Origin of the sequence: Pseudonocardia kongjuensis, from assembly GCF_039526905.1 — a bacterium.
Classification (GTDB): Bacteria; Actinomycetota; Actinomycetes; order Mycobacteriales; family Pseudonocardiaceae; genus Pseudonocardia; species Pseudonocardia kongjuensis.
In genome coordinates, this window is sequence record NZ_BAAAJK010000033.1 from 1 (window position 1) to 115343 (window position 115343).

The following is a 115343-nucleotide window of genomic DNA, read 5'->3' on the forward strand; positions in this document are numbered from 1 at the left end:
CGGCGGCCGCCGCCGCGGCCGGGGCCGGGGCCGGGACCGGAACCGGCGACGCCGGCACCTCCGCGCTCGCCGCACCCGGCGACAGCGGCACCACAGCGCTCTCCGCACCCGGCGACGACGGCACCTCCGTGCTCGCTGCACCCGACAGCGGCACCACGGCGCTCTCCGCACCCGGGGACAGCGGCAGCACGGCGCTCAGCGCACCCGGCGACAGCGGCGCGACCGCGCTCACCGCAGCACCCCGCCGGCGCCGCCGGGCCGAGCCGGAGCGTCCGCTGGACCGGCTGGTCGCGCTGGTCGGCCCCGGGATCGGCACCGTCCGCCGCCGGCTGGGCATCCTCGACGCCGACGCGAAGGCCGCGCTCACCCCGCAGCAGCGGACGGCGCGCCGCCGCAAGCAGGTGCGCTACTCGCTGGCCGGCGGGGCGGCGTCGATCGTGCTCCTGCCGCTGCTGCTGCTCGGCATCGGCTGGCTGATCTTCCCGATCCCCAGCCCGGACGACGCCGTCAACAACCAGATCGCGACCGTGTCCTACACCGACGGCGAGCAGCTCGCCCGGCTGGTCCCCGAGCAGGGCAACCGGATCAAGGTGTCGATGGACGCGATCCCGGTGCACGTCCGCGAGGCCGTGCTCGCGGCCGAGGACCGGACGTTCTACTCGAACCCCGGCTTCGACATCACCGGGATCCTGCGCGCCGTCGTCAACCAGCTCACCGGCGGCGCGGGCGGCGGCTCCACGATCACCCAGCAGTACGTCAAGAACACCCTGGTCGGCAACGACGCGACGTACTGGCGCAAGTACAAGGAACTGATCGTCTCGCTGAAGGTCTCCGGGCAGAAGTCGAAGGACGAGATCCTCAACGACTACCTGAACGCGATCTACTTCGGGCGCGGCGCGTACGGCATCGAGTCCGCCAGCCTCGCCTACTACGGCAAGCCCGCCGCCGATCTCACCCCGAGCGAGGGTGCGCTGCTGGCCGGGATCATCCAGTCGCCGTCCAACTGGGACCCGGCGAACGCGCCGGACCGGGCCCGGCAGCGCTGGGCGTTCGTGCTGGACGGCATGTCCCAGCAGGGCTGGATCTCCCGGGAGGACCGGGACGCCGCGCAGTTCCCGGCGACGATCCCGCCGGAGAACACCTCGCGGTCGTCGTCACTGACCGACGAGCGCGGGCACATCCTCAACGCGGTCCGGTCCGAGCTGGGATCGCTGGGCATCTCCGAGCAGGCGTTCGCGCAGGGCGGCCTGCAGGTCACCACGACCGTCGACCCGCAGCGCCAGCAGCAGCTCACCGACGCGGTGCGCGCCGAGATGGAGGGCCAGCCCGAGGAGCTGCGCACCGGCGCCGTCGCGATCGACCCGCGGACCGGCGGGATCGTCGCCTACTACGGCGGGGAGAACGGCACCGGTCTCGACTACGCGCGCGTGCTCAAGCAGCCCGGCTCGACGTTCAAGCCGTTCGCCGTGCTCGCCGGCCTGCTGGAGGACCCGCCGATCGGCCTGGGCACCGAGTTCGACGGCTCCGAGCGGCCCGGCCTGCGCAACGCGGAGGGCGCCAACTGCCCCACCTGCGACCTCAAGCAGGCGATGACGATCTCCAACAACGTCGTCTTCACCAAGCTCGCCGCCCAGGTCGGGCCGCAGAAGGTCGCCGACGCGGCCCGGCTGGCCGGGATCACCGCGTCCCTGGACAACCCGGACGCGCGGCTCCCGCTGGGGAACAAGGAGGTCACCCCGGTCCAGCTCGCGTCGGCGTACGCGACGATCGCCGCCGGCGGGGTCTGGCACGCGCCGCACCTGGTCTCCAAGGTCGTCGACTCGGAGGGCCGGGTGCTCTACGAGTACTCCCCCGGCGAGGGCGAGCAGCGGTTCCCCGAGCAGGTCGCCCGCAACGTCACCGAGACGATGCTGAACGTCCTGCCCAACGACGGCCTGCAGCTGCCCCGCGGGCAGGAGGCGGCCGGCAAGACCGGCACCGTCCAGTCCCGCTTCGAGGGCCAGAACAACGACGCCTGGTTCGCCGGGTTCACCCCCGGGCTGGCCACCTCGGTCTGGGTCGGGACCGACCGCAACGACCCCATCCGGGACGCCTCCGGCACCCCGATCAGCGGCAAGGACCTGCCCGGCGACATGTGGCAGGAGTTCATGTCCAGCGCGGTCCGCACCGGTGAGGTCGCCGAGTTCCCGACGTTCCGCGCGATCGGGCGGCCGCCGTCGACGCTCGGCCCGAACGAGCCGACCGAGACGCCGGAGCCGACCCCGGCGAGCAGCGCGCCCCCGACCCCCACGCCGCAGCCGGAGGAGCAGCTCCCCCCGCCGCCCGAGGAGCTGCCCGAGCCGCCGCCGGAACAGGACCAGCCGGCCGTCACCCCGGAGCCGGGCGCCGAGCCGTTGCTCGGCCCGTCCGACAGCCAGCCCGGCGAGGACGCCGGCCGCGCCCCGGAACCCACCGTCGGCTGACCCGGCGCCGGGCCGGTGCCTCGCCCGACGGAACCTGCCCGCGGCGGCGTCGCCGGGCTACCGTGGAGACCGTGACCGGAGCGCGCCATTACGAGGTGGTGGCCTGGCGGGCGGACCGCAGGCTCACCCTCTACGTGCCCGGGATCGAGGCGTCCACCACGGTCGACGATCCGCGCGCCGCCGAGGACGCGGTCCGTGACCTGATCGCCGACCTGACCGGCACCGACCGCGGCGACATCACCTGCGACATCCGGCTCGGCCGGCCCTGGCGGTCCGGGATCTGAGCCGGCTCAGCGCGCCGCCGGCGGGACCAGGATCCCGGCCGCGACCTCCTGCACCGCCGCGGTGAGCGCGTCCAGCACGGTGGTGCTCAGCTTCCAGTGCTGCCAGTAGAGCGGCACGTCGAGATACCGCTGCGCGTCCAGCAGCACGATCCGGCCGCGGTCGGCGGACGCGCGGGCCGGGACGTCGGTGAACATCCCCCAGCCGAGCCCGGCCCGGATGGCGTCGTGGTAGCCGTCGGCGGCGGGCACCCGGTGCGCCGTCCCGGTGCACGGCCGGTGCGTGAGCTGCCGGACGAAGCGGGTCTGCAGGCGGTCCTTCGTCCCGAAGTCGACCCGCGGTGCGAGCGGGAACGCCTCGGCCGGGTCGCGGCCGGCGAACCAGCGGTCGTACACCGCGCGGGCGGCGACCGGCCGGTAGCGGGTCGCCCCGATCGGCTGCACCGCGCAGCCCTGGACCGCCGCGGCCGACGTCGTCACCGCCCCGACCACGGCGCCCTCCCGCAGCAGCGCCGCGGTGTGCTCCTCGTCGTCGATGTGCAGGTCCAGGCGCACCCCGTGGCGCTGCGCGAGCGGCACGACGGCGCGCAGGAACCAGTGCGTGACCGAGTCCGCGTTCACCGCGATCGGCAGGTGCACCGTCCCGGCCGGATCGTGCCCGCCGAGATCGCGCGCCACCTCCCCCTCCAGCAGGGCGACCTGCCGGGCCAGCCGGAGCAGCGTCCGGCCCGCCTCGGTGGCGGTGCACGGCCGGGACCGGCGGACCAGGATCTGCCGGGCCTGCCGTTCCAGCGCCTTGATCCGCTGGGACACCGCGGACGGGGTGATCGCCAGCCGCTCGGCCGCCGCCTCGAAGCTGCCCTGCTCGACGACCGCGCTCAGGGTCGCCAGCCGGTCCCGGTCGTACATGAAGCAATTCTAAGCTTCATGACCGAACATGAACCGCTGCGGTGATCCGCAGGTACCCGGCCTAGCGTCCGGACCGTGAGCGTGGTGGTGGGGTTCGGGACCGGGTTGTCACTGATCGCGGCGATCGGGGCGCAGAACGCGTTCGTGCTGCGCCAGGGGCTGCGCCGGGAGCACGTGCCGGCCGTGGTCTCGTTCTGCGTGCTGGCCGATCTGCTGCTGGTGACGGCCGCCGTCGCCGGCGTCGGGCTGGTGCTCGGCGAGGTGCCGGGGCTGGCCGAGGCGGTGCGCTGGGGCGGGGTGGCCTACCTGGCCGGTTACGGGCTGCTGGCGCTGCGCCGGGCGCTGCGGCCGGGCGTCCTCACCACCGACCGGACGGGTGCGGCCCGGCCGCTGGCGCCGGTGCTGGGCACCGCCGCCGCGCTGACCTTCCTGAACCCGCACATGCTGCTGGACCTGCTCGTCCTCGGGTCGCTGGCCGCCGCGCACGGGGACGGCCGGTGGGCGTTCGCCGCCGGGGTCGTCGCGGCCAGCCTGCTCTGGTTCGCCGGCCTCGGCTTCGGCGCGTCCCGGCTGGCCGGGCTGTTCGCCCGGCCGTCCGCCTGGCGGGTGCTCGACGGCGCCGTCGCCGTGGTGATGCTGGGGCTCGCCGCCGGTCTCGCACTCGTCTGAGACCCGCGGTCGCGGTCGGCGCCGCGCCCTCGCCGCGCCCGGGTGGGCCGGTTCCGGACGCCGGGCCGCGCGCGACGCCGTGGCCGTCCACCCGCAGCAGCTGCCGGAGCAGCCGCGACCCTGGCACGATGCCGTCATGGACGGGGAGTACCGGCCGGCGCGACCGCCGGCCGCGCTGCGTCCCTTCGTGCTGCGCTACCTCGGCTACCGGGAGGAGTCCGCGGTGCCGGTGCAGCGGCGGCAGGCGCCCGCCGCGGGCATCGCGCTCGTCATCGGGTTCCATCCGCTGGAGCTGTCCGGCCCGGCCGTCGGCAGGACGACGACGGCCGCGTTCGTCGGCGGGCTCGGCGACAGCTGGGTGCTGACCCGGTTCACCGGACCGCAGGCCGGGGTCCAGGTCGATCTGACCCCGATCGGGCTCTACACCCTGCTCGGCGGCCGGGCCCTGCCGAACGGCGCGGTCCCCGCACTGGACGAGCTGGCCGATCCGGTGCTGTCCGCGCTGCCCGAGCGGCTCGCCGCCGCACCCGACTGGCCGGCGCGCTTCGCGCTGGTCGACGAGGTGCTGGCCGGGCGGCTGCTGGACGTGCGGGCCCGCCGCCCGGCGCCGGAGGTGGTGCACTCCTGGCACCGGCTCGCCGCCACCGGCGGGCGGGTCCCGGTGTCCGCGCTGGCCGCCGAGACCGGCTGGAGCCGCAGGCACCTGCAGTCCCGGTTCTCCACCCAGATCGGGATCGGCCCGCGCACCGCGGGCCGGGTGCTGCGCTTCTCGCGGGCGTCCGGGCTGGTCTCGGGCAGCCGGGTGCCGCTGGCCGAGATCGCCGCGACCTGCGGCTACGTCGACCAGGCGCACCTGAGCCGGGAGTTCCGCGCGCTCGCCGGTGTCACCCCCGGCGGGTTCCGCGCCGAGTGGGCCGGGTTCCCGTTCGTACAAGACGGGCTCCCGGCCGCCGAGCAGGATCGGACAGCATGAGCATCCACACCACACTCCGCTACGACGACCCGCGCGCCGCGATCGACTTCCTCACCTCCGCGCTCGGCTTCCGCGAGCTGAACGCGCACGCCGGCGACAACGGCGTGATCGCGCACGCCGAGCTGGCCTGGGACGACGGCGACGACACCGCGGTGCTCGCGCTCGGCGCCCGCCGCGGCGTCGACGACCGGTTCGACACCGGACGCGCCGTCCTCTACCTGACCTGCGACGACCCGGACGCCCTGCACGCCAGGGCGGTCGCCGCCGGGGCCCGGGTCGTGATGGAACCGGTCGACCAGGACTACGGGTCGCGCGAGTTCGCGGTGGCCGATCCGGAGGGCAACGTCTGGTCGGCGGGGACGTACCGGATGACCGGATGACGGCCCGGCACCCCGATCCCGCCGATCCGCTGCCCTGGCTGCGGGAGATCTGCCTGTCGCTGCCCGAGGTCACCGAGAAGATCAGCCACGGGTCGCCGTCCTGGTTCGTGAAGCGGATGTTCGTCAGCTACGCCGAGCACCATCACGGGCACCCGCACATCGCGTTCTGGTGCGCCGCGCCGCCGGGGGTGCAGGAGGAGCTGGTCGCCGAGGATCCGGCCCGGTTCTTCCGGCCGGCCTACGTCGGGCACCGGGGCTGGCTCGGGGTGGTGCTCGACGGGACCGGCGAGCAGGCCGCCGACCGCGACGAGATCACCGAGATCGTCACCGACGCCTACCGCCAGGTGGCACCGACACGGCTCGCCGGGGCCTGAGCGCCGGGCTTCCGCGGGGCCCGCCCACGTCCGCGGGCCCGGGCGAGGCGCCGCGGCCCCGGGCGGAGCACCGCTTAGCATGATCGACCGTGCCCGCGACGACGCTGCTGGAACTCGACGGCCTCCGGTACGAGTTCGACGACGTGCCCGGTTCCCCCGATCTCGCGCCGCTGCTGTTCCTGCACGAGGGCCTCGGCTCGGTCGGCCTGTGGCGCGGGTTCCACCGGCGGATCGCGGCGGAGAGCGGCCGGCGCACCGTCGCCTACTCGCGGCTCGGGCACGGCCGCTCGGACCGGCCGCGCACCCCGCGCACGACGTCGTTCATGGCGGAGGAGGCGGCCGTCGTCGTCCCGGCGCTGTGCTCGGCGCTGGACCTGCGCCGTCCGGTCCTTCTCGGGCACTCCGACGGCGGGACGATCGCGCTGCTGACCGCGGCCCGGCTCGACGTGTCCGGGGTGGTCGTGCTGGCCCCGCACGTGCTGGTCGAGGACTTCGCGCTGGCCGAGATCCGGGCCGCGCGGACCGCGTTCGAGCAGGGTGACCTGCGCAGCCGGATGGCCCGCCACCACGACGACCCGGACGCCGCCTTCCGCGGCTGGAACGACATGTGGCTGGCCGAGGAGTTCCGGGCCTGGGACGTCCGGGACGAGCTGTCCGCGATCACCGCGCCGGTGCTCGGGATCCAGGGCCACGACGACCCGTACGGCAGCATCGTGCACGTCCGCAGCGTCGCGGAGCGGGCGGCGGGCCCGGTCACCGTCACCGAGCTGCCGTGCCGGCACTCGCCGCACCTGGAGCTGCCGGACGAGACCGCCGCCGCGATCACCGGCTTCCTCGCCGACCTCCGGTGACCGGCCCGCACCCGCCGCGGCGGACCGCGCAGCCGGGGCGGCGCCGGCCGGATCAGCGGGCGGACCAGCCGGTCCAGCGGGTCGGGGCCAGCACGAGCACGTCCCCGTCCGGCGGCTCGGCGGCGTACGGCGGGTACTTCGCCACCAGCGCCGCGATCGCCCGCCGGTACAGCTCGCCGTCGGTGTGCAGCTCGGCGACGGCGTCGACCCGGACCCACCACAGCTGCGACCAGTCGTCGTCGTAGTGGTCGGCGAGCAGACCCACCCGCGGATCGGCGGCGACGTCGCGCAACCGGGCCAGCCGGGTGTGCCGCTTCGCCTTGACCCGGTCCACCGCGGACACCACCATGCCGTCGACCAGCGCGAACGTGATGGGCACCAGTCTCGGGGTGCCGTCGGTGTGCCGGATCGTGGCGAGCCGGGCGACCCGGGCGGAGCCGAGCAGCTCGGCGGCGGCGGACTGCGACAGTGCGGGCATCGCCGGTCAGTCTGGCCGCCCGGGAACAGCACCGCTACCCTGATTGTTGAGCGTGCAACCACCACCGAATCCGGGAGGATCCGATGCCCGCCGTCACCGTCACCGACGTCAGCACGCTGCCCCGCGTCCCCGAGCCGGGCCCGACCGACCTCGACCGCGGCGTCCGCTCGGTCACCACCGCCCCGAAGGGCTACGAGGGCGAGGGCTTCCCGGTCCGCCGCGCGTTCGCCGGCGTCGACCTGCGCGATCTCGATCCGTTCCTGCACATGGACCAGATGGGCGAGGTCGAGTACGCGCCGGGCGAGCCGAAGGGCACCTCCTGGCACCCGCACCGCGGCTTCGAGACGGTCACCTACATCATCGACGGCACCTTCGAGCACGGCGACTCGCACGGCGGCGGCGGCACCATCACCGACGGCGACACCCAGTGGATGACGGCCGGCTCCGGCCTGCTGCACATCGAGCGCCCGCCGGAGGCGCTGGTCCGCACCGGCGGGCTGTTCCACGGCCTGCAGCTGTGGGTGAACCTCCCCGAGCAGGACAAGTGGCTGCCGCCGAAGTACCAGGACCTGCGCGGCGGCGAGTCCGCACTGGTCGCGAGCGCGGACGGCGGCACGCTGCTGCGGGTGATCGCCGGCGACGTCGCCGGGGTCTCCGGGCCGGGCGCGACGCACACCCCGATGGCGATGGTGCACGCGACCGTCTCCCCCGGCGGCGAGCTGCGGCTGCCCTGGCCGCGCCCGTTCAACGCGCTCGTCTACGTCCTGGGCGGCTCCGGCACGGTCGGCGCCGACCGGCGGCCGATCCGCACCGGCCAGCTCGCGGTGTTCGGCCCCGGCGACACGATCACCGTGGGCGGCAACGTCTCCCAGGAGTCCCGCCATCCGGCGTTCGACGTCGTGGTGCTCGGCGGGCTGCCGATCCGGGAGCCGATCGCCTGGGCCGGCCCGTTCGTGATGAACACCGAGGCCGAGGTGCGCCAGGCATTCGAGGACTACCAGCGCGGGCGGCTCGGCGTCGTCCCGTCCGACTACGTGCCGCACGGCTCGCTGCCCGGCTCCTTCAGCTAGTTCAACTTCCGGGTTGAATACGGGCCGGTCCTCCGCTAGCTTCTTGTTCAACCGAAAGGTTGAGCAAGGAGGGGACGTGGAGGACCGGCTCTCGAAGGTGTTCGCCGCACTGGCGGATCCGCTGCGCCGCGACATGGTGGCCCGGCTGGCCGCCGACGACGCGACGGTCAACGAGCTCGCCGAGCCCTACGACGTCTCCCTGCAGGCCGTGTCGAAGCACATCAAGGTGCTCCAGGACGCGGGGCTGGTCCGGCGCAGCCGGGAGGCCCAGCGGCGTCCGGTGCACCTCGAGGCAGAGGTGTTCGACCTGATGACGGCCTGGATCGAGCGGTACCGGCGGCAGGTCGAGCAGCGCTACCGGCGCCTCGACGACCTGCTGGCCGAGGAGTCGTCCGGAACCAGCGAGGGAGCAGCGTCATGAGCGGCACCACCACCCGTGAGACCACCATCGAAGCCGTCGCGGACCTTCCGATGGTCCGCGTCACCCGCGAGTTCGACGCCCCGCCGGACCGGGTCTTCGACGCGCACGTCGACGTCGAGAAGGTGCGGCGCTGGCTCGGCCCGCGCAACCTGACGATGACCGTGCAGCGCTGGGACGCCGAGACCGGCGGCGGCTACCGCTACACGCACGCCGACGCCGACGGCGAGTACCGCTTCTACGGATCGTTCCACGAGGTCAGGGCGCCGGAACGGATCGTGCAGACGTTCACCTTCGAGGGCTTCCCGGACGGTGTCTGCCTGGAGACGCTCACCGTCACCCCGCTCGACGGCGGCCGCAGCCGGCTGGTCGGCACGTCGCTGTTCGACTCCTTCGAGGCCCGCGACGGGATGCTCGCCTCCGGCATGGAGGTCGGGGTGCGGGAGGGTTACGAGCAGCTCGACGAACTGCTCGCCGCGGGCTGAGCAGCCGGCTGGGCAGGCGGCTGGGCGGTGGCGCGTTCCCGGTAGGCGGCCGGGGTCAGTCCGGTCTCCCGCTTGAACACCTGGCCGAAGTGCGACGGCCCGCGGAAGCCCCAGCGGGCCCCGATCGCCGCCGCGGGCACCGCGGCCGCCGAGGGGTCGGCCAGGTCGCGGCGGCACATCTCCACCCGCCGGGACCGGATCCACGCCGCGGCACTGGTGCCGGTCCCGGCGAACAGGTTGTGCAGGTGCCGGGGCGAGACGTAGTGCGCGGCGGCGATCCCGGCCGGGCTGAGATCGGGATCGCCGAGATGGGCGTCGACGTGCGCCTTGATCCGGTCCAGCAGGTCGCAGCGCGGCTGCGGCTCGGCCCCGGCCGCCGTCCGCAGCAGCACCCCGACCAGGTCCATCGCGCCGCGCATGGCGAGCGCCCCGTGCGGGCCCAGCGCGGGCAGGTTCCGGTTGAGGCTGATCACGGTGTCCCACACGGTGGCCGCCAGCCCGGCCCGGTAGTCGAACGCGGTCGCGGTGATCCCGGTCAGCGGCTCGCCGCCGCGCGGCTCGACGCGCTCGTGCCCGAACCGCACGCACAGCGCCCGGTACCCGTCGGCGGCGACCACCCGGACCGGGCGGGACGCGTCGTAGAGCGCGTACCGGCCGGGCCCGAGCACCGCCGTCCGCCCGTCCTGGGTCACCCGGGAACCGCCGGCGAGCTGCAGGCTCAGCACGTAGCAGCCGGTGTCGGCGACGGCGATCTCACCGGCGTCCCGGTCGGCGGCGTGCCCGGCGCCGCTGAGCGTCACCAGATCGACGCCGTCCGCCGAGCGGGTCCCGACCGACCCGGTGAACAGCTGCGGCCGCTCGCACTCGAAGCCGAACCCGGCGATGCCCTCGCGGACCGCGGCCGTCCACGGCACGAACCGCTGCACGGCCCCGGCCGCCGGGACGGCGTCGGCGAGATCGGTCGTCGTCACCCGGTGGCCCACGATCGCCCACGGTAGCCCGCCGTGCACGGACACGACAGGTTCCTGCGCTGCCCGCCGATGCGCACCGGGCGGCCCGGTTCCTACCGTCGGGACCGACCGATCCGGCGACGCAGCGGAGGCTCAGCCATGGCCCATGTCGAGGGCTCGCACCACGTGACCCTGTCCGTGGGACACGCCCAGGAGGACGTCGACTTCCACGTCCGGATCCTGGGGATGCGCTTCATCAAGCGCACCGTGCTCTTCGACGGGTCACTGCCGATCTACCACCTCTACTACTCCAACGCCGACGGCGACCCGTCCAGTGTGGTCACCACGTTCCCGTGGGCGCAGGCGGGCCAGTTCGGCACCCGCGGCACCAACCAGGCCCGCGAGGTGCTGCTGTCGGTCCCGGAGGGCTCGCTGGAGTTCTGGTCCCGCCGGCTGACCGCGCACGACGTCGAGGTGGCCGACACCGAGCGGTTCGGCCGCAGGCGGCTGGCGTTCCGGCACCCGTCCGGCATCGAGTACGTGTTCGTGCCGAACGCGGGCGACCCGCGGACCGGCCATCCCGGCCACGGCGTCCCGCCGGAGCACGCGATCCACGGCATCCACGGCGTCGGGCTGCACGTCACCACCCCGGACCGGATGGTCGAGTTCGCCGACGAGTCGTTCTTCGCCCAGGGCGCCCCGGTCGAGGAGGGCGACGTCGCCGCCCTGCAGATCGGCGACGCGAAGTTCGGCAACCACCTGGAGATCACCGTCAACCGGCGCGACGACCAGGGCACCTGGCGCTACGGCGCGGGCACCCACCACCACTTCGCGTGGAACGTGTCGGACCTGCGCAACCAGGACGAGGTGAAGTTCGCGATCGAGGGGGCCGGCTACACCGACATCTCCGAGCTGAAGGACCGCAAGTACTTCAAGAGCGTCTACGTCCGGACGCCCGGCGGGGCGCTGTTCGAGCTCGCCGTCACCCATCCCGAGGGCGGCTGGACCTGCGACGAGTCCCCGCAGGAGCTCGGCACCCGGTTCCAGCTCCCCGAGCAGTTCGAGCACCGCCGCGAGAAGATCTTCGGCAGGCTCGAGCCGATCGAGATCTGATGCTCCGCTGGGGCGACCCGGCCGCCCCGGTCACGGTGCTCGCCCTGCACGGGCGGGACCGCGACCCGGCGGACATGCGGGCGACGGCGAGCCGGTTCGGGCCGGTCCCGGCGCGGTTCGCCGCACCGCGCGCGCCCGGCGGCTCCTGGTACCCGAAGCCGTTCCTGGAGCCGTTCGAGGAGAACCGGGCCGCCCTGCAGGCCGCGCTCGACGTGGTCGACGACCGGCTGGACCGGCTCGCCGCCGAGGGTCACGACCGGGACCGGGTGGTGCTCTGGGGCTTCTCCCAGGGCGCCTGCCTGGCCGCGCACCACGTGCTCGCCCGCCGCACCGCCCCGCTCGCCGGGCTGGTGCTGTTCACCGGCGGCTTCGTCGGCCCGGACCCGCTGCCCGCGCCGCCGCCGGGATCGCTGGCCGGCACCCCGGCGGTGCTGCGGTCGATCGCCGACGACCCGTGGGTGCCGCGCCGCCGGGTCGAGCAGACCGCCGCGCTGCTCACCGCCGCCGGCGCCGAGGTGGACCTGCGGATCGAGCCCGGCGACGAGCACGTGATCACCGACGAGGCGTGCTCGGCGGCCGCGGCGCTCCTGCGTGCGCTCGCTGTCGGGGGTGGCCTCTAGCGTGGGGGTGTGCTCGTCGTCCACGCCCTCCACTCCCCCGGCCGCGGTGTGCTGCTCTGGGCGGAGGACGGCGAACGCCCGGCCCGCACCACCCGGCGGTCGCTGCGCACCGCCCGCCCGCACCCGTTCGCGGTGCCGTCCGACGAGCTGGCCGCGGTGCACCCGGGCCGCAACGCCTCGGTCACGGTGCTGCTGCCCTCCCACCCGGGCGGCCCGCAGGACTCCCCCGGCCTGGTCCGGTCCACCGCCAGGGCCCGCTCCCGCAGCGCCCTCACGCTGGCACCGTGGACGGTCCCGGCGGTGCTGGTCGATCCGTCCGAGCTGACCGACCTGTCGGCCGACGTGCGCTACGGCGACGACGTCGCCCATCTCGCGGAGCTGGCGGCGTTCGCCGCGGAGCTGGCCGCCCGCGGGCGGGTGCTGCCGGTGCTGCGCACCGAGGCCGGCCGGCCGGTGGCCCGCTGGCGGCCGGTGGTCCAGGGGCTCGACGCGGTGGCCCGGGCCGATCTGGTGCGCAGGCTGCCGCCGGTGGCCCGCGCCGAGCAGCGGCGCCCGGGCGACGCCGCCGGTGCCGACCCGGAGGAGCTGGTGGACTCGGCGCTGTCCGGGTTCACCGACGCCGCGGTCCGCGAGCGGCTGGGCCGGTCGCCGTCGATGCCGGTGCCGCTGCCCGCGCGGCCGGACTCGGCGGCCGCGCTGCTGCACGCCCTCACCGGCCCGGACCCGGTGGTCGCCGCCGGATCGGCCGGGCTCGGCGCGCTGCGCGACGCGCTCGACGAGTGGGCCGGTGTCGGCCGCGAGCAGCCCGGCGCGGGCACCGCGCTGTTCCGGCTGGCGGAGGTCTCGTCGATGCACGATCCGGCCGATCCCGGGCCGGACCCGCTGGACCAGACCGGCGACGGCACCCGCTGGGAGCTGCAGTTCGTGCTGCAGTCCACCGAGGACCCGAGCCTGCAGATCGACGCCGCCGACGTCTGGGCGGGCACCGCCGACGACCTGGTCACCGGCGCGCAGGAGGTGCTGCTCGCCGAGCTGGGCCGGGCCGCGCAGGTGCTGCCGGCGCTGGTCAGGGCCCTGCGCAGCCCCCGGCCCGCCGAGCTGGCGCTCGACGTCGAGGGCGCGCACCGGTTCCTCACCCGGGACGCGCCCGCGCTGCTGGCCGCCGGGTTCGGGGTCGCCCTGCCGCGCGGCTGGGACGGCGCGCGCACGCTCGGGCTGAAGCTGTCGGCGTCGTCGTCGGCGGCGCCGGGCGTGGTCACCCGGGGCGGTCTGGGCCGCGACGAGCTGGCCACCTTCCGCTGGTCGATCGCGGTCGGCGACGACGAGCTGGGCGAGACGGAGATCGCCGCGCTGGTCGCCGCGAAGGCGCCGCTGGTCCGGCTGCGCGGGCGCTGGGTCGCGGTCGACGCGGACGCGCTGGCCCGCGGCCTGGACTTCCTGCGCCGGTCCCGGGACCGCACGCCGACCGTGCACGACGTGCTGGCCGCCGCCCGGGGCGACGTCGACGCGCCGCTGCCGGTGACCGACGTGCAGGCGCACGGGCGGCTCGGCGAGCTGCTCGACGGGACCGCGGACCGCGACCTGGAGCCGCTGCCCTCGCCGCCGGGGTTCACCGCGACGCTGCGCCCCTACCAGGAGCGGGGGGTCGCCTGGCTGGCGTTCCTGTCCTCGCTCGGGCTGGGCGCCTGCCTGGCCGACGACATGGGCCTGGGCAAGACCGTGCAGCTGCTCGCCCTGGAGGCGCACGACCGGGCGCCCGGGGACGGCGCGGCCGGGGCGCCGACGCTGATCGTCTGCCCGATGTCGATGGTCGGCACCTGGCAGCGCGAGGCGGCCCGGTTCGCCCCGGCGCTGCGGGTGCACGCCCACCACGGCGCGGACCGGCCCCGCGGGGACCGGCTGCACGAGCGGTTCGGCGAGGTCGACGTCGTCGTCACCACCTACGCCACGGCCACCCGGGACGCCGAGGACCTGCGATGGTGGCGGTTCCACCGGCTCGTCCTCGACGAGGCGCAGATGATCAAGAACTCGTACGCCGCGGCGTCCCGCACGATGCGCTCGCTCGACGCGGCGCACCGGATCGCGCTGACCGGCACCCCGATGGAGAACCGGCTGGCCGAGCTGTGGTCGGTGCTGGACTTCCTGAACCCGGGCATGCTCGGCGTGCCCGAGGTGTTCCGGCAGCGGTTCGCGGTGCCGATCGAGCGGCACGGCGACGCCGGCGCGGCACGCACGCTGCGCCGGATCACCCGCCCGTACCTGCTGCGCCGGGTCAAGACCGATCCGACGGTGATCGACGACCTGCCGGAGAAGATCGAGATCGTGCAGGACCACCGGCTCACCCGCGAGCAGGCGTCGCTGTACCGCACGGTCGTCGACGACATGATGGAGCGGATCGAGGGCAGCGACGGCATCGAGCGCCGCGGCAACGTGCTGGCGGCGATGAGCAAGCTCAAGCAGGTCTGCAACCATCCCGCGCAGCTGCTGCACGACGGGTCGCCGATCCACCGGGCCGGTGGGCGGCACCGCTCCGGCAAGGTCGCCCGGCTGGAGGAGATCCTGGAGGCGGTGCTCGCCGCCGGCGACAAGGCGCTGCTGTTCACCCAGTACACCGAGTTCGCGGCGATGCTGCGCCCGCACCTGTCGGCGCGGTTCGACACCGAGGTGCTCTACCTGCACGGCGGCACGCCGAAGAAGCGGCGCGACGAGATGGTCGCCCGGTTCCAGGGGCCGGACGGGCCGTCGGTGTTCCTGCTCTCGCTCAAGGCGGGCGGTACCGGGCTGACGCTGACCGCGGCGAACCACGTGATCCACCTGGACCGCTGGTGGAACCCGGCCGTCGAGGACCAGGCCACCGACCGGGCGTTCCGGATCGGGCAGAAGCGGTCGGTGCAGGTCCGCAAGTTCGTCTGCCCGGGCACCGTCGAGGAGCGGATCGACACGCTGGTGGCGTCGAAGCGGTCGCTGTCGGACATGGTCGTCACCGACGGCGAGGACTGGCTGACGTCGCTGTCGGTCACCGAGCTGCGCGAGGTCTTCGCGCTCGGCGCGGACGCGGTGGCCGACGTCGAGGAGCAGGAGGGTCCCGATGAGTGACCGGCCGTTCTGGGCGCAGGAGGACTACCCGGGCGGGCGCCCGATCCGGGTCGAGGGCGGCATCCGGATCCACGCCCCGAAGGGGCCGGTGGCCCGGACCTGGTGGTCGGGGCGGTTCCTCTCGGTGCTCGAGCAGCTCGGCGTCGGCGGGCGGCTGTCCCGCGGGCGGACCTACGCCCGCTCCGGCCAGGTGGTGTCGTTCGAGGTCGACGCGGGCGCCGCCGTCGCGCTGGTCCAGGGCACCCGGCCGCAGCCCTACCGGGTGCGGATCGGGTTGCGGGTCTGGGACAAGCCGGAGTGGCGCCGGGTCGAGGAGGCGCTGGCCGCCGACGCCTGGTACGCCGCGGCGCTGCTCGCCGGGACGGTGCCGACCGAGATCGAGGAGCTGCTCGGCGGGCTGGGGATGTCGCTGTTCCCGGCGGCCGGCAACGACCTGTCGCAGGACTGCTCGTGCCCGGACCCGATGGTGCCCTGCAAGCACCTGGCCGCGGTGTTCTACCTGCTCGCGGAGCGCTGCGACACCGATCCGTTCACCCTGCTGGAGCTGCGCGGCCGGGACCGGGCGACGCTGCTGGGCCGGTTGCGCGAGGAGCGCGACCGGGCCGCCGGCACGGCCGGGGCGGCCGCCCCGGTGGCGCTCGCCGACCGGCTGGCGGACTTCTGGTCGGCACCGGCCGCGGCCGCCGTGCCGCCGCGGCCGCCGCAGACCGAACCGGGGGCGGTGCTCGCCCAGGTGCCGGATCCGGGGCTGCGGGCCGGTGGGGAGCCGCTGACCGAGGCGCTGCGGCCGGTGTACGAGGTGCTGGCCGATCCGGATCCGGGCGCCGGGGAGCCCGGGAACGTGTGAGGGCCCGGCCGCTGTGATCACCACGGCCGGGCCCTCGTCCCGAACTGACGCGCCGCTCCCACCACGAAGCGACACGACCGAACTTAGCCAAGGCTTACCTCAACGTCAAGTGCCGGGCCGGAACCCGGGGCCGGACCAGGCCGGCCGCGGCCGAGGCGCGCACCCGCCCCGGAACGCGGGACGGCCCGGCCGCTGTGGTCATGGCGGCCGGGCCGTGATTCCCGAACTGACGCGCCGCTCCCACCACGAAGCGACGGACAAAAGTTAGCCGAGGCTTACCTACGGCGTCAAGAGGCGAGCCTCATCCGGGCCGGCACCCGGTCCGCGTCGAGCCGGCCGGTCCGCACGACGTGCCGCTCGAACCAGATCGTGGTCAGCGGCGGGACGCTCGCCAGCAGGCCGACGGCGGTCGTCCACAGGTCCCACCGGAACAGCCGCGCGGTCCACAGCGTGACCAGCACGTACACGACGAACAGCGCGCCGTGGACCGGTCCGAACACCTGCACCCCGAGCTCGCTGGTGCCCAGCACCCACTTGACGAACATCCCGGCGAGCAGCCCGGTCCAGGACAGCGCCTCGGCGATCGCCACGATCCGGAAGATCCGGGCGACGAGGGTCGGGTCGTTCATGCGGGCGGCCTCCGGGCGGATCGTCGGGACGGGCGGGCTCCACTGTGCCGCATCCGGGACACGATCTTCTACTCGGCGTCGAACCGCGCACGGGGGTGACCGGACAGTGGTCGGAGCGTAACGTGGAGTGAGTGGTCGCCTCCCCGCACGGCAAGGTACGGATCGGTATCGGACTGCTCGGGGCACGCTCGCTCCCGGACCTCGGCACCGAGTTCGACGAGCTGCTCGACGCCCTCGACAAGTCCGCCGTGGACTCCCTCTGGCTCGCCGACCTGCCCTCCACCGGCGTCGTCGAGTCCACCGTCGGGAGCGCCTGGGCCGCCGCCCGCACCCGGCGGCTGAAGGTCGGCACCGGCGTCACCGTGCTGCCCGGGCGCAACCCGATGCTGCTCGCCGCGGAGCTCGCCTCGCTCGCGGTGCTCGCCCCGAAGCGGATCCTGCCGGTGTTCGGGATCCGCGCCGCGTCCCCGCACGACCGCCAGCTCTATCCGGTGCCGGGCCGGCTCGCCGCGGTGTTCGAGGAGTCGGTCACCGTGCTGCGCCGGCTGCTCACCGAGGACTCGGTCACCCACCACGGCGAGTTCTTCACCCTCGACGACGCCACGATCGTCCCGCGCCCGGCGCGCCCGCTGGACCTGTGGTTCGGCGGCCGGGCCGACGCCGGGCTGCGCCGCGCCGGGCGGCTCGCCGACGGCTGGCTGGCCAGCTTCCTCACCCCCGCGGAGACCGCCCGCGGCCGCGCCGTGATCGAGCAGGCCGCCCGGGACGCCGGCCGCACGATCGACGACGACCACTACGGCACCAACATCTGGCTGGCCGTGCCCGGCACCGACACCGACGCCGCGCTGGCCCGCGCCGCCCTGCAGCGCCCGGACGCCGATCCCCGCGAGCTGGTCGGAATCGGCTGGGACGGGACCGCCGAGCTGATCCGCCGCCACCTCGACGGCGGGATCACCAAGTTCGTGGTGCGGCCGTCCGCCCCGGTCGACGACTGGGCCGCCTACCTCGACGAGTTCACCGCCGAGCTCGGCCCGCTGGAGTCCGGCTGATCACCGGGTCACCGACAGCGCCTCCGTCGAGCCGGGCCGCAGGCTCCCGCAGCCCGAGCGGGGCGCCGCGCTCGCGGCCGCCCGGCGCGGCTGGGTGACCCGCTCGGCGTAGGCGGTCGCCGCGACGAGCCGGGCCGGGTCGGTCACCAGGTCCCGGCGGACCAGGTAGCCCGAGTCGGGCGACACCATCAGCACCGGCAGGTAGCGCTGCGCGGTTCGCGGATCGGCGAGCAGCCCGGTGCCGCGCGTCCAGTTCCCGTGCACCTCGATGAACTCCGGGCGTACCTCGTCGAGCAGGTGATCGCGCAGGCCCGCCATGTCGCCGTCGGCGTGGAACCGGGCCAGCGGCGCCGACACCAGACCGGCCAGGTCGACGACCTCGTACCGGCTGGTCAGCGCGGTCCCGCCGACGTCCGGCGTGGCGATCCGGCCGGACCGGACGCCGAGGATGTCGCCGAACGCGTTCGGCGCCGCCCCCATCCCGACGGCGATCGCGCACAGCGGCACCGTCGGGCCGTTCCGGAAGCCGCGGGCGATATGCCACCACGACGACGCCGACAGCACCAGCGTCGCCGCCACCAGCAGCGCGGCGACCGTGCGGCCCCGGCCGGTCAGAGCCCCGGCCATCCGCTCCGCGGCGAGCACCCCGGCCAGCCCGCCGAGCGCCCAGACCGGCGTCGCGAAGCGCTGCAGCCCCATCCAGTCCGGCTCCAGCACGGCGTAGGCCCCCAGCGCCAGTGCGAGCAGCACCAGGAGCACCGCGAGCAGCGGGCGGTGCCGGCCCGGCCGCAGGAACGCCGCCCCGAGCGCACCCACGGCGAGCGACACCGGCAGCCAGCCGACCACCGGCACCAGCTCCACCGGCCGGTCGAGCACCGACAGTCCGGGCAGCTCCTGCGCCTTCGCGACCGCGGTGTTCGGGACCCACAGCCCGAAGGTGGCCAGCCGCCAGGCCAGGTACGCCCCGTACGGCACCGCGAACGCGACCACCGACAGGGTGGCCGCGGCGGCCACCCGTCGCAGCGTGCCACGACGCAGCAGGAGCAACGCGACCAGCGGGTACGCCACGGCGTAGACCAGCCCGTCCGGCCGGGTCAGCGCCGCGGTCGCGGCGAGCAGCCCGGCCGTCACCGCGACCCCGGGCGCGGCGAGCCGGTCCCGCGCCACCGCCCGGACCAGCGTCGCCGCCAGTACCGACGTCACCAGGACCAGCAGCGGGTTCTCCAGCCCGGACGCCATCCACACCGCGTACGACGGGACGGCCGCCACCAGCGCCCCGGCGACCGCCGACACCACCGCGGCCCGCCACCGCCCCGGGACGATCTCGCGCGCGATCAGGTGGAACGCGACCGCGACCCCGGCACCGCAGGCCAGCGCCGCCGCCTTCGGGAACAGCACCAGGTCGGACACCCCGGACCAGCTGCCGCTGTCGAACAGCCCGGCCGCCGAGGCGAGCACCAGCAGGGCCAGCCAGGACGGGTTCGACCAACCCTCCACCGGGACCGCGCCGGGTTGCAGGACCGGACCGGCACCGGCCGCGATCGACCGGGCGTAGGCGAACGTGATCCCGGCGTCGTCGACCAGCCACCGGCCGTAGAGCGCCATGTGGCAGGCGAGCACCACGGTGGGGATCCCGACGGCGACCGCCCAGGCGGCCACCCGGGCGGCCAGGGCACGCCGGCCGGCAGGACGACCCGGTTCCGCCGCGTGCCGGACCGGACTCTCGGAGACGACCACCTGCAGGATTGTGTCGCAACATCATCACCGGGCCGCACCGGTGTGCCCGGTGCCCGTCCGGATGGCAGGGTCGGGGCCATGACTGCGACCCGCGACCGCGACGAGCGTGGCCGTGCCCGCAACGCCCGCCCCCGGGACGCCGCCGGCCGGCCGCTCCGCCGCGGCGCCGCCGGCGTCGAGCGGGTGCCCGAGGACCTGGTGCTGGCACCGGACGAGGCGGTCGCCGAAGCACAGCGGCTGCTCGACGAGGGCCTGCCGTTCCAGGCGCACGAGGTGCTGGAGGGCACCTGGAAGGACTGCACCGACGACGGCCGCGAGCTCTGGCGGGCGCTCGCCCAGCTCGCCGTCGGGCTGACCCACGCCCAGCGCGGCAACGCCCGCGGCGCGGTCGCGCTGCTGCGCCGCGGCGCCGAGGGCATCCGGGTCTGGCGGGTGCTCGGCCGGCCCGCCCCGGCCGGTCTGGACCTGGACGGCGTGACCGCGCACGCCGACACGCTCGCCGACGACATCGAGGCCGGCCGCGACGCGGGCCCGGACCGGCTGCGGCCCCGGCTGCGCGGTGGTGCCGTCCGCCACCCCGGCGACCGACGTCCGTGACGCGGGGGCGGTCGTCCGGGCACGATGTGGGGCATGCAGCTCCCCGGTGACCCCCGCTGACGGTGCCCGCCCGCTCCGCCCGCACGCCCTGGTTCCGCAGCCTGCTGCGCGAGGCCCGGTCGCTCCCGACCCTGCTGCTGCTCGCCCTGATCGCGGTCGTCGGCGTGCCGCTGGTGATCATGGCGACGCCGGAGAAGCAGGTCGAGGTGTTCGGCCAGGAGGTCGGCGTCGGCGCCCGGGTGCCGCCGCTGACGCTGTCCGGCCCGGCCCAGATCGTGCAGATCGGCAACGCCGAGTTCGATCTCAGCAGCGTCCAGGTCTACGGCCCGATCCGGCCACGGCTCTCGATCGGCCCGCTCAAGCGCCCCGAGGACAACGGGCCGGTGCTCGGCCCGCACACCGTCGACGGCGCCGGTGACGCGGTCCGCACGCTCACCGACGGCTTCGTCACCTGGTACCTGTGGGGTGCCGCCGGGATGGTCGTCACCGCGCTGCTCGCCAGCGGCCTGATGGGCTGCGCGCGGCTGCTGGTCGCGCTGCGCCGGGCCCGGCGCCACGACAGCGAACCCGTGCACTGGGACGACCACGCCGGCCCGATCGGCCGGATGACGACGATCGCGGTGGCCGCGTCGGTGCTGCTGTGGGGCGGTGCCGGCGTCGCCGCCCTGCACGGCACCACGTCCGGGCTGGCCTCGGTCACCTCGGTGACCGACCTGGTCGGCGCGTCGACGGTGACCCCGTCACCGGCCGGGCCGCCGGTCACCGGCGTCACCGGCGCGGTGATCGGCGACTCCCGGGCCGCCCGGATCGGCGGCCCGCCGGTCGAGCAGCCGGACGGCACCATCACCCCGGACGACGCCGCCTGCGCCCGCAGCGCCGACTCGACCGCCGCCGAGCTGTCGCTGCTGCGCGGCGAGGAGGTGCTGAACCTGGCCTGCGCCGGGGCCAGCGTCGCCGCCGGGCTGCGCGGGCCGCAGCTGCGCGACGGGGTCACCGTCGATCCGCAGGTCGGGCGGCTCAAGCAGGTGCAGGGACTGCAGTGGGTGGTCGTCACGATCGGCCCGAACGACCTGGCCTGGTCGGACTTCCTGCTGTACTGCTACGGCTCCGAGACCTGCGACGACCGGCTCTCCGAGGGCGAGTTCGAGTCCCGGCTGGCCGTGTTCGCCCGGGACGTGGGCGCGCTGTTCAACGACCTGGACGCGCTGCCCGGCGATCCGCGGGTCGTCGTCACGCTGTCCTACGACCCGTTCCCGGCCACATTCGACCCGGCGTGCACCGACATGCAGGGCCCGCCCGGCACCGCGGGCCTGGACCAGGACAAGATCGACCTGCTGGCCGAGCGGAACCGCAGGCTCAACGACGTCCTGGCCGACGGCGCCGCCCGGTTCGGCTTCACCACCGCGGCCCCGAACCTGACCCCGCTGTGCGCGCCGTCCGCCGACCGGATGGGCCCGGACCTGCAGGGCCTGGACCGGCCCGATCCGTTCCACCCGACGGCGGTCGGATCGCTGCGGATGGCCGCGTCGACGGCGGCGGCGCTGGCGATCCCCCGCGAGGAGCCGCGCGACGTGCCCTGACGCCCGACCGGGCGGAGCGGGAGCGCGGCCGGTCAGGCGCGGTCGGCCGCGCGCAGCACCCGCAGCGCGTTGCGGCCGGCCAGCTTCGCCAGGTCGGCGCGGCTCCAGCCGCGGTCGGCGAGCGCGTCGAACAGCCGGGGATAGGCGGAGACGTCGGCCAGGCCGTCCGGGAGCTCGGCGGTGCCGTCGAAGTCGCCGCCGATCCCGACGTGGTCGACGCCCGCGGCCTCCCGCAGGTGCTCGACGTGCGCGACCACGTCGTGCAGGTCGGCGCGCGGCTCCGGCGGTCCGTCCCAGCTGCCGGCGAACCGGTTGCGGGCGGCGAGATCGCGGTGGTCGGCGCCGGCGGCGGCCATCGCGGCCAGCAGCTCCCGGTCCCAGTCGGCGACCCGGGCGGACACGAACCGGGGCACGAACGTCGCCATGCAGACCCCGCCGCCCCGGGCCATCGTGGCCAGCACGTCGTCGGGCACGTTGCGCGGATGGTCGGTGACCTCGCGCGCGCCGGAGTGGGTGAACAGCACCGGCGCCGACGACACCGCCAGCGCGTCGCGCATCGTCGTCGCCGCCACGTGCGAGAGATCGACGATCATGCCGAGCCGGTTCATCTCGGCGACCACCTCGCGGCCGAACGGGGTCAGACCGCCGTGCCGCGGCTCGTCGGTCGCCGAGTCGGCCCAGTCGTTGTTCAGGTTGTGGGTCAGCGTCAGGTAACGCACGCCGAGCGCCCGCAGGATGCGCAGCACGGCCGTCGAGTTGGCGATGCAGTGCCCGCCCTCGGCACCCATCAGCGAGGCGATCCGGCCGCCGGCGACCACCCGCTCGGCGTCGTCGGCGCCGTCGGCCAGGCCGAGCGCGTCGGGATGCCGGGCCGCCAGCCCGCGCACCCGGTCGATCTGCTCCAGCACCGCGGTGACCGCGCGGTCACCGGTGAACGAGCCGGGCACGTAGACCGACCAGAACTGGGCCGCGACCCCGCCCGCCCGCAGCCGGGGCAGGTCGGTGTGCAGCCGCGGATCGCCCGCGGCCAGGTCCGGCTCCGGCCCGCCGAGCTCGCGCAGCGCCCAGGGGAGGTCGTTGTGCCCGTCCAGCAGCAGCAGATCGTCCACGGGCCCGAGTATGCGTCGGGCCCCGGTCCGGTGGGACCAGGGCCCGGCGGGCGCTGGGCCGCTGGTGTCAGTAGCGGATGACGCCGCGGATGTTCTTGCCGGCGTGCATGTCCTCGTAGGCCGCGGCGACCTGGTCGAGGGTGTAGGTGGTGGTGACCAGCTCGTCGAGCTTCAGTGCACCGGCGCGGTAGAGCTCCAGCTGGCGCAGGATGTCCCAGTTCGGGTTGGACATGCCGAACATCGCGCCCTGGATCCGCTTCTGGAACAGCGTGACGTCGGCCAGCGAGACCGGCAGCGGCTCGGTCGAGTTGATGTCGCCCAGAGCCGTGACGACGACCGTGCCCGCCTTCCGGATCGAGGCCATCGCCTGCCCGACGTGGTCCGGCTTCAGCACGCCGACGGTGATGATCGCCTGGTCGGCGCCCTGCCCGTTGGTGAACTGCTTGGCCAGCTCGGTGGCCTCCTCCATGGTCTCCACGGCGTGCGTGGCACCGAGCTGCTGGGCCGACTCCCGCTTCAGCGCGACCGGGTCGACCGCGATGATGTTGGACGCCCCGGCGTGCGCGGCGCCCTGCACGGCGTTGATGCCGATGCCGCCGATGCCCATCACGATCGTGGTGTGGCCGGGCTGGACGCCGCCGGCGTTCACCGCGGAGCCCCAGCCGGTGCCGACGCCGCAGCCGACCAGGCAGGCGACCTCGAGCGGGACGTCGTCGGGCACCTTCACGCAGGAGTCCTCGGAGACCAGGGTGGTCTCGCAGAACGTGGAGATGCCGCACATCTGGCCGACCGGGGTGCCGTCCTCGGCCAGCCGCAGCCGGGTGGTGTTCTCCTCCCACCGGGTGCCGGCCAGCAGCCCGGCGCCCAGGTCGCAGAGGTTCTGCATGCCGCTGGCGCACCAGCGGCAGTGCCCGCACGAGGGCAGGAAGGAGAAGACGACGTGGTCGCCCTCCTTGAGGCCCTTCTTGTTCGCGCCGGCCCGGGTCACGATGCCGGAGCCCTCGTGGCCGCCGGCGAACGGGTAGGTCCCGACCGGGATGTCGCCGGTGGCGATGTGGTCGTCGGAGTGACAGAGCCCCGACGCCACCATCTTCACCTCGATCTCGCCCGGGCGCGGGTCGTCGATCTCGAGATCCACGACCTCGAACTTGCCCGGTGCGCTCCGGACCACGGCCCCACGGGTGTGTGCCACTGTGCTCTCCTCCGACGTCGTCGTCGTCACTTCGGTCTCTGGTCGATGCGCACGTGACGATATGACCCGGCTCACCCGAGTGGAAGTGCCACACACCGATCGCGGGACATCGTTGGTCCGTGGAACATCCTCAGCGGGGCATCCGGCGCCATACCGCCCGCGGCAGCAGCCGCAGCACGGCGAAGAGCAGCCGCAGGGTGCCGGGCACCCACACGTCGGCGTTGCCGCGCCCGCGGCGCAGGGCCGCGACGGTCGCGTCGGCGACCTGATCGGGGGTCGACGACAGCGGGGCCGGGCTCATCCCCTCGGTCATCCGGCCGATCACGAAGCCGGGCCGGATCAGCACCAGCCGCACGCCGGAGCCGTGCAGCGCGTCGGCCAGGCCGGACGCGAAGCCGTCGAGCCCGGCCTTCGCGCTGCCGTAGACGAAGTTCGCCCGGCGCACCCGCACCCCGGCGACCGAGGAGTAGACGACGAGCGTGCCGCTCCCCTGCGCGCGCAGCACCTGCGCCAGCTCGGTCAGCAGGTGCACCTGGGCGAGGTAGTCGGTGTGCACGATCGCGGCCGCGTGCGCCGCGTCGGTCTCGGCGCGGGCCTGGTCGCCGAGGATGCCGAAGGCCACCACCGCGACGTCGATCCGGCCGTGCCGGTCCCGCACCCGATCGATCAGCGGGCGGTGCGCGGCGAGGTCGTCGGCGTCGAACTCGGCGGTCTCCACCCGGGCGCCGGCCGCCGCCACCCGGGCCGACTCGGCGGCCAGCTCCCCCGCCCGGCGGGCGGCGAGCACCACCGTGTCCGCCTCCCGGCCGGCGAGCCGCTGCGCGACCGCCACCCCGATCTCGCTCCGACCGCCGAACACCAGCACCGTTCCGCCCACCCGGGCAGCCTCCCACCGCGGCCGGCCGGCCCGGTGCGGCGGGCTGGGTGCGCGCCCCGGCGGGACCCGGTGGCCCCGCCACCGGCCGGCCCGCTCACCCGGGGGCCGGCAGGTAGTCGGCCGGGCGCCGCCCGGTGACCCGGCGGAACGCCCCGGCGAACGCGGCGGGCCTGCGGTACCCGACCGCGCGGGCGGTGACCGCGACCGGGGTGCCGCGGGCCAGCAGATCGAGCGCGGCCCGCACCCGCACCGCGGTCCGCCAGCGCGCGAAGGTGCTGCCGGTCTGCTCGGCGAACAGCCGGGACAGCGTGCGGACGCTGCTGTTCACCCGGGACGCCCAGGCCGGCAGGTCCCGCTGGTCGGACGGATCGGCCAGCAGCGCCTCGGCGACCGCCCTGGCCCGCGGGTCGGCCGGTACCGGCACGGCGAACGTCGTCGTCGGCACCGGCTCCAGCAGCCCGGTGAGCAGCGCCTCGGCGTGCCCGCGGACCGGTCCCGGCACGTCCCCCTCCCCCGCCAGGTGCACGATCAGCTCGCGCACCAGCGGGGTGACCAGCAGCGGCGTGACCCGCGCCCAGCCGCCGGCCGTCGCATCGAGCGCGACGCCGTAGCCGTGCCCCGGCCGGACCGTCGCCACCCCGTGCCACACCCCGGCGGGCATCCAGAGCGCGTGCGTGGGCGGCACCAGCCAGTCCCGGTCGTCGGTCCGCACGGTGGCGGTCGCGGTCGCCGACCAGAACACGAGATGCCGGTCGTCGTGCCGGTGCAGCTCCACCGTGGTGCCGGGGCCGATCTCCTGGCGCAGCACCGCGACCACGCCGGGCCGTGGACCGTCCATGTCTCCCCCTCGTGGCCGTTTCGCGGTCGTTGTTGGCCGCACACCGTCGTACAGACATCTTAGGGTGGCCTCATACGGCGGACGGAGGAGCACGGTGGGACTCGCGACACGGTTGGCCGATCTGGCCGGGGACGCACTGCTGTCGGTGTCGGAGGTGGAGCACGTCGAACGGATCGCGCCCGATCTGGTGCGGGTCGGCCTGCGCTCCGAGGCGTTCCGCGGGGTGCGCTGGACCCCCGGCGCGAAGATCCAGATGCGGCCGCGCCGCGGTGCGCTGCAGCTGCGCACCTACACCCCGATCCGGTGGGACGCCGACGCCGGCGCCACCGAGCTGGTCGCCTTCACCCACGGCGACGGGCCGGCGTCGGCCTGGTTCGACCGGGTGCGCCCCGGCGATCCCTGCGAGCTGCTCGGGCCGCGCCGGTCGATCGACCTGCCCGCGCTGACCGGGCCGGTGGTGGCGGTCGGCGACGAGTCGTCGGTCGGGCTCGCCTGCGCGCTGCGCACGGTGCACCCGGACGCGGTGACCGTGTTCGAGGCCGGCGACCCGGACGCGCTGTCCGCGGCGCTGCCCGGACTCGGGCTGGACGGCGCCGTCGTGGTGGCGCGCACCGCGGACCGGGCCGCGCTGATCGAGAGCGCCCGCGCCGCCGTCGCCGCCGCCCCCGGCGGGGACCTGCTGGTCACCGGGGACGCCGCGACCCTGCACACGCTGCGCCGCAACGCCCGGCAGTGGGCGGTCCCGCCCCGGCGGGTGACCGGCCGCGCCTACTGGGCAACCGGACGAACCGGGCTGGACTGAACCCGCGCCGGGCGGGCAGGGATACTCCGGGGGTGACCACCTCCGCCCCATCCGGGCGCCGCGCCGCGGTGCTCGGCTCGCCGATCGCGCACACGCTGTCCCCCGCCCTGCACAACGCGGCCTACGCCGCGCTCGGCCTGGCGGGCTGGCACTACGACCGGTTCGAGGTGGACGAGGCCGGCCTGGCCGGGTTCGTCGCGGGGCTGGGCCCGGAGTGGGTCGGGCTGTCGCTGACCATGCCGCTCAAGCGGGTCGTGCTCGACGTCGCCGACACCGTCTCCCCCGGTGCGGCCGCGATCGGGGCGGGCAACACGCTGGTGTTCACCGACGAGGGCAGCACCGTGCACAACACCGACGTCACCGGGATCGCCGAGTCGCTGCGCGCCGCCGGGGCGGGCACCGGGCGCGCGGTGATCCTCGGCGCGGGCGGGACCGCGCAGGCCGCCCTCGCCGGGCTGCACGACCTGGAGGTCGACGGGATCGACGTGCTGGTCCGGGACGCGGGCCGCACCGGCGACCTGCAGGCCACCGCGGCCCGGCTCGGCTCCGAGGCCCGGGTGCACGCCGTGCTCGGGGACCCGGTGGCCGCCGCGACCGTGCTGGACGGCGCCGACGTCGTCGTGTCCACGCTGCCCGCGGGGGTCGCCGACGAGCTCGCCGGGGCCCGCTGGCGGCCGGGCACCGTGCTGCTCGACGCGGTGTACGCGCCGTGGCCGACGGTGGTCGCCGCCGGTGCCGCCGCGGCCGGCGCGACGATCGTCTCGGGGCTGGAGATGCTGCTGCAGCAGGCCGTCGCGCAGGTCGAGCTGATGACCGGGCGGCCGGGGCCGGAACCGGCGATGCGGGAGGCCCTGGAGGCCGCGGTGCTGGCCCGGAGCTGACCGTCGCCGGGCGCGCCGGGCGCGCCTGCCCGACGATGGCCGGGTGGAGGAGAAGAGCTGCGCGGTCTGCGGGCGGCGGATCGAGTGGCGCCGCAGGTGGGCGGACGACTGGACCGAGGTCCGGTACTGCTCCGCGGCGTGCCGCCGGCGCGGCGTCCGGCAGGTCGACCGCGACCTGGAGGCCGCGATCACCGAGCTGCTCGCCCGGCGTGCGGGCGGGGCGACGATCTGCCCGTCCGAGGCCGCCCGCCGGGTCGCCCCGGACGGATGGCGGGAGCTGATGGAACCGGCCCGGATGGCGGCCCGCCGGCTGGTCGTCGCCGGCCGGGTGGAGATCGTCGCGCGCGGCGCGGTCGTCGATCCGTCGACGGCGAAGGGGCCGATCCGGATCCGCCGCGCGCGGTGACGTCGGGCAGGGTGGCCGGTATGCCGCCGCACGACACCTACACCCACGGCCATCCCGAGGTCGTCGTCCGCTCGCACGCCGCCCGCACCGCGGAGAGCTCCTGCGGGTACCTGCTGGACCACCTGGCGCCCGGCACGTCGCTGCTCGACGTCGGTTGCGGGCCGGGCAGCATCACCGTCGACCTGGCGGCGCGGGTCGCGCCCGGCCGGGTCCGCGGCGTCGAGCTGGTCCCGGAGCCGCTGGAGCAGGCCAGGGCGGCCGCCGCCGAGCGTGGCGTCACCGTCGAGTTCGCGGTCGACGACGCCTACGCGCTGTCCGAGCCGGACGACAGCTGGGACGTCGTGCACGCCCACCAGGTGCTGCAGCACGTCTCCGATCCGGTCGCGGTGCTGCGCGAGATGCGCCGGGTGGCCCGCCCGGGCGGGCTGGTCGCGGTGCGGGACGCCGACTACGCCGGCTTCCACTGGTGGCCCGCCGATCCGCTGCTGGACCGCTGGCTGGAGCTCTACCGGGCGGTCGCCCGCGGCAACGACGCCGAACCCGACGCCGGACGGCGGCTGCTCGGCTGGGCGCACGCCGCCGGGTTCACCGAGGTGGTCCCGTCGGCCGCGGTCTGGTGCTACGCCACCGCTGACGAGCGCGCCGCCTGGGGCGGGATGTGGGCGGACCGGATCCACACCGGCGTCGGGCGGATGGCCCTCGACCGCGGCCTCGCCGAGCCGGCCGAGCTGGCCGCGATCTCGGACGCCTGGCGGGCCTGGTCCGCGCACCCGGACGGCTGGTTCGTCGTCCCGCACGGCGAACTGCTCTGCCGGGCCTGAGCCTCAGCCGATCCGGGCGCCCAGCCAGAGCAGCAGCATCTCGACGTGGCTCTCGAAACGCTCGTCGGCGGTGGCCGGCGGGACGTGCGCGAGCGAGCGCAGGTGCGGCAGCGCGTCGTCGCTGTCCGCGGCCCGGGTGGCCGGGGTCGTCTCCTCCGGCGGGCCGCTGCGCGGGTCCGCCGCGGCCGCCCTGGACTCCCACTCCTCGATCTCGGCGAACCCGGCGACGGTGCCGACGACCAGGTCGCAGCCGCGGGCCACGTCCGCGGGCCGGAGCCCGATCGCGAGCAGGAACCCGGCGAGCGCGTCCATGTTGCGCAGCGCGGCGTCGCGCACCTCGTCGTCCATCGGGGTGGAGGCGACGATCCGCAGCAGCACCGGATGGCGCCGGTACCAGGCCCGCAGCTCGCGGCAGAACCGGGCGAGCCCGTCCGTCCAGCGGTCCGGGTCGTGCGGTCCGGACGGCCACTCCCGTCCGGCGACGGCGACGGCGGCGACGAGCGCGTCGTCCCGGTCCCGGACGATCTTGTACAGCGCCCGCGGGGTCACCGCGAGCCGGTCGGCGAGCGAGCGCATGGTCACCCGGTCGGCGCCCCGGTCGGCGGCCTCGTCGAGCACGGCCCGGCCGATCCGCTCCCGGGTCAGCGTCGGCTCGCCCTTCGGTGGCCTGCCGATCCGCCGGGCGATGCCCGGTGGCGGTCCGGACGTCGGGAGATCGGTCACCGGGTCACGGTAACGGCGCACCGGGCGGCCCCGGCCGGTGCCACCGCCGGCCCGCCCGCGCCGTCCGGCGACCCGCCACCGGTGCCCGGCCCCGGCGGGCGCGCCGGCCCGGGCGGGTCGCGGCACGGTTCAGCCCGCCACCGCGGCCAGCGGCGCGTCGAGCTGCTCCAGCCCCCAGCGCAGGCTCAGCACCGACGGCGTCCGCAGCGCGGTCGCGGTGACCAGGTCCATGGTGTGCAGCTGCCCGCCCGGTGCCAGGGTCGCGGCGCGCGGGTCGGCGAGCAGGGCGTCGGCCGCCGCCGGATCCGGCGCCACCACGATCACCAGGTCGGCGGCCAGGTCGGTGAGCTGCTCGGGGCCGAGCGCTACGATCCCGGTACCGGGGGCCGACCCGGGCCGGGCGGCGAGGGTGTCCGGCAGCCGCATGCCGAGCTCGCCGAGGACCACGGACAGGACGTCGTCCGCGGCGACCAGGGTGCCCAGCGCGGACGGCGACTGGATCACCGAGAAGCTGAACGTGCGCCCGTCGAGCCCGGGATACCGGTCGCGCAGGGCGGTGATCGCCCCGGTGGTCCCGGCGACGGCGGCGGCCGCCTCGCCGGGCCGGCCGAGCGCCGCCCCGACGGCGGCGGTGCGGTCCTCCCAGCGGTCGGTGACCGGGTCGGCCAGGTGCGCCAGGACCGGTGCCCCGATCCGGGTCAGGGCATCGTGGGCCTGCGGGGTGAGTGCCGCCCCGGTGCCCAGCACGAGATCCGGGCGGGCCGCGGCGACCGCCTCGGTGTCGATCGTGAAGTCGGGTGCGCCGGGGATGCGCGTGACGTCCGGCCCGAGCCGCCCGGCGAGCCAGGGCAGGTCTCCGTCGGGTGCGTAGAACGGTGTCACCACCGCGACCGGGGTGATCCCGGCGGCGAGCGCGGCGTCGGCGTCGGCGACGCTCAGCGCGACCACCCTGGCCGGTGGCGCCGGGATCTCCGCGACGCCGAGCGCGTGCGGCACGGTGACCGGGAAACCGGGGCCGGGATCGGGCACGTCCTCCTCCGGCGCCGGTACGGCACCGCAGGCGGTCAGCAGCACGGTCAGCAGCAGAGCGGCCGGTGCGGCCGCGCGGATCACCCGGTTCACCGGGCACCTCCCGGGGTGGTGGACAGCGGCGCCGCGGGTGCGGACGCCGCGAGCAGCCGCCGGTACACGGGGCTGCGCTCGACGAGCTCGTCGTGGGTGCCTGCCGCGTCGACCCGCCCGCCGTCGAGGACGACGATGTGGTCGGCGCCGCGGACGGTGCGCAGCCGGTGCGCGACGACGATCACGGTGCGGCCCCGGGCCAGCCGGGACAGTGCGCGCTGGATGCGGACCTCGGTCTCGGCGTCGACCGAGGCCACCGCCTCGTCGAGCACCAGTACCGGGGCGTCCTTGAGCAGCGCGCGGGCGATCGAGAGCCGCTGGCGCTGGCCGCCGGACAGGTCGGCGCCGCCCTCGCCGATCACCGAGTCCAGGCCCGCCGGGAGCGCCTCGACGACGTCGGTGCAGTCGGCGGCGGCGAGCGCGGCGGCGATCTCGTCGTCGGTCGCCCCGGGCCGGGCCGGCGTCAGGTTCTCCCGGACGGTGCCGTGGAACAGGTAGACGTCCTGGAACACCGTGGTGACCAGCGCGGTGGTCCCGGCCGATCCGAGCTCGCGCAGGTCGGTGCCACCGATCCGGACCGAGCCCGAGTCGACGTCCCAGAACCGGGCGACCAGGTTCGCGACCGTGCTCTTGCCGGCGCCGGACGGCCCGACCAGTGCCGTGACGGTCCCGGCCGCGGCGCGCAGCGACACCCCGTGCAGGCCGCCGCCGGAGCCGTCGTAGCGGAAGCCGACGTCGTGCAGCTCCACGTCGGCGCCGGCCGCGCCGGCGGGCTCTGCCGGTTCGGCCGGCTCTGCCGGTTCGGCCGGCTCCGGCAGCACCGGCTGCTCCCAGATCTCGGCGATCCGGCGGGCGATCTGCTGCTGGGTGCGCCGGTAGCCGGCGAGCGCCGCGATCTCGCCGAGCGGCTGATGGAGCACCAGCGACAGTACGAGGAACAGCAGCAGCGTCCCGGAGCCGACCGTGCCCGCGGTGTGCAGCGCGGCACCGGTGACGATCAGCACCACCAGGCCCAGCTCCAGCGCGACCGAGCCGAGCGCCACCGCCGGGACGGCCCGGACCGACATCGCGACGCTGGTCCGGCGCAGCTCCTCGACCGCGTCCCGGTACCGCAGCGCGACCGCCGAGCCCGGGTGGGCGCGCAGCACCGCGGTGCCCCGCACGTGATCGAGCAACCGGCTGGTGGCCACCGACCGGGCCTCGCCGACCGGCCCCATGACCTGCCGGTACACCCGGTCCGACAGCACCGTGCAGGCCACGAACAGCGGCACCCCGGCGAGCGTCGCGAGCGCCAGGCGCCAGTCCACCAGCAGCAGCACGACGGTCGCGTACAGCGGCGTGATCACCGCCCCGGCGATCTGCTGCGGGGTGTTCTGGAAGTCCAGCATCACGGTGTCGTTGGCGACGGTGGTGGTGATCCGGCCGTTGTCGAGCCGGCTCAGCGTGCCCAGCGGCACCGACCGCAGCCGGTCCAGCATGGACAGCTGCAGATCGACCTTGGCCCGGGTGGCGATCCGCCAGACGAGCTGGTTCGCCGCGTTGTTGGCGAGCAGCCGGACCGCCAGCAGCAGCACCAGCGCCGCCGACACCGCGGCCACCGTGCCCGTCGTCAGCGTGCCCTGCACCGCTGCCAGCAGCACCAGGTAGACGGCCACCACCGGCGCCCCGCGGAACAGGCCCTCCAGCAGCAGCCGGCCGGCGCCCGGGCCGCGCAGCCGGGGCCACCAGCGGCCGAGCAGCGCCACCCACTGGCGCGGGAACGACAGCCCGGCCAGTCCGGGGCGGACGATGCCGGCCACCGCCGACGACCAGGCGCGGCCGTCCGGGTCGCCGGAGTTCAGCGGTGCGGGTGCCGCCCTCCCGGCCGCCACGACAGGCCCGGCCGCACCCCCCGGCGCAGCCGCACCCCCCGGTCCCGGCACGCCCCCCGGTCCCGCCGCGCCACCCGGCACCGGTACGCCGCCCGGTCCCGCCGCGCCACCCGGTCCGGCCGGGTCACCGCCGGGACCGGCCCCCGCCGCGTCCAGCCGCCAGCCCGCGCCGTCGGTGTAGGCGGTCCAGAGTGCCCGGTACCGCGGCGAGCTCCCGACGAGCTCGGCGTGCGGCCCGGCGGCGACGATCCGGCCGCCGTCCACCACCACGACCGTGTCGGCGTCGATCACGGTCTGCAGCCGGTGCGCGACCACCAGCACGGTCCGTCCGCGGGCCAGCTCGCGCACCGCGGCGACCGTCGCGCGCTCGTTCTCGGCGTCCAGGAACGCGGTCGCCTCGTCGAGCACCACCACCGGTGACGCCTTCAGCAGCGCGCGGGCCACCGAGATCCGCTGCCGCTGGCCGCCGGAGAGCCGGACCCCGCCGGAGCCCGGTGCGGTGTCCCAGCCCTGCGGCAGCGCATCGGCGAACTCGTCGACCCGGGCCGCCCGGCCGGCCGCGCGGACCTCGTCGTCGGTGGCGTCCGGCCGGCCGATCCGGATGTTCTCCAGCACCGAGGCGTCGAAGACGCGATCGTCCTGGCCGACCACGGACACGATCCGGGCGAGCTCGTCGGGCGCGATCTCCCGGACGTCGACGCCACCGATCCGCACGGCTCCCGCGGTGACGTCGGCGAACCGGGCGACCAGCCGCGCCAGTGTGGACTTCCCGGCGCCGGTCGGGCCGACCAGCGCGGTGACCCGGCCGGCCGGCACCAGCAGGTCGACGTCGGACAGCACCGGCCGGTCCGGGTGGTAGCCGAAGGTGACGCCGTCGAGCTCGACGTCCGGGCCGTCCGGGCCGGAGCGCGGGCTGCGCGGCCGGTCCGGGGCGGGCAGCCCGGGCTCCGCCAGCAACGCGCCGATCCCGGCCGTCGCCAACTGCACCCGGTAGCCCAGGGTGGCCAGCGTGCCGACGAAGGCGATCAGCGGCGTGGCATAGCCCAGGCCGATGAGCAGGAACAGGGCCAGCGTGGCGAGATCGACCCGGCCCTCGACGAAGCCGGTCCCGGCCACCGGGAGCAGCAGCGCGACCGGCAGGCCGGTCGCCACCATCAGCGCCGACGCCAGCCAGCGGACCGGGCTGCGCAGCGGTGCGTCACCGGCGTGCACCGCACGGTCCAGCGCGCCGGTCAGCCGGTCGTCGCCGTCGACCCGGCGGAACGCCCGCACCACCTTCATCCCGTCCAGGAACCCGACGACCGTGCGGTTGAGCTCGGTCAGCGAGGCCATCTGCTCGGCGCCGGACCGGCGCGCCAGTGCCGAGGCGATCCCGCCGACCAGCAGCAGCAGGAGGACCAGCGCCAGGAACGCGAGCAGGCCGAGCCGCCAGTCCACCGCGAGCAGCAGGGCGGTGGTCGCGACCGGCACCGCGGCGGCCGCGGCCACGTCGGGCACCCCGTGCGCGAGTGCCTCCTCCAGCTGCTCGACGTCGTCGTGCAGGATCTTCTTCAGCTCTCCCGACGGCCGGGCGGTCGCCCGGGCCAGCGGGATCCGGTCCAGCCGGGCCACCAGCGCCAGCCGCAGGTCGGCCAGCGCGCCGTAGGCCGCGAGGTGCGCGACGTGCCCGGACAGCGCTCCTGCGGCCGCCTTCACCAGCAGCGCGGCCGCGGTCGCGCCGGCGATCGCGAGCACCCGCCCGGGATCCGGGGTGCCCCCGCCGAACAGCTCGACGGCGACCAGGTGGACCGCGACGTACGGGGCGAGCCCGGCGGCGGCGGACACGACCGCGAGCGCCGCGGACAGGATCAGCGCCGGGCGCCGCCTGCGCACCACGGCACCGACCGACGGAGGCGATGCAGGTCCGGTTGCCGGTACTGCTCGCGGCGCGGCGGCCGGTGGTGATCCGGTTGTCATGCGGCCACTGTCGACGGCGGTCCGGCTAAAGTCAACAAGTGTGTACTTAGTTAGCCGACCGCCCTGCCGATTCAAGAACCTTGTGGAACCGGCCCGGCCACGCGGCCCGCCTGGTATGAACGCTTCGTCCGAACAGCAGCTGGGGGGCTCATGGATGTCGGCGATCTGCCAGTGGGCGCGGACTTCGGTGACTTCGAGATCCGCGGACGGCTCGGGGCCGGCGGGATGGGTGTCGTCTTCCGGGCCTACGACCGGCGGCACGGCGGCGAGGTCGCGCTGAAGGTGCTGCCCGCGCACCTGGCGACCGACCGGGTCACCGTCGAGCGGTTCCGGCGCGAGGCCCGGGCGGCGTTCGAGCTGCGCGACCCGCACGTCGTCCCGGTGCACGGCTACGGCGAGGTCGACGGCCGGCTGTACCTGTCGATGCGTCTGATCGACGGCGAGGACCTCGCCCGGCTGCTGTCCCGCAAGGCCCCGCTGCCCCCGGCGCGGGCGGCCGGGATCGTGCGGCAGGCCGCGCACGCGCTGGACGCGGCGCACACCGCGGGCATGGTGCACCGCGACGTCAAACCGGCGAACCTGCTCGTCGTCGAGGCCCGGGACGACTTCACCTATCTCGTCGACTTCGGGATCGCCCGCGCCGTCGGACCGGACCCGGACACCGCGCTCACCGCCACCGGCGCCACCGTCGGGACGCTCGGCTATCTCGCCCCGGAACGCCTCTCCGACTCCCTCGGCCCGGTCGACGGCCGGGCCGACGTCTACTCGCTGGCCTGCGTGCTCGTCGAGATGCTGACCGGGCGGCCGCCGTTCCCCGGGTCGGAGCCGGCGACCGTGCTCTCCGCGCACCTGATGACGCCGCCGCCGCGGGTCACCGCGCTGCGGCCCGAGCTCGATCCCGGGTGGGACGACATCGTCGCCCGCGGGATGGCGAAGGCGCCCGACGAGCGGTACCCGACCGCGGGGGCGCTCGCCGCCGCGGTGACCCGGCTGGCCGGGAGCGCACCGCGGGAGACCCGGCCGCAGACCCTGGGCGAGGTCCCCGCAGCCCCGGGCGCCGGTGCACCCACGCCCGGCCACGCCGCCGCCGGTGCACCCGTGCCCGGCCATCCCGCCGCCGGTCATCCCGCCCCGGGTGCACCCGCGGCAGGCCACCCCGCACCCGATGCCCCCGGGGGCGGTGCCGCCGCTGCCGGCCACCTCCCGGCCGGTGCACCCGCACTGGGCCACCCCGCAGCCGGTGCACCCGCAGCGGGCCACCCCGCGCCCGCGCACCCCGGCACCGCGGCCCGGCCCGGCCCGACCTGGATCCTCCCCGACCACGACACCCCCGCCCCGGCACCACCGAACCGTCCCCGCGGCCTGGTCCTGGCGATCGGCGCCGCCCTGGTCGCCGCGGCCGTGCTGGTCGGCCTGGTCTGGGCGGTGCTGCCCGATCGCGGGCCCGGCGGCGACGGCGACCCCGCGATCGCGGTGCCGACCCTGGACCCGGATCCGTCCGGTACGCCGGGGCCGCTGCAGCCGGCCGGCTCGGGGACCACCACGGCACCGCCGGCCGCGACGATCGATCCGGCCGCGGGCGACGGCGACCTGGGGCTGGCCCGGCCGGTGACCCGGCTCGGCTGCACCGGTGCCGACGTGGTGATCGTCGGTGCCGGCGTCGATCCGCAGCGCTACCCGCAGGACGTGCAGGAGCACCTCGACCGCCATCCCGGCTCGAACTACCTGCGGGCGCTGGGCAGCTGCACCTCGTTCCGCCCGCGCACCCCGACCGGTGAGCTGATCTACGTCGTGTACCTCGGCCCGTTCACCGACCGCGGCCGGGCGTGCGAGGCGCTGGCCGGGGCCGGCGGGGACTCCTACATCCAGCCGCTCGGCGTCGCGCCGCTGCAGCCGGGCGGCCCCGGCTGCTGATCCGGCTCAGCGCAGCCGGTGCAGCGCGACGACGTAGTCGCCGCCCCGGTAGGGCGCCCGGTCCCAGGTGGCCCAGCGCTGCTCCGGCGCGAGGCCCGCCGCGGCGCACCAGGCGTCGTACTCGTCGACGGTGGGCCAGCCCGGCCGCAGGGTGAACCCGGCGAGCAGCAGACCACCGGAACGCAGGTGCCGGGCGCAGCCGCCGACGACGCCGGCCCGGTCGCCCGCGTAGGGGATCACGTTGCCCGCCAGCACCACCAGCCCGAACCGATCGGGCAGGTCGAGATCCTCCAGGCCGACCGGCTCCCAGCGCAGGCCGGGCGCCTTGGCGCGGGCGGCGGCGATCATGTCCGGATCGGGATCGACGCCGGTCACCGGGATGCCGCGCCGGTCCAGCTCGATCGCGACCCGGCCGGTTCCGCAGCCGCCGTCGAGCACGGCACCGCCCTCCAGCAGGGCCTGCACCAGGCCCGCCTCGCCGTGCGGGTCCTGGCCGGCCTCGGCCATCGCCGCCCAGCGGGCGTCGTAGGTGTCCAGGTCGACCCGGTCCCGCCAGGACGACCAGTCGTCGGGAAGCTCGGTCGGCACGCCGGCGAGCCTAGTGCCACGCGGTGACCGGCGCCCCGAGCCGGCGGCGCAGCCATCCGGCCAGGCCGTGGCCGCGGTAGAGCGGGTGCACCAGGACGACCGGCTCCGGCGCGGGGCCCTCGGCGTCCAGCAGCGAGCCGGCCGCGACGAGGGTGCCGTCCGCGGTGCGCACCAGCAGGCAGATCCCGCCGGGCGGGGCCAGCACCGAGCGCAGATCGGCGGCCGTCCACTCGTCGACCGCCGGGCCACCGTCCGGCAGCCCGGCCAGGCAGGTGCGCAGCAGGACGTCCAGCTCGATCGTCTCGTCGCCGGCCGCGGGCAGCGCGGTCAGCTCCTCGCCGCCGGGCAGCAGGACGTCGTGCCCGGCCCGGACCGGCTGCGCGGTGGCGGCCCGCAGGAACGCCTCGGCCCGCGCCCGCTCGGTGACGGTGAACGGCGCCCACGCCCGGCGGGCGATCAGCCGGCCGCCGTGCGGGGACGGCAGCACCAGGACGTGCCCGTCGGCGGGCTCCGTCCCGTCCGGCCCGTCCGGCCCGGCCTCCACCTCGTCGGCGTGCAGCAGCTCGCCGAGCGCGCGGGCCACGTCGCCGGCCGTGCGGCTGCGGGTGAGCAGGTCCAGCGCCCGGGTCGGCGGGTCGACCAGCTCGTGCGGGTCGGCGACGACGACCTGCACCGCGTCCGGCCCGGCCGAGCGCAGCCTGCGCCGGATCACCCGGGACAGCCGGGCCGCGCTCATCCGGCCGCCGACCAGCATCTCGTCGACGACCGAGCGGGAGTCCCTGCCGTGCACCGACAGCGCCAGGATGTTGCCGTCCACCTCGGCGACGGCGGCGGTCAGCCGGGCCAGCGCGCCGGACTCGTCGGGCAGCCGGACCCGCACCTTGTAGAGCGCCGGGAGCCCGTCGTCGCCGGAGCCGCGGACCGACGGCACCGCGGCCAGGTCGGTGGTCGCCTCGTGCACCACCCGCAGCACGGCCCGGTCCCCCGGCGCCCGGCACTCGACGAGCGCCTGGCCGGGCCCGACGGCCGAGCGGCCGACCGCACCCAGCGCCGCCCACATGGTGACCTGGTTCGCGGTCAGCACCGGCTTGCCGAGCTCGGCCTCCAGCCCGGCGATGACGTCGTAGGTGGGCAGGTTCGTGCAGGACACGAACACCGCCTCGGCGTCCGGGTGGTCGGCCGCGCGGACCGCGCGCACCACCTGGTCCGGCCGCACGTCCCAGATCCGGCCGAGCAGGCCCAGGCCGTACCGGGCGACCGTGCCGATCCCGTGCGCGGCGAGGAACGCCTCCAGCTTGGCGGTGAGGTCGTCGACGTAGGGGGTGGCCAGCGCGAGCCGGTCGACGCCGAGCGCGGCGCAGGCGGCGACCAGCGCACCGGCGGTGGTGACCGCCCGCGGGGCGCCCGCGTCGCGGATGACCCCGCGCAGCGCCCGCTCGCCGTCGGCGCCCGCGACGAAGCTCCCCGACGTGCAGGAGTACGCGACGACGCCCGGTTCCGGGACCAGCACGTCGCGCACCGCCTGCCGGACGGTCTCCGGTGCCGAGATCAGCAGCGCCTGCCCGGCGTCGGCCGGGGTGGCCGCGTACGGGGTCCGGGTGACGTGCAGCGAGGTCGGCGCCGGGACCCACCGCCACATCTCGCGGTCCTGCGCGAAGTCGTAGGGCACGACGACGCCGATGCCCGCCTCCGGGAACTCACGATCACCCATCACGGCCTCCACACGCACACGATCGACGGCCGCCGTTTCCGCGGGGGGTCACGGCGGTTACACGGGGGTCAGGACGCCCGCCGGAGGCCGTGGGTTCCGTCTCCGCGCCGCGGATCCGTGCGCAGGAGAGGTGTGCTGCCCGTTCTCGATCGTCCTGCCGCCGAGTGTGCCATCCGCCGCGGGGCGGCGTCAGCCGGATCCGGCGTCGATGTGCGCCAGCACGGCGAGCACCCGGATGTGGTCGTCGTCGGACGCGGCCAGCCCGAGCTTGCCGATGATCGAACCGGTGTGCGTCTCCACGGTCCGCTCGGTCAGGTGCAGCCGCCGCGCGATGCCGCGGTTCGTCCGCCCCTCGGCCATCAGCGCCAGCACCTCCCGTTCCCGCGGGGTCAGCGCCCCCAGGCGGTCGCCGTCCCGGCGCCGCCCGATCAGCCGGGCGACGACCTCCGGGTCCAGCGCCGAGCCACCGGCGGCCACCCGGGCGAGCGCGTCGAGGAAGTCGCCGACGTCGAGCACCCGGTCCTTGAGCAGGTAGCCGAACGCCCCGGTGCTCACCAGCTCCACCGAGTGCCGGGACTCCACGTGCTGGGACAGCAGCACGATCGGCTGGGCCGGCCGGGCGGCCCGGATCTCCCGGGCCGCCCGGGCGCCGTCGTCGGCGTGCTCCGGCGGCATCCGGATGTCGATCACGGCCAGGTCCGGGTCGTGCCCGAGGACGGCGGCGACGGTCGCGGGCGCGTCGGCGGCCGTCGCGACGATCTCGTGCCCGTCGTCGGCCAGGATCCGGGCCAGGCCCTCCCGGAACAGCGCCGAGTCCTCCCCGATCACGATCCGCACGGCAGCTCCGCGTGCACCTCGGTCCCGGAGCCGTCGCTGCGCACCCGCAGGACGCCCCCGGCGGCCGCGACCCGGTCGGCGAGACCGTGCAGCCCGTGGCCGGGCCGGACGGTCGCACCGCCGCGGCCCCCGTCCCGGACCCGGACCCGCAGCGTCCCGCCGGACCGCGACGCGAGCACCTCCACCCGGTCGGCGTCCGCGTGCCGGACGGCGTTGGTCAGCGCCTCCCCCACCACGTAGTACGCGGTCAGCGCGATCCCGTCGGGCACGTCCAGCCAGTCCGGGTCCGGCCCCGCCGGCACCGGCCGGGCCGGTTCCGGCGGCGCCGCGCCCGCTCCGGCGGCCACCGGGACCGGGTCCGCGGCCACCGGGGCCGGGTCCGGCCGGACGGATCCGTCGGTCACCTCCAGCCGGACCGGCACCGGCAGGTTCGCGGTCAGCCCGCGCAGCGCCGCGGGCAGGCCGTCGTCGAGCCCGGAGGGGCGCAGCCCGTGCGCGATCCGGCGCAGCTCGGCGACCGCGGTGCCGATCTCGGCCACCGCCGCGTCGAGGACGCCGTCCACGTCGGTCCCGGCCGGATCGTCCGCGACCCGGCGCTGCGCGAGCCGCAGCGTCATGCCGAGCGAGACCAGCCGCTGCTGCGCGCCGTCGTGCAGGTCCCGTTCCAGCCGCCGCCGCTCGGTGTCGCCGACCTCCAGCAGCCGGGCCCGGCCCGCCTCCGCCTCGGCCTGCGCCAGCCGCGCCTCCTGGCGCAGGCAGACGACCTCGACCAGCAGTGCCGCGGCGGCGGCGATCTCGCGCAGCAGCGGGCGCGACCCGGCCGCGCCGGCGAGCACGCCGACCCGCCGCCCGTCCCGGACGACCGGCACCGCGGTCCGGTCCGCGACGGCGGGCAGCGGCCGCCCGTCGGCGTCGACCAGTGCGTCGGCGTCGTCCCCGGGCGGGCGGTAGCCGACCAGCAGGCCCGGGTCGCCGAGCGCGGCCCGCAGCCGGTCCTGCAGCTGCTCGGGCCGGGCGCTGCCGTCCCGGCTGGCGCCGGTGAGCTCGGTGACCGCGTCCAGCGCGGCCCGCCGGGCCGGGTCGATCCGGGCGTCGATCCGGCGGCGCAGGCGGACCCGCAGCGGGGCCAGCGCGGCCGCGCAGACCGCGGTCGCGGCGGCCGCGGCCGGTGCCGATCCCTGGCCGAACGCCGCGCCCGCCGCGAACGCGGTCAGGCTGTAGACCGCGAGCAGGCAGGCCGCCAGCGCGGACCAGGTCAGGGTGGCCGCGTAGGCGCGGTCGACGTCGTAGAGGCCGTGCCGCAGGATGGCGACCGCGGTCGCCGCCGGGATCGCCAGGTAGGTGCCGAGCAGACCGACCACGACCAGGTCGGGGCCGTCGAGGAACAGGTAGCTCGCCCAGCACAGCAGCAGCGTCGCGGGCAGCCACAGCCCGGCCAGGATCAGCCAGCGCAACCGGGCCCGCAGCACCGGATCGGTGCTGCGCCGGCGCCGGACCACCGGCGCGGCCGCGGCGGCGCCGAGCAGCGGGAGCAGGCACAGCACGAGCACCATCGCCACCGGGCCGGTCCAGCCCGGCCCGGTGCCCAGGGTGTGCGGGAAGTCCGGCACCGGGTCCCGGTAGGACCCGGGCGCCCAGGCGGTCAGCACGGCCGCCAGCGGCGGCACGGCGACCAGCCCGGCCGCGACCGGCCACCATCGCCTGCCCGGCAGCCTGCCGTCCGGGAAGACCAGCGCGAGCAGCGCGAACGGGACGAAGAACAGCATCCAGCTCAGCTGCAGCAGCAGCGGCACCACCCACCACGCGCCGGCCGGCGGGGAACCCGCGGCGACCGCGGCGAGATAGCGGTCGGCGGCGCCGTTCGCCGCGGCGCCCGCCCCGGCCAGTGCGAGCAGCGGCCCGACGACGAGCCGGGGGCGGCGCGCGGCGACCAGCAGCCCGAGCGCGACCGGGACCAGCGCGGGCAGCGCGGTGAGCAGGGCGACCGCGACCGGGGTGCCGGAGCGGCCGGCGAGCAGCGCGTCGGCCGCGACGAGCGCCCCGAAGGCCCCGGCGAGCAGCAGGGTCAGGGCGCGCGGCCACGGCATCGTCGCAGCGTAGGGCGGTCGCGGCCGGCGTGGTATCCGTGCCGGCACGGAGGACGGGCTCCGCGGTCACCACGATGTGCGCGGCCCCGGCCGGAGGTGATCCTCGACGGCGCCGGGACCCGCCCGGCGTCCCCCATCCCGTCGGAGGTCCGTCATGCACCCGAACCGCGTCGTCACCGGGGCCGTCCTGCTCGCCGTCGTCGGCGGTGTGCTCGGCCTGGTCGGCAACCTGATCCTGCCGCCGCCGCCCACCGCACCCGCCTTCGCCTGGTACCTCGGCCCGGCCGTCGGCGTGCTCACCCTGGCCGGGCTGGCGCTGTGGTGGTGGCGCGGCAGCCGGGCCGCACTGTGGACGGTGGTCGTGGTCAACGCGGTGACCGCGGTGCTGCCGGTGCTGGACCTGTCGAGCATGGCGGCCCCGCTCGCGACGGCCGTGGTGGTCGCGCTGGTCGTGACGGTGGTGGCGATCGCGCTGGTCGCGCCGGCCCTGCACGGGCCGCGATCGGCACGGGTCACCGGCGCCGCCTGACGCCGCGGTCCCGGCCGCCGGGCTCAGCCGCAGACCGCGCCGTCCGCCGCGGACGAGACGAGCTTCGCGTACTTGCCGAGGACACCGCGCCGGTTCGTCGGCTCCGGCCGCACCCACCCGGCCCGGCGGCGGTCCAGCTCGGCGGCGTCCACGCCGATGTCCAGGGTCCGGGCGGCCATGTCGAGGGTGATCGGGTCGCCGTCGCGGACCAGCGCGATCGGCCCGCCGTCCGCGGCCTCCGGCGCCACGTGCCCGACGCACAGCCCGGTGGTGGCGCCGGAGAACCGGCCGTCGGTCACCAGCAGCACGTCCTTCCCGAGGCCGGCGCCCTTGATCCGCCCGGTGACGGCCAGCATCTCGCGCATCCCGGGCCCGCCGCGCGGCCCCTCGTAGCGGATCAGCACGATGGTGCCCGGGCCGATCTCGCCGGCGTCGACGGCGTCCAGCGCGCCCTGCTCGCCGTCGAAGACCCGGGCGGTGCCGGTGAAGGTGGTGGCGTCGAACCCGGCGGACTTGACGACGGCACCGCCGGGGGCCAGCGACCCGCGCAGGATCGTGATGCCGCCGGTCGGGTGGATCGGGTCCGCCAGGTCGTGGATGACCGAGCCGTCCAGGCCGGGCGGGTCGATCTCGGCCAGGTTCTCGGCGACGGTCCGGCCGGTCACGGTGAGCGCGTCGCCGTGCAGGAGGCCGGCGTCGAGCAGCGCCTTCATCACCACCGGGATGCCGCCGACCCGGTCGACGGCGTACATCAGGTGCTGCCCGAACGGCTTGACGTCGGCCAGGTGCGGCACCCGGTCGCCGACCGTGTTGAAGTCGTCCAGGCCGAGATCGACCTCGGCCTCCCGGGCGATCGCGAGCAGGTGCAGCACCGCGTTCGTCGAGCCGCCGAACGCCATGACGACGGCGATCGCGTTCTCGAACGCCTCCCGGGTGAGCACGTCGCGCGCGGTGATCCCGTTCTCGATCATCCCGACGACCGCCTCGCCGGACGCCCTGGCGACGCCGTCCCGGCGCCGGTCGACGGCGGGCGGGCTGGCCGATCCGGGCAGCGCCATGCCGAGCGCCTCGGCGGCGGCGGCCATCGTGTTCGCGGTGTAGAAGCCGCCGCAGGCGCCCTCCCCCGGGCACATCGCGCGCTCCAGCACGTCGACCTCCTCGGGCGTGATCAGGCCGCGCGAGCAGGCGCCGATGGCCTCGAAGGCGTCGCCGATGTTGACCTCGCGGTCGCCGACCCGGCCGGGCATGATCGATCCGGCGTAGACGAACACGCCGGCCAGGTCCAGCCGCGCCGCGGCCATCAGCATGCCGGGCAGCGACTTGTCGCAGCCGGCCAGCAGCACCGTGCCGTCGAGCCGCTCGGCCTGCACGACGGTCTCCACCGAGTCGGCGATGATCTCCCGGCTGACCAGCGAGTAGTGCATGCCGACGTGGCCCATCGAGATCGCGTCGGACACCGAGATGGTGCCGAACTCCAGCGGGTAGCCGCCGCCGGCGTGCACGCCCTCCTTGGCGGCGGTCGCGAGCCGCTGCAGCGACAGGTTGCACGGGGTGATCTCGTTCCACGACGACGCGATCCCGATCTGCGGTTTGGCGAAGTCGTCGTCGCGCATGCCGACGGCGCGCAGCATGCTCCGGGCCGCGGTGGCGCCGATGCCGTCGGTGACCTGATGGCTGCGCGGCTTGCGGGTGGTGGTCATGCGCCTGCCTCCTGAGCTGATCGGCGTCCGGGACCGCCCGATCCTCCCCCAGATCGGTCCCGCGGGCCGTCCGCACGGCGCAGCCGGTAGCCCGATCGGACGTAACCGTTGCAGCACGTGATCGTTGATCACCGCAAGCACCCCGCAGCATCCCCGAGAGAGGACCCCCGCGACCGCCATGACGCACATCTCCCGCCGCCGCGCACTCACCGTGGCCGCCGCCGCACTCGCCGTCGGACTCGGCGCGGCGGGAACAGCGGTCGCGCTACCGGGCACGGACCTGGTGCCGGGCACGCCGTGCTCGGTCACCGCCCGGGCCTGCGTCGACCTGGCGACCGACCGGGCCTGGCTGATCGACGGCGGCGAGATCTCCTACGGCCCGGTCCCGGTCAGCCACGGCGGCGAGGGGATGGAGACGCCGACCGGCGACTTCGGCGTGCAGCGCAAGGCGCGCGACCACCGCTCGGTCGAGTTCGACGGCGCGAAGATGCCGTGGTCGGTGTTCTTCGCGCCCGGCGGCATCGCGTTCCACGAGGGCGACCAGGACACGTCCTCGGCCGGCTGCGTGCGGCTCGAACGGGCCGACGCGGTGAAGTTCTTCCACGAGCTGGACGTCTACGACCGGGTCGAGGTCCGCTGACCGCGGCCACCCCCGCAACGCCGAAGGGCCCCGCGACCGGATCGGTCGCGGGGCCCTTCTCGTGGCCGGATCAGGCGCCGGCGCCGTCCCGGTCCCGGCGGACGTTCGCCTTGCGCCCCTTGAGGGTGGTCGCACCGCGCAGCGAGCGCAGCACGTCCTCGGCGGCGTGCTCGGGGACCTCGACCAGCGCGTGCCGCTCGTGGATCTGGATGGCGCCGATGTCGCGGCCGGAGAGCCGGGACTCGTTCGCCAGCGCGCCCACGATGTCCTGCGGTCGCACGCCGGAGGCGCGGCCCGCGGAGACGAACAGCCGGGTGGTGCCGGCCTTCGGCGGGCGGGCGCCCTGGCCGCGCGCGCCGCCGGGGCGGCCGTCCCGGCGCGGGCCGCGGGTGTCCGGACCACGCTCACGGCCGCCGCGCGAGCGGACCTCCGGGATCTCGATCTCGTCGTCGGGCACCGAGGTGTCGGCCCGGGCCAGCCGGATCGCCGCGGCGGCGATCGAGGCCAGGTCGTGGTCGCGGGCCAGGTCGAGGACCAGCTCGTCGACGCCGTCCACCGACGACTCGCCGGCGGACCCGTCGGCACCGACCTGGTCACGCAGCGCCAGCGCGGTGCGGGCCAGCCGCACGGTGCGCAGGTCGTGCGGGGTCGGCACCGGGGCGGACGGCACCGGGGCGCCGATCAGCCGCTCGATGTTGCGCAGGTGCCGGACCGAGCCCGGGGTGACCAGGGTGATCGCGACGCCCTCGCGCCCGGCCCGGCCGACCCGGCCGATCCGGTGCACGTAGGACTCCGGCGAGGACGGCACGTCGTGGTTGACGACGTGGGTCAGCGAGTCGATGTCCAGGCCGCGGGCCGCGACGTCGGTCGCCACCAGCAGCTCGGTGCGACCGGCACGCAGCCGCTCGACGACCCGGGTGCGGTGCTCCTGGTCCATGCCGCCGTGCAGCGCCTCGGCCCGCAGGCCGCGGGAGGTCAGCGTCTCGGTGACGGCGTCGACGTCGGCGCGGGTGCGGCAGAACACGATCGCCGCGGTCGGCTGCTCCATCTCGAGCACCCGGCCCAGCGCGACGGTGACGTGGCTGCGCGGCACGTGGTAGGCGGTCTGCCGGACCTTCGGGGCCTCCCCCTCGGGGGTGGCCTCCTTCTTGATCCGGATGTCGGCCGGGTCGCTCAGGTGGGTGCGGGCCAGGCTCTGGATCCGACCGGGCATGGTCGCCGAGAACAGCACGGTCTGCCGGCCACGGGGGGTGGCACCGAGGATCGTCTCGATGTCCTCGACGAAGCCCATGTCGAGCATCTCGTCGGCCTCGTCCAGGACGGCGACCTCGATCGCGTCCAGCGCCAGCGCGCCGCGGTTGATCAGGTCGATCGCCCGGCCAGGGGTGGCGACGACGACGTCGACGCCGCGCCGCAGCCTGCCCAGCTGCGGGCCGATCGGGGCGCCGCCGTAGACGGTGGCGACGGTCGCGCCCAGCCCGGCGCCGTACTTCGCGATCGCCTCGCCGACCTGCATCGCGAGCTCGCGGGTCGGGGCGAGCACCAGGCCGAACGGCTTGGCGCCGCGGTCGCGGGACGCCCGGCCGTCGGCGAGGCGCTGCAGCATCGGCAGCGCGAACGCCGCGGTCTTGCCGGTGCCGGTGGCGGCCTGCCCGAGCAGGTCGCGGCCGGCGATCAGCGGGCCGATCGCCGCGGCCTGGATCGGGCTCGGGGTCTCGTAGCCCAGCCCGTCCAGTGCGGACACCAGCTGCGCCGCCAGGCCCAGCTCGGCGAACGTCGGCGTGGCGTCCGGCTCGGGGGCGTGCTCGGGGGTGTGCTCGGAAATGCCGTCGTCCATCGTGTTCTCGGTGGCGTCGACGTAGGGGTGCTGTTCCAGCAGGGTGTTCACTCGGTCCTCAAGGCTCGCGCATGGGGATGCGCACGTGTCGTCGGGCGGATCTCGCCCGCTCCCAGCCCGCCAGGCCCGCGCGCGACACTCGTTGTGCCGGTGAACCCAGACCTCCGGGGCTCGCGGCCACCGTCGTACCCGGCGGCCGTCAGATGTCCATTCTTCCACGTCCTGTCGGTTCCCGTACGGCGGGTCCGACGTGACCGAGGCCACCGATATCGCAGGTCACGCTCTCGTGCGGTTCCGGCCGGTGATCGACACCCCGGAACCCCCGGCCCCCTCCCCTGAATCGCAACGTTCTTGACACCCATCGGGCCGTGACCGAGGATCCAGTGATCCGGACATATGTCCGACAGGCGGACAACGACGTTCCGAGCGTGCAGGAGTTGCGATGGCCCAGCCCACCGTTCCCGACGACCGAGAGCCCGCGGCCGAGCCGCCCGCAGCACCGGCCCGCCTGTCCGGAGCGGCGGTGGTCGTCGGGTTCGCGGCGCTGTGCCTGTCGTACATGCTCAACGCGATGGACCGGCAGGTCTTCTACCCGCTGGTCCCGGAGATCCGGGCCGAGTACGGCTTCACCCTCGACCAGTCCGGCCTGCTCGCCACCGGCTTCACGCTCGGGCTCGCGCTGACCGGCATCCCGGCCGGCTACCTGCTGGACCGGGTGTCCCGCAAGACCGTGGTGATCATCAGCGTGCTGGTGTACTCGCTCGGGACGGTGGCCATCCCGTTCTCCGCCGGGTTCGTCGACATGGCCGCCTACCGGCTGCTCAGCGGGGTCGGCGAGGGCGTCCAGGCGACCGCGATCTACGCCATCCTGGGCGCCTTCTTCTTCCACCGGCGGGCGTTCGCGGCCGGGTTCGTCGGCCTGGCCTTCGGGATGGGCGTGTTCCTCGGGCCGGTGCTCGGCCAGTCCCTGGCGACCGCCGGTGACTCCTGGCGGATCCCGTTCTACGTCTTCGGCGGAGCCGGCATCCTGATGGCGGCGATCCTGGTCGTGGCCGTGCCGCGGTCGATGACCGAGGCGCTCGCCGGCCGCTCCGGCCGCGCCGGGGCCGCCGCCTACGACCACGTCCCCCCGACGCCGTGGAACCGCAACACCCTCGCGTTCAGCATCTGCTCGGCCGTCTCCGGCCTGGTGTTCTACGGCTTCCTGGGGCTCTACCCCACGTTCCTGCGCGAGCAGCTGGAGTTCAGCCCCGGCCAGGCCGCGCTGGCCGCGTCCCTGGTCGGCTTCGGCGCGATGACCGCGCTGCCCGTCGGCTACCTCGCCGACCGGGTCGACCAGCGGCTGCTCCTGCTGATCGGCTTCGCCGGCGCCGGGATCACCGGGCTGCTCGGTTACACCGTGGTGACCGGGACCGGCGCCCAGTACGTGCTGGCCTTCTTCATGGGCACCTTCGCCAGCGGGGTGCTGTTCACCAACTGCAGCACCGTGCTGCAGCGGGCGGTGCGCCCGGATCACGTCGGCCGCGGCGCCGGGCTGTTCATCCTGACCTACTACGTGGCCGCGGCCGTGTCCGGTCTGGTCTTCGCCCGGCTGGTGGAGGCGTCCGGGTGGCAGGGCGCCGGGCTGGTGCAGCTGGCACTGCTGCCGCTGGTCGGCATCGCCGCGCTGGCGCTGGTCGACCCGCGCCGGATGCTGCTGCCCCCTGCGCTGCAGCGTCGCTGAACGGACACTTGTCCGCCCCCGCCGGCCGGCGGGGCCACCCGATGTAGATCGCCGGGATGGTGCACGGGTCCGCGGTATCCGCGGCCCGACGCACCACCCCGGCGATCACCGGGTTCTGCCCTCCGGGTTCTGCCCTCCGGGTTCTGCTCAGCCCTTGCCGAAGCCGGCCCGGCGCAGCGCCTCGGCCATCGCGTCGTTCGACGGGCCGGACTGCTTGCGGTCGTCCCGGCGGTTCCCGCCGGCCGGCTTGCCGCCGCGGTTCCCGCCGCCGCCCTGCCGGCCGCCGCGGTCCCCCGGACCACCACGGCCGCCGCCGGGCCGCCCGCCGCGCTCGCCGGCACCGGCCCCGCCGCCGCGGTTCCCGCCCGGCCGGCCGCCGCGCTCGCCGGACCCGCCACGGTTCCCGCCGCGCTGCCCGGCACCCGGCTCGTCGTCCAGGCGCAGCGTCAGCGAGATGCGCTTGCGGGCCTCGTCGACCTCCAGCACCTTCACCTTGACGACGTCGCCGGACTTCACCACGTCCCGCGGGTCGGACACGAAGTCCTTGCTCATCGCCGACACGTGCACCAGCCCGTCCTGGTGGACCCCGACGTCGACGAACGCGCCGAACGCGGCCACGTTCGTCACGACGCCCTCCAGCAGCATCCCCTCCCGCAGGTCGGAGATCCGGTGCACGCCGTCGGCGAAGGTGGCGGTGCGGAACGCCGGGCGCGGGTCGCGGCCGGGCTTCTCCAGCTCGGCGAGGATGTCGGTGACGGTCGGGATGCCGACCGTGTCGTCGACGTAGTCCTTCGGCTTGATCTGGTGCAGCCGCGCGGCGTTGCCCATCAGCGCGGACACGTCGAGCCGGGTCCGCTCCACCATCCGCCGGACGACCGGGTAGGACTCCGGGTGCACACCGGTCACGTCCAGCGGCTCGTCGCCGTCCCGGATCCGCAGGAAGCCCGCGGCCTGCTCGAACGCCTTCGGGCCGAGCCGGGGCACCTCGGTGAGCGCGGTGCGCGAGCGGAACGGCCCGTTCGCGTCCCGGTGCGCGACGATCGCCCCGGCCAGCGACTCGGAGATCCCCGACACCCGGCGCAGCAGCGGCGCCGACGCGGAGTTCAGGTCGACGCCGACCGCGTTCACGCAGTCCTCGACCACCGAGTCCAGCGACCGGGACAGCGCCGACTCGGGCAGGTCGTGCTGGTACTGGCCGACGCCGATCGACTTCGGGTCGATCTTGACGAGCTCGGCGAGCGGGTCCTGCAGGCGACGGGCGATGGAGACCGCGCCGCGCAGCGAGACGTCCATGTCCGGCAGCTCCGCCGAGGCGTAGGCCGACGCCGAGTACACCGACGCGCCGGCCTCGGAGACCATCACCTTGGTCAGCTTCAGCCCGGGGTTGGCCTTGATCAGCTCCCCGGCGAGCGCGTCGGTCTCCCGGGACGCGGTGCCGTTGCCGATCGCGATCAGCTCGACCGAGTGCCTGGTGCACAGCGCGGTCAGCGTCTTCAGCGCGCCGGCCCGGTCGTTGCGCGGCTCGTGCGGGTGGATCACCGCGGTGTCGAGGACCTTGCCGGTCGCGTCGACCACCGCGACCTTCACCCCGGTGCGCAGACCCGGGTCCAGGCCGATCGTGGTGCGGGTGCCGGCCGGCGCGGCGAGCAGCAGGTCGCGCAGGTTCGTCGCGAAGACGCCGATCGCGCCCTCCTCGGCGACGGTGCGCAGCCGCACCCGGATGTCGATCCCGAGCGCGGTCTGCAGCCGGGTCCGCCAGGCCCACCGCACGACGCCCAGCAGCCAGGCGTCGGCCGCCCGGCCCCGGTCGGCGATCTCGTACTCGGCGGCGATCATCCGCTCGTAGGAGGTCGGCTCCTCGTCCTCGCCCGCGTCGAGGGTGACGTCGAGGGCGTCCTCGGTCTCCCCGCGGAACACGGCGAGGATCCGGTGCGACGGCAGCGTGGTGAACGCCTCGGAGAACTCGAAGTAGTCGGAGAACTTGGCCGCGGCCTGGTCGTTCTCCTTGCCCTCGCGGGCCCGGGTGACCAGCCTGCCGCGCGACCACATGCGCTCGCGCAGGCCGCCGACCAGGTCGGCGTTCTCACCGATCCGCTCGACCAGGATGGCCCGGGCGCCCTCCAGCGCGGCACCGGCGTCGGCGACCGCTGCGCCCGGGTCGTCGTCACCGCTGCCGGCGGTCACGAAGGCCGCGGCCTCGGTGTGCGGGTCGCGGGTGGGATCACCGAGCAGCAGATCGGCGAGCGGCTCCAGGCCCTGCTCGCGGGCGATCATCGCCTTGGTCCGCCGCTTGGGCTTGTAGGGCAGGTAGATGTCCTCGAGCCGGGCCTTGGACTCGGCGGCCTCGATCCGGCCCTGCAGGGCCTCGTCGAGCTTGCCCTGGGAGCGGATCGAGTCGAGGATCACCGCGCGCCGCTCCTCGAGCTCGCGCAGGTAGCGCAGGCGCTCCTCGAGGGTGCGCAGCTGCGCGTCGTCCAGCCCGCCGGTGGCCTCCTTCCGGTACCGGGCCACGAAGGGGACCGTCGCCCCCTCGTCGAGCAGGGCCACCGCCGACCCCACCTGGTCCGGCCGGGCGCCGAGCTCGTCGGCGATCCGCTGGTTGATCGAACGGTGCTGCTGGACGTCCGCGCGGGTGTCCGGGGGTGCCGTGCCTGTCACGGGTCCATCGTCGCGAACGGTGTCCGGGCCGCCACCGCCGGGTGGGTGGTCCGGCTCAGCGTCCGGGCCGATCGGCGGCCGCCTGCCCGGCGACGCCCTGCTCGGCGGGGCCCTGCCCGGTTCCGGCGTGCCCGGTTCCGGCGGGCCCGGTTCCGGCGTGCCCGGTTCCGGCGGGCCCGGTTCCGGCGTGCCCGGTTCCGGCGGGCCCGCTGCCGGCCTGCCCGGCGCCCGCCTGCTCGGCCAGCCCGCGGGACAGCGCGAGCACGGTGCGCGCGTAGAGCCCCGGCGGGACCGATCCGGGATCGAGCCGGTGCTGGCGGCACAGTCCGTGGAACAGCGAGGTGAGCACGACGGCGAACTCGTCGTCGGGCACGCCGAGCTCGTGCCCGGTCGCCGCCCGGCCGCGCCGGACCAGTGCGGCCGCGGAGGACCGCACGCCGTGCTCGTGCTCGGCGAGCAGCGAGCGCAGCGCGGGGGTGCGCATGGCCGAGGCCCAGGTCTCGGCGTCGAGCAGGGTCTGCCGCCGCGAGGCGGCCGTCTCCTGCACCAGGTCGTCGAGGGCGCGCAGACCGCCCGCCGGGCCGCCGGCGAAGCCGTCCCGCACCCGGGCCAGGTCGCGGTCCATGTACTCGGTCATCAGCGCCCGGAACAGGCCGCGCTTGCTGCCGAACCGGCTGTAGATCGAGCCGACGGACACTCCGGCCGTGCCGGCGATCTCGTCGACCGAGGCGCCGTCGTACCCGCGCTCGGCGAACACCTCGGCGGCCGCCTCCAGCAGGACCGCCCTGGTCCGCGCCACACCACGCGCCCGCCGGCGCCGCACCTCCGCCACGTCTCCCCCTCACCCGCACCCGGTAGCCGGCTCCGGGTTCCTACGGCCGGGAGCGGTCGTCCGCTCAAGCGGAGGCCAGGCGGGGCGGGTCCGAGAGTAGGTGCCGGGGGCGGCACCGTCGACGCGATCCCGGACACGCCCGGGATCACCAGGTGACCGGCAGCGCCCGCACACCCCCGGTGACCTGGTCGGACCGGACGTCGAGCCGGTCCGGCGAGACGGCGAGGCGCAGCCCGGGCAGCCGGGCGAACAGCCGGGCGAACACCGTCGACAGCTCGGTGCGGGCCAGGCTGGCGCCGATGCAGAAGTGCCCGCCGTAGCCGAACGAGACGTGCGGATTGGGTCGGCGGGTCGGGTCGAACGCCTCGGGTTCGTCGAAGACGCCCGCGTCCCGGTTCGCCGAGTCCGTGGAGATCAGCACGGCATCGCCGCGCCGGATCGTCGTCCCGCCGATCTCGACGTCGGTGTGCGCGTAGCGCAGCAGGCCCAGTCCGCTCGGCGCGGACAGCCGCAACACCTCCTCGACGGTGCCGTGCAGCCGGCCGTCGATGTCGGCGACGAAGGCGTCCCGGCGCGCCGGGTCGGTCAGCAGCAGGAGCACGCCGAGATCGATCCGGCCGACCGTGGTCTCGTGCCCGGCGAACAGCAGGCCGGCGGCCAGCCGGGTCAGCTCGGCCTCGCCGAAGGTCGGATCGGCCTCCTGGGCCCGCACCAGGTCGGTGACGACGTCCTCGCCCGGCTCCGCCCGCTTCCGGGCGGCGAGCCGGCCGGTGTAGGCGTGGAACTCGGCCATCGCCTCGGCGGCGTCGCCGCCGGAGCGGATCGCGGCGACCCGCTCGGACAGTCCGCTGAAGTACTCCCGGTCGGCGAACGGCACGCCGAGCAGCTCGCAGATGACCAGCACCGGGAGCGGGAACGACAGGTGCTCGTGCAGGTCGGCGGTGCCGTCGGCGTCGCGGGCCGCCACCAGGTCGTCCAGGCAGCCGTCGACCAGCTCGGCGACGTGGTCGCCGAGCAGCCGCATCCGCTTCGCCGAGAACGCCGGGACGAGCAGCCTGCGCATCCGGTCGTGCTCGTGCTGCTCGGTCTCGTAGCTGCCGCTCGGCCCGTTCATGACGGCCGCCTCGGTGACCATCGCCGCCGACTCCGGATCGGGGTGCGAGCGGCCGAGCCGCGGATCGGCGAACAGCTCGCGGGCCTCGGCGTGCCGGGTGACCAGCCAGGCCGGGTCGCCGACCGGGGTGCGCACCGGCACCACCGGTGCCTCCCGGCGCAGGACCGCGTACAGCGGCGCGACCTCGAGGATGTTCGGGCGGTCGAAGGGCAGCCGGGGTGCAGTGATCATCTACGTAACGATAGGTAGCTATCGTTTAGTCGGCAACCGGACCCGACCGGTCGCGCACCCGTTGTCCGGATCCGAGCGCCGGGAGGACGACGGCGTCGAGATAGCCGTGCAGGTGCCGCGCGTCCACGGCGGCGCCGGCCCCCTCCAGCAGCGCCGGCGCGAGCACCGCGCCGGTCAGCATGTGCTGCAGGTAGCGGGCGGCCGGCGGCTCGGCGGGCAGCTCGCCGCGGTCCACCGCCCGGACCACGATCGCGCGCAGCGCCTCGATCTCGGGCAGCAGCCGCGCCGACAGCGCGGCCAGCAGCGCCGGATCGCGCTGCCCGGCCCGCGCGATGCCGAGCACGATCGGCACGTTCACCGACGCCCGCTCGGCCAGCATGTCCGCGACCGCGCCGAGGTCCCCGGCGAGCGTGCCGGTGTCGATCCGGCCGATCGCGATCCCGCTGCCGATCGACACCGCCTCCACCACCAGCGACGCCTTGTCCCCCCACTGCCGGTAGAGCGTCGCCTTGCTGGTGCGGGTGGCGGCGGCGACCGCCTCCACGGTCGTGCCCTCGAAGCCGTGCTCGGCGACCAGCCGCCGGGCCGCGTCGAGCACCTCCCGGCGGCGCTCCGGCGGGAACCGGCTGCTCACTCGCGGCGCAGGAAGAAGACGAACGGCGCGTCGAGCCCGCGCAGGTCCATCGCGCCGAGCACGGTGTCCGCGTCGACCCGGCGGAACACGTCGTGGATCGGCAGGTCGTCGTAGCACATGGTGGCGCTGACGACGCCGCGGTACTCGGTGCGCCGCAGCCGCGCCCTGGGCGCCCGGGTGCCGAGCGCCGGGCCCAGCAGGCGGGCGACCCGGCCCAGCGCGGGATGCCGGACCAGGCCGGGACGGCGGGCCAGCAGCGGCAGCAGCGCCGGCAGCGGGACCAGCCCGGGATGCAGGCTGAACTGCCCGCCGCCGGGCCGGTCCATGACCAGCGGATGGACGTCGTCGGCGGAGTCGAACCGCTTGCCGTGCCAGCCGAAGCGCTCCAGCAGGCCGTCCATCGGGTTGCCGGTCGGCACCTCGCCGCCGCGCCAGCTGCCGAACAGCTCGGGCACCTCGACCGCGGGCAGCCCGTCGAAGAACGCCAGCGCCTCCCCGACCGTGGCGCCGTGCGCGAGACGGCGGAGGGTCTCGGCCGGCTCGACCGTCGTCATGCTGGCTCCCATCGAAACGGCATCGTTTCGATCGAGGCTACCGGACCCGGTCGGTCACCTCGGCGGTCAGCCTGCGGCCGAACAGCTCCACCGACACCCGGGTGCCGGGATCGGCCCGCTCGGCGGGCAGCCAGGCGCGGGCCAGCGAGGTGCCCGTGGTGTAGCCGGTCGCGGCGACGGTGATCCGGCCGATCACCGGGCCCCGGGACAGGTCCGGTGCCCCGTCCAGCAGGACCGGATCGCGCGAGTACCGCCGCGGGGCGGGCAGGTCGTAGACCGGCTCTCCGCCGTGCAGCACCGACCCGGCGTCGTCGAGGACCAGGGTGACCAGCCGCTGCGCCGGCCCGCCCGCCGCCCGGGACGCGTGCACGGCCGCCCGCCCGACGAACGGTCCCTTGCCCATCGCGACCGCGTCGCCGAGGCCCGCGGCGTCCGGGCCCTGCTCGGCGGAGGGGGCGGCCCGCAGGCCGGCCTCCATCCGCAGCGCGTCGAGGGCGTGCCCGCCCGCCGCGACCAGGCCGTGCGGGGCACCGGCCGCGTAGAGGACGTCCCAGAGGCGCTCGGCGTCGGCGGCGGAGCAGATCAGCTCCCAGCCCTCCTCGCCGATCGCCGGGCTGCGCAGCCCGGTCACCGGGACCCCGCCGAGCCGGAACGCGGCGGCCCGCAGCGGGCCGAGCCGGGCGACCTCGCCGGGGACCAGCCCGTCCAGGATCGCCGGCACCCGGGGCCCCCAGAGCCCGATCGCCGCGGTCGCCTCGGTGACGTCGGTGACCGACACCCCGGCGCGCCCCCACCGGCGCAGCGCGGCGACCCCGCGCCGGTCCGGGACGACCGCCAGGAACCGGCGGTCGGCCAGCCGGGTCACGGTCAGCTCGGTGAGGACTCCCCCGGCGGCGTCCAGCACGAGGGTGGGCAGGACCTGCCCGACCGGACCGTCGACGTCGCCGGTGACGCTGCGCTGCAGCAGCTCCGCCGCCCCCGGGCCGGTGATCTCGACCCGGCGCAGCGGGGACAGGTCGAACATCCCCGCCGCCCGCCGGGTGACCAGCGCCTCGGCCCCGGCGATCGGCGACCAGTTGCGCGCGGCCCAGCCGCGGCGCGGGGTGAGCTCGCAGACCTCGGGCAGCCAGGCGTTCGCGCCGAACCACATCGGACGCTCGACCGAGCCGGACTCGGTGAACACCGCGCGCAGCTCGACCTGCCGCGAGTGCAGCGGGGTGGTGCGCACCGGCCGGGCGGCGTCCGGCGGGTCGAGCGGATGCCGCACGTCGTCGGCCTGCTCGAACGCCCGGACCGCCCGGGCCAGCACGACCGGCGGGGCGAGCTCGGCCGGGTCGAACCGGTCGACGTGCAGCCGGGACAGGTCGACCGGCTCGCCGCCGAGCATCGGGCGGCCGGTGGTCAGCCACTCGGCGAGCGCCTCGGCGATCCCGGCCGAGTGGGTCAGCCGGATCCCCTCGGCCGTCCAGAACCCGGCGAGGTCCGGGTGCTCGCCGAGCAACGGCAGCCCGTCCGGGGTGACCGGCAGGACGCCGTTGACGCCCTCCTCGACCTTGGCGTCGCCGAGCACCGGCAGCAGGGCGGCGGCGGCCGCCCAGGACGGCTCGAAGTCGTCCGGGGTGAAGCGGCGCTCCGCGGGCATGACCGCGCCCGGACCGGGATCGTCCAGCTCGCGGGGGGCCACCGGCATCGGGCGGTGACCGTGCGCGCCGATCCCGAGCCGGTGCCCGTGCGGCCGGACGTGCAGCGCCGCATCCGGGTGGCGCAGCACCGGCAGCACCGGATCACGTCGCCCGGACGCCGACTCCAGGGCGTGGATCGTCTCCAGCGCGCGCAGCGGGTTCGTCCGCGCGTACTGGTGCACCATCGGGACCAGCGGGATCTCGACCCCGGCCAGCCTGCCGACCAGCGGCGCCCACATCCCGGTGCAGGAGAACACCACGTCGGCGGCGAACCGCTCGTCACCGCACCGGACGCCGGTGACCCGGTCGCCGCGCCGCTCGACCGCGGTCACCGTGCGGCCCTGCAGGAAGACCGCGCCGCGGTGGATCGCCGCCCGGGCCTGCTCGCGGGCCGCGTCCACCGGGCGGGCGATGCCGTCGCCGGGGACGTGCAGCCCGCCGAGGATCCGCTCCTTGTCCAGCAGCGGATGCAGCGTCGCGCACTCCCCCGGCTCCAGCATCCGGGCCTCGACGCCGGCCGCCGCCGCCCAGCCGTTCCTGCGCTGCAGGTCGGCGAGCCGCTCCGGCGTCGTCGCCACCTCCAGGCCGCCGGCCCGGCGCAGGCAGGGCGAACCCTGCGCGCGCAGCGCCGCGTACTTGGCGACCGTCGCGGCCGCCAGCCGGGTGACGGTGCGGTCCGGCGCGACCTGGAACACCGTCCCGGGATCGTGCGAGGTGGATCCGCCGGTGCGGAACAGGCCGCCCTTGTCCAGGACCGTGAGGTCCCGGTGGCCGCGGGCGGTCAGCTCGTCGGCGAGCGCGCAGCCGACGACACCGGCGCCGATGATCACGATGCGGGGGGTGGTGGTCGCCATGGCGGTTCTCCTGCGTGCGAATCCGTGTGCCCTCGCGGGCAACTCGCGAATTCGTCGCTGCGCAGCGCGCAGCACCCCGCCCGGGCGGGGTGCCTACACACGGATTGAGCCGGCGGCCACCAGACGATCCGACAGCGTGTGTTGCCTGATACGCAACGTCGAGGTACTGACCGCAACACGGTGCAACCCGGAGAATCCCCCTGTCAAGAGTGCCGTCGACCAGCGGATTCCCGGGCGCCCGGCGGTGATCCGCCGGTTTCCGGCCCGAAACACGTTGCGGCACGTAAGCGGCGGCCGATCACAAGTCGCCGACCAGCAGGTCACGGGCCGGACACGCGTCCCGGGGACGCCCCCGACACGCCGCCGACATCGACACGAGAACGCAACATCACCCGCCCCGGAGCAGAGCGTCAGCGCAGGACCGACCCCCGCGTCTCGGGCAGGGTCAGGATCGCGCCGAACGCGATCGCCGCACCGACCGCGACGTAGACGAAGAACAGGGTGGCCAGCCCGGCCTGCTGCAGCGACTGCACGACCAGCGGGGCGGTGCCGCCGAAGACGGCGACGGTCAGGTTGTACCAGGCCCCGATGCCCAGCGCCCGGACCGAGGTCGGGAAGAGCTCGCTCATCACCGCCGGGGCGATCGAGGTCATCATCGTGTACAGCCCGAGGCCGACCGTGAACACGACGAGCATGTTCCAGAACCCGGGCCCGATCAGGAACGACAGCGGCACGATCAGCACCGCCGTGGACGCCGACCAGACCAGCAGCTGCGGCCGGCGCCCGTACCGGTCCGACGCCGCGCCCATCGGGTACTGGAGCAGCACGAAGATCGTGGTCGCGATCGACAGCGCCAGGAACACCTCGGTCGCGTCCGCGCCGCGCGAGGTCGTCGCGAACGGGGTGAGCGCGGAGAAGAAGGTGTAGTAGCAGAGCGTGGACAGCAGGGTGAAGCCGACGAGCTGGGCGACCGCCCGCGGGTGCTCGCGCAGCGTCAGCAGCAGCGGGTTCCGGATCTTCGCCGCGGCCTCCTTGTTGTCCTCGAACTGCTCGGTCTCGGCCATCTGCCTGCGCATCCACATGCCGATCAGGCCGAGCAGCCCGCCGATCAGGAACGGGACCCGCCAGCCCCAGGAGGCGAGCTGCTCGTCGGTCAGCGTCGACGCGAGCAGGAAGCCCATCAGCGACGCGATCAGCACCGCGGTGCCGGTCGAGATGTAGAAGAACGACGAGTAGCGGCCGCGGCGCTCGGCCGGGGCGATCTCGGCCAGGTAGGCCGAGGCGTTCGACACCTCGCCGCCGAGCGACATGCCCTGGGCGATCCGGGCCAGCAGCAACAGCACCGGGGCCAGCCAGCCGACCATCGCGAAGGTCGGCAGCAGCCCGATCACCACCGATCCGCCGGCCATCATCAGGATCGTCACCAGCATCGCCGTCCGGCGGCCGTGCAGGTCGGCGAACCGGCCGAGCAGCATCCCGCCGAGCGGCCGGAAGAAGAACGCGAGCGCGTACGTCGCGAGGGTGGAGATCAGCGCCAGCGCGGCGTTCTCCGGCGGGAAGATCTGGGTCGCGAAGTAGATCGAGAACGTCGCGTAGATCGTCCAGTCGTACCACTCGACGGCGTTCCCGATCGAGGCAGCGACCAGCGTCCGGACGGGGAGCTTGTGACGCGGTGTCGCTGACGTGGCAGGTGTCTGGGACATCGTTCCCCCTGACGGGTCACCCGGCGGTCGACGAACAGTAACCTTGATGTTGCGTTGCGGAAGGCAGCGTTGCGCGCTGCTCCGCTCGCCGCGGCGCGGCGGAGCTGGTACCCCCGGAGGTGGCGAACCGACCCCCGAGGAGCCCCGCGATGCCGCTGTCCGACCCGATCGACGACTTCCGTCTCGCCTACGACCGGCACGGCGAACCGGGCGCACCGCCGGTGCTGCTGCTGCACGGCTGGCCGGGCGACCGGACCGACATGACCGCCGTCGCCGAGCGGCTCGGCGCCGGGCACGACGTCGTCGTCCCGGACCTGCGCGGCTTCGGCGGGTCCGACCGGCACGACCGGGACCCGGCCGAGCACTACGGGGCCGCCGCGCAGGCGCGCAGCGTCGCCGGGCTGCTGACCGAGCTCGGCCTGACCGGCGTCGTGATCGGCGGGTACGACGTCGGCAGCCGGGTCGCCCAGCAGGTCGCCCGGGACCGGCCGGACCTGCTGCGGGCACTCGTCGTCACCCCGCCCGCGCCCGGCGTCGGACGGCGGATCCTCGGCGAGGGCCCGATGCGCGAGTTCTGGTACCAGTCGTTCCACCAGCTCGATCTCGCCCGCGAGCTGGTCGACGGCGAGATCGGCGCCACCCGCTCCTACCTGCGGCACTTCTGGACGCACTGGTCCGGCCCGGACTTCACGCCGGACGACGACCGGCTCGACCACCTGACCGCCGCCTACTCGTCGCCCGGGGCGTTCGTCGCCTCGATCGGCTGGTACCGCGCCGGCGGCGGCGTGGTCGCCCGCTCGCTCGCCGAGACCGCCCCGGACCCGGCCGACCGGATCACCGTGCCCACCACCTTCCTGTGGCCCGGGCACGATCCGCTGTTCCCCCGGGACTGGTCGGACCGGGTGGGCGAGTTCTTCGCCGACGTGCGGGTGGACGGCGTCGACGGCGCGGGACACTTCGTGCCGGTCGAGGCGCCGCAGGTGTTCGCCGACGCGATCGCCGCGGCCGCCCGCTGATGGGCCTGCCGCAGGTCACCGACGACGGCCCGGTCCGGACGATCACCCTGGACCGCCCCGGGCAGGCCAACGCGTTGCTCCCGGCCGACATCGACACGATCGCCGCCGCCGTCCGCGACGCCGGGGAGCGGACCCGGGTGATCGTGCTGACCGGCACCGGCGAGCGCGCGTTCGGCGCCGGGATGCACCTCGACGTCTTCACCGGCGCCGCCCCGGGCGACGGCCGGGCGATCATCACCCGGCTCGCGGACTGCCTGGCGACGGTGCGCCGCTCGCCGGTCCCGACGATCGCCCGGCTCAACGGGGCCTGCGTCGGCGCCGCGTTCGAGCTGGCGCTGGCCTGCGACCTGCGGGTCGCGCACGAGGGGGTGCGGGTCGGGCTGCCGGAGGTGAAGCTGGGCATCCCGTCGGTGGTCGACGCGGCCCTGCTGCCGCACTACCTCGGCGCGGCGCGGGCGCACGAGCTGATCCTGACCGGCGACCTGTACCCGGTCACCGCGCTGCCCGGGCTGGTCAACCGGCTGGTCCCGGCCGGTCCGGATGCGCAGCAGGCGCTGGACGCCGCGGTCGCCGATCTCGCCGCCCGGGTCGGGGCGCCGACCCGCGAGGTCGTCGCGGCGCAGAAGGGCCTGTTCGAGACCTGGCGCAACCACCCGCTCGACGACGCCGTCGCGCTCAGCGTCGACGTGTTCGCCGAGGTCTTCGCGCTGCCGGCGACCCGCGACGCGATCGGCCGGTACCGGTCGTAGGGTCGCGCCATGGCCGTCACCACCAAGATCGCCGACCTGACCGGGCCCGGGCACACCGACCGCTTCGGGATCGGCGGGACCGATCTCGGGATCGTCACGACCGCCCCGGACGGACGGCTGGTCGCCGTGTTCGGCGACACCTTCGAGCGGGCCGGGGTCGGCGGCCCCGGCTGGCGCTCGCCGGTGGTGCTGTTCGCCGACCCGGACGGCGTCCGCTCCGGGCTGCGCTGGACCGGCTCCGGCGGCGACGCCGCCGAGTACGCCTGCCGGCTCGTGAACAAGCCGGCCACGAACTGGTTCCGGCTGCACCGGCGGGTCACCACGATCCTGCCCGCCGACGTCATCACCGTCGGCGACACGATGTACCTGCACGTGATGGCGAACAGGGGCCTGGGCAACGTGCTGTGGAGCGAGATCCTCGCCTCCCGGGACAACGGGGTCAGCTGGGAGCGGACCGGCTGCGAGTGGCCCGGCCGGCACTGCGACGGCCTGTTCCAGCAGCTCACCTGGGAGCACGGCGGTGACGGCCACGTCTACGCCTACACGACCGGCTTCCAGCGCCGGGACGGCCTGCTGCTGCACCGGGTGCCCGCCGACCGGATCACCGACCGCGACGCCTGGGAGCCGTGGGGGTTCGCCGGCGAGCGCTGGGACTGGGGCAACCCGCCGACCCTGACCGTCCCGGGCGCGTTCGGCGAGCTGAACCTGCGCCGGGTGCCCGGCCCGGACGGCCGGGAGCACCTGCTGCTGACCTTCTTCGACGCGGGCCACTACCGGATCGACGCGATGCTGCTGGACCGGCCGAACGCCGACCTGCACGCCGCCCCGCGCACCACGCTGCTGCACGGCTGCGGCTGGGACGACGAGGACCACGCCCGCGGCCGGGTCGCGCAGCTCTACGGCGGCTACGTCGTCCCCGGGTCCACCCTGGACGACCTGCACCTGGTGGTGAGCCAGTGGAACACCACCACGAACTGGCCGTACCGGTCCATGCAGTTCCGCACCGACGCCACCGAGCTGCTCGGCTGAGCGCTACGCCAGGACGGTGTCCGGCCGGCGCGGGCGGCCGGGCAGCACCAGGTTGAGCAGCACGGCGACCACCGCCGCGACCACCACCCCGGACTCCAGCAGCGGCCGCCACTGCCCCGGCAGCAGCGCCAGCAGGTCCGGGACCCCGGCCAGGCCGCGGCCGAGGCCGACCGACAGGGCCACGATCACCAGCGCGCGCTGGTCGATCCCGTCGGTGACCAGCATCTGGATGCCGATCGCGCACACCATCCCGAACAGCAGCACGACGCCGCCGCCGAGCACCGCGGGCGGGGTCGCGCCGATCACCGCGGCGGCCTTCGGCAGCAGCGCCATCGCGACCAGCACGCCCGCCGCGATCGTCACGACGTGCCTGCTCATCTGCCGGGTCAGCGCGATCAGCCCGATGTTCTGGCTGAACATCGTGGTCGGCAGCGCCGAGAAGACCGCGCCGAGCGCGGCGCTGCCGCCCTCGGCGAGGATCCCGCCGCGCAGCTCGCGGCGGGTCGCCGGGCGCTGCGCACCGGCCTGGGTGACGGCGTTGACGGTGCCCACCGAGTCGACCATGTTGACGACGCCGACCACCGCCATCGTGAGGATCGCGATCACGTCGAAGCTCAGCCCGAACGCGAACGGGGTCGGCACCGCCACCCAGCCGGCCGGGCCGACACCGGCCAGGTCGACCATGCCGAACGCGAGCGCCAGCAGGTAGCCGGCGACCAGCGAGACCAGCACCGCGGCCGTCCCCAGCAGGCCGGGCCCCCAGCGGTTCAGCACGACGGCGAGCACCAGCACGAACGCGGCCAGCCCGAGATGGCCCGCGGCGCCGAAGTCGGGCGCGGTCGCCCCGCCGGCGGCCAGGGTGAAGGCCGAGGGCAGCAGGCCGAGCCCGATCACCAGGATGATCGTCCCGGTCACCAGCGGCGGGAACAGCCAGGCGATCCGGTGGATGTTCAGCGCGATCAGCACCTGCACCAGCGCGGTCACCAGCACCGCGCCCCAGACCGCGGCGAGCCCCCGCTCGGCCGCGAGCGGCACGGCCACCGAGATGAACACGAAGCCGGAGCCCATCATGATCGGGAGCCGGCCGCCGACCACCGAGAACCCGATCGTCTGCAGCAGGGTCGCGAGCCCGGCGCACAGCAGCGCGCCCTGCACCAGCAGGGTCCGCTGCTCCGGGGTCGCCTCGACCGCGGTGGCGAGCAGGAACGCCGGGGTCAGGTTGCTGGCGAACATCGCCAGCACGTGCTGCAGGCCGAGCGGCACCGCCTCACGCAGCGGTGGGAACGCCTCGGTGTCGGTCTGTGGCGGCTTCGGTGCGGTGGCGGTCATGGGCTCCCCTCTCCGGAGCCGACGACGTTCCCTGCCTCCGATGACGACGGTGTGACGGCGCGGGATCCGGCCGGGACCGTGTCATCCCCTGCCAACCGGGGCGCCGCAACCTCGTCGCGGCGCCCCTTGACAAGCCCGGACAAGCGCGGACCGGCACGCCGCCGTGGGATCAGGCGGTGATCAGCGCGCCGACCGGCGTGCCGGCCAGCGCGGCGGTGAGGTTCCCCGGCGTGGTGCCGTCGATCACCCGGAACGACCGGACGTGCTTGGTGCGCCGCAGCGTCTGCAGCGCCTCGACGTCGACCGGGGCCGCCCCGGCGGGACCGGCGAGCAGCTCGGCGGCGGTGCGGTCGGCGGCGGGCACGCCGTCGCCGTCGCGCAGGTAGGTCAGCGACGCCGCGCCCCAGGCGTCGGCGAGCAGCAGGGCGCCGGTGTCGGTGCGGTGCGGCGGGATCTTCCCGGTGCTTGCCGGGAACTCGTGCACCCCGAACGGCGGGTAGCCGTTGGTGACGGCGGCGTTGGACGCGGCCAGGTGCACCGGCAGCTGGTGGGCGACGGTGTCGTGGCCGAGGTAGGCGACGCCCCGGTCGGCCAGCAGCGCGGCGACCAGGTGTCCGTTCTGCTCGGCCTCCCGCCCGGCGAGCTCGGCCAGCGCGCCGGTCGGCAGGCCCAGGTCGAGCCCGACGCCGAGTACGTGCCGGGCCCGGATCCCGGCGCCGGTGCAGATCAGCAGCGGATCGCCGTCGAGCGCGGCGCGGATCTCGTCGGCCAGCTGCAGCAGCACGTCCCGGCCGCGGTCGATGATCGACCGCCCGCCGAGGACGAGCACCCGCAGCGCGGGCAGCATCCGGATCACCGGCCGCTGCTGGTCCACCGGGCGGACCCGGTCGCGGTCGAGCAGGGTCTGGCGGGCCAGCGCGGACTCGACGTCCTTCGGGTACGTGCCGCTCATCGCGCACCTCCGGCGGTGATGATCGTGCCGACGTGCTCGCCGGCGAGGGCGCGGGTCAGGTTGCCGGGCACCAGCCCGTTGACGATCTGGATCGACCGGACGTGCCGGGCGCGGCGCAGCAGGTGCAGCACCGGGCGCTCGACGACCAGGTCGGGCAGGTCCCGCTCGATCAGCTCGTCGGCGGTGATCTCCGGGATCAGCGTCGCCGACGGGTCGGTCTTCGGGTTCGCCGTGTACAGCCCGTCCTCGTCCTTGACGAAGATCATGTTCTTGCAGCCGTAGGTCTCGGCGACCAGGTAGCAGCCCGCGTCGGTGCGGTAGGGCGGGATGACGCCCTCGTCCGGCAGCGGCTGCCACATGGCGTACGGCGGCATCCCGGCGAAGATCGCCGCGCGGGACTCCGAGAGGTACAGCGGCAGCGCCTCGAACCCGCCGCCGGAGACCACCGGCACGCCGTGCCGGGCCATCAGGTAGCCGAGCATGGTGGCGTTCTGCCCGGCGACGGCGTTGCCGACCGAGCTGAGCACGCCGGTCGGCAGGCCCAGCTCGGCGGCCAGCGCGTAGGCGTGCCGGGCCCGCGTCCCGCCGCCGGTGCCGATCAGCAGCCGGTGCTCGGCGCGGGCCTGCAGCAGCTCCTCCACCAACGGGAACACCGCGGCGCGGCCGCGGTCGACGAAGCTCTGCCCGCCGACCTTCACCACCGACACGTCGGGCAGCACGGGGGTGTCGGCGGTCCGCTCGGTGGCCGCGGCGAGCTCCGGGTCGTCCAGCGACCGGGTCAGCAGCAGCGCCTCGAGATCGGCCGCGGTCGCGGCGTCAGGCATCGTGGATCTCCTCCGGATCGGGGGACGCTTTCACGACGAACCTAGGCCCGCCCGGCCGCGGCCGCAGCGGCGGTCAGGCCCCGTCGCCGGAACGCAGCCGGAACGTGCCCGAGCCCGGATCGAAGACCAGCTCGTCGGTGTCGAAGGCGGCGCCGACCGCGCCGGAGGCGGCCAGCCCGCCCGGGGTGCCGGTGACGATCCCGCCCGCCCCGTCGAGCAGCCAGGCCCGGTCGGCCAGCCGCAGCGCCAGCTCCAGGTCGTGGGTGGACAGCAGCACGCACAGGTCCTGCTCGCGGGCCAGCCGGCGCAGCAGCCCGAGCAGGGCCACCCGGGCGGCCACGTCGAGGAAGGCGCTCGGCTCGTCGAGCAGCAGCAGCGTCGGCTGCTGGGCCAGCGCCCGCGCGACCATCATCCGCTGCCGCTCCCCGTCCGACAGCCGGGCCAGCGGGCGCCCGGCGAGCGGCCCGGCGCGGACGGCGTCGATCGCGGTGTCCACGGCGGCGTCGTCGGCCGGGCCCAGCACCCCGCCGCCGCCGGTGTGCGGCAGTCGCCCCAGCTCGACGACGTCCCGCCCGGTCAGCAGGCCGGGATCGGGCCGGTCGGTGAGCACCACCCCGACCCGGCGGGCCCGGGCCGGGGCGCGCAGCGCGAGCAGGTCGCCGCCGTCGAGGGCGACCGAGCCGCCCAGCGCGGGCTGCAGCCCGGCCAGCGTGCGCAGCAGGGTGGACTTGCCCGCGCCGTTCGGCCCGAGCAGCACGGTCAGCTCGCCGCGCCCGGCGACGGCGTCGATCCCGGACAGCACCGGCGTGCCGCGGCCGCGGCGCAGCGCCCGCTCGGCCCGGTACCCGACGGTCAGCCCGGCCAGCACCAGCCCGCTCACCAGGCGCCCCCGCCCAGCCGCCGGGAGCGCAGCAGCACCGCGACCACCACCGGCGCCCCGACCAGCGAGGTCACCACGTTCAGCGGGATCACCGTGCCGAACCCGGGCGGGTGCGCGACGATCGCGCAGGCCAGCCCGACCACCGCCCCGGTCAGCGCGGTCGCGGGCACCAGCACCCGGTGCCGCGACGTGCCGACCGCCATCCGGGCCAGGTGCGGCACCGCGATCCCGAGGAAGCCGATCGGCCCGCAGAACGCGGTGACCGTCCCGGCCAGCACGGCCGCGACGACCAGCACGCCCAGCCGCACCCGGCCGACGTCGACGCCCGCGGTGCGCGCGTAGTCGTCGCCGAGCAGCAGGCCGTCCAGCGGTTTGGCGAGCAGCAGCACCCCGAGCAGCCCGGCACCGACGACCGCGGCGAGCACCGGCAGCTCCCCGCGGGCCACCCCGCTGACGCTGCCCAGGCCCCACATCAGGAACTGCTGGGCGGTGTCCGGGTCGGTCCACACCAGCAGCAGGCTGACCACGGCGGTGATCGCCGAGCCGATCATCACGCCGATCACCAGCAGCGCAGTCACCGACCGGGCGAACCGGGACAGCAGCAGCACCAGGCCGAGCACCAGCCCGGCGCCGACCGCGGCCGCCCCGACCATGCCGAGCCGGCCGCCGGGGACCGGCGCCGCGCCGAGCCCGCCGGTGGCGAACGCGGCGGCACCGGCGGCCGCGCCGAGCGTGGTGATCAGCGCGACGCCGAGCGCGGCGCCGGCGCTGACGCCGAGCACGTAGGGCTCGGCGAGCGGGTTGCGGAACAGGGTCTGGGTGAGCAGCCCGGCCGTGCCGAGCGCCGCCCCGGCCAGCGCCGCGGTCACCGCGCGCGGCACCCGCAGGTCGGTGACCAGCAGGTCCAGCCGCGGATCCGGGGAGCCGACGCCGAGCAGCGCGGACAGCGTCCGGGCCGGGCCGATCACCACCGAGCCGGTCGACACGGCGAGCGCGAACAGCAGCAGCGCCCCGGCGGCGAGCAGGCCCAGCACCACGGCGGCGCGGCCGCCGGAGCGCTGCGCGGAGCGGTCCGGTTCGGGTACCGGGGACGGCGTGGCGCCGGCCACCGGGCGCCGGGGCGCGGCACCCGTCATCCGGTGGGCACCTGCCGGTAGTAGACGAACTCGTGACCGGGCAGCAGCTCCGGGTGCAGGATCGCGACCAGGTCGGCGAGGATCTCGTCGGGGTGCAGCACGCCCCGCTCGTAGATCTGGTTGCCGCCGGTCGGGCCGAGGAACCGGTCCCGGGTCCAGACCTGCCCGTCCGGGCCGGCGGCCGCGATCGAGGTCAGCCGGGGATCGGTGGCGGCGATGTCGGCGGTGGTCCGCCACGGGCCGTCGGCGAGCCAGATCCGGGCGTCGCCGTCCTCGGCGAGCACCGACTCCAGGGTCTGCGGCAGCCGCCCGGTGCTCTGCGCCCGCTCCCCCGACCAGGACGCGCCCGCGTCCCGGAACAGGATCCCGGCCGTCGAGTCGCCCGCGGCGACCGGCCAGCTGCCCTGGTAGGGCTGACCGGCGACGATCGGCGTCGGCTCGGCGCCGCGGACCCGGGCGGCGAGCTCGGTGTAGCGCTGCTCGATGCCGTCGAACGCGGCGGCGGCCTCGGCGTCCCGCCCGGTCAGCGCGCCCATCACCTTGATCCACTCGGCCTGCCCGAGCGGGCCGGTCTCCAGGTAGTCGGCCCAGCCGACGGCCGGGATGCCGGCCGCCGCGAGCGCGGGCAGGGCCGGGTCGTCCTCGCCGCCGGTGAGCAGCACCGGCGGGTCCTCGGCGACGACCCGCTCGGCGTCGATCGCGAAGTTCCGGCCGAACTCGACGGCGGCGCCGGACTCGACGTGCGCGCGCACCGCCGGGTCGCTGATCAGGTCGAGCGAGCCGACCCCGGTCAGCCGGTCCAGCACGTCCAGCTCGGTGATCATCGGCAGCTGGGTGGTGGAGTAGGCGAAGATGCCCGCGACCGGGGTGCGCAGCACCGGGGCGTCGGTCAGCTCGGCCGGGAGGACCGGGTCGTCCTGCTCGCAGCCGAGCAGCACCACCGACTGCAGGGCGCCGCCCGGGTAGGGCTGCCGGACGGTCAGCACCCGGTAGCCGTCGCCGCCGGCGATCTCGACGTTGGTGGCGTAGGAGAACGGCACGCCGGTGGTGGGGGCGTCGCCCGCCCCGGGGACGCATCCGGCGGCCTGCTCCGGGGGGACGGTCGGTGCCGAGCACCCGGCGAGCAGCAACAGGGACAGCGACGCGGCGGCGAGCCACCGAAGGCGAATCACCTGAACAGTCTCACATACATCGGGTCAGGCCCCGACGAGCGCGGACAGGGCGTCGAGAAGCCGGTCCACATCGGAGTCGTCGGTGTAGCAGGCCAGCCCGATCCGCAGCGCCCCGGTGTCGCCGAGACCGAGCCGGCGCGAGCACTCCAGCGCGTAGAACGACGAGGCGGGGGCCGCGATCCGGCGCTCGGCCAGGTACCGGTACACCTGCTCCGGCGGGTGGCCGTCGACGGTGACCAGCAGGGTCGGCGTCCGGCACGCGGCCCGCGAGCGCACCGTCACGCCGGGCAGCCCGGCCAGGTGCGCCTCGATCCGCTCCCGCAGCGCCAGCTCGTGCGCGGCGACCGCGGTCATCGACGCCTGCAGCCGGGCCCGCCGGTCCCCGCGGGCGCCGGTGTCGAGGCCGGCCAGGAACTCGACCGCCGCGGTCGTCCCGGCCAGCAGCTCGTAGGGCAGGGTGCCCAGCTCGAACCGCTCCGGCACAGCGTCGGAGGAGGGCAGCAGCTTGGCCGGGTGCAGCGTCTCCAGCAGCGCCGGATCGGCGGCGAGCACCCCGCAGTGCGGGCCGAGGAACTTGTACGGCGAGCAGGCGTAGAGGTCGGCGCCGAGCGCGCGCACGTCCACCGGTTCGTGCGCGGTCAGGTGCACGCCGTCGACCATCAGCAGCGCCCCGGCGGCGTGCACGGCGGCGGCGATCGCCGGCACGTCCGGGCGGGTGCCGACCAGGTTCGACGCGCCGGTCACCGCGACCAGCCGGGTCCGGTCGGACAGCAGCGGGGCGACGTCGTCCAGCTCGGCGGTGTCCGGGTCGAGGTCCAGCCACCGGACGGTCACGCCCGCCGCCTCCGCCGCGATCACCCAGGGCCGGATGTTCGCGTCGTGGTCGAGCCGGGTCACGACGATCTCGTCCCCCGGCGCCCAGGTCGCCGCCAGCGTGCGGGCCAGGTCGAAGGTCAGCGCGGTCATGCTGCGGCCGAACACCACGCCGCGCGGGTCGGTGCCGAGCAGGTCGCCGATCGCGGCCCGGGCACCGTGCACGATCGCGTCCGCGGCGCGCTCGCCGACGGTGATCGTGCCCCGGTTGGCCAGCGGGGAGGTGAGCGCGCCGGCCACCGCACCGGCGACCACGTCGGGCACCTGGGAGCCGCCGGGGCCGTCGAAGTGCGCGATCCCGGCCCGCAGTGCCGGGAACCGGCTGCGGATGGCGGCGACGTCGTAGCTCATGGCACCAGCCTCGCATCCGGTGATCGAACGGTGACGTGTCGGTGACCCCGTGTGGGTGACGCACGGGGGATCATCTCCCCATGTCCAGGTCCTGGGAGCGCTCGCGCGGCCGGCACACACCGCGCCGGCGGCGGTCGCTGCACCGCCGCAGCCTCGCCCTGCTCACCGCGGGGCTGCTGGTGCTGGTCGCCTCGGTCGCCGGCGCCACCGCGGCGGTCGCCGGCGGCGGGTTCGGCGAGTCGATCGCGCGCAACCTGGCCGGGGCGGCGGCGCCGGACCCGCCGCAGCCGCAGGTCCCCGCGTTCGTCACGACCAGCCCCCGGCCGGGCCCGCCGGTCGCCCCGCGCGGCCAGGTGCGGGTCGCGGCGAGCACCGGGCACCTGGAGGGCGTCGCGCTGACCGGCGACGACGGCCCCGTCCCCGGCGTGCTGTCGCCGGACGGCCGCAGCTGGACCGCGTCCGCGCCGCTGGACTTCGGCAGCAGCTACCGCTGGTCGGGCACCTGGGTGCTCGACGACGGCACCCGGCGCCCGCTCGCCGGGGACGCGTTCAGCACGGTCGACCCGGACGACGAGATCGAGGCGCGGCTCAACATCCGCGACGGCGCCGAGGTCGGCATCGCCGCCCCGGTCGCGCTCAGCTTCCCGGCGGACCTGTCCGACGAGGCCAAGGCGGCCGTCACGAAGACCCTCTCGGTGGAGACGTCCACCCCGGTGGAGGGCGCCTGGCGCTGGATGCCCGACGACGCCGACGGCTCCCGCGTGCACTACCGGCCGAAGGAGTACTGGCCCCCGGGCACCCGGGTGCGGGTGCGGGCCGCGCTGCGCGGGCTCGACCTGGGCGACGCCGGCTGGGCCACCGCCGACGTCGACCGGTCGTTCACCATCGGCACCGGCCGGATCGTGAAGGCCGACACCCGCAGCCACCAGATCGCCGTCGTCGAGAACGGCCGCGAGATCGCCCGCTACGACGCCTCCTACGGCCTGGAGTCCGACCCGAACCGGGTCACCCGCTCCGGCGTGCACGTGGTGATGGCCAAGTCGGAGAAGGTCCTGATGACCAACGAGGCGTACGGCTACGTCGACCAGCCGCAGTACTGGGCCGTCCGGATCTCCAACAACGGCGAGTTCATCCACGCCAACCCGGCGTCGGCCTACGCGCAGGGCAACCGCAACGTCAGCCACGGCTGCATCAACCTGTCCACCGCGGACGCGAAGGAGTTCTTCGCGATGGCCACCTTCGGCGACCCGGTGGAGGTCACCGGCAGCTCCGAGCCGCTCACCGCACGGGACGGCCTCTACCACGACTGGACCATCCCGTGGGACGAGTGGCGGTCCGGCTCCTGAGCCCCGCCGCGGGTCAGGAGCCGATCCGGTGCTCCTGGCCGGCCCACGCCGCGTCCCGCAGCACGAACTTCTGGATCTTGCCGGTGGACGTCTTCGGCAGCTCGGTGAAGGTGACCCGCTTCGGCGCCTTGAACCGGGCCAACCGGCCGCGGACGTGCTCGACGATCTCCTCCTCGGTCGCCGTCGCGCCGTCCTGCAGGGTCACGTAGGCGGCCGGCACCTCGCCCCAGCGCTCGTCCGGGATCGCGATCACCGCGACCTCCAGCACCGCCGGATGGTCGGCGATGGCCTGCTCCACCTCCACGCTCGCGATGTTCTCGCCGCCGGAGATGATGACGTCCTTGGAGCGGTCCCGGAGCTCCACGTAGCCGTCCGGGTGCATCACGCCGATGTCACCGGTGCGGAACCAGCCGTCCGGCGCGGCGTCCCGGGTGGCCTGCTCGTCGTCCAGGTAGCCGAGCATGACGTTGTTGCCGCGCAACGCGATCTGCCCGGTGGTCGTGCCGTCGGCCGGCGCGTCCCGGCCGTCGTCGGTGATCACCCGCACGGCCTGCGAGATCAGGTTCCCGACGCCCTGGCGGGCCTTGAGCCGGGCCTGCCGGTCGCCGTCGAGGTCGTTCCACTCCGGTCGCCAATCGCACAGCATCGCCGGGCCGAACGTCTCGGTCAGGCCGTAGAGGTGGGTCACGTCGAAGCCGAGCTCGGCCATCCGGCGCAGGATCGCCGGGCTGGGCGGCGCGCCGCCGGTCGCCACCCGGACCGGGGTCGACACCGGCGCCGCCTCCGGCGCGTAGGCGATCATCGACAGCACCGTCGGCGCGCCGTTGAGGTGCGTGACGCCCTGCTCGCGGACCAGCTCCCAGATCCGCGCCGGCTCCACCTTCGGCAGGCAGACGTGCGTCGCGGCGGCCGCCGTCACCGCCCACGGGAAGCACCAGCCGTTGCAGTGGAACATGGGCAGCGTCCACAGGTGCACCGACGACGGCGTCAGCCCGGTGTGTCCGACCATCGCCAGTGCCTGCAGGTAGGCGCCCCGGTGGTGGTACATCACGCCCTTGGGGTGCCCGGTCGTCCCGGACGTGTAGTTGATCGACAGCAGCGACCGCTCGTCGTCCGGGGTGACGGCGGTGGGCTCGCCCCAGCTGATCAGCCGCTCGTAGTCGTCGCCGACCCGCACCACCTGCGGCGGCTCGTCGAGCCCGGCCAGCGCCTCGGCGACGAGCTCGTCGAACACCGGATCGTGCACCAGCACCGAGGCCCGCGAGTGGCGCAGGATGTAGCCGACCTCGCCCGCCGAGAGCCGGGTGTTGACCGCGACCAGCGGGGCGCCCGACCACGGCACGCCGTAGGTGGCCTCCAGCGCGACGTGCGTGTTCGGCGCCAGCACCGCCACCGGGCGGCCGCCGTGGATCGCGGCGAGCCCGCCGGCCAGCTTGCGGCACCGCTCGTGCAGCTCGGCGTAGCTGAACCGCAGGTCCCCGTCGACGACGGCGATCCGGTCGCCGTGCGCGGCCGCGGCCCGGTCCAGGAACGACGTCGGGGTGAGCGGTTCGAACGACAGCCCGGTGAGATCGGCGGGGACACCGGCGGGATGGGGGATGCTGACGGCGCTGTCGTTCATGCCAGCACCTTCTCCCGCGGATGACGGGGTGCGCAATCGGCCGGTCGTCGCGTCCCCGTGTCACGCACCGGGCGCCCGGGGATCAGCCGGAGCCGGCGCCCATCGCGGCCCGGTGCTCGCGGACCAGGTCGGTCATCGCGACCAGGAACCGGGCGACGGCGTCGAGCTCGGCGTCGTCGAAGTCGGCCAGCAGCGCGTCCATCCGGCTGCCCAGCGGCCCGAAGAACGCGGCGCCGATCCCGGCCGCGTCACCGGACTGCCGCAGGGTGATCCGGCGCCGGTCCGCCGACTCCCGCCCGCGCCGCACGTGACCGGCGCGTTCGAGCCGGTCGACGAGCGCGGTGGTGGCCCCGGTGGACAGGCCCAGCCGGGCGCTCAGCACGCCCGGCGTCAGCGGGTCGCCCGCCGAGTCGGCCCGCATGATCGCGAGCAGCGCGTGCAGGTCGGTGGGGTGCAGCCGGTGCCGGCCGGCGAACACCTGGCCGAGCAGCCCGGACTCGCCCGCGTAGTCCTGCAGCAGTGCGACCAGCTCGTCGCGTCGGGCCCGGGCCGCCATGCGGGGGAGCCTATCCGGCGCCGGTCAGCGGCCGGTCCAGCGCGGCGGCCGCTTCTCCAGGAACGCGGCGATCCCCTCGGCCCGGTCCTCGGACCGTTCGATCGCGGCCGTCGCGACGTCGGTCGCCGACCAGCCGCGCGCGTCCGGCTCCGACACGACCCGTTCCAGCGCGCGCAGGGTCACCGACACGGCGAGCGGCGAGTTCTCGCAGACCTGCCCGGCCAGCTCCAGCGCCGCCGCCTCCGCCGTGCCCGGCTCGACCAGCTCGTTGACCAGGCCGAGATCGTGCGCCCGCCGCGCGTCGATCGGCCGCCCGGTGACCAGCAGCTGCTTGGCGACGTTCAGCGGGAGCGGGCGCGGCGTGCGGAACAGCGCCCCGCAGTTCGCGACCAGCCCGCGGGCGACCTCGGGCAGCCCGAAGCGGGCCCCGGTGCCGGCCACCACCATGTCGCAGGCCAGCACGATCTCGAACCCGCCGCCGTACGCGACGCCCTCGACGGCGGCGATCAGCGGCCGCCGCCGGTCCCGCCGGACGACGCCGTAGTTCCCGCCGCGCGGGGTCGGCCCGCCCGAGCCCGCGGCCAGGTCGGTCCCGGCGCAGAACGCCGTGGCGTCCCCGCTGAGCACCCCGCACCAGAGGTCCGGGTCGTCGTCGAGCTCGTTGAGCGCGTCGTCGAGCGCCGCCGTCATCGCCGCGTCCACCGCGTTGCGCTTGCCCGCCCGGGTCATCCGGACCAGCAGCACGTGCCCGTGCCGCTCCGTCCGCACCCGCGGTTCCGTCACGTCCGTCACGTCCGGCAGCGTAGGCGCGGGCGGGCCCCGGGCGTCGCGGCCGCGGTGTTCGTACTGTGGTGATCGTGTCCCGCAACTCCCACCACTCCCGCACCGCCACCGCCCGGGCGCTGACCACGGCGACCGCCCTGACCGCTCCCCTGCTGGCCCTGGCCGGGCTGGGCCTGCACGTGCGGCGGAACATGGGCGCCTCCCGCGCGCAGCTGCGCCGGGTCACCGGCCGATCGCCGAACGCGGTCGACGGGATCTTCGCCAACACCGAGCCGGGCCTGCCGCGGGCGAAGGCGTCGCTCCGGATGCTGCTCAACATGATGCGCAGCCGGACCACCGAGGGCGTGCCGCCGGGCCCGGTGCCGCTCTCCCCGCTGGAACAGGTCGCCGAGCCGGCCGGGCTCGCGGTCACCTGGCTGGGGCACGCCTGCGTGCTGCTGGAGATCGACGGGGCGCGGGTGCTCGTCGATCCGGTGTGGTCGGAGTACGCCACCCCGGTCCCCCGGCTGGGCCCGCGCCGGATGCACCCACCGGTCGCCCCGCTCTCCGCGCTCGGCGAGCTCGACCTGGTGCTGCTCACCCACGACCACTACGACCACCTGGACCGGCCGACGGTGCTCCGGCTGGCCCGCGACACCCGGGCGGTGTTCGTCGGCCCGCTCGGCGTCGGCGCGCACCTGCGCGCCTGGGGGATCCCCGGGCACCGGGTCGTCGAGCGCGACTGGGACGACGTGGTGCAGGTCCGCGGCCTGACCCTGACCTGCCTGGAGACCCGGCACTTCTCCGGCCGCGGGATCCGCCGCAACACCACGCTGTGGGCGGCCTGGAAGGTGGCCGGCCCGGAGCACTCGGTCTATCTCGGCGGGGACACCGGGCCGAGCCGGGTGCACGCCCGCACCGGGGCCGGGCACGGCCCGTTCGATCTCACCGTGCTGCCGATCGGCGCCTACGCCGATCTGTGGCCGGACGTGCACGCCGATCCGGAGCAGGCCGTCGCCGCGCATCGCGACCTGCGCGGGCGGGTGCTGCTCCCGATCCACTGGGCGACCTTCAACCTGGGCTTCCACCCGTGGGACGAGCCCGCCGAGCGGGCCCGCAAGGCGGCCGCCGCGCAGGACGTGCTGCTGGCGCTGCCGCAGCCGGGGCGGCGGATCGACCTGTCCGGGCCGGCCGGTACGCTGCGCGACACGGTCCCGACCGAGCCGTGGTGGCCGACGCCGCGCTGATCGGGGCCGTCCGGGGCAGGCCTCCCGGACCCCTCCGGCACCCCCGGCGCCTGCACCTTTCCGCCGATTCCACCTCACCCGGACGCCGTATCCACACTTCGGCCGGTAACAACTCCGGTGCTTTTCCGCGAGGGGTTCGACAGGGCACATCGGCATCCCTTACTGTTCTGCTCGGAAAACGCTTCACCGCGGTTCCGGGGGTTCCCGGCGGGATACCGACTCGCACCAGCGGTGACGATTCATCCGCTCGGATGCCCGAGATTCCCCCGGAAGGAATGACGACGTGGCGCAGCAGACGACGATCACGCTGATCGACGACATCGACGGCTCCGAGGCCGACGAGCAGGTGGAGTTCGCCGTCGACGGCCGCGCCTACGAGATCGACCTGTCCGCCGCGAATGCGGAGCGACTGCGCGAATCGCTCGCCCCCTTCGTCGCCGCCGCGCGCCGCGCGGGCGGTCGCCGGAGCTCGGCGCCCGCGGCGTCGTCGTCGAACGGATCCAGTGCGTCCGAACGCGCCGCGAACCGGGCCGTGCGCGAATGGGCGATCGCCCAGGGGATGAAGATCTCGGAGCGCGGGCGTATCCCGTCGTCGGTTCTGCAGGCGTATCAGAACGCGCACTGACCGCTTCCGCGGGCCACCGGCCCGCGGCGCCGGAATCGGCGCGTGCCGGCCCGGGGGCGGCCGGATGGCAGGATCGGCGGCGGAGAGTCCGCGCGACACCGCGCGACCGACGACGAGAGGCCCCGATGTTCCCTGGCACGCACGCCGCGACCACTCCCGACAAGCCGGCCGTGATCATGGGTGGATCGGGCGCGACACTCACCTTCGCCGAGCTGGAGGAGGGTTCGGCCCGGCTCGCGAACTACTTCCGTGCGGCGGGCCTGCGGGAGGGCGACGTCGTCGCGCTGATCTCGGACAACACCCCGCGGCTGTACGAGGTCTACTGGGCCGCGCAGCGGTCCGGGCTCTACGTGACCGCGGTCAACCATCACCTGTCCGCCCCGGAGACCGCCTACATCGTGCGGGACTGCGGGGCGAAGGCGCTGATCGTGTCGGCCGGGGTGGCCGGTCTGGCCGCCGCGGTCGAGGACCACGTCGAGGTGCCGGTCCGGCTCGCGTTCGGCGGTGAGATCCCGGGCGCCACCGGTTACGCGGACTACGACGCCGAGCTGGCCGGGGTGTCCGCGGAGCCGCCGGCCGAGCAGCCGCGCGGCGCCGACATGCTGTACTCCTCCGGCACCACCGGGCGCCCGAAGGGGATCAAGCCCGCGCTGCCGGGCCGCCGGGTCGACGAGCCCGGCGACACCTACCAGGCGCTGTTCGGGCCGATGTACGGGTTCGACACCGACACCGTCTACCTCTCCCCCGCGCCGCTCTACCACGCCGCGCCGCTGCGGTTCTCGGCCACCGTGCAGGCGCTGGGCGGGACCGTCGTGGTGATGGAGCGCTTCGATCCGGAGCAGGCGCTGGCGCTGGTCGAGCGGTACTCGGTGACCCACTCGCAGTGGGTGCCGACGATGTTCGTGCGGATGCTGAAGCTGCCCGAGCAGGTCCGCTCGGCGTACGACCTGTCGTCGCTGCGGGTGGCGATCCACGCCGCCGCGCCGTGCCCGGTCGAGGTCAAGCAGGCGATGATCGACTGGTGGGGCCCGGTGCTGCACGAGTACTACGCCGCCACCGAGGCCATCGGGATCACCTTCATCGACTCGGCCCAGTGGCTGGCCCGGCCCGGCTCGGTCGGCCGGGCCGGCCTGGGCACCATCCGGATCTGCGACGACGAGGGCACCGAGCTCGGGCCGGGCGAGGTCGGCACGGTCTACTTCGAGCGGGACGTCCGGCCGTTCGAGTATCACAACGACCCGGGCCGGACGCTCGCCGCGCAGCATCCCGAGCACGAGAACTGGACGACGACCGGCGACCTGGGCTTCCTCGACGACGACGGGTTCCTGTTCCTCACCGACCGCAAGGCGTTCACGATCATCTCCGGCGGGGTGAACATCTACCCGCAGGAGGTCGAGGACGCCCTGGCGCTGCACCCGAAGGTGCTCGACGTCGCGGTCATCGGGGTGCCCGACGAGGAGATGGGCGAGCAGGTCAAGGCCGTCGTCCAGGCGTCCGACGGGATCGGGACCGGACCCGAGCTGGAGCGCGAGCTGATCGAGTTCGTGCGCGGCCGGATCGCCCACTACAAGGCGCCGGCGTCGGTCGACTTCACCGACTTCCTGCCGCGCACGCCGACCGGCAAGCTGGTCAAGCGGGAGCTGCGCGACCGCTACGTCTGAGCGCCGGGCGGCCGGCGCCGCGGGTAACGGCCGCGGGCCAGCGCCGCGACGATCCCCAGCGGCACCGACACCACCAGCGCGGCGAGGAACAGCGCGGGGAACCGGCCGGCGTCGGCGAGCGGGGCGCCCAGCGCGGTCCCGGCCGAGCTGCCCAGGAACAGGGCGGTGGCGAACAGCGCGACCGCGGTCGCCCGTGCCTGCGGGACGACGTCGGTCGCCCAGGTCTGCAGGGTGGAGTGCAGGAACGCCCAGCATCCGCCGAGCATCAGGCCGGCCACGGCGACCGTCACCGGGTGCACCAGGAGCATCGGGCCGATCCAGGCCGCCGCCAGGAAGCCGCCGCCGATCCCGGCGAGCGCGGGGGCCGGGACCCGGCCGACCAGCCGTCGCACCACCCGGGAGAACAGCAGGGCGCCGACGCCGTAGCCGCCCGCGGCGATCCCGGCGAGCGCGGCCGTGCTGCCGCCCGCCTGCAGGGCGGGCGCCAGGTAGGTGAGCACGCCCAGGACGACGGCGCCCTCGACGAAGGCGAGCGCCAGCACGACCAGCGCCCACCGGTTGCCGAGCACCGTGCCGACCGGACGCAGGATCGTCCACCAGCGCCGGTCGCCCGGCTCACCGGTGCCCGCGCCGGCGGCCGGACCGGGCTCGGCCGGGACCGGTTCGGGCAGGGCGCGCAGCGCGACCAGCAGCACGGCGGCGGCGGTGGCGGTCGTCGCGAACACCGCGCGCCAGCCGGCGAGATCGGCGAGCAGCCCGGCGCCCGCGGTGGCCAGCGCCGTTCCGACCGCGGTCGCGGCGAGCAGGTCGGACAGCGGGCGCTGCCGGACGGCGGCCGGCCAGGAGTCGCCGACGTAGACCAGGGTGGCCGGGATCAGCGCCGCGGTGCACGCCCCGGTGAGCACCCGGGCGACGACCAGCACGGCCGGCGTCGGGGCCAGCACCGACGCGATCCCGCCGAGGACGGCACCGACCAGCGCGATCCGCATCACCCGGACCCGCCCGATCCGGTCCGACAACACCCCCCACACCACCTGCATGAGCCCGTAGGCGAGGAAGTAGCCGCCCGCCGCTCCGGCGGCCGCGGCGAGCGGGATGCCGAACGACACCGCGATCGGCACCAGCAGCGGCGCGATCGCGAACCGGTCGCAGGTGCTGGTCAGGGCGGCGAGCTGCAGCAGCCGCAACCGCCGGGGACCGTCGGCGACCGCGTCGGCGGATGGGGTGCTCACCTCTGCACCCTGCCCCGCGCCCCCGCCGCCCGCCGCACCGGGCCCGCGGCGCCCACCGCTAAATGAATGTCGTTATCATTAGAGCCATGGCCGATCAGCGCGTCCCCGTCACGATCCTGTCCGGCTTCCTGGGCGCCGGGAAGACGACCCTGCTCGACCGGCTGCTGGCCGGCCGGGACGGGCGCCGGATCGCCGTCGTCGTCAACGACATGAGCGAGGTCAACATCGACGCGGCGCTGGTGGCCGGCCAGGGCACGCTGCACCGCACCGAGGAACGGCTGGTCGAGCTCACCAACGGCTGCATCTGCTGCACGCTGCGCGAGGACCTGCTGACCACGGTCGGCGAGCTGGCCGCCGAGCGCCGCTACGACCACATCGTCGTCGAGTCGACCGGGATCTCCGAGCCGATGCCGGTCGCCGCGACCTTCGAGTGGGAGTTCGACGACGGCACCGCGCTGTCCGACGTCGCCCGGCTCGACACGATGGTCACCGTCGTCGACGCCGCCACCTTCGAGACCCATCTGACCAGCGAGGACTCGCTGCTCGACCGCGGCCTGCAGGCGGCCGAGGGCGACGAGCGGACGCTGTCGGACCTGCTCGCCGACCAGGTCGAGTTCGCCGACCTGCTGGTGCTCAACAAGACCGACCTGGTGCCGCCGCACCGGCTGGGCCGGATCGAGTCGCTGCTGCGCCGGATGAACCCGGGCGCCCGGGTCCTGCGGGCCGTGCGCGGCGCGGTGCCCGTCGCCGAGCTGCTCGACACCCGCCGCTACGACCCGGGTGCCGCCGCCCGCACACCGGGCTGGGCCCAGGAGCTCGCCGGCCCGCACACCCCGGAGGCCCGTGAGACCCCTGAGTACGGCATCGCCTCGGTGACCTGGCGGTCCGGCAGGCCGTTCCACCCGGCCCGGCTGCTGGACGCGCTCGGCGACTGGCCCGGCCTGCTGCGCAGCAAGGGCTTCTGCTGGATCGCGACCCGGCCGGACGTCGCCGGGCTGTGGTCGCAGGCCGGGCCGAACATGGCACTCGATCCGTCCGCCCCCTGGTCGTCGTTCGACGGGCCGCGCGGGCAGGAGCTCGTGTTCATCGGTCTCGGCCTGACCCGCGCCGACGTCACCGGACGGCTCGATCCGGCCCTGCTCACCGACGACGAGCTGCTCGCCGGCCCGCGGGCCTGGCGGGAGATGCCCGATCCGCTGCCCGAATGGGACCTCACGGCGCTGCACGTGCACCCCGGGTAGCGTCCCGCTGCGTGCCCGACCTGACCCCGGACGAGTTCCGCGCCCTCGGCCACCTGTTCGTCGACGCGGTCGCCGACTCCCGGGCCGGGATCGAGCGGCATCCGGTGCGCGACGTCGTGGCCCCCGGCACGGTCCGGGCCCGCTTCCCGCGCGAGGCCGCCGAGGCGCCCGCCCCGCTGGCCGGGTTCCCCTCGCTGGTCGAGTCCGTCACCGGCGACGCCGACACCCGCTGGCAGCATCCCGGGTTCCACGCCTACTTCCCGGCGAACGCCTCGCTGACCTCGCTGCTCGGCGACCTGCTCAGCGGCGGCGCGGGGGTGCAGGGCATGCTCTGGTCGACCTCGCCCGCCTGCACCGAGGTGGAGCAGGCGATCACCGACCAGCTCGCCAGGGCGCTCGGGCTGCCGGAGACCTTCACCCACGACGGCGGGGGCGGCGGCTCGATCCAGGACTCGGCGTCGTCCGCCGCGCTGGTCGCGCTCACCGCCGCCCTGCACCGCGCCGCACCCGATCCGGAGACGGGCTGGCGGGCCCGCGGGGTGACCGGCCGGGAACGCGTCTACGTCTCCCCCGAGACGCACTCCTCGCTGGCGAAGGCGGTCCGGGTGGCCGGCCTCGGCGCGACCGGGCTGCGCACCGTGCCCTGCGCGCCCGGCACCGGCGCGCTGGACCCGGCCGCGCTGGCCGCGACGATCCGCGCCGACGTCGACGAGGGCCTGGTCCCGGTACTGGTCTGCGCCACCGTCGGGACCACCTCGACCGGATCGAGCGACCCGGTCGGCGAGGTCGTCGCCGTCGCCGCCGCACACGGCGCCTGGGTGCACGTGGACGCCGCCTGGGCCGGCGTCGCGGCGCTGTGCCCCGAGCACCGCTGGGTGCTCGACGGCGTGGCCGGCGCCGACTCGTTCTGCACCGACGCGCACAAGTGGCTGCTCACCGCGTTCGACGCGTCGCTGCTCTGGGTGCGCGACGCCGGTGCCCTGCCCGCCGCGCTCTCGATCACCCCGGCCTACCTGCGGGACTCCGCGTCGGACTCCGGTGCGGTGGTCGACTTCCGGGACTGGCAGGTCCCGCTGGGGCGCCGGTTCCGCGCCCTGAAGCTGTGGGCGGTGCTGCACGGCCAGGGGCTGTCCGGGCTGCGCGAGCACCTGCGCGGGCACGTCGCGCTGGCCGCGGAGCTCGCCCACCGGGTCCGCGGGCACGACGACCTGGAGCTGGCCTGCGAGCCGGTGCTGTCGCTGGTCTGCCTGCGGGTCGCCGGCGACCGGGACGGCACGGCGACCGCGGCGCTGCTCGGCCGGGTCAACGCCGACGGCCGGGTGTTCCTCTCCGGCACCGAGCTCGACGGCCGGCAGGTGATCCGGGTGGCGTTCGGCGCCGTCGGCACCACCTCGGTGCATCTCGACGTGCTCTGGGAGATCCTCACCGGGAGTACCTGACCGCCCGGTAACCAGGTGGTTGCGAAGGTAAGGTTACCCTCTCCGGGTGATCGGGTCGGCGCAACAGTCCCCGCTCGGAGCGGTCTCCGGGAAGGACGTCCTCCGCGGGTCGCTGCGGGCGTTCCGGGGCCGGATCAGCGTGGCCGCGGCGCTGTTCTGCAGCCATCAGGCCGGCGAGGCGCTGGTGCCGCTGCTGGTCGGGGTGATCATCGACCGGGCGGTCGCGACCGGTGATCCGGTGGCCCTGGCCGGCTGGCTCGCCGTGCTGGCACTGGACTTCCTGCTGCTCTCCTTCTCCTACCGGCTCGGCGCGCGGCAGGCCTGGCACGCCGACGCCTGGGCGGACGCCCGGTTGCGCCGGCTGGTCGCCGGCCGGCTGCTCCATCCCCGCGGCGGCGGCGAGTCCGGCCGGCTGCCCGGGGAGCTGACCGGGATCGCGGTGTCGGACAGCAAGCGGGTCGCCGAGCTGAACACGGCGCTGCCGCTCGGGCTCGCCGCGATCGCCGCGGTGACCGTCGCCGCGGTCGCACTGCTCACCATCGACCTCTCCCTCGGGCTGCTGATCCTGCTCGGCACGCCGCCGCTGCTCTGGCTGGTGCAGCTGGTCGTCCGGCCGCTGGAGCGGCGCTCCGGCCCGGAACAGGAGCGGGCCGCCCGGGCCGCCGGCACCGCCGCCGACCTGGTGTCCGGGCTGCGGGTGCTGACCGGGATCGGCGCCCGCCCGGCCGCCGTGCGGCGCTACCGCGGCTCCTCCCGCGACGCGCTCGCCGCGACCCTGCGGGCGACCCGCGCCGAGGCCGGCTTCCTGGGCGCCGTCCAGCTCACCAACGGGCTGTTCCTGGCGGTGATCGCCCTGGTCGGCGGGCTGGCCGCGCTGAACGGCTCGATCACCGTCGGCCAGCTCGTCTCCGCCGTCGGGCTGGCCCAGTTCCTGGTCGGCCCGCTGCAGATGTTCGGCTTCGTCAGCGCCCGATGGGCCCAGGCCAGGGCGTCCGCCGCCCGGATCGCCGCGGTGCTGTCCGCGCCCGCCGCGGTCGGCGACGCCGCCGCCGGGCTCCCCGATGCGAACCCGGACGCCGGGCCCGGCGTGCTCTCGCTGCGCGGGGTCCGGCTCGACGACCCGGCCCAGGGAAGCAACACCGACACCGGCAGTACCGCGGGGATCGACCTGGACGTCGGCCCGGGCGCCCCGGCGGCGCTGGTCGCGGCCGATCCGGAGGACGCGGCGCGGCTGCTCGGCTGCCTGGCCCGCGAGGCCGAGCCCGCGGCGGGCCGGATCACCCTGGACGGCGTCCCGCTCGACGCCTGGCCGGCCGAGGTCGCCCGGGGCGCGGTGCTGGTCGCGGCGCACGACGCGCACCTGTTCGCCGGGTCGCTGCACGAGAACGTGGTGGCCGGCGCACCGGCGGGCACCGATCCGCGGCGGGCGATGACGGCGGCCGCCGCCGACCAGGTCGCCGCCACCCTGCCCGCCGGTGCGGACACCGACGTCGCCGCCCGCGGCCGCTCGCTGTCCGGCGGGCAACGGCAGCGGATCGCGCTCGCCCGCGCGCTCGCCGCGGACGCCCCGGTGCTGGTCCTGCACGACCCGACGACGGCGGTGGACGCCGTCACCGAGTCCCGGGTCGCCGAGGGCCTCGCCGCGCACCGCGCCGGACGCAGCACGCTGCTGGTCACCACCAGCCCGGCGCTGCTGGCCCGGGCGGGCACCGTCACCTTCCTGGTGCACGGCCGGGTGCGGGCCCGCGGCACGCACGCCGAGCTGATGGCCGATCCGGACTACCGCGCGGTGGTGACGGCATGAGCCAGGTGCTGCTGCCGATCGCGTCCGGCCGGCGGATCCGCGCGGTCCTCGCCGAGCTGGGCCGCCCGCACCGCGGCACCGCGGTCCTCGCGCTCGCCGTGCTGGTGGCCGGCGCCGCGGCGAGCCTGCTGGCCGCACCGCTGCTGGGCGAGATCGTCGACCGGGTCGCCGACGCCGGCGGGTCCGGCGGCGCGGCCACGATCCTGCCGCCGGTCCTCGGACTGGCCGCGATCGCCGTCGTCCAGGGTGTGCTGGCCGCGCTCGGGGTGGCGCTGGCCGCCCGGTTCTGCGAGACGCTGCTCGCCGGTCTGCGCGAACGGTTCGTCGACCGCGCCCTGCACCTGCCGCAGGCCCGGGTGGAGGCGGCCGGTTCGGGCGACCTGACCTCCCGGGTGACCGACGACGTCCAGGTGGTCGGCGAGGCCGTCCGCGAGGCCGTCCCGGCGCTCGCCCGCGCCGCGCTGCTCGTCGCGCTCACCCTGGTCGCGCTCGCCGTCCTGGACTGGCGGTTCCTGCTCGCCGCGCTGCTCGCCGTCCCGGTGCAGGTGTGGACCGCGCGGTCGTTCCTGGGCCGCTCCACGCCGGTCTACACCGCGCAGCGGATCGCCGGGGGCGCCCAGCAGCAGATGCTGCTCGACACCGCGGCCGGGCTGCCCACGGTGCGCGCGTTCCGGCTGCACGAGCGGCACGCCGGCGCGGTCGCCGAGCGGGCCGCCGAGGTGGCCCGGCTGGTGGTCACCGTCGTCCGGATGCACACCCGGCTGTTCGCCCGGCTCAACCTGGCCGAGTACATCGGGCTGGCCGCGGTGCTGGTCACCGGGTTCTGGCTGGTGTCGACCGGCGGCGCGACGATCGGCACGGCCAGCGCCGCGGCGCTGTACTTCGTCAACCTGTTCACCCCGATCAACATCGTGCTGTTCCAGCTGGACGCGGCGCAGACCGCGATGGCCGGGCTGCGCCGGATCGTCGGCGTCGCCGACCTGGACCGGCCCGCCGATCCGGCGACGCCGGCCGTCCCGGAGGGCGCCGGGCTGCGGGTCCGCGGGCTCACCCACCACTACGTCGACGGTCATCCGGTGCTGGCCGGCGTCGATCTCGACGTCGCGCCCGGCGAGCGGGTGGCGCTGGTCGGGGCCAGCGGTGCCGGCAAGTCGACGCTGGCCGGGATCGTCGCCGGGGTGCACTCCCCCGCCGCGGGCACCGTCGAGATCGGCGGCGTCCGGCTCACCGACATCGCGCCGGACCGGCGGCGGGACGCCGTCGTGCTGGTCACCCAGGAGTCGCACGTGTTCGCCGGGACCCTGGCCGACGACCTGCGCCTGGTCCGGCCGGACGCCGGGGAGGCCGAGCTGCTCGACGCGCTCGACCGGGTCGGCGCCGGTGCCTGGGCCCGCGTGCTGCCGGACGGGCTGGACACCGTCGTCGGCGACGGCGGCCACCGGCTGCCGGTGGTCGCCGCCCAGCAGCTGGCGCTGGCCCGCGTCGTGCTCGCCGGTCCGCGGCTGCTGGTGCTCGACGAGGCCACCGCCGAGGCGGGCAGCGCCGGCGCCCGGGTGCTCGAGGACTCGGCCGAGGCGGCGCTGGCCGGCCGGACCGGGCTGGTCGTCGCGCACCGGCTCAGCCAGGCCGCCGCCGCCGACCGGGTCGTCGTGCTCGACGACGGCCGGGTCGTCGAGCAGGGCCCGCACGACGAGCTGGTCGCCGCGGGCGGCCGCTACGCCCGGCTGTGGGACGCCTGGTCCGGCGCCCGCGGCCGGGACGGCGGCGCCCCGGGCGACCCCACACAGACGTGATCCGCACCGGGCGGATCTTCGGAAAGGACCGGTAATGCCCCGTTCACTGCTCCGCACGACCGCTGCCTGTGCGGTCCTGCTGCTCGCCCTCGCGGGCTGCTCGTCGGGCACCGAGGAGCAGCCCGCCGAGGCCGGCGGCACCCCGCCGTCCGGGTCCTTCCCGGTGACGCTGGAGCACGCCTTCGGTTCCACCACCATCGAGGAGCAGCCGCAGCGGGTGGTCACCGTCGGCTTCAACGACGCCGACTTCGCCCTCGCCGTCGGCGTGCAGCCGGTCGGGGTCCGGGAGAACCTCGGCGACTACGACTACGAGCAGCGCCCGTGGGCGCAGGAGGCGCTGTCCCGGGGTCCGGCACCGCAGCTGCTCTCCGGCACCGACATCCCGGTCGAGCAGGTCGCCGCGCTGCAGCCCGATCTGATCCTCGGCGTCTACTCGTTCATGGACCAGGCCACCTACGACGCCCTGTCGCAGATCGCGCCGACCGTCGCGCAGGGCACCGTGGACGGCACGAACCCGGCGACCTGGGACGAGCAGACCCGGATCACCGGGCAGGCCACCGGCCGCACCGCGGAGGCCGAGCAGGTCATCGCCGACACCCGGGCCCGGTTCGACGAGGCGATCCAGGCGAATCCCGAGTTCGCCGGCAAGACCCTCAAGCTGGGCTTCTACATCGAGGGCACCCCGTACGACATGGGCACCGACGACCTGCGCGCCCAGCTGTTCCAGGGCCTCGGCTTCGACGTCCGGCCCGACTCGCAGACCCTCTCGCTGGAGGAGCAGGGCCTGCTCGACGCCGACGTGCTGACCGTGCTGGGCCGCTCGCGCGCCGAGTCCGAGGCCGATCCGGTGTTCCGGGCGATCCCGGCGGTCGAGCAGGGCCGGATCGTCTACCTCGGCGCGTTCGACACCGAGTTCGCCGCCGCGCTGGGCTACTCCAGCCCGCTGTCGCTGCCGTACGCCATCGACGACGTGTCGCCGAAGCTGGCCGAGGCGCTCGCCGGGACCCCGGCCGGGAGCTGACCGGAGGCGGCCGTCGGTAGCCTCGGCGGCGGACCGGATCGAGCGGGGGGGACCGAGGTGTCGATCTACGACGACGAAGCCGCCGGGCGGGAGGTGCGCGACTGGTGCACCGCGCGCCTGACCGCCGACGGCGCCGTCCGCGACCGGCGCGTGGTGGCCACCACGCTCGGTGCCACGCACGTCACGCTGGCCGGTGCGGCCGGGCCGTGGGTGCTCGTCCTCCCCGCCGCCGCGGAGAGCGCGGCGGTTCTCGGTGGGCTGACCGGCGCGTTGGCCGGGAGCCACCGGCGTTGCTGCCGAACGCGGTGCTGCGTCGCTGGCGCGACACCCCGCACCGGGTGCTCGTCGGCGAGCACGACGCGATGCACCGTCACGACCGGATCGCCCGCCCGGTGGAGGCGCTCATGGGCTCCGGCGTGCGGGTGCTGCCCGGGGTCGGTGAGGCGGCGGTGCACGAGGCCCCCGGCGCCGTCGCGGAGATCGTCCGGGAGCTCACCGCCGCGCCGTGATCCCGGGCGGGCCGGGTCGTTCCGGCGACCGCCCGCGCTCCGCCCTCGCCGCCCCGGACCGGGCCACCAGCGCGGCGGTCCCACCTGCCATCAGGACCAGCGCCAGCACCCCGCTCAGCGGCAGCAGCCACAGCACCAGCGTCCACGCCGTCGCGCTCGGCGGGCCCGCGAGCAGCGACAGCGCGGGCAGCAGCAGGATCCCGGCGCCGACCGCGAGCGCGGGCAGCGCCACCACCCGCCGGCGCCCGCCGAGCCGCGCGGCCCGCCGCCGGGCCCGCAGCACCGCCGTGCCCAGCAGCGCCGCGGCCAGGACCGTCAGCCCGAGCAGCGCCAGGTTCAGCGGCCGGTACGGGTCGTCGACCGGCACCCCGGGGGCACCGTCGGCGCGGGCCACGAGGTCCGCGGCCAGCGCGCCCGGGTTCCCGCCCGACGCGTCGGTCAGCACGAACGCCGCGGACCCGGCCGACGACAGCTCGATCCCGCTGGACCAGGTCGCGAGCGCGCCGCCGTGCAGCACCCGGGTGCGGCCGTCGTCGGCGGTCCGGACCGACCAGCCCAGCCCGTAGCGGCCGTCGGTTCCCGGGGACGGTGTGTGCGCCCCGCGCAGTGCCGCGGTGGACAGCAGCCGGGTGCCGTCCGCCGCCGTGCCGTCGCCGAGCTGGAACCGCACCCACCGGGTCAGGTCCGCCGCGGTGCTGACGACGCCGCCGTCCCCGGCGCAGAACGACGGGATCTCGGGCGCCGGGACCTGCACGCCGAGCGCGCCCACGTGCCCGCGGGCCAGTCCGGGGACCGCGGCGTCGCACCGGTCGGTCGCGACGGTCGAGTTCATCCCGAGCGGTGCCAGCACCGCGTCGTGCAGGTGATCGGCGAACGGCCGTCCGGTGACGACCTCGACCAGTCGTGCCGCCACCACGTAGTTGGCGTTCAGGTACTGGTGCACGGTGCCGGGATCGGCGGCCAGCGGGACCCGGGACAGGCGCTCGACCAGCGCGGCGGCCGAGGCGGCCGGGGGCAGCGCGAACTCGTCGACGTCCTGGTTGGACAGCCCGGAGGTGTGCGCGAGCAGGTGCCGCACGGTGACGTCCCCCGCGCGCGGGTCCGCGACGGTGAACCCCGGCAGCGCCGCGGCGACCGGCCCGTCCAGGTCGATCCGGCCCGCTTCGGCCAGCTGCAGCACCGCCACCGCGGTGAACGCCTTGCTCATCGACGCGATCCGGAACGGGGTGTCGGCGGTGACCGGGGCACCCTCCGAGGTCACGCCGTGCGGCACCGTCGTGACGGCACCCTCCCGGTCGACGAGCACGGCGACCGTCGCGGGCACGGCGAACCGCTCCGCGTACGCCTGCACCGCGGCCCGGGGCCCCGGACCGGCCGGCGCAGCAGCGGCCCGCGCAGCAGCGGCCTGCGCAGCCACCGGAGCCACCGGAGCCACCGGAGCCGCTGGAGCCGCTGGAGCCGCCGGAGCCAGGGCGACAGCGACGGCGGCGGCGACCAGGACGAGCGGCACGGCAGTGACACCGGCCGGGCGGCGGCCCGGGCGGCCTGCACGGCTCCGGCGGGTCGGGATGGTCATCGGTCTCCTCGGTGGGCGCACGTCGTCGGTGATCCAGTGGTGATCCACCCTCGCCCGGCGCGCGGCGCCCGGGTATCGGGGGCGTCCCCGGCCCGCCCCCGAGAGCACCCCTGAGCGAGCGACCGGGCGCGGACGGTCATGCGTCCGGCCATCGCTTAACGATGCGTCCCATTCGTTACCCGGATCGGATGGCAGACACCTTTCGACGTGAATAGGGTCGGTCCGTTTGTCCATCCGAGGAGGTTCGACCCGATGAGCGACAGCCCGTCCGTCGAGACGGAGTCCGGATCCGGTGACGCACGCCCTGACGAGCCGAGCGTCCGGCTCAACAAGCCCGTCTTCTACGGTTCGGCGATCGGCGTGCTCGTCGTCGCGCTGTGGGCGATCCTGTTGCCGGACAACGCCGACGCCGTCATCGGCGCACTGGTCGGGGTGATCGCGACCAGCTTCGGCTGGTTCTACATCCTGGTCGCCTCCGTGGTGCTGCTGTTCGTGCTGTTCCTCGCGCTCTCGCCGTACGGCTCGATCCGGCTCGGCCCGGACCATTCGAAACCGGACTATTCGAACCTCTCCTGGGCGGCGATGCTGTTCGCCGCCGGGATCGGCACCGACCTGATGTTCTTCTCGGTCGCCGAGCCGATCACGCAGTTCACCGCGCCGCCGGTCGGCGATCCCGAGACGATCGCCGCGGCCCGCGAGGCGACCGTGTGGACGCTGTTCCACTACGGCCTCACCGGCTGGGGCATGTACGCGCTGATGGGCATCGCGCTGGCCTACTTCGCCTACCGGCGCGAGCTGCCGCTGTCGATCCGCTCGGCGCTCTACCCGCTGATCGGCAAGCGCGTCTTCGGCCGGGTCGGGCACGCGGTGGACCTGGCCGCCGTGCTCGGCACCATCTTCGGGATCGCCACGTCGCTGGGCATCGCCGTGGTGCTGCTCAACGTCGGGCTGAACGTGATGTTCGGCGTGCCGCAGGGGCTCGGCGCGCAGATCGCGCTGGTCGCGGTGGCCGTGGTGATCGCGACGATCTCCGCGGTGTCCGGCGTCGACCGGGGCATCAAGCGGCTCTCCGAGCTGAACGTGGCGGCCGCGCTGCTGCTCGCCCTGTTCATCCTGGTCACCGGGAACACCTCGTTCCTGCTCAACGCGCTGGTGACGAACCTGGGCGACTACCTGTCCAGCTTCCCGGCGCTGACCATGGAGACCTTCGCGTTCGAGCAGGCGAACCCGGACGTCGCCGAGTGGCTGAACCTGTGGACGCTGTTCTTCTGGGCCTGGTGGATCGCCTGGGCGTCGTTCGTCGGGCTGTTCCTGGCTCGCATCTCGCGCGGCCGCACGATCCGCCAGTTCGTCGTCGGCACCCTGGTGATCCCGTTCTTCTACATCCTGTTCTGGATCTCGATCTTCGGCAACGCCGCCCTGGAGAGCGTCCGCGGCGGCAACACCGAGCTGGCCGACGCGGCGGTGAACGCCCCCGAGACCGGCTTCTACATGCTGCTCGAGCAGTACCCGTGGTTCCCGTTCCTGGCCGGCCTGGCGACCCTGACCGGGCTGCTGTTCTACGTGACGTCGGCCGACTCCGGCGCGCTGGTCATGGCGAACCTGACCTCCTACCGCAAGACCCCGCGGGACGACGGCACGCCGGCCAACCGGATCTTCTGGGCGGCCGCGACCGGCCTGCTGACGCTCGGCATGCTGTTCGTCGGCGGGATCACCACCCTGCAGAACGCGACGGTGATCATGGGTCTGCCGTTCGCGTTCGTCATGGTGCTGGTGATGTTCGGCCTGTTCAAGGCGCTGCGGCTGGAGCGGTACCGCTCGCAGAGCAAGCAGTCCAGCCTGCCCGCGCTGCTGTCCGGCCGGAGCCGGCCGGGCGGATCCGCGAACGGCGACGGCGACGCGGCCGGCCGGGACTGGCGGGTCCGGCTGCGCCGCACGATGGGGCACGCCGACAGCCAGGGCGCCGACCTGTTCCTGTCCGGGACCGCCACCTCGGTCCTGGAGGAGGTCGCCGCCGAGCTGCGCGGCCAGGGGGTGCCGACCACCGTCCAGCGCTGCTCGGACGAGGACGCCCCGGAGATCGAGCCGGGCGAGGACCGCCCGGACGGCATGCAGCCCCTCGAGCTCGTCGCCGACGTGCACGAGAGCCTGCCGTTCGTCTACCGGCTGGTCCCGCGGATCACCGGCCTGCCCCGCTACGAGCTCGATCCCGGCGCCGCGGACGGGGCCGATCCGGCCGAGCGGGCGTCCTGGACCGACCACCACCGGGTCGAGGTGCACCTGCACGGCGGCGGCCAGGGCTACAACGTCATGGGCTACAGCTACGGGCAGCTCGTCGACGACCTGCTCGACCAGTACGAGCAGCACCTGGAGCTGCTGCGGCTGGAGCGGGAGTCCGCTCCGTAACCGTGCTGGCCGCCGCCCCCGTGCCGGTCAGGCCGGGGGCGGCGGCGTCCCGTCCGGGTACGCGGTGAACGACCGCTCGCCGTGCACGGCCAGCTCGGCGAGCACCGCCGCCGGGTCACCGGCCTCGATCAGCTCCACCAGGTACCGGTGCCGGGCGGCGTGCTCGACCAGCGTCTCGAAGTAGCGCTCCCGGGCGATCAGGTTGCGGGACATGCAGAGCAGGATCTGCTCCTGGACGGACCGGTAGATCGCGCTCAACCGCCGGTGCTCGGCGATGTCGACGATGGAGGCGTGCAGCGCGTAGGCGTGCTGCACCAGCGAGGCCCGGTCCTCGGTGCGCGCGTCGTGCTCCATCCCCGCCAGCGCCGCGTGCACGGGTTCGAGCACCCGCGGGTTGCGGACCGGCACCCCCTGCTCGATCGCCATCCGCTCCAGTCCGGAGCGCAGCGTCATGACCTCGTGCACGTCGCGCTCGTCCATCGTGGCGACGACCGCGCCGCGCCGGGGCCGGATCTCGATCAGGCCGTCGCCCTCCAGCAGGCGCAGCGCCTCGCGCAGCGGCGGGCGGCTGATCCCGAGCCGCTCGGTCAGCCGCTCCTCGATCAGCCGGGCGCCGGGCGCCAGCTCACCGGCCAGGATGTCGCGCCGGATCGCGTCCCGGGCGAGCGCCACCAGGCTCCGCTGCTCGACCCGCCCGGTCCCGGCACCCCGGTCCGGCGCCGCCCCGGCGACGTCCTGATCCTGCACGACTGCCTCCTCCGCGGCGCGGATCCCGCGCCACAACCGTTGCCGCCTCGCTGAAGACTGTAGACAATAGTCGCTCCAGGCGCCGCGCGAGACTTGCCCCACACTACGGAATACTGTAGACAATAGTTCAGATCCGGTCACCGCACCGGCACGTTCCGGCCCCTCCGGCGGGCCGGCTCCGGCAGGCCACAGCGGCCGCCGCAGGGCCGTTCCGCCCGTCCCTCGCCCGCGAACCGACCGCACCGGACCGGACCCGCACCGGACCGCGCGGCCGTCCCGCCCGCCGGGCACCCCTGCACGTCGACGAGGAACCGTCTCAACGAGGAGAGAGTTCATGAACCGACCGTGGAGATCCACCCGCCGATCCGCGCTGCTCACCGCAGCCGTCGGCGCGTCCGCCCTGCTCCTCACCGCCTGCGCGGGCGGCGGTGGCGGGACCGACGAGAACGGCGTCTACTCCCCCGGCGACTCGGTGACGATGCTCGTCCCGTTCGCCGCGGGCGGCGGGTCCGACCTGGCCGGCCGGGCGATCGCCGGCGGCCTCGAACCCATCACCGGCGCCACCATCACCGTCGACAACCTGGTCGGCGGGTCGGGCGCCGTCGGCTACGCCCAGCTGGTCGGCAGCCGGGGCGACGCCACCACACTGCTCGCCGCCGAGACCTCGCTGGTGACCCTGCCGATCGTGCAGGACGTCCCGTTCAGCTACCAGGACTTCACGCCGATCATGAAGGTCGGCGAGGACTACAACGTCATCACCGTGCGCGCCGACTCGCCGCACCAGACCTGCACCGACGTCGTCGAGGCCGCCGACGAGACCTCGATCGGCGTCGCCGGCACCTCCGGCCCGGAGTTCATCACCTGGCGGATGGTCGAGATGGAGACCGGCGCGAGCTTCGACCGGGTCAACTTCGAGTCCGGCGGCGAGGTGACCGCCGCGCTGCTCGGCGGGCACATCGACGCCGCCGGGATGAACCCCGGCGAGATCCTCGGCCAGCTGGAGTCCGGCGACGCGAGGGCGCTGTGCGTGCTCGCCCCGCAGCGCTACGAGTACGAGGCGCTCGCCGACATCCCGACCGGCGCCGAACAGGGCATCCCGGTGGAGTTCGCGCAGTGGCGCGGCATCGTCGCGCCGGGCGACATCCCCGCCGAGGCGCGCGACTACTGGATCGACGCCGGCCGCGAGTTCGCCGAATCCGACGCCTACTCGACCTACGTCGCCGACAACCTGCTCCAGGCCTCGGCGTCCTACGGCGACGAGTTCGGCGCCTACCTCGACGAGTACCACGCCGACGTCGCGTCGGTCCTGGACAATGGCTGAGCAGGCGGTACAGCCGCGCCGCACCCGGCCGGCCCGCTCCGACGTCGTCGGGACGGCGCTGCTGGCCGCGATCGGTGCCGCCGCCACCGTGCTCGGTCACGGCTACGGCATGTTCGACGACGACGGGCACGTCGGAGCCGGCTTCCTGCCGACGGTGACCGGCGCCTTCATCCTCGTCGCCGCACTCGCCGAGATCGCCCGGATGTACCTCGCGGCACCACCCGCAGGCACCGGGTCGCTGCTCGAGGGCGTCGACCGGATCGAGGAGCGGGCCGCCCGGGCCACCGCCGCCGCGCACGAGGAGCAGCGGGACACCTTCGGCCGGACCGCGCGCCAGCGCGGCCGGGCGATCGTCACGGTGTTCGCGATCCTGCTCGGCGCGCTGCTGCTGGTACCGGTGATCGGCCTGCTGCTCGCGCTCGGCGCGATGGTCCTCGCCATCACGCTCGGCGTGGAGCGCAAGCCGGTCCTGCCCGCCGCGCTGACCACCGTCGGCGTCGTCGCGGCCGCCTACCTGATCTTCGTCGTGGCGCTCGGCGTGCCCACCCCGACCGGCCTGCTCGGGCTGGTCTGAGGCCGCCGTGATCGAGAACCTGCAGCTCGGGCTGGAGACCGCGCTCTCCCCCACCAACCTGCTCTGGTGCTTCGTCGGCGTCTTCCTCGGCACCGTGATCGGGCTGCTGCCCGGTCTCGGCTCGGCGACCGGGGTCGCGATCCTGCTGCCGGTGACCCTGGCGATGGAGCCGATCACCGCGCTCACCATGCTCGCCGGGATCTACTACGGCTCCCAGTACGGCGCGTCCACCAGCTCGATCCTGCTGGCCACGCCGGGCGACTCGTCGTCGGTGGTGCTCACCCTCGACGGCTACCAGATGGCCCGCAACGGGCGGGCCGGTGCGGCGCTGGCCATCTCCGCGATCTCCTCGTTCGTCGCCTCGATCATCACCCTGGTCGGGCTGCTCCTGCTCGCCCAGCCGATCGCGGCGTTCGCCCTCAACTTCGGGCCGCCGGAGAACCTCGCGATCATCGTGCTCGGGCTCGCGACGATCGTGACCTTCGCCGGGGACAAGGTGCTGCGCGGCATCATCATGGCCGCCGTCGGGCTGCTGATCTCGATGGTCGGCATCGCCGCCGGGTTCCCGGTCGCCCGGTTCACCTTCGGCAGCGTCAACCTGCTGAGCGGCTTCGAGTTCGTCGCCGTCATGATCGGCCTGTTCGCGATCGGCGAGGTGCTGCACCAGATCCACCGCGGCGGTGAGGCGCCCATCCGGGCCCGCTTCCGCGACCTGCTGCTCACCCGCTCGGAGCTGCGCCGCTCGGTCGCGCCGACGCTGCGCGGCACCGCGACCGGCTTCGGTCTCGGCGTGCTGCCCGGGGCGGGCGCGACCCTGGCCAGCTTCATGGCCTACGGCCTGGAGGGCCGGGTCGGGCCGAACCGCCGCAAGCTGGGCAGCGGCACGGTCGAGGGCGTCGCCGGCCCGGAGGCGTCGAACAACGCCGCCGCCAACGCGAGCTTCATCCCCACCCTGTCCCTGGGCATCCCGGGCTCCGGGACGACCGCGATCCTGCTCGGCGCGTTCGTCATCTTCGGGCTGCAGCCGGGACCGCTGCTGTTCGAGCAGCATCCGGCGCTGGTGTGGGGCCTGCTGGTGTCGTTCTTCTTCGGCAACCTGCTGCTGCTGGTGCTCAACCTGCCGCTCGCCCCGGTGTTCGCGCAGGTGCTGCGGCTGCCCTACAGCTACCTCTATCCGCTGATCCTGTTCCTCGGGTTCGTCGGTGCCTTCGCGGTCGGCAACAACACCTTCACGCTGTGGGTGGTGCTCGTCGCCGGGATGCTCGGCTACCTGATGAAGCGGTTCGGGTTCCCGGTCGCGCCGCTGGTGCTCGGCCTGGTCCTCGGGCCGCTGCTGGAACGCGCGCTGGACCAGACGTCGTCGATGAGCGGCGGGAACCTGCTGGTCGTGTTCCAGCGGCCGATCTCGGCCGTCTTCGCGGTCGCGGCGATCCTCGCGTTCGTCGGACCGCCGCTGCTCAAGGAGATCTCCCGCCGCCGGGCCGCGGCGGCGAACCGCACCCCGGAGAGCGAGGACCTGAATGCCTGACCCGTCCGCCACGACCATCCGCGGTGCGGTGCTCGAACGGATCGGCGACACCGCCCCGTACGACCGCAGCCGGCCGGTGTCGATCGCCGAGCTGGAGCTCGCCCCGCCCGGCCCCGGGGAGCTCCTGGTCAGGATGGAGGCCGCCGGGCTGTGCCACTCCGATCTCTCCGTCGTCAACGGCAGCCGGGCCCGGCCGCTCCCGATGCTGCTCGGTCACGAGGCCGCGGGACGGATCGAGGCCGTCGGGCCCGGACCCGGCGACCTGGAGCCGGGCACCCGGGTGGTGATGACCTTCCTCCCGCGCTGCGGCGACTGCGCGGGCTGCCGGACCGGAGGCCGGTTGCCGTGCTCACCGGGCAGCGCCTCGAACACCGACGGCACCCTGCTCGGCGGCGGACGGCGGCTGCGCCGCGGCGGGGAGCCGGTGCACCACCACATGGGCGTCTCCGCCTTCGCCACGCACGCGGTGGTGGACCGCCGCTCGGTCGTCCCCGTCGACGACGACGTCCCCCCGCAGGTCGCCGCGCTGTTCGGCTGCGCGGTGCTGACCGGCGGCGGCGCCGTGGTCAACGCGGCCCGGCCCGGCCCCGGCGACGACGTCGTGGTGGTCGGGCTCGGCGGGGTCGGCCTGGCCGCCGTCCTGACCGCACTGGCGCTGGAGCACGGCCGGGTTATCGGGATCGATCCGGTCCCCGGCAAGCGGGAGCTCGCCCGCTCGCTGGGGGCGGGCGCGCTGTCCCCCGAGGAGGCGCTGGAGCGCGGCCTGACCGCACCCGTCGTCGTCGAGGCCGCCGGTTCGGCGCCGGCCTTCGAGACCGCGGTCCGCCTCACCGGGCCCGGCGGCAGCACCGTGACGGTCGGGCTGCCCGCGCCGGACGCCGTCGCCACCATCGCCCCGCTCGGCCTGACCGCCCAGGCGCGCAGCATCGTCGGCTCCTACCTGGGGTCCGCCGTCCCCGCCCGCGACATCCCCCGGTTCGTCGAGCTGTGGCGCAGCGGCCGGCTGCCGGTGGAACGGCTGGTCTCGGACACGATCGGGCTCGACGACCTGAACCGGGCGATGGACAACCTGGCCGGCGGCACCGCGGTCCGCCAGATGATCGGTTTCGACGGGTGAGCACCCCCGGACACCCATCCGCAGACGACAACCCAGGAGGCACCGTGACCGCACGGGCAGCAGCCGAGGGCGCGCCGCAGGCGCGGGCGCTCGCCGACATGACCATCCTCGACCTCACCCAGGTGATGGCCGGGCCCTACTGCACGATGGTGCTCGCCGATCTCGGCGCGGACGTCATCAAGGTGGAGAACCCGGACTCCGGCGACCAGACCCGGCAGTCGTGGGGACGGCCGGAGGCCGGCCGGGACAGCCGCGGGTTCATGGCGCTCAACCGGAACAAGCGCAGCGTGACCGTCGATCTCAAGAGCCCGGAGGGGCTGGCCCGGCTGCACCGGCTCGTCCGGGACGCCGACGTCGTCGTGGAGAACTTCCGGCCGGGCGTCACCGCCCGGCTCGGCGTGGACTATCCGACGCTGTCCGCACTGAACCCGCAGCTGATCTACGCCAGCATCTCCGGCTTCGGGCAGGACGGTCCCTACTCGACCCGGCCCGGCTACGACCTGATCGCCCAGGCGATGGGCGGCGTCATGAGCATCACCGGCGAGCCCGGCGGACGGCCGGTCAAGTGCGGTCTCCCGCTCGGCGATCTGGGCGCCGGCCTGTTCACCGCGATCGGCATCCTGTCCGCCTGGAACTGGCGCCGGCGCACCGGCGAGGGCCAGTACCTGGAGACCTCGCTGTTCGAGTCGGTGCTCGCGCTGTCGGTGTGGGAGTCCGTCGAGTACTGGAGCACCGGGAAGGTGCCGGAGCCGCTCGGGTCGGCGCACCGGATGTCGGCGCCCTACCAGGCGCTCGCCACCCGGGACGGGCACATCACGGTCGGCGCCAACAACGAGCGGCTGTGGCGGCGGATGTGCAGCGCGCTCGGGATGGACGGGCTCGCCGATGATCCCCGCTTCGCCTCCAACATGGACCGGCTCGACCACATCCCGGAGCTGGTCGCGGTGCTCGAGGAGCGGCTCGCCGACGCCGACACCGACACCTGGGTCGAGACCCTGCTGGACGCGGGCGTGCCGGCCGGCCCGATCCAGGACTACCGGCAGATCCTGGACTCCGACCCGCACGTCCGGGCCCGCGGCATGGTCACCTCCTTCGAGCACCCGCTGGACGGCACGGTGCCGGTGATCGCCTCGCCGATCCGGCTGACGACGACACCGGCCACCGTGCACCGGCATCCCCCGATGCTCGGCGAGCACACCGATGAGGTGTTCGGATCATGAGCGAGGACCGGGTGACCCACCGCCGGGACGGCTCCGTGCTGTGGGTGGAGCTGTCCCACCCCGGCCGCCGCAACGCCCTGACCTGGCGGATGTACGACGAGCTGCAGCGGCTGAGCACCGCCGCGAACGACGATCCCGATCTGCGGGTCGTGGTGGTCCGCGGCGCGGGCGGGTCGTTCGCCGCGGGCACCGACATCGGGCAGTTCGCCGACTTCCGCGACGGCGACGACGGCATCGCCTACGAGCGCCGGATCGGTGCGGTGATCGACGCGCTGCTCGCCGTCCGGGTACCGGTCGTCGGCGTCGTCGAGGGCCCGGCGATCGGCGGCGGCCTGGCCATCGCCGCGAGCTGCGACGTCCTGGTCGCCACCGAGGACGCCCGGTTCGGCGTCCCGATCGCCCGCACCCTCGGCAACGTGATCACCCCGGCCACGGTGCACCGGCTGCGCGACCGGCTCGGCGCCGGCCGGACCACGGCGATGCTGCTGACCGCGACCCTGCTCTCCGCCGCGGACGCGGCCGCCGCCGGGTTCGTGCACGCCGTCGTCACCGCCGACGAGCTGGAGGAGAAGGTCGCCGACGTCGTCGGCCGGATCGCCGCGGGCGCCCCGCTGACCCTGGCCGCGCTCAAGGAGCTGGACCGGCGGGTCGGCGGCGCGGCCGGGCTCGACCCGGCCGAGGACCTGCTTGCCCGGGTGTACGGCAGCGCGGACTTCCGGGAGGGGGTTACCGCGTTCGGCGAGCGCCGCAGCCCGCAGTGGCGCAACCGCTGATGCCGGTGGCCGGATCCGCCGATCCCGTGACGGCGCCCCGGGCGGGATCAGCCCGGGGTGACGGTCACCCCCTTACGGAGTGCTCCGTTCGGGCCAATCGGCTGCGTCGACGGTCGGATCCGGCCACCCAGGGTCACAACTTGACGAACACATAAGGCGCCCGTCGCCCGGACGGCACCGTTCACCGTGCGAACCGACCACCGGAACGATCATCGCGGAGCGACCCGGTACCCGGCGGTAGCCTCTCCCCCGATCGGCCACGGACGGACGGGCGGGTGAGTGGACCACGTGAGTTCTCACCAGGCGGCACCGCGGCACGCGGCCCGCCGCCGCTTCCCGTTCCGCTCCTGGCAGCTCGGCGCGCTGCCGGCGGCCGCGCTGGTCTTCGTGCTCGCGGTCGACGTGCTCGCCGCCGGCCTGCTCGTCGCCTCCGCGCTGCGGGCGTCCCTGCCGACCGGCGATCAGCTGCTGCTGGCCGCGCTGCTGACCCTGGTCCCGGTCGCGCACACCGAGCTCTCGCTGCACTCCGAACGGATCCGGCGCCGGGTCGCGCACAACCACCACGTCAACATGACCTCGGTCTGGACGTTCTCCGGCGCGCTGCTCCTGCCGCCGGTGCTCGCCACCGCGGTGGTCGTCGCCGTCCACACCCACCTCTACCTGCGGGTCGCCCGCGCCGCGGGCACACCGGCGCACCGGCACCTGTTCCAGGCCGCGACCGTGGTGCTGGCCGTGCTCGCGGTCGCCGCGGTGCGGTTCGCCGCCGGGGTCCTGCCGCCGCCCGGCGACGGACCGGGCGACGCGACCGTCGTCCTCGCCTCGCTGCTCGCCTACTCCGCGGTGACCACGCTGCTGCTCGCCTGCGCGGTCCGGCTGACCCGTCCGGGCACCCGGTTCCTGTCCGTGCTGCTCGGCGCGGAGTTCCTGCTCGAGTTCGCGACGCTGTCGCTCGGCGGGCTGGTCGCGGTGATCATCGCCAACACCTCGCCGTGGCTGGTGCTGCTCGCCGTGCTCCCGCTGCTCGTCCTGCAGCAGACCACCCTGGTCCGCCAGCTGGAGAACCAGGTCGACACCGACACCAAGACCGGGCTGCTCAATCCGGCCGCCTGGCGCTGGCGCGCCGAGCAGATGATCGAACGCTGCGCGCGCACCGACCGCGAGACCGCGGTCCTGCTGCTCGATCTCGACCACTTCAAGGCGGTCAACGACCGGCACGGCCATCTCGCCGGCGACGACGTGCTGCAGGCGGTCGCCGCCGTGCTCACCGCCGAGGTCCGCGACAACGACCTGGCGGGCCGGTTCGGCGGCGAGGAGTTCGTGGTCGCGCTCGGCGGCCTGCGGCCCGACGACGTCGTGTTCGGCCGGGCCCGCGAGGTCGCCGAGCGGATCCGGCGCAGCGTCCGGGCCCTGGAGGTCGACACCGCCACCGCGGGCCGGATCGGCGGGCTGTCGGTGTCGATCGGCGTCGCGACCTCGAGCGAGCACGGCGGCAAGCTCGACGCGCTGCTCGCCGCCGCCGACGCCGCCCTCTACGACGCCAAGCGCGGTGGCCGGGACCAGGTGCGGGTCCGGCATCCCGAGCCGGCCGGCCGGACCGGCACCGCGACGCCGCCGTTCGGCCTGCACTTCGGCACCGGCGGGGCCTGAGCCCGGCCGGCGGTCACGCCGCCAGGAGCAGCCGGGCCAGGTCCTTCCACTGGTCGAGCATCGCGTCCTCGCGCGGATCCCGCCGGTCGAAGGTGTAGGTCATCGACGTCCCGCGCATCGAGGTGAGCAGCAGGTCGCGCAGCTGCTTGAAGCGCGGCCGGGACGCCAGCTCGTCACCGAACATCCGGGCCATCGACGCCCGGATCGCCGCCCCGAGCCGCTTCTCCTCCGGGCGCAGCACGTCGGCGATCTCGGAGTTCACCCGGGCCGCCGTCCACAGCTCGATCGACGCCCAGAAGTGCGGCTCGGAGAAGCTCTCCCAGAGCAGCTCGATCACCCGGTCGGCACGCTCGAACACGTCCGCCGGCGGGCTCTGCTCGACCACCCGGCGGACGCGTTCCTCGGTGTCGGCGACCCGCTTCACCGCGAGGTGCTGCGCCGCGGCGACCAGCAGCCGGTCCCGGGACGGGAAGTGGTGCAGCAGCCTCCCCCGGGACACCGCCGCCTCGGACTGGATGACCAGCGTCGTCGAGCCCGAGTAACCACCCTCGATCAGGCAGGCCACCGCGGCGTCCAGGATCCGGGCGCGGCTGTCCTGCGACCGCTGCGCCCGGGTCCTGGTGGTGGTGCTCCGTTCGGAGGTCATGGTGCAGCCTAGAGTCCCAGACCCCGGCCGATGACCTCCTTCATGATCTCGGTGGTGCCGCCGTAGATCCGGGTGATCCGCGCGTCGGCGTAGGCCTTCGCGATCGGGTACTCGGTCATGTAGCCGTAGCCGCCGTGCAGCTGCAGGCACCGGTCGACGACCTTGCCCTGCAGCTCGGTGCACCAGTACTTCGCCTTCGACGCGTCGACCGCGGTCAGCTCGCCCGCGTTCAGCGCGCGCACGCAGTCGTCGACGTAGTGCTCGGCGATGTCGATCTCGGTGTCCAGCTCGGCGAGCACGAACTTCGAGTTCTGGAACGACCCGATCGGCGAGCCGAACGCCTTGCGCTCCTTGACGTAGCCGAGCGTCTGGGTCAGCGCCGTGCGGGCCGCGGCGACCGCCGCGATCGCGATCGACAGCCGCTCCTGGGGCAGGTTGCTGACCAGCTGGGTGAACCCCTGGCCCTCCTGGGGCCCGAGCAGGTTCGTCACCGGCACCCGCACGTCGGTGAACGACAGCTCGGCCGTGTCCTGCGCGTGCTGGCCCAGCTTGTCCAGGTTCCGGCCGCGCTCGAAGCCGGCCATGCCCCGCTCCAGCACGAGCAGGCTCATGCCCTTGTGCTTCTGCGACGGGTCGGTCTTCACCGCGACGACCATCAGATCGGCGTTGATCCCGTTCGTGATGAACGTCTTGGCCCCGTTGACGACGTAGTGGTCGCCGTCCCGGATCGCGGTCGTCGACATCGACGCCAGGTCCGAGCCGATGCCCGGCTCGGTCATCGCGATGCCGAGGATCTGCTCCCCGCTCACCACGCCCGGCAGCCAGCGCTGCTTCTGCTCCTCGGTGCAGTAGGCGAGCAGGTAGGGCAGCACGATGTCGTTGTGCAGGGTCAGGCCCAGCCCGGCCGCCGCGGCACCCGAGCGCATGAGCTCCTCGGCGATGACGGCGTTGAACCGGAAGTCCGGCACGCCGCCCCCGCCGTAGGTCTCGGGCACGTCGATGCCCAGGAAGCCGTTCGCCCCGGCCGTGGTGAACAGCTCGCGCGAGACGATGCCCTCGCGCTCCCACCGCGCCTCGTGCGGGACGATCTCCTTCTCGACGAACGACCGGAACGCCTCCCGGAAGTCCTCGTGGTCGGACTCGTAGAGCGTGCGCCTCATCGCGCCTCCTAGCGGGGCTGCATCCGGATCGCGCCGTCGAGGCGGATCGTCTCACCGTTCAGCATCGGGTTCTCGACGATGTGCGCGGCCAGCTTGGCGTACTCGGCGGGCTGTCCCAGCCGGGACGGGTGCGGCACCTGCCTGCCCAGCGAGGTCTTGACGTCCTCGGGCAGCCCGGCGAGCAGCGGGGTCTCGAACAGGCCCGGCGCGATCGTGCACACCCGGATGCCGAGATCGGCGAGGTCCCGGGCGATCGGCAGGGTCATGCCGACGATGCCGCCCTTGGACGCCGAGTACGCGGCCTGCCCGATCTGCCCCTCGAACGCCGCCACCGAGGCGGTGTTGATCACGACGCCGCGGTCGCCGTCGACCGGCTCGGCCTTCGCGATCCGCTCGACGGCCAGCCGGATCACGTTGAAGGTGCCGATCAGGTTGACGTTGACGACCTTCGTGAACGCCGCGAGCGGGAACGCGCCCTTCTTGCCGAAGGTCTTCGCCGCGTCGCCGATCCCGGCGCAGTTGACGGCGATCCGCAGGGTGCCGAGCTCCTCCGCCACGTCCAGCGCGGCGCCGACCTGCTCCTCGCTGGTGACGTCCGCGGCGACGAACCGGACGGCGTCGCCCAGCTTGTCCGCGACCGCCTCGCCCTGCGACGACGGGAGGTCGATGATCACGACCTTGGCACCGGCCTCCACGAACCGCTCCGTGGTGGCCAGGCCGAGCCCGGACGCGCCGCCGGTGACGACGGCCACCGCTCCGTTGATCTCCATGTGTGTCCTTCCGGTGTTGCTCTCGGGAGCGTTTCTACAGCAGCTCGAGGATGGTGGCGTTGGCCTGCCCGCCGCCCTCGCACATGGTCTGCAGTCCGTAGCGGATGCCGTTGTCCCGCATGTGGTGCACCAGGGTCGTCATGATCCGGGCACCGGACCCGCCGAGCGGGTGGCCGAGCGCGATCGCGCCGCCGAGCGGATTGGTGCGCCCGGCGACGGCCGCGTCGTCGGCGGCGATGTCGGCGAGCCAGGCCAGCGGGACCGGCGCGAACGCCTCGTTGACCTCGAAGGCGCCGATGTCGGACAGCGACAGCCCGGAGCGCTTCAGCGCCTTCTCGGTGGCCGGGATCGGCGCGGTCAGCATGATCACCGGATCGGCGCCGGCGAGCACGGCGGTGTGCACCCGGGCGATCGGGGTGAGGCCCAGCTCCTTCGCCTTCTCGCCGGTCGTCATCAGCAGGGCGGCGGAGCCGTCGGAGATCTGCGAGGAGTTGCCGGCGTGGATGACGCCGCCCTGGTCGGCGTCCTTGAACACGGTCTTGAGCTGGCCCAGGCTCTCCAGCGTGCCGCCCCGGCGGATGCCCTCGTCGGCGGTCACCCCGGCGAGCGGGGCGATCTGGCCCTCGAACCGGCCCGCGTCCTGCGCCTCCGCGGCGCGGGCGTGCGAGAGCAGCGCGAACTCGTCGAGCCGGGTGCGGGAGAAGCCCCACTTCTCGGCGATCATCTCGGCGCCGACGCCCTGGTTCGGGAAGGCGCCGTAGCGCTCCATGAACGCCTCGCCGAACGGGTTCTGCTCCATCATGGCCGCGCCCATCGGGACCCGGGACATCGACTCGACGCCACCGGCGACGGCGACGTCGTACTGGCCCGCGATCAGCCCGGCCGCGGCGAAGTGCACCGCCTGCTGACTGGACCCGCACTGCCGGTCGACGGTCACCCCGGTGACCGACTCGGGGAACCCGGCCGCCAGCGCGGCGCTGCGGCCGATGTCGAAGGTCTGCTCGCCGGCCTGGGACACGCAGCCCCAGACGACGTCGTCGATCTGCGCCGGGTCGATCCCGGCCCGCTCGACCAGGCTGCGCAGGACGTGCGCGGAGAGATCGGTCGGGTGCACCCCGGCCAGCCCGCCCTTGCGCCGGCCCACCGGGCTCCGCACCGCTTCGACGATGACTGCATCTCGCACGTCCCACGCTCCTTCGGGTGGTGGATCCGGCGCCTCCCGGCGCCCCGGCCAGGACGCTAGCAGAAAACAGTCAGAGTTGACTGTGACGCTCGGTGCGACCCGCGTCACCCGCGGCCGGGCCTACGATCATCGTCGTGACCAGCACGTCCTCCGTCCTGACGACGGTCCTCGCGGACACCCCCGGGACCGCGCCGTACTGGCCGGTCCGGGTGGGGAGCCCCGGTGAGCGGCCCGGGCCCAGCCTGGCCGACCTGGCCGGCGCCGACCTGCTCGGCGAGGCGATCGCCGCGATGGACGCCGAGCTCGACGGCGGCGCCGCACTCGCCGCGCAGACCCTGCTGGCCCGGCTGGCCGGCCCGGCCGCCGGCGTCCCCGCGGAGCTGCTGTTCCGGTCCGGCCGGGTCCCGGTGCCCGATCCGGCCCGGATGTGGTTCGTGACCGGAACCGGCGGCGCCCGGACGGCGCCGCAGCTGGTCCTGGATCCGGGCACCGTCGTGCTGGTGCTGCCCGATGATCCGCTGGCCGGCGCGGCCGGCACCGAGACGGTGCCGGACCGCGACCGGCTCCGCGCCCGGCTGGTGGAGTGGACCCACCAAGCGTTCGGCCCGGTCGTCGAGACCGCGGTGGTGCTGTCCCGGCGCGGGCGGCGGGCGCTGTGGCAGGTGGTCGCCGACCGGCTGGGGAACGGCTTCCTGATGTCCGGGCGGGCGAGCGGGCAGCTCCCGGCGGCCCGCGCCGAGATCGAGACGACCCTCGGCGACACCGGGATCCGGCCGCTGCGGCTGCGGCCGGACTGGCTGGAGATCGAGCACGAGGGCACCGTCGAGCTGTTCCGCAGGCGTGCCGTGTGCTGCCTCTACTACAAGTCCCGGGTGCACGGCGAGGTGTACTGCGCGACCTGCCCGCTGCTGTCCCGGGAGGAGTCGATCGACCGGTTGCGGACCGCCGTCGCGGACCGCGACCGGTGATCAGCCCAGCGCCGCGCTCAGCTCGCGCAGCAGCAGCTCGGCCCCGAGGTAGGTGCCGCCGTTGTAGACGGCGTTGGGCAGCGGGAGCACCCGGTTCGCCCGCACCGCGGGCAACCGCTCCCAGAGCGGGTTCGCCATCAGGTTCCCGACGCTGCTGGGGCCGCCGGCCCGGTCCGGTACGACCAGCAGGTCACCGTCGGCGACCGGCAGCTCCTCGACGCCGAAGCTGATGTAGCCGTGCTCGGACGGCTCGCCGCGGCCGGCGCCGTCGCGCACGGTCAGTCCGGCCTCCGCGGCCACGCTCCCGCCGAAGGCACCGGAGCCGTCGATCCGGAACGCACCGTCGCCCTGCCCGCGCAGGAACGTCACCGACCGTCCGCGGGCGGCGTCCGGCACCGCGGCCAGCGCCGACCGGTACCGCTCCCGGACCTGCTCGGCCTCGGCCGCCCGGTCGGCCGCGTCGACGGTCGCGTCGAAGGCCGCCTTCCAGGCCGCGTTCGACGCCCGCTCGACGACGACCGTGGGCGCGATCGCCGACAGCTCCCGCAGGTGCTCGGCGGCGGACCGCTCGACCAGGACGAGATCCGGGGCGAGCCCGACGATCGTCTCCAGGTTCGGGGCGTCGGCCAGTCCGACCGAGGTGATCCCGTCGATGTCGGTGCCGTCGGGGAGCTCGCCCGCGTAGGCGCCGAGCCACTCCTCGTGCCCTTCGTGCGCACCGACCGGGACCAGCCCGACCGAGGCGAGGTGCCCGGCCAGTGCCACCCCGAGGGTGACCACCCGCTGCGGGCGCACCGGCACGGTGACCGGCCCCTCCGCCGTCTCGACGACCCGGTCGGCGCCCGGGCCGCCCTGGTCGGTGCCGGTGCCGCAGGCGGACAGCAGCCCGGCGCCGGCGAGCACGGCGAGGAACTCCCGGCGGGTCGCCGCGGTCACCGGGGCGGGGGCAAGCGCACTGATCATGCCCGCAGCACATCAACCGGGCCGGGGCCCGGGCAAGGTAAGCCTCATCTCCCCCGCCCGGGCGGCGGGGTTCAGCGCAGCACGGCCCCGTGCCGGGCGCCGGCCTCGGCGACCGCGGCGTCCCGGGCCGCGTTGGCCTCCTCGCCGGTCAGCGTCCGGTCGTCGGCGCGCAGCCGCAGCGAGAACGCCAGCGACCGCTTGCCCTCGCCGACCTGGTCGCCGGTGTAGACGTCGAACAGCCGCACCGACTCCAGCAGCTCCCCCGCCCCGGCGGTGAGCGCCTCGGCGAGATCCGCGGCCGGGACCGCCCGGTCGGCGACGAGCGCGACGTCCACCGCCACCGGCGGGAACGCCGACACCCGCGGCACCGGCAGGTCCTCCCGCAGCTCGATCGCGTCCAGGTCGATCTCGGCGGCCGCGGTTCGGGCCGGCAGCCCGAACGCCTCGACGACCTTCGGGTGCAGCTCGCCGGCGTACCCGACGACGGTCCCGGTGCCCGCGACGACCAGCTCCGCGCAGCGCCCGGGATGCCACGGCGCCCGCTCGGCGCGGCGCGGGCGCAGCTCCACCCCGGCCGCGGCGCCGGTCAGCCGGGCCGCCTCGACGGCGTCCTCCCAGGTCGCCGACCGGCCCGGGCCCCACCAGCCGCGCGGCTCCCGGTTCCCGGCGAGCACCACGCCGACGTGCACCGGCTGGGCGGGCAGCGCCGCCCGGATCGCCGCGTACTCCTCGTCCGAGGGGCGCCCGGTGACGGCCGGGTCCGGCATCGGGGGCGGGTTCTCCTGCGGCTGCACGACCTGCGCGATCGTGTACAGCGCCAGATCCTCGCTGCCGCGGGACCGGTTGCGCACCAGCATGTCCAGCAGCCCCGGCAGCAGCGTGGTGGCCAGCCGGGAGCGCTCGGCGTCGAGCGGGTTGGTCACCGCGACGGTGCGCCGGCGGTCGTCGTCCACGGGCAGCCCGAGATCGTTCCAGACGGTGTCGGAGACGAACGGGAACGGCAGCACCTCGACGTGGCCGGCCTCGGCCAGCGCCCGGGACACCGCGCGGCGCCGCAGCTGGGCGGGGGTGAGGCCGCGTCCGGCCGGTGCGGTGGGCAGCACCGAGGGGATCGTGTCGTAGCCCTCCAGCCGCAGCACCTCCTCGACCAGGTCGGCGGCCATCCGCAGGTCCGGACGCCAGGTCGGCGGGGTCGCCACGACGACGCCCTGGCCGTCGTCGCCGGTGTCCAGCTCGACGGTGCAGCCGACCTGGGTCAGCCGCCGCACCGTCGCACCCCGCGGGTAGGCGACGCCGGCGACCCGGTCGGGCAGCGACAGCGGCATCCGGACCGACGGCACCGGCGGGATCCGGCCCTCGTCGGTGCGGCCCCCGGCGATCGTGCCGCCACCCAGCTCGACCAGCAGCTGCGCGGCCCGCTCGGCGGCGACCGGCGGCAGCGCCGGATCGACGACCCGTTCGAACCGCCGGGACGCCTCGCTGGGCAGCTTGTGCCGCCGCGCGGCGCGGGCGATCACCGGCGACGAGAAGTGCGCGGCCTCGATCAGCACGTCCACCCGGGGCGCGCTGCCGTCGGCGGCCGGCGGGAGGTCACCGGGCGCCGGGATCTCGGTCGACGCACCGCCCATCACGCCGGCCAGCCCGATCGGGCCGGAGTCGTCGGTGATCAGCAGGTCGTCGGGATCGAGGCTGCGGGTCTGCCCGTCGAGGGTCTCCAGCTTCTCCCCCGCCGCGGCCCGCCGGACCTCGATCGGGCCGGACACCCGGGACGCGTCGTAGCCGTGCAGCGGCTGGCCGAGATCGAGCATCACGAAGTTGGTGACGTCGACGATCAGCGAGATCGGCCGCATCCCGGCGGACAGCAGCGCCCGCTGCATCCACCAGGGGCTGGGCGCGGCCGGGTCGACGCCGTCCACCCGGCGCACGACGAACCGCGCGCAGCCCTCGGTGTCGGTGATCCGGACCGGCCAGGCGTCGCCGTCGGCGTCCGCGACGGTGACCCGGGTGGCCGGGTCGGTGTAGTCGAGGTCCAGCGAGGTGGCGAGCTCGCGGGCGAGCCCGCGCACGGCGAAGCAGTACCCGCGGTCCGGGGTGACGGCCAGCTCGACGACCGGCTCGGTCAGGCCGAGCACCTCGAGCGCGTCGGCGCCGGGCTCGGCGGTGCCGGGCGGCAGCACCAGGATGCCGGTGTGGTCGGCGCCGAGGCCGAGCTCCTTCGCCGAGGCGATCATGCCGTCGGAGGTGCGGCCGTAGGTCTCCCGCCGGGAGATCGCGAAGCCGCCGGGCAGCACCGCGCCCGGCTCGGTGACGACGACCAGGTCGCCGACCGCGAAGTTCTGCGCGCCGCAGATGACGTGGCGGTGCCGCGGCGTGCCGTCACCCTGGTCCTCGAAGTCGACCCGGCAGTACCGGATCGGCTTCTTGAACCCGGTGAGCTCCTCGATCCCGGCGACCCGCGCGACGGTCAGCGGGCCGGTGATCTCGGGCGCCGGGTGGATCTCCTCGACCTCCAGCCCGACCCGGACGAACGCCTCGCCGATGTCCTCGGGGCGCGCCGGCAGCGCCGCCGGGTCGATGTGCCGGGCGAGCCAGGACGCGGACACTCGCACTGCTCAGAACTCCTCGGTCGGAAGGATCGGTTTCAGATGCCGAACGCGGCCGAGAAACGGACGTCGCCCTCGACCATGTCCCGCATGTCCGGGATCCCGTTGCGGAACATCAGGGTCCGCTCGATGCCCATGCCGAAGGCGAAGCCGGAGTACTCCTCCGGATCGACGCCGCTCGCGCGCAGGACGTTCGGGTTCACCATCCCGCAGCCGCCCCACTCGACCCAGCCGGGCCCGCCCTTCTTCTGCGGGAACCACAGGTCCACCTCGGCGGACGGCTCGGTGAAGGGGAAGTACGAGGGACGCATCCGGGTGCCCGCCTCCGGGCCGAACATGGCCCGGGCGAACGCGTCCAGGGTGCCCCGCAGGTGCGCCATGGTCAGCCCGCGGTCCACGGCCAGGCCCTCGACCTGGTGGAACACCGGGGTGTGCGTGGCGTCCAGCTCGTCGGTGCGGAAGGTCCGGCCGGGGCAGGCGACGTACACCGGCAGCTCGCGGTCCAGCAGCGAGCGGACCTGCACCGGCGAGGTGTGCGTGCGCAGCACCATCCCGGAGTCCTGGCCGCGCTCGGCGTCACCCAGGTAGAAGGTGTCCTGCATGGTGCGGGCCGGGTGGTCCTTGCCGAAGTTGAGCGCGTCGAAGTTCAGCCAGGACGCCTCGACCTCGGGGCCCTCGGCGATCTCCCAGCCCATCGCGACGAAGATGTCGGCGATCCGCTCGGACAGCTGGGTGATCGGGTGCCGGGCGCCGCGCGGGCGGCGGTCGGTGGGCAGCGTGACGTCGACGGTCTCCTCGCGCAGCACCCGGGCGTCGCGCTCGTCGAGCAGGGCGGCGCGGCGCTCGTCGAACGCGGCCTGCGCCTCCTGGCGGGCGGCGTTCACCCGCTTCCCGGCGTCGGCGCGCTCCGGGCCGGGCAGCTGCCCGAGCGACCGGCGGGCCATCGGGATCGGTGCCCGGTCCCCGAGGTGGGCCGGCTTGACGGCGGCCAGCGCCTCCAGGTCGGCGGCGGCGTCGAACGCGGTGCGCGCGGCCTCGACGGCGGCCTTCAGCACGTCCGGGTCCAGCGGGCTCTCGTTCACGGCGTCGTCACTCATGGTGTCCCGATCGTAGAGGGCGGCCACCACCCGGTTTCCCGCAGGTCGACGGGTCGCCGGGGGCTCGGGCCCGGACCGGCTCAGCCCCCGGCGACGCCGGTCGGCCGGTCCAGGGCGGGCGCGACACCGGCCCGGGCGCCGACCGTCGCGTACAGGCAGATCGCCGCGGCGGTGGCGAGGTTCAGCGACTCGGCGCGGCCGTGGATCGGCACCCGGACGCGGTGGTCGGCGGCGGCCAGCAGCTCGGGCCCGGCACCGTGCGCCTCGTTGCCGAGCACCCAGGCGACCGGGCCGGCGAGCAGCGGCGTCGTGGCCGGGTCGTGCAGGTCCAGTTCGCCGCGGCCGTCGGCCACCAGCGTGCTCAGGCCGGCGGCCCGGCAGGCGGCCAGTACCCCGGCGGCGTCCCGGTCACGGGCCAGCGGCAGGTGGAACACGCTGCCGGTGGACGCCCGCACGGCCTTGCCGTTGTGCGGGTCGACGGTGTCGCCGGCCAGCAGCACGGCGTCGCAGCCGGCCGCGTCGGCGACCCGGATCACGGTGCCGACGTTGCCGGGATCGGAGATGCCCGCGCACACCGTGACGAATCCGGGGACACCGGCGAGCGCCTCGGCGACCCCGACGTCGAGCAGGTCGCAGACCGCGACCAGGCCCTGCGGGGTGACCGTCTCGGACAGTCCGGCGGCGGCCCGGTCGGTGACCGGCAGGATGCGGACGCCGGCGTCCCGGGCGGCCGCGACCAGCTCCGGATGGCGCTCGGCGGCCCCGGCGGTGACGAACAGCTCGTGCACCGGACCGGCGGCCAGCGCCTCCCGGACGGCCTGCGCCCCTTCGACGAGGAAACGCCCGGCCCGGTCGCGCCCGGCGCGGCGCAGCAGCTTGCGGGCCGCTGCGACGCGCGGGGTGCGCTCGGTACCGGGCGTCGGGCCCTCACCGGAGCCGCTGTCGGTCACCTCAGGCCGCGGAGCCCTGCTCGGTGCCCGACGGCAGGTTCTCCTTGGCGATCTTGACCAGCGCGGCGAACGCGGCCGGGTCGCTCACGGCGATCTCGGCCAGGTTCTTGCGGTCGACCTCCACCCCGGCGGCCTTGAGGCCCTGCACGAAGCGGTTGTAGGTCATGTCGTTGGCGCGGGCCGCGGCGTTGATCCGGGTGATCCACAGCTGCCGGAAGTCGCCCTTGCGCGCGCGACGGTCCCGGTAGGCGTAGTTCATGGAGTGGAGCATCTGCTCCTTGGCCTTGCGGTACAGCCGCGACCGCTGCCCGCGGTAGCCGGCGGCCGACTCCAGCGTGGTGCGGCGCTTCTTCTGGGCGTTCACCGCGCGCTTCACGCGTGCCATGGGTATCTCCTGGGGTGGTGCGGCGACGTCCTGCGCGGGGCGCGGGTCGCCGGATTGAAGAAAGGGGGGCGGAAAGTCAGCGGCCGAGGAGCTTCTTGATGCGCTTCACGTCCGGCTTGGCGACGTCGACCACGCCCGACAGGTCACGCTTCTCCTTGCGGGACTTGACCTCCAGGCGGTGCCGCAGGCCGGCCTGCTGACGCTGCAGCTTGCCGGAGCCGGTGGTGCGGATCCGCTTCGCGGTCCCCTTGTGCGTCTTGTTCTTGGGCATGACGTATCCGTTCGGTGTCGGCCCCCGGCGGACCGGGGGTCGTTGCGGGTACTGCGTGTCCTCCCCGCCCGCGCACCGGGCGGGGAGACCCTCACGCCTCGGCCTCGGCCGGGGCGTCGGTGGTGGCGGTCGCCGCGGTCTTGCGCGGCGCCGGCTTCTTGGTCGGCGCCAGCACCATCGTCATGTTGCGGCCGTCCTGCTTCGGCGCGGCCTCGACGACGGCGATGTCGCCGATGTCCTCCGCCAGGCGCTGCAGCAGCCGGTAGCCCAGCTCGGGCCGGGACTGCTCGCGACCACGGAACATGATCGTGACCTTGACCTTGTTGCCGCCCTCGAGGAAGCGGCGGACGTGGCCGCGCTTCGTCTCGTAGTCGTGCTTGTCGATCTTCGGCCGGAGCTTCTGCTCCTTGATCACGGTGAGCTGCTGGTTGCGCCGGGACTCCCGGGCCTTCTGCGCGCTCTCGTACTTGAACTTGCCGTAGTCCATGAGCTTGCAGACCGGCGGGCGGGCCTGACCGGCCACCTCGACCAGGTCGAGGTCGGCGTCCTGCGCCAGCCGGAGGGCGTCCTCGATGCGCACGATCCCGACCTGCTCACCGTTCGGGCCGACGAGACGGACCTCGGGCACGCGGATGCGGTCGTTGATGCGGGGCTCTGTGCTGATGGGGTCTCCTGAGTAACTCGCTGTGTCGCTACTACCTGCTGTTGCGCCGGCGACGACAAGCGAAGACCCGTTGATCGGCCGATGACACACACCTGTGCCACGAGGCCGGACCATGGACCCGGACACCGCTACGATCACGGCGTGGGTGGGAGCGGGGCTCCACTTGACGCCCGGAACACACGAATCAACGCGATCCCGGGTGGTCGCATTCCCGAGAGTAGCAGCCCGGTCCGGATCCGGTCGGGCGGGGCCCGCCGACGGGGAGACGGTGACCGCACGGAGGGTACCGCCGACCGTGTCGCGTCCGGGCCTGCCCGGTTCTTCCGCGGTCGTCTCGTACGGTCCGTCGTGGCCGGTCACGGCCGTCGACGGAGCTGCTGGAGGGAGGTGCGCGGTGCCCAGCCGACCCGCGCTGTCGGTGTGCGTCCCGGTCCACCAGGGCGCCCGGTACCTGGAGCGGACCCTGCGCAGCGTGCTCGACCAGGACGCCGATCTCGAGGTGGTGGTCCGGGACAACGGCAGCACCGACGGGTCGTCGGAGATCGTGCGCGGTCTCGACGATCCGCGGATCCGGCTGGTCCGGGTCGAGGAGACGGTGCCGATGGCCGAGAACTGGGCCCGCACCGTGCAGCTGGCCCGGGCGGACCTGGTGAAGATCCTCTGCGCGGACGACCTGGTCGCCCCCGGCGCGCTGCGGGCGCAGATCGACGCGCTGGCCGCGGACCCGTCGCTGGCGCTGGTCGTCGGGCGCACCGACATGATCGACGCCGACGGCCGGACGCTGTTCCCGAACCGGCACGTCCCCCGGTCGCTGCTCGGCACCCGTCCGGCGGCCGAGGTGCTGCGGGCGGTCGTGCGGCACGGCGGCAACCCGATCGGCCCGTCCGCCGCGGTGACGTTCCGGCGGGCGCACTACGACGCCGTCGGCGGGGTGGACGGCCGCCTGCTGTTCACGATGGATCTCGACCTGTGGGTCCGGTTGCTGCGGCACGGCGGCCTGCACGGCTCCGCCGGCACCGCCGCATCGTTCCGGATCCACCCCGGCTCGGCGTCCGCGGCCGCGACCCGCGCGGAGTTCGCGGTGCAGCGGGCCTTCACCCGGCAGCTGATCCGGGAGGCCGAGCCGGTGATCCGCCGCCGGGACCGGGTGATCGGGGTGGCCGGCTGTTATGCGGCGCTCGTCCGCCGGTACGGGCTGTTCGTGCTGGGGAACCTGCGCCGCCGCGTCCCGGCCCGCGCCCGCCAGCACGCCTGACGAGCCGTCAGCTCGCCGCGGAGGCCGCCCGTCGCCGGGACACCGCCGGCGCGGAGGACGCCGCGCCCTTGGCGCCCTTCGCGGCGGCCGCGGTGCGCCTGCGGGCCGGCTTGACCGGCGTGGCGTCCGGGGTCACGAGATCGCGCAGGAACCGGCCGGTGTGGCTGTCCGGATGGGCCGCGACCTGCTCGGGCGTGCCCTGGGCGACCACCGTGCCACCGCCGGACCCGCCCTCCGGGCCCATGTCGATGATCCAGTCCGAGGTCTTGATGACGTCGAGGTTGTGCTCGATGACGATCACCGTGTTGCCCTTGTCGACCAGGCCCTGGATCACCGCGAGGAGCTTGCGGATGTCCTCGAAGTGCAGGCCGGTGGTCGGCTCGTCGAGGATGTAGACGGTCCGGCCGTTGCTGCGCTTCTGCAGCTCGCTGGCCAGCTTCACGCGCTGCGCCTCGCCGCCGGACAGGGTCGGGGCGGGCTGCCCGAGCCGGACGTAGCCGAGGCCGACGTCGACCAGGGTCCGCAGGTAGCGGGCGATCGAGGTGATCGGCTCGAAGAACTCGGCGGCCTCCTCGATCGGCATGTCGAGCACGTCGGCGACGGTCTTGCCCTTGTAGTGGACCTCGAGGGTCTCCCGGTTGTACCGGGCGCCCTTGCAGACCTCGCAGGGGACGTAGACGTCGGGCAGGAAGTTCATCTCGATCTTGATCGTGCCGTCGCCGGTGCACGCCTCGCAGCGGCCGCCCTTGACGTTGAACGAGAACCGGCCCTCGGCGTAGCCGCGGACCTTCGCCTCGGTGGTCGCGGCGAACAGCTTCCGGACCTTGTCCCACACGCCGGTGTAGGTGGCGGGATTGGAGCGCGGGGTCCGCCCGATCGGCGACTGGTCGACCCGCACCAGCTTGTCGAGCTCGTCGATCCCGTTGATCCGGGTGTGCCGGCCCGGGACCTGACGGGCGCCGTTCAGCCGGTTCGCCAGGACCGTCGCGAGGATGTCGTTGATCAGGGTGGACTTGCCGGAGCCGGACACCCCGGTGATCGACACCAGCCCGCCGAGCGGGATGTCGACGTCGATCCCGCGCAGGTTGTGCTCGCGCGCCCCGATGATCGACAGCTTGCGGGAGTGGTCGAGCTCGCGCCGCTGCGGCAGCGGGATCGACCGCCGGCCGGACAGGTAGGCGCCGGTCAGCGAGGTGTCGTGCGACTCGAGATCGGCGACCGGGCCGGAGTGCACGATGTACCCGCCGTGCTCGCCGGCGCCGGGGCCGATGTCGACCGCCCAGTCGCAGGCCCGGATGGTGTCCTCGTCGTGCTCGACGACGATCAGCGTGTTGCCCAGGTCGCGCAGCCGGGTCAGGGTGTCGATCAGCCGGCGGTTGTCCCGCTGGTGCAGCCCGATCGACGGCTCGTCGAGCACGTAGAGCACCCCGACCAGCCCCGACCCGATCTGGGTGGCCAGCCGGATCCGCTGCGCCTCCCCGCCGGAGAGCGTCCCGGCGGCGCGGTCCAGCGACAGGTACTCCAGACCGACGTCGAGCAGGAACCCGAGCCGGGCCTGGATCTCCTTGAGCACCGCGCCGGCGATCATCGCCTGGCGGTCGTCGAGAACCATGCCGTTGAGGAAGTCGGCGCACTCGGCGACCGACATGTTCGAGACCTGGGCGATGGACCGCTCCCCCAGGTCGCGGTGCGGCATTGTGACCGACAGGACCTCGGGCCGCAGCCGGGAGCCGCCGCAGGCCGGGCACGGGATGTCGCGCATGTAGCCCTCGTAGCGCTCGCGCTGCGACTCCGACTCGGTCTGCTCCAGGCGCCGCTCCAGGAACGGCATGACGCCCTCGAAGTTGGCGTAGTACGAGCGCTCCCGGCCGTACCGGTTCCGGTACCGCACGTGCACCTGGTCGTCGCTGCCCTGCAGCACCGCCTTCTGCGCGGCGGCCGGCAGCTTGCGCCACGGCGTGTCCATCCGGAACCCGATCGCGGTCGACAGCCCGGACAGCAGCCGGCCGAAGTACTCGGCGTTGTGCCCGGCCGACCAGGGTGCGATCGCCCCGTCCTCCAGGGAGCGGTCCGGATCCGGCACGACGAGCTCCGGATCGACCTCCTTCTTGATGCCGAGACCGGTGCAGGCCGGGCAGGCGCCGTAGGGCGAGTTGAAGGAGAAGGTGCGCGGCTCCAGGTCGTCGACCGCGATGGTGTGCCCGTTCGGGCAGGCCATCCGCTCGGAGAAGCGCCGCTCGCGGACCGGGTCGTCGGCCGGGAGATCGACGAAGTCGAGCACGACCAGGCCGTCGGCGAGGCGCAGCGCGGTCTCGACCGAGTCGGTGAGCCGCTGCTTGGCCGTCGCCTTGACCGAGAGCCGGTCGACGACCACCGAGATGTCGTGCTTCTCCTGCTTCTTCAGCTTCGGCGGGTCGGACAGCTGGTGCACCGTGCCGTCGACCAGCACCCGCGAGTAGCCCTGCGACTGCAGGGTGGAGAACAGGTCGACGAACTCGCCCTTGCGGGTCCGCACGACCGGCGCGAGCACCTGGAACCGGCTGCCCTGCTCCATCTCCAGCACCTGGTCGACGATCTGCTGCGGGGTCTGCTTCTCGATCCGCTCGCCGCACTGCGGGCAGTGCGGGATGCCGGCACGGGCGTAGAGCAGACGCAGGTAGTCGTGGATCTCGGTGATCGTGCCGACGGTCGACCGCGGGTTGCGGTTGGTCGACTTCTGGTCGATCGACACCGCGGGCGAGAGCCCCTCGATGAAGTCGACATCGGGCTTGTCCATCTGGCCGAGGAACTGCCGCGCGTAGGCCGAGAGCGACTCGACGTACCGGCGCTGCCCCTCGGCGAAGATCGTGTCGAACGCCAGGCTGGACTTGCCGGAGCCGGACAGCCCGGTGAACACGATCATGCTGTCCCGGGGCAGGTCGATGTCGACGCCCTGCAGGTTGTGCTCGCGGGCGCCGCGGACGACCAGCCGTGGACCGCCGGGGACCGGCGACGCACCCGGGGACAGGGTGCCGCCGACGTCCGGGCGGTCGGTGCTGTGGTCGCTCACGATGCGCGCCTCCTGGCTGGCGAGGGTCGTCCCAGTTCCGGATCCGATGCTAGGCCGCACCCCTGACAGGAACGCGGCGAGCGGGCCTCGCAGCGGCCGTCCCTCGGTGGATGCACGCCGCCACGCGCCGGTCGGTACACCGTGCACGATACTCGTACGCATGTTCGACCGGACGGGCGGGGGACGGCCCCCGGACGGCGTCGGGCGGGCCGCAGCAGGCACCGGCGGGTTCGCCCCACCGCGGCGGGCGGTACAGGCCGCTACCCTCGCGCCGTGGACGTCCTGGAGAACTACACCGGTCACACCGATCCCGGCGGCGCCGCGATCCGCCGCGACCTGGACCGGCTCAGCATCAGCAAGATCTCGGTCGGCGAGATGGACAACAACGCCTACCTGCTCGTCTGCAAGTCCTCGGGCGAGGCGCTGCTGGTCGACGCGGCGGCCGAGCCGAGCCGGATCGCCGACCTGATCGGCGCCACCGACGAGCGCCCCGACCTGCGGCACCTGGTGACCACGCACCGGCACCACGACCACTGGCAGGCGCTCGGCGCGATCGCCGGCATGTTCGAGCCCCGGCTGATCGCGCACCCGGAGGACGCCCCCGAGCTCCCCGCGCCGATGGACGAGCTGGTCGGGCACGGCGACCGGATCGCCTTCGGCGAGATCGAGCTGGAGGTCATCCACCTGCGCGGGCACACCCCCGGCTCGATCGCGCTGCTCTACCGCGGCGACGACCGGCCGCACCTGTTCACCGGGGACAGCCTGTTCCCCGGCGGGCCGGGCAAGACCTGGTCGGCGGAGGACAACGTGCAGCTGCTCGCCGACCTGGAGGAGCGGGTCTTCGACGTGCTGCCCGACGAGACGTGGTTCTACCCGGGGCACGGGGACGACTCGACCATCGGCGAGCAGCGCCCGGGGCTGCCGGAGTGGAAGGCGCGCGGCTGGTGAGCTGACGCGTCCGGAATGCCGTCGGGGCCGCCCGCGTCACGTGGGCGGCCCCGACGGCAGGCTGATCGGCATCGTCCACCCCGCTACTCAGGCCGGCCGGTCCTCCGTCGCGAGCGCCGCAGCCCGCAGCCGCGGCGCTCAGCCACCGACGTCGGCCCGGAACTGCTCCCAGCGCGCTGTCGCGTCGCCCGGGACACCGACGGTTGCCGCCGCACCGTCCTGCGCGACGGCCTCCAGGTCGGTCGCGATCCAGTGCACGGCGAAGGCGAAGTTCCCGAACCAGAGGTCCCCGTCGACCTGCAGGACCCGTCCGTCGCGAACGGCGGGCAGCGACCGGAAGACCGGCTGCGCCCGTACCGC

The 115343-nt window shown here is 75.1% G+C and carries 98 protein-coding genes and 3 pseudogenes (1 of these 101 running past the window's edge); 50 read left to right on the plus strand and 51 right to left on the minus strand.

Going from position 1 to position 115343, the window contains the following annotated elements; translation table 11 throughout:
* Together ABD160_RS23365 and ABD160_RS23370 are read left to right on the plus strand one after the other, a co-directional pair.
* A partial coding sequence (locus ABD160_RS23365) for a transglycosylase domain-containing protein (RefSeq protein WP_344026014.1) occupies positions 1 to 2462 on the plus strand: 2462 nt, incomplete at its 5' end.
* 71 nt (positions 2463 to 2533) lie between these two features.
* A complete protein-coding gene (locus ABD160_RS23370; RefSeq protein ID WP_344026016.1) occupies positions 2534 to 2746 on the plus strand; it encodes a hypothetical protein in 213 nt (70 codons plus the stop codon).
* 6 nt (positions 2747 to 2752) lie between these two features.
* Here the strand turns inward: ABD160_RS23370 and ABD160_RS23375 are convergent, their stop codons facing one another.
* Complete coding sequence (locus ABD160_RS23375) at positions 2753 to 3652, minus strand: LysR family transcriptional regulator ArgP (protein ID WP_344026018.1); 900 nt, start codon at positions 3650 to 3652, stop codon at positions 2753 to 2755.
* A 75-nt stretch (positions 3653 to 3727) separates the two neighbouring features.
* On the opposite strand from ABD160_RS23375, the gene ABD160_RS23380 reads away from it, so the two are divergent.
* From ABD160_RS23380 to ABD160_RS23400, 5 genes are all read left to right on the plus strand, one after another.
* Positions 3728 to 4321: a LysE/ArgO family amino acid transporter gene (locus tag ABD160_RS23380; RefSeq protein WP_344026020.1), complete on the plus strand. Its 594-nt coding sequence runs from the start codon at positions 3728 to 3730 to the stop codon at positions 4319 to 4321.
* Positions 4322 to 4457: 136 nt separating this feature from the next.
* Positions 4458 to 5294 carry a helix-turn-helix domain-containing protein gene (locus ABD160_RS23385; RefSeq protein ID WP_344026022.1) on the plus strand — a complete coding sequence of 279 codons (837 nt, stop codon included), beginning with the start codon at positions 4458 to 4460 and terminating at the stop codon, positions 5292 to 5294.
* Complete coding sequence (locus ABD160_RS23390; protein ID WP_344026024.1) at positions 5291 to 5674, plus strand: VOC family protein; 384 nt, start codon at positions 5291 to 5293, stop codon at positions 5672 to 5674. The genes ABD160_RS23385 and ABD160_RS23390 overlap by 4 nt, the downstream gene beginning before the upstream one ends.
* Positions 5671 to 6048 carry an MmcQ/YjbR family DNA-binding protein gene (locus ABD160_RS23395; protein WP_344026026.1) on the plus strand — a complete coding sequence of 126 codons (378 nt, stop codon included), beginning with the start codon at positions 5671 to 5673 and terminating at the stop codon, positions 6046 to 6048. The genes ABD160_RS23390 and ABD160_RS23395 overlap by 4 nt, the downstream gene beginning before the upstream one ends.
* Positions 6049 to 6137: 89 nt before the next feature.
* Complete coding sequence (locus ABD160_RS23400; RefSeq protein WP_344026028.1) at positions 6138 to 6899, plus strand: alpha/beta fold hydrolase; 762 nt, start codon at positions 6138 to 6140, stop codon at positions 6897 to 6899.
* Between the two features lie 52 nt (positions 6900 to 6951).
* On the opposite strand, the gene ABD160_RS23405 is transcribed toward ABD160_RS23400, so the two are convergent.
* A complete protein-coding gene (locus ABD160_RS23405) occupies positions 6952 to 7377 on the minus strand; it encodes a TIGR03668 family PPOX class F420-dependent oxidoreductase (RefSeq protein ID WP_344026030.1) in 426 nt (141 codons plus the stop codon).
* Positions 7378 to 7460: 83 nt separating this feature from the next.
* Between ABD160_RS23405 and ABD160_RS23410 the strand changes: the two genes are divergently transcribed.
* The 3 genes from ABD160_RS23410 (at position 7461) to ABD160_RS23420 (ending at position 9350) form a co-directional block, all read left to right on the plus strand.
* Positions 7461 to 8447 (plus strand): pirin family protein, encoded by a 987-nt coding sequence (locus ABD160_RS23410; protein WP_344026032.1) that lies wholly within the window; start codon positions 7461 to 7463, stop codon positions 8445 to 8447.
* Between the two features lie 76 nt (positions 8448 to 8523).
* A complete protein-coding gene (locus ABD160_RS23415; RefSeq protein WP_344026034.1) occupies positions 8524 to 8868 on the plus strand; it encodes an ArsR/SmtB family transcription factor in 345 nt (114 codons plus the stop codon).
* Complete coding sequence (locus tag ABD160_RS23420; RefSeq protein WP_344026036.1) at positions 8865 to 9350, plus strand: SRPBCC family protein; 486 nt, start codon at positions 8865 to 8867, stop codon at positions 9348 to 9350. The genes ABD160_RS23415 and ABD160_RS23420 overlap by 4 nt, the downstream gene beginning before the upstream one ends.
* Here ABD160_RS23420 and ABD160_RS23425 read toward each other — a convergent pair.
* Positions 9314 to 10333: an AraC-like ligand-binding domain-containing protein gene (locus tag ABD160_RS23425; protein WP_344026039.1), complete on the minus strand. Its 1020-nt coding sequence runs from the start codon at positions 10331 to 10333 to the stop codon at positions 9314 to 9316. The two genes, ABD160_RS23420 and ABD160_RS23425, sit on opposite strands and share 37 nt — an antisense overlap.
* Positions 10334 to 10459: 126 nt before the next feature.
* Here ABD160_RS23425 and ABD160_RS23430 point away from each other — a divergent pair, with 126 nt between their 5' ends.
* The 4 genes from ABD160_RS23430 to ABD160_RS23445 are packed head-to-tail and all read left to right on the plus strand — an operon-like array spanning position 10460 to position 15976.
* Positions 10460 to 11413: a VOC family protein gene (locus tag ABD160_RS23430; RefSeq protein ID WP_344026041.1), complete on the plus strand. Its 954-nt coding sequence runs from the start codon at positions 10460 to 10462 to the stop codon at positions 11411 to 11413.
* The gene (locus tag ABD160_RS23435) at positions 11413 to 12033 is read left to right on the plus strand and encodes an alpha/beta hydrolase (RefSeq protein ID WP_344026042.1); all 621 of its coding nucleotides are present in this window, start codon (positions 11413 to 11415) and stop codon (positions 12031 to 12033) included. The genes ABD160_RS23430 and ABD160_RS23435 overlap by 1 nt, the downstream gene beginning before the upstream one ends.
* 9 nt (positions 12034 to 12042) lie before the next feature.
* Complete coding sequence (locus tag ABD160_RS23440) at positions 12043 to 15129, plus strand: DEAD/DEAH box helicase (protein WP_344026044.1); 3087 nt, start codon at positions 12043 to 12045, stop codon at positions 15127 to 15129.
* Positions 15122 to 15976: an SWIM zinc finger family protein gene (locus ABD160_RS23445; protein ID WP_344026046.1), complete on the plus strand. Its 855-nt coding sequence runs from the start codon at positions 15122 to 15124 to the stop codon at positions 15974 to 15976. Before ABD160_RS23440 ends, ABD160_RS23445 begins: the two co-directional genes overlap by 8 nt.
* A gap of 287 nt (positions 15977 to 16263) precedes the next feature.
* Here the strand turns inward: ABD160_RS23445 and ABD160_RS23450 are convergent, their stop codons facing one another.
* Complete coding sequence (locus ABD160_RS23450; RefSeq protein WP_344026048.1) at positions 16264 to 16605, minus strand: DUF3817 domain-containing protein; 342 nt, start codon at positions 16603 to 16605, stop codon at positions 16264 to 16266.
* 131 nt (positions 16606 to 16736) lie between these two features.
* Between ABD160_RS23450 and ABD160_RS23455 the strand changes: the two genes are divergently transcribed.
* Entirely contained in the window at positions 16737 to 17654 is a 918-nt protein-coding gene (locus ABD160_RS23455) for a TIGR03854 family LLM class F420-dependent oxidoreductase (protein WP_344026051.1), read from the plus strand.
* Here ABD160_RS23455 and ABD160_RS23460 read toward each other — a convergent pair whose 3' ends face one another.
* Positions 17655 to 19391, minus strand: a complete 1737-nt coding sequence (locus tag ABD160_RS23460; protein ID WP_344026053.1) for a hypothetical protein — start codon at positions 19389 to 19391, stop codon at positions 17655 to 17657.
* A 78-nt stretch (positions 19392 to 19469) separates the two neighbouring features.
* On the opposite strand from ABD160_RS23460, the gene ABD160_RS23465 reads away from it, so the two are divergent.
* Positions 19470 to 19988 (plus strand): DUF309 domain-containing protein, encoded by a 519-nt coding sequence (locus ABD160_RS23465; protein WP_344026055.1) that lies wholly within the window; start codon positions 19470 to 19472, stop codon positions 19986 to 19988.
* 62 nt (positions 19989 to 20050) lie between these two features.
* Complete coding sequence (locus tag ABD160_RS23470) at positions 20051 to 21568, plus strand: GDSL-type esterase/lipase family protein (RefSeq protein WP_344026057.1); 1518 nt, start codon at positions 20051 to 20053, stop codon at positions 21566 to 21568.
* Positions 21569 to 21600: 32 nt separating this feature from the next.
* Here the strand turns inward: ABD160_RS23470 and ABD160_RS23475 are convergent, their stop codons facing one another.
* The 4 genes from ABD160_RS23475 to ABD160_RS23490 form a co-directional block, all read right to left on the minus strand.
* Positions 21601 to 22677: a dipeptidase gene (locus ABD160_RS23475; RefSeq protein WP_344026059.1), complete on the minus strand. Its 1077-nt coding sequence runs from the start codon at positions 22675 to 22677 to the stop codon at positions 21601 to 21603.
* Positions 22678 to 22744: 67 nt separating this feature from the next.
* Positions 22745 to 23869, minus strand: a complete 1125-nt coding sequence (locus tag ABD160_RS23480) for an NDMA-dependent alcohol dehydrogenase (RefSeq protein ID WP_344026061.1) — start codon at positions 23867 to 23869, stop codon at positions 22745 to 22747.
* Between the two features lie 130 nt (positions 23870 to 23999).
* Entirely contained in the window at positions 24000 to 24746 is a 747-nt protein-coding gene (gene dprE2, locus ABD160_RS23485; protein WP_344026063.1) for a decaprenylphospho-beta-D-erythro-pentofuranosid-2-ulose 2-reductase, read from the minus strand.
* Between the two features lie 94 nt (positions 24747 to 24840).
* Complete coding sequence (locus ABD160_RS23490; RefSeq protein ID WP_344026065.1) at positions 24841 to 25584, minus strand: helix-turn-helix domain-containing protein; 744 nt, start codon at positions 25582 to 25584, stop codon at positions 24841 to 24843.
* 94 nt (positions 25585 to 25678) lie between these two features.
* Between ABD160_RS23490 and ABD160_RS23495 the strand changes: the two genes are divergently transcribed.
* Genes ABD160_RS23495 through ABD160_RS23510 form a run of 4 tightly spaced genes read left to right on the plus strand, consistent with a single transcriptional unit; the run spans position 25679 to position 28494 of the window.
* Positions 25679 to 26386: a siderophore-interacting protein gene (locus tag ABD160_RS23495; protein WP_344026067.1), complete on the plus strand. Its 708-nt coding sequence runs from the start codon at positions 25679 to 25681 to the stop codon at positions 26384 to 26386.
* A gap of 32 nt (positions 26387 to 26418) precedes the next feature.
* A complete protein-coding gene (locus tag ABD160_RS23500; protein ID WP_344026069.1) occupies positions 26419 to 27267 on the plus strand; it encodes a shikimate dehydrogenase in 849 nt (282 codons plus the stop codon).
* Between the two features lie 43 nt (positions 27268 to 27310).
* Positions 27311 to 27673: a DUF3253 domain-containing protein gene (locus ABD160_RS23505; RefSeq protein ID WP_344026071.1), complete on the plus strand. Its 363-nt coding sequence runs from the start codon at positions 27311 to 27313 to the stop codon at positions 27671 to 27673.
* A gap of 20 nt (positions 27674 to 27693) precedes the next feature.
* Positions 27694 to 28494 (plus strand): methyltransferase domain-containing protein, encoded by an 801-nt coding sequence (locus tag ABD160_RS23510; RefSeq protein WP_344026073.1) that lies wholly within the window; start codon positions 27694 to 27696, stop codon positions 28492 to 28494.
* Between the two features lie 3 nt (positions 28495 to 28497).
* Here the strand turns inward: ABD160_RS23510 and ABD160_RS23515 are convergent, their stop codons facing one another.
* The 3 genes from ABD160_RS23515 to ABD160_RS23525 form a co-directional block, all read right to left on the minus strand.
* Positions 28498 to 29217 carry a TetR/AcrR family transcriptional regulator C-terminal domain-containing protein gene (locus tag ABD160_RS23515; protein WP_344026075.1) on the minus strand — a complete coding sequence of 240 codons (720 nt, stop codon included), beginning with the start codon at positions 29215 to 29217 and terminating at the stop codon, positions 28498 to 28500.
* Positions 29218 to 29346: 129 nt separating this feature from the next.
* Complete coding sequence (locus ABD160_RS23520; protein ID WP_344026077.1) at positions 29347 to 30339, minus strand: ABC transporter substrate-binding protein; 993 nt, start codon at positions 30337 to 30339, stop codon at positions 29347 to 29349.
* Positions 30336 to 34082, minus strand: coding sequence for an ABC transporter ATP-binding protein (locus tag ABD160_RS23525; protein ID WP_344026079.1), 3747 nt, complete (start codon positions 34080 to 34082; stop codon positions 30336 to 30338). The genes ABD160_RS23520 and ABD160_RS23525 overlap by 4 nt, the downstream gene beginning before the upstream one ends.
* Before the next feature lie 234 nt (positions 34083 to 34316).
* Here ABD160_RS23525 and ABD160_RS23530 point away from each other — a divergent pair, with 234 nt between their 5' ends.
* Entirely contained in the window at positions 34317 to 36080 is a 1764-nt protein-coding gene (locus ABD160_RS23530) for a serine/threonine-protein kinase (RefSeq protein WP_344026081.1), read from the plus strand.
* 6 nt (positions 36081 to 36086) lie between these two features.
* Here ABD160_RS23530 and ABD160_RS23535 read toward each other — a convergent pair whose 3' ends face one another.
* The 4 genes and pseudogenes from ABD160_RS23535 to ABD160_RS23550 all read right to left on the minus strand — a co-directional run bounded on the left by ABD160_RS23535 (position 36087) and on the right by ABD160_RS23550 (position 41303).
* Positions 36087 to 36668, minus strand: a complete 582-nt coding sequence (locus ABD160_RS23535) for a class I SAM-dependent methyltransferase (RefSeq protein ID WP_344026083.1) — start codon at positions 36666 to 36668, stop codon at positions 36087 to 36089.
* A 997-nt stretch (positions 36669 to 37665) separates the two neighbouring features.
* Positions 37666 to 38379: pseudogene (locus ABD160_RS23540) on the minus strand (maleate cis-trans isomerase family protein); the annotation flags it as partial.
* Positions 38380 to 38568: 189 nt separating this feature from the next.
* Positions 38569 to 39216, minus strand: coding sequence for a response regulator (locus ABD160_RS23545; protein ID WP_344026085.1), 648 nt, complete (start codon positions 39214 to 39216; stop codon positions 38569 to 38571).
* Positions 39204 to 41303 (minus strand): sensor histidine kinase, encoded by a 2100-nt coding sequence (locus tag ABD160_RS23550; RefSeq protein ID WP_344026087.1) that lies wholly within the window; start codon positions 41301 to 41303, stop codon positions 39204 to 39206. The genes ABD160_RS23545 and ABD160_RS23550 overlap by 13 nt, the downstream gene beginning before the upstream one ends.
* Before the next feature lie 154 nt (positions 41304 to 41457).
* Between ABD160_RS23550 and ABD160_RS23555 the strand changes: the two genes are divergently transcribed.
* On the plus strand, positions 41458 to 41832 hold the full coding sequence (locus ABD160_RS23555) for a hypothetical protein (protein ID WP_344026089.1): 375 nt from the start codon (positions 41458 to 41460) through the stop codon (positions 41830 to 41832).
* 23 nt (positions 41833 to 41855) lie between these two features.
* On the opposite strand, the gene ilvD is transcribed toward ABD160_RS23555, so the two are convergent.
* A complete protein-coding gene (gene ilvD / locus ABD160_RS23560) occupies positions 41856 to 43532 on the minus strand; it encodes a dihydroxy-acid dehydratase (RefSeq protein ID WP_344026091.1) in 1677 nt (558 codons plus the stop codon).
* 178 nt (positions 43533 to 43710) lie between these two features.
* Here ilvD and ABD160_RS23565 point away from each other — a divergent pair, with 178 nt between their 5' ends.
* Positions 43711 to 44172: a L,D-transpeptidase gene (locus tag ABD160_RS23565; RefSeq protein ID WP_344026093.1), complete on the plus strand. Its 462-nt coding sequence runs from the start codon at positions 43711 to 43713 to the stop codon at positions 44170 to 44172.
* Between the two features lie 70 nt (positions 44173 to 44242).
* Here the strand turns inward: ABD160_RS23565 and ABD160_RS23570 are convergent, their stop codons facing one another.
* Positions 44243 to 46060: a DEAD/DEAH box helicase gene (locus tag ABD160_RS23570; RefSeq protein WP_344026095.1), complete on the minus strand. Its 1818-nt coding sequence runs from the start codon at positions 46058 to 46060 to the stop codon at positions 44243 to 44245.
* Between the two features lie 391 nt (positions 46061 to 46451).
* Between ABD160_RS23570 and ABD160_RS23575 the strand changes: the two genes are divergently transcribed.
* Complete coding sequence (locus tag ABD160_RS23575) at positions 46452 to 47732, plus strand: MFS transporter (RefSeq protein WP_344026097.1); 1281 nt, start codon at positions 46452 to 46454, stop codon at positions 47730 to 47732.
* 147 nt (positions 47733 to 47879) lie between these two features.
* Here ABD160_RS23575 and ABD160_RS23580 read toward each other — a convergent pair whose 3' ends face one another.
* On the minus strand, positions 47880 to 50390 hold the full coding sequence (locus ABD160_RS23580; protein WP_344026099.1) for a Tex family protein: 2511 nt from the start codon (positions 50388 to 50390) through the stop codon (positions 47880 to 47882).
* 45 nt (positions 50391 to 50435) lie between these two features.
* Here ABD160_RS23580 and ABD160_RS33380 point away from each other — a divergent pair, with 45 nt between their 5' ends.
* Positions 50436 to 50735 carry a pentapeptide repeat-containing protein gene (locus ABD160_RS33380; protein ID WP_425563654.1) on the plus strand — a complete coding sequence of 100 codons (300 nt, stop codon included), beginning with the start codon at positions 50436 to 50438 and terminating at the stop codon, positions 50733 to 50735.
* On the opposite strand, the pseudogene ABD160_RS23585 reads toward ABD160_RS33380, so the two are convergent.
* The 6 genes and pseudogenes from ABD160_RS23585 to ABD160_RS23610 all read right to left on the minus strand — a co-directional run.
* Positions 50662 to 51222 (minus strand): annotated as a pseudogene (locus ABD160_RS23585) (TetR/AcrR family transcriptional regulator); the annotation flags it as partial. The gene ABD160_RS33380 and the pseudogene ABD160_RS23585 overlap by 74 nt on opposite strands.
* A 145-nt stretch (positions 51223 to 51367) precedes the next feature.
* Positions 51368 to 52567 (minus strand): cytochrome P450, encoded by a 1200-nt coding sequence (locus ABD160_RS23590; RefSeq protein WP_344026102.1) that lies wholly within the window; start codon positions 52565 to 52567, stop codon positions 51368 to 51370.
* A gap of 25 nt (positions 52568 to 52592) precedes the next feature.
* Positions 52593 to 53201, minus strand: coding sequence for a TetR/AcrR family transcriptional regulator (locus ABD160_RS23595; RefSeq protein ID WP_344026104.1), 609 nt, complete (start codon positions 53199 to 53201; stop codon positions 52593 to 52595).
* A complete protein-coding gene (locus ABD160_RS23600) occupies positions 53198 to 53755 on the minus strand; it encodes a DUF4334 domain-containing protein (RefSeq protein WP_344026106.1) in 558 nt (185 codons plus the stop codon). The genes ABD160_RS23595 and ABD160_RS23600 overlap by 4 nt, the downstream gene beginning before the upstream one ends.
* A 37-nt stretch (positions 53756 to 53792) precedes the next feature.
* Positions 53793 to 56291 (minus strand): FAD-dependent oxidoreductase, encoded by a 2499-nt coding sequence (locus tag ABD160_RS23605; RefSeq protein ID WP_344026109.1) that lies wholly within the window; start codon positions 56289 to 56291, stop codon positions 53793 to 53795.
* Positions 56292 to 56701: 410 nt separating this feature from the next.
* Positions 56702 to 57994 carry an MFS transporter gene (locus ABD160_RS23610; protein WP_344026112.1) on the minus strand — a complete coding sequence of 431 codons (1293 nt, stop codon included), beginning with the start codon at positions 57992 to 57994 and terminating at the stop codon, positions 56702 to 56704.
* A gap of 149 nt (positions 57995 to 58143) precedes the next feature.
* On the opposite strand from ABD160_RS23610, the gene ABD160_RS23615 reads away from it, so the two are divergent.
* Genes ABD160_RS23615 through ABD160_RS23625 form a run of 3 tightly spaced genes read left to right on the plus strand, consistent with a single transcriptional unit; the run spans position 58144 to position 60788 of the window.
* On the plus strand, positions 58144 to 59010 hold the full coding sequence (locus tag ABD160_RS23615) for an alpha/beta fold hydrolase (protein ID WP_344026114.1): 867 nt from the start codon (positions 58144 to 58146) through the stop codon (positions 59008 to 59010).
* Positions 59010 to 59759 carry an enoyl-CoA hydratase/isomerase family protein gene (locus ABD160_RS23620; RefSeq protein ID WP_344026116.1) on the plus strand — a complete coding sequence of 250 codons (750 nt, stop codon included), beginning with the start codon at positions 59010 to 59012 and terminating at the stop codon, positions 59757 to 59759. Before ABD160_RS23615 ends, ABD160_RS23620 begins: the two co-directional genes overlap by 1 nt.
* A 9-nt stretch (positions 59760 to 59768) precedes the next feature.
* Positions 59769 to 60788, plus strand: coding sequence for a glycoside hydrolase family 183 protein (locus ABD160_RS23625; RefSeq protein WP_344026118.1), 1020 nt, complete (start codon positions 59769 to 59771; stop codon positions 60786 to 60788).
* A 3-nt stretch (positions 60789 to 60791) separates the two neighbouring features.
* On the opposite strand, the gene ABD160_RS23630 is transcribed toward ABD160_RS23625, so the two are convergent.
* The 7 genes and pseudogenes from ABD160_RS23630 to ABD160_RS23660 all read right to left on the minus strand — a co-directional run bounded on the left by ABD160_RS23630 (position 60792) and on the right by ABD160_RS23660 (position 68305).
* On the minus strand, positions 60792 to 62117 hold the full coding sequence (locus tag ABD160_RS23630; RefSeq protein WP_344026120.1) for a uracil-xanthine permease family protein: 1326 nt from the start codon (positions 62115 to 62117) through the stop codon (positions 60792 to 60794).
* Positions 62118 to 62286: 169 nt separating this feature from the next.
* Positions 62287 to 63069 (minus strand): amino acid kinase family protein, encoded by a 783-nt coding sequence (locus ABD160_RS23635; RefSeq protein WP_344026122.1) that lies wholly within the window; start codon positions 63067 to 63069, stop codon positions 62287 to 62289.
* Complete coding sequence (locus tag ABD160_RS23640; RefSeq protein WP_344026124.1) at positions 63066 to 63893, minus strand: amino acid kinase family protein; 828 nt, start codon at positions 63891 to 63893, stop codon at positions 63066 to 63068. The genes ABD160_RS23635 and ABD160_RS23640 overlap by 4 nt, the downstream gene beginning before the upstream one ends.
* Before the next feature lie 73 nt (positions 63894 to 63966).
* Positions 63967 to 64662, minus strand: a pseudogene (locus ABD160_RS23645) (ABC transporter ATP-binding protein); the annotation flags it as partial.
* Between the two features lie 107 nt (positions 64663 to 64769).
* Positions 64770 to 65909 carry a FecCD family ABC transporter permease gene (locus tag ABD160_RS23650; RefSeq protein WP_344026128.1) on the minus strand — a complete coding sequence of 380 codons (1140 nt, stop codon included), beginning with the start codon at positions 65907 to 65909 and terminating at the stop codon, positions 64770 to 64772.
* Positions 65906 to 67081, minus strand: a complete 1176-nt coding sequence (locus tag ABD160_RS23655; RefSeq protein ID WP_344026130.1) for an ABC transporter substrate-binding protein — start codon at positions 67079 to 67081, stop codon at positions 65906 to 65908. Before ABD160_RS23655 ends, ABD160_RS23650 begins: the two co-directional genes overlap by 4 nt.
* 24 nt (positions 67082 to 67105) lie before the next feature.
* Positions 67106 to 68305: a cysteine desulfurase-like protein gene (locus ABD160_RS23660; RefSeq protein ID WP_344026132.1), complete on the minus strand. Its 1200-nt coding sequence runs from the start codon at positions 68303 to 68305 to the stop codon at positions 67106 to 67108.
* An 80-nt stretch (positions 68306 to 68385) separates the two neighbouring features.
* Here ABD160_RS23660 and ABD160_RS23665 point away from each other — a divergent pair, with 80 nt between their 5' ends.
* Positions 68386 to 69651 carry a L,D-transpeptidase gene (locus ABD160_RS23665; protein WP_344026133.1) on the plus strand — a complete coding sequence of 422 codons (1266 nt, stop codon included), beginning with the start codon at positions 68386 to 68388 and terminating at the stop codon, positions 69649 to 69651.
* A gap of 13 nt (positions 69652 to 69664) precedes the next feature.
* Here the strand turns inward: ABD160_RS23665 and ABD160_RS23670 are convergent, their stop codons facing one another.
* From ABD160_RS23670 to ABD160_RS23680, 3 genes are all read right to left on the minus strand, one after another.
* Positions 69665 to 71272 (minus strand): AMP-binding protein, encoded by a 1608-nt coding sequence (locus tag ABD160_RS23670; RefSeq protein ID WP_344026135.1) that lies wholly within the window; start codon positions 71270 to 71272, stop codon positions 69665 to 69667.
* Between the two features lie 82 nt (positions 71273 to 71354).
* Positions 71355 to 71828, minus strand: coding sequence for a MarR family winged helix-turn-helix transcriptional regulator (locus ABD160_RS23675; RefSeq protein WP_344026137.1), 474 nt, complete (start codon positions 71826 to 71828; stop codon positions 71355 to 71357).
* 24 nt (positions 71829 to 71852) lie between these two features.
* The gene (locus ABD160_RS23680) at positions 71853 to 72620 is read right to left on the minus strand and encodes an enoyl-CoA hydratase-related protein (protein WP_344026139.1); all 768 of its coding nucleotides are present in this window, start codon (positions 72618 to 72620) and stop codon (positions 71853 to 71855) included.
* 65 nt (positions 72621 to 72685) lie between these two features.
* Here ABD160_RS23680 and ABD160_RS23685 point away from each other — a divergent pair, with 65 nt between their 5' ends.
* From ABD160_RS23685 to ABD160_RS23695, 3 genes are all read left to right on the plus strand, one after another.
* A complete protein-coding gene (locus ABD160_RS23685; RefSeq protein ID WP_344026141.1) occupies positions 72686 to 73837 on the plus strand; it encodes an MBL fold metallo-hydrolase in 1152 nt (383 codons plus the stop codon).
* 283 nt (positions 73838 to 74120) lie between these two features.
* Positions 74121 to 74462, plus strand: coding sequence for a histone-like nucleoid-structuring protein Lsr2 (locus tag ABD160_RS23690; protein WP_344026143.1), 342 nt, complete (start codon positions 74121 to 74123; stop codon positions 74460 to 74462).
* A 125-nt stretch (positions 74463 to 74587) separates the two neighbouring features.
* Positions 74588 to 76123, plus strand: coding sequence for an acyl-CoA synthetase (locus ABD160_RS23695; protein WP_344026145.1), 1536 nt, complete (start codon positions 74588 to 74590; stop codon positions 76121 to 76123).
* Here ABD160_RS23695 and ABD160_RS23700 read toward each other — a convergent pair.
* Complete coding sequence (locus ABD160_RS23700; RefSeq protein ID WP_344026147.1) at positions 76114 to 77355, minus strand: MFS transporter; 1242 nt, start codon at positions 77353 to 77355, stop codon at positions 76114 to 76116. The genes ABD160_RS23695 and ABD160_RS23700 overlap by 10 nt on opposite strands.
* An 86-nt stretch (positions 77356 to 77441) precedes the next feature.
* Between ABD160_RS23700 and ABD160_RS23705 the strand changes: the two genes are divergently transcribed.
* From ABD160_RS23705 to ABD160_RS23730, 6 genes are all read left to right on the plus strand, one after another.
* A complete protein-coding gene (locus ABD160_RS23705) occupies positions 77442 to 78596 on the plus strand; it encodes a GTP-binding protein (protein WP_344026149.1) in 1155 nt (384 codons plus the stop codon).
* 20 nt (positions 78597 to 78616) lie between these two features.
* Entirely contained in the window at positions 78617 to 80035 is a 1419-nt protein-coding gene (locus ABD160_RS23710; RefSeq protein ID WP_425563655.1) for a pyridoxal-dependent decarboxylase, read from the plus strand.
* Between the two features lie 46 nt (positions 80036 to 80081).
* Positions 80082 to 81839, plus strand: coding sequence for an ABC transporter transmembrane domain-containing protein (locus tag ABD160_RS23715; RefSeq protein ID WP_344026153.1), 1758 nt, complete (start codon positions 80082 to 80084; stop codon positions 81837 to 81839).
* Positions 81836 to 83632, plus strand: a complete 1797-nt coding sequence (locus ABD160_RS23720; RefSeq protein ID WP_344026155.1) for an ABC transporter ATP-binding protein — start codon at positions 81836 to 81838, stop codon at positions 83630 to 83632. The genes ABD160_RS23715 and ABD160_RS23720 overlap by 4 nt, the downstream gene beginning before the upstream one ends.
* 34 nt (positions 83633 to 83666) lie before the next feature.
* Entirely contained in the window at positions 83667 to 84653 is a 987-nt protein-coding gene (locus ABD160_RS23725; protein ID WP_344026157.1) for an iron-siderophore ABC transporter substrate-binding protein, read from the plus strand.
* Between the two features lie 290 nt (positions 84654 to 84943).
* Entirely contained in the window at positions 84944 to 85162 is a 219-nt protein-coding gene (locus ABD160_RS23730) for a hypothetical protein (RefSeq protein WP_344026159.1), read from the plus strand.
* On the opposite strand, the gene ABD160_RS23735 is transcribed toward ABD160_RS23730, so the two are convergent.
* A complete protein-coding gene (locus ABD160_RS23735; RefSeq protein WP_344026161.1) occupies positions 85146 to 86588 on the minus strand; it encodes a serine hydrolase domain-containing protein in 1443 nt (480 codons plus the stop codon). The two genes, ABD160_RS23730 and ABD160_RS23735, sit on opposite strands and share 17 nt — an antisense overlap.
* A 402-nt stretch (positions 86589 to 86990) precedes the next feature.
* Between ABD160_RS23735 and betT the strand changes: the two genes are divergently transcribed.
* Positions 86991 to 89144, plus strand: coding sequence for a choline BCCT transporter BetT (gene betT, locus ABD160_RS23740; RefSeq protein WP_344026163.1), 2154 nt, complete (start codon positions 86991 to 86993; stop codon positions 89142 to 89144).
* Between the two features lie 27 nt (positions 89145 to 89171).
* On the opposite strand, the gene ABD160_RS23745 is transcribed toward betT, so the two are convergent.
* Complete coding sequence (locus tag ABD160_RS23745) at positions 89172 to 89891, minus strand: GntR family transcriptional regulator (protein WP_344026165.1); 720 nt, start codon at positions 89889 to 89891, stop codon at positions 89172 to 89174.
* A gap of 334 nt (positions 89892 to 90225) precedes the next feature.
* Here ABD160_RS23745 and ABD160_RS23750 point away from each other — a divergent pair, with 334 nt between their 5' ends.
* The 7 genes from ABD160_RS23750 to ABD160_RS23780 all read left to right on the plus strand — a co-directional run bounded on the left by ABD160_RS23750 (position 90226) and on the right by ABD160_RS23780 (position 98071).
* On the plus strand, positions 90226 to 91212 hold the full coding sequence (locus ABD160_RS23750; protein ID WP_344026167.1) for a tripartite tricarboxylate transporter substrate binding protein: 987 nt from the start codon (positions 90226 to 90228) through the stop codon (positions 91210 to 91212).
* Positions 91205 to 91786 (plus strand): tripartite tricarboxylate transporter TctB family protein, encoded by a 582-nt coding sequence (locus ABD160_RS23755; protein ID WP_344026169.1) that lies wholly within the window; start codon positions 91205 to 91207, stop codon positions 91784 to 91786. The genes ABD160_RS23750 and ABD160_RS23755 overlap by 8 nt, the downstream gene beginning before the upstream one ends.
* 7 nt (positions 91787 to 91793) lie before the next feature.
* The gene (locus ABD160_RS23760; RefSeq protein ID WP_344026171.1) at positions 91794 to 93314 is read left to right on the plus strand and encodes a tripartite tricarboxylate transporter permease; all 1521 of its coding nucleotides are present in this window, start codon (positions 91794 to 91796) and stop codon (positions 93312 to 93314) included.
* Positions 93307 to 94431, plus strand: a complete 1125-nt coding sequence (locus tag ABD160_RS23765) for an alcohol dehydrogenase catalytic domain-containing protein (protein WP_344026173.1) — start codon at positions 93307 to 93309, stop codon at positions 94429 to 94431. Before ABD160_RS23760 ends, ABD160_RS23765 begins: the two co-directional genes overlap by 8 nt.
* 44 nt (positions 94432 to 94475) lie before the next feature.
* Positions 94476 to 95651, plus strand: a complete 1176-nt coding sequence (locus tag ABD160_RS23770; protein ID WP_344026175.1) for a CaiB/BaiF CoA transferase family protein — start codon at positions 94476 to 94478, stop codon at positions 95649 to 95651.
* A complete protein-coding gene (locus tag ABD160_RS23775; RefSeq protein ID WP_344026177.1) occupies positions 95648 to 96424 on the plus strand; it encodes an enoyl-CoA hydratase in 777 nt (258 codons plus the stop codon). The genes ABD160_RS23770 and ABD160_RS23775 overlap by 4 nt, the downstream gene beginning before the upstream one ends.
* Before the next feature lie 288 nt (positions 96425 to 96712).
* A complete protein-coding gene (locus ABD160_RS23780; protein WP_344026179.1) occupies positions 96713 to 98071 on the plus strand; it encodes a GGDEF domain-containing protein in 1359 nt (452 codons plus the stop codon).
* 13 nt (positions 98072 to 98084) lie between these two features.
* Here the strand turns inward: ABD160_RS23780 and ABD160_RS23785 are convergent, their stop codons facing one another.
* The 4 genes from ABD160_RS23785 to ABD160_RS23800 are packed head-to-tail and all read right to left on the minus strand — an operon-like array spanning position 98085 to position 101830.
* On the minus strand, positions 98085 to 98717 hold the full coding sequence (locus ABD160_RS23785; RefSeq protein ID WP_344026181.1) for a TetR/AcrR family transcriptional regulator: 633 nt from the start codon (positions 98715 to 98717) through the stop codon (positions 98085 to 98087).
* Positions 98718 to 98725: 8 nt separating this feature from the next.
* Positions 98726 to 99877: an acyl-CoA dehydrogenase family protein gene (locus tag ABD160_RS23790; RefSeq protein ID WP_344026183.1), complete on the minus strand. Its 1152-nt coding sequence runs from the start codon at positions 99875 to 99877 to the stop codon at positions 98726 to 98728.
* Positions 99878 to 99885: 8 nt separating this feature from the next.
* Positions 99886 to 100647 (minus strand): 3-hydroxyacyl-CoA dehydrogenase, encoded by a 762-nt coding sequence (locus ABD160_RS23795; RefSeq protein ID WP_344026185.1) that lies wholly within the window; start codon positions 100645 to 100647, stop codon positions 99886 to 99888.
* A gap of 34 nt (positions 100648 to 100681) precedes the next feature.
* Positions 100682 to 101830, minus strand: coding sequence for a thiolase family protein (locus ABD160_RS23800; protein ID WP_344026186.1), 1149 nt, complete (start codon positions 101828 to 101830; stop codon positions 100682 to 100684).
* A 134-nt stretch (positions 101831 to 101964) separates the two neighbouring features.
* On the opposite strand from ABD160_RS23800, the gene ABD160_RS23805 reads away from it, so the two are divergent.
* Positions 101965 to 102798, plus strand: a complete 834-nt coding sequence (locus ABD160_RS23805; protein WP_344026188.1) for a (2Fe-2S)-binding protein — start codon at positions 101965 to 101967, stop codon at positions 102796 to 102798.
* On the opposite strand, the gene ABD160_RS23810 is transcribed toward ABD160_RS23805, so the two are convergent.
* The 7 genes from ABD160_RS23810 to infC form a co-directional block, all read right to left on the minus strand.
* On the minus strand, positions 102799 to 103761 hold the full coding sequence (locus ABD160_RS23810; RefSeq protein WP_344026190.1) for an ABC transporter substrate-binding protein: 963 nt from the start codon (positions 103759 to 103761) through the stop codon (positions 102799 to 102801).
* Positions 103762 to 103832: 71 nt separating this feature from the next.
* Complete coding sequence (gene pheT, locus ABD160_RS23815; RefSeq protein ID WP_344026192.1) at positions 103833 to 106370, minus strand: phenylalanine--tRNA ligase subunit beta; 2538 nt, start codon at positions 106368 to 106370, stop codon at positions 103833 to 103835.
* Positions 106371 to 106402: 32 nt separating this feature from the next.
* A complete protein-coding gene (pheS, locus tag ABD160_RS23820; RefSeq protein ID WP_344026193.1) occupies positions 106403 to 107461 on the minus strand; it encodes a phenylalanine--tRNA ligase subunit alpha in 1059 nt (352 codons plus the stop codon).
* An 80-nt stretch (positions 107462 to 107541) separates the two neighbouring features.
* Positions 107542 to 108411, minus strand: coding sequence for a TrmH family RNA methyltransferase (locus ABD160_RS23825; protein ID WP_344026194.1), 870 nt, complete (start codon positions 108409 to 108411; stop codon positions 107542 to 107544).
* Between the two features lies 1 nt (position 108412).
* Positions 108413 to 108796: a 50S ribosomal protein L20 gene (rplT, locus tag ABD160_RS23830; RefSeq protein ID WP_085912172.1), complete on the minus strand. Its 384-nt coding sequence runs from the start codon at positions 108794 to 108796 to the stop codon at positions 108413 to 108415.
* A gap of 76 nt (positions 108797 to 108872) precedes the next feature.
* Positions 108873 to 109067 (minus strand): 50S ribosomal protein L35, encoded by a 195-nt coding sequence (gene rpmI, locus ABD160_RS23835; RefSeq protein ID WP_344026198.1) that lies wholly within the window; start codon positions 109065 to 109067, stop codon positions 108873 to 108875.
* Positions 109068 to 109158: 91 nt separating this feature from the next.
* Positions 109159 to 109731 carry a translation initiation factor IF-3 gene (gene infC, locus ABD160_RS23840; RefSeq protein ID WP_344026365.1) on the minus strand — a complete coding sequence of 191 codons (573 nt, stop codon included), beginning with the start codon at positions 109729 to 109731 and terminating at the stop codon, positions 109159 to 109161.
* A gap of 394 nt (positions 109732 to 110125) precedes the next feature.
* Here infC and ABD160_RS23845 point away from each other — a divergent pair, with 394 nt between their 5' ends.
* On the plus strand, positions 110126 to 110986 hold the full coding sequence (locus ABD160_RS23845) for a glycosyltransferase (RefSeq protein ID WP_344026200.1): 861 nt from the start codon (positions 110126 to 110128) through the stop codon (positions 110984 to 110986).
* 7 nt (positions 110987 to 110993) lie between these two features.
* Here the strand turns inward: ABD160_RS23845 and uvrA are convergent, their stop codons facing one another.
* Positions 110994 to 113993: an excinuclease ABC subunit UvrA gene (gene uvrA, locus ABD160_RS23850; RefSeq protein WP_344026367.1), complete on the minus strand. Its 3000-nt coding sequence runs from the start codon at positions 113991 to 113993 to the stop codon at positions 110994 to 110996.
* Positions 113994 to 114308: 315 nt separating this feature from the next.
* Here uvrA and ABD160_RS23855 point away from each other — a divergent pair, with 315 nt between their 5' ends.
* Positions 114309 to 114983: an MBL fold metallo-hydrolase gene (locus ABD160_RS23855; RefSeq protein ID WP_344026202.1), complete on the plus strand. Its 675-nt coding sequence runs from the start codon at positions 114309 to 114311 to the stop codon at positions 114981 to 114983.
* Positions 114984 to 115121: 138 nt separating this feature from the next.
* On the opposite strand, the gene ABD160_RS23860 is transcribed toward ABD160_RS23855, so the two are convergent.
* Positions 115122 to 115343, minus strand: the final stretch of a protein-coding gene (locus ABD160_RS23860) for an ABC transporter substrate-binding protein (RefSeq protein ID WP_344026204.1). The gene runs 747 nt beyond the window's last position; 222 of the gene's 969 nt are visible here — the last part of the coding sequence; its start codon lies off the right edge, out of view — the gene reads right to left on this strand; its stop codon occupies positions 115122 to 115124.

Bases quoted from the DNA above. Each gene is read 5' to 3' on its own strand.
- ABD160_RS23725 (WP_344026157.1), top strand. From the start codon at position 83,667: ATGCCCCGTTCACTGCTCCGCACGACCGCTGCCTGTGCGGTCCTGCTG.
- ABD160_RS23755 (WP_344026169.1), top strand. From the start codon at position 91,205: ATGGCTGAGCAGGCGGTACAGCCGCGCCGCACCCGGCCGGCCCGCTCC.
- ABD160_RS23445 (WP_344026046.1), top strand. From the start codon at position 15,122: ATGAGTGACCGGCCGTTCTGGGCGCAGGAGGACTACCCGGGCGGGCGC.
- ABD160_RS23630 (WP_344026120.1), bottom strand. From the start codon at position 62,117: ATGACCGCCACCGCACCGAAGCCGCCACAGACCGACACCGAGGCGTTC.
- ABD160_RS23750 (WP_344026167.1), top strand. From the start codon at position 90,226: ATGAACCGACCGTGGAGATCCACCCGCCGATCCGCGCTGCTCACCGCA.
- ABD160_RS23410 (WP_344026032.1), top strand. From the start codon at position 7,461: ATGCCCGCCGTCACCGTCACCGACGTCAGCACGCTGCCCCGCGTCCCC.
- ABD160_RS23385 (WP_344026022.1), top strand. From the start codon at position 4,458: ATGGACGGGGAGTACCGGCCGGCGCGACCGCCGGCCGCGCTGCGTCCC.
- ABD160_RS23390 (WP_344026024.1), top strand. From the start codon at position 5,291: ATGAGCATCCACACCACACTCCGCTACGACGACCCGCGCGCCGCGATC.
- pheS (WP_344026193.1), bottom strand. From the start codon at position 107,461: ATGAGTGACGACGCCGTGAACGAGAGCCCGCTGGACCCGGACGTGCTG.
- ABD160_RS23590 (WP_344026102.1), bottom strand. From the start codon at position 52,567: ATGATCACTGCACCCCGGCTGCCCTTCGACCGCCCGAACATCCTCGAG.
- ABD160_RS23640 (WP_344026124.1), bottom strand. From the start codon at position 63,893: ATGCCTGACGCCGCGACCGCGGCCGATCTCGAGGCGCTGCTGCTGACC.
- ilvD (WP_344026091.1), bottom strand. From the start codon at position 43,532: ATGACCACCACCCGCAAGCCGCGCAGCCATCAGGTCACCGACGGCATC.
- ABD160_RS23810 (WP_344026190.1), bottom strand. From the start codon at position 103,761: ATGATCAGTGCGCTTGCCCCCGCCCCGGTGACCGCGGCGACCCGCCGG.
- rpmI (WP_344026198.1), bottom strand. From the start codon at position 109,067: ATGCCCAAGAACAAGACGCACAAGGGGACCGCGAAGCGGATCCGCACC.
- rplT (WP_085912172.1), bottom strand. From the start codon at position 108,796: ATGGCACGCGTGAAGCGCGCGGTGAACGCCCAGAAGAAGCGCCGCACC.
- ABD160_RS23605 (WP_344026109.1), bottom strand. From the start codon at position 56,291: ATGGCGACCACCACCCCCCGCATCGTGATCATCGGCGCCGGTGTCGTC.
- ABD160_RS23420 (WP_344026036.1), top strand. From the start codon at position 8,865: ATGAGCGGCACCACCACCCGTGAGACCACCATCGAAGCCGTCGCGGAC.
- ABD160_RS23635 (WP_344026122.1), bottom strand. From the start codon at position 63,069: ATGAGCGGCACGTACCCGAAGGACGTCGAGTCCGCGCTGGCCCGCCAG.
- ABD160_RS23670 (WP_344026135.1), bottom strand. From the start codon at position 71,272: ATGAACGACAGCGCCGTCAGCATCCCCCATCCCGCCGGTGTCCCCGCC.
- ABD160_RS23465 (WP_344026055.1), top strand. From the start codon at position 19,470: ATGACTGCGACCCGCGACCGCGACGAGCGTGGCCGTGCCCGCAACGCC.
- ABD160_RS23765 (WP_344026173.1), top strand. From the start codon at position 93,307: ATGCCTGACCCGTCCGCCACGACCATCCGCGGTGCGGTGCTCGAACGG.
- ABD160_RS23450 (WP_344026048.1), bottom strand. From the start codon at position 16,605: ATGAACGACCCGACCCTCGTCGCCCGGATCTTCCGGATCGTGGCGATC.
- ABD160_RS23665 (WP_344026133.1), top strand. From the start codon at position 68,386: ATGTCCAGGTCCTGGGAGCGCTCGCGCGGCCGGCACACACCGCGCCGG.
- ABD160_RS23650 (WP_344026128.1), bottom strand. From the start codon at position 65,909: ATGACGGGTGCCGCGCCCCGGCGCCCGGTGGCCGGCGCCACGCCGTCC.
- ABD160_RS23675 (WP_344026137.1), bottom strand. From the start codon at position 71,828: ATGGCGGCCCGGGCCCGACGCGACGAGCTGGTCGCACTGCTGCAGGAC.
- ABD160_RS23510 (WP_344026073.1), top strand. From the start codon at position 27,694: ATGCCGCCGCACGACACCTACACCCACGGCCATCCCGAGGTCGTCGTC.
- ABD160_RS23575 (WP_344026097.1), top strand. From the start codon at position 46,452: ATGGCCCAGCCCACCGTTCCCGACGACCGAGAGCCCGCGGCCGAGCCG.
- ABD160_RS23775 (WP_344026177.1), top strand. From the start codon at position 95,648: ATGAGCGAGGACCGGGTGACCCACCGCCGGGACGGCTCCGTGCTGTGG.
- ABD160_RS23375 (WP_344026018.1), bottom strand. From the start codon at position 3,652: ATGTACGACCGGGACCGGCTGGCGACCCTGAGCGCGGTCGTCGAGCAG.
- ABD160_RS23785 (WP_344026181.1), bottom strand. From the start codon at position 98,717: ATGACCTCCGAACGGAGCACCACCACCAGGACCCGGGCGCAGCGGTCG.
- betT (WP_344026163.1), top strand. From the start codon at position 86,991: ATGAGCGACAGCCCGTCCGTCGAGACGGAGTCCGGATCCGGTGACGCA.
- ABD160_RS23600 (WP_344026106.1), bottom strand. From the start codon at position 53,755: ATGACGACGGTCGAGCCGGCCGAGACCCTCCGCCGTCTCGCGCACGGC.
- ABD160_RS23555 (WP_344026089.1), top strand. From the start codon at position 41,458: ATGCACCCGAACCGCGTCGTCACCGGGGCCGTCCTGCTCGCCGTCGTC.
- ABD160_RS23660 (WP_344026132.1), bottom strand. From the start codon at position 68,305: ATGAGCTACGACGTCGCCGCCATCCGCAGCCGGTTCCCGGCACTGCGG.
- ABD160_RS23790 (WP_344026183.1), bottom strand. From the start codon at position 99,877: ATGAGGCGCACGCTCTACGAGTCCGACCACGAGGACTTCCGGGAGGCG.
- ABD160_RS23530 (WP_344026081.1), top strand. From the start codon at position 34,317: ATGGATGTCGGCGATCTGCCAGTGGGCGCGGACTTCGGTGACTTCGAG.
- ABD160_RS23720 (WP_344026155.1), top strand. From the start codon at position 81,836: ATGAGCCAGGTGCTGCTGCCGATCGCGTCCGGCCGGCGGATCCGCGCG.
- ABD160_RS23490 (WP_344026065.1), bottom strand. From the start codon at position 25,584: ATGGACGGTCCACGGCCCGGCGTGGTCGCGGTGCTGCGCCAGGAGATC.
- ABD160_RS23795 (WP_344026185.1), bottom strand. From the start codon at position 100,647: ATGGAGATCAACGGAGCGGTGGCCGTCGTCACCGGCGGCGCGTCCGGG.
- ABD160_RS23565 (WP_344026093.1), top strand. From the start codon at position 43,711: ATGACGCACATCTCCCGCCGCCGCGCACTCACCGTGGCCGCCGCCGCA.
- ABD160_RS23620 (WP_344026116.1), top strand. From the start codon at position 59,010: ATGGGCCTGCCGCAGGTCACCGACGACGGCCCGGTCCGGACGATCACC.
- ABD160_RS23550 (WP_344026087.1), bottom strand. From the start codon at position 41,303: ATGCCGTGGCCGCGCGCCCTGACCCTGCTGCTCGCCGGGGCCTTCGGG.
- ABD160_RS23395 (WP_344026026.1), top strand. From the start codon at position 5,671: ATGACGGCCCGGCACCCCGATCCCGCCGATCCGCTGCCCTGGCTGCGG.
- ABD160_RS23430 (WP_344026041.1), top strand. From the start codon at position 10,460: ATGGCCCATGTCGAGGGCTCGCACCACGTGACCCTGTCCGTGGGACAC.
- ABD160_RS23405 (WP_344026030.1), bottom strand. From the start codon at position 7,377: ATGCCCGCACTGTCGCAGTCCGCCGCCGCCGAGCTGCTCGGCTCCGCC.
- ABD160_RS23705 (WP_344026149.1), top strand. From the start codon at position 77,442: ATGGCCGATCAGCGCGTCCCCGTCACGATCCTGTCCGGCTTCCTGGGC.
- ABD160_RS23695 (WP_344026145.1), top strand. From the start codon at position 74,588: ATGTTCCCTGGCACGCACGCCGCGACCACTCCCGACAAGCCGGCCGTG.
- ABD160_RS23625 (WP_344026118.1), top strand. From the start codon at position 59,769: ATGGCCGTCACCACCAAGATCGCCGACCTGACCGGGCCCGGGCACACC.
- ABD160_RS23615 (WP_344026114.1), top strand. From the start codon at position 58,144: ATGCCGCTGTCCGACCCGATCGACGACTTCCGTCTCGCCTACGACCGG.
- ABD160_RS23610 (WP_344026112.1), bottom strand. From the start codon at position 57,994: ATGTCCCAGACACCTGCCACGTCAGCGACACCGCGTCACAAGCTCCCC.
- ABD160_RS23435 (WP_344026042.1), top strand. From the start codon at position 11,413: ATGCTCCGCTGGGGCGACCCGGCCGCCCCGGTCACGGTGCTCGCCCTG.